The sequence below is a fragment of the Streptomyces sp. NPDC096152 genome (assembly GCF_044763235.1).
In the GTDB taxonomy this organism is placed as follows: Bacteria; Actinomycetota; Actinomycetes; order Streptomycetales; family Streptomycetaceae; genus Streptomyces.
Genome location: NZ_JBIWFW010000003.1, coordinates 153,269 through 265,578 on the forward strand (window position 1 = coordinate 153,269; position 112,310 = coordinate 265,578).

102 protein-coding genes, 1 tRNA gene, 1 pseudogene and 1 riboswitch (1 of these 105 cut by a window edge) are annotated in these 112,310 nt (G+C 72.0%); of the genes and pseudogenes, 50 read left to right on the forward strand and 54 right to left on the reverse strand.

Translation table 11 applies throughout. The features are described 5' to 3' along the window. Window positions 1-85 precede the first annotated feature (85 nt). The 4 genes from ACIQ9G_RS10920 to ACIQ9G_RS10935 all read left to right on the forward strand — a co-directional run bounded on the left by ACIQ9G_RS10920 (window position 86) and on the right by ACIQ9G_RS10935 (window position 5,358). Window positions 86-886 carry a hypothetical protein gene (locus tag ACIQ9G_RS10920; protein WP_403608182.1) on the forward strand — a complete coding sequence of 267 codons (801 nt, stop codon included), beginning with the start codon at window positions 86-88 and terminating at the stop codon, window positions 884-886. After that, on the forward strand, window positions 883-2,292 hold the full coding sequence (locus ACIQ9G_RS10925; protein WP_403608183.1) for an ATP-binding protein: 1,410 nt from the start codon (window positions 883-885) through the stop codon (window positions 2,290-2,292). Before ACIQ9G_RS10920 ends, ACIQ9G_RS10925 begins: the two co-directional genes overlap by 4 nt. A 215-nt stretch (window positions 2,293-2,507) precedes the next feature. Continuing rightward, window positions 2,508-3,869 (forward strand): FtsW/RodA/SpoVE family cell cycle protein, encoded by a 1,362-nt coding sequence (locus ACIQ9G_RS10930; RefSeq protein ID WP_403608184.1) that lies wholly within the window; start codon window positions 2,508-2,510, stop codon window positions 3,867-3,869. A 19-nt stretch (window positions 3,870-3,888) separates the two neighbouring features. Beyond that, the gene (locus tag ACIQ9G_RS10935) at window positions 3,889-5,358 is read left to right on the forward strand and encodes a penicillin-binding transpeptidase domain-containing protein (RefSeq protein ID WP_403608185.1); all 1,470 of its coding nucleotides are present in this window, start codon (window positions 3,889-3,891) and stop codon (window positions 5,356-5,358) included. Window positions 5,359-5,500: 142 nt separating this feature from the next. Here the strand turns inward: ACIQ9G_RS10935 and ACIQ9G_RS10940 are convergent, their stop codons facing one another. Continuing rightward, window positions 5,501-6,613, reverse strand: coding sequence for a ferritin-like domain-containing protein (locus ACIQ9G_RS10940; RefSeq protein ID WP_403608186.1), 1,113 nt, complete (start codon window positions 6,611-6,613; stop codon window positions 5,501-5,503). Window positions 6,614-6,738: 125 nt separating this feature from the next. Here ACIQ9G_RS10940 and ACIQ9G_RS10945 point away from each other — a divergent pair, with 125 nt between their 5' ends. From ACIQ9G_RS10945 to ACIQ9G_RS10960, 4 genes are all read left to right on the forward strand, one after another. Continuing rightward, window positions 6,739-7,677: a diiron oxygenase gene (locus tag ACIQ9G_RS10945; RefSeq protein WP_403608187.1), complete on the forward strand. Its 939-nt coding sequence runs from the start codon at window positions 6,739-6,741 to the stop codon at window positions 7,675-7,677. A gap of 83 nt (window positions 7,678-7,760) precedes the next feature. Then, a complete protein-coding gene (locus tag ACIQ9G_RS10950) occupies window positions 7,761-8,417 on the forward strand; it encodes a helix-turn-helix domain-containing protein (RefSeq protein ID WP_356191917.1) in 657 nt (218 codons plus the stop codon). Continuing rightward, window positions 8,410-8,754: a hypothetical protein gene (locus ACIQ9G_RS10955; RefSeq protein ID WP_403608188.1), complete on the forward strand. Its 345-nt coding sequence runs from the start codon at window positions 8,410-8,412 to the stop codon at window positions 8,752-8,754. The genes ACIQ9G_RS10950 and ACIQ9G_RS10955 overlap by 8 nt, the downstream gene beginning before the upstream one ends. Window positions 8,755-8,855: 101 nt before the next feature. Further along, entirely contained in the window at window positions 8,856-10,004 is a 1,149-nt protein-coding gene (locus ACIQ9G_RS10960; protein ID WP_403608189.1) for a C40 family peptidase, read from the forward strand. On the opposite strand, the gene ACIQ9G_RS10965 is transcribed toward ACIQ9G_RS10960, so the two are convergent. The 5 genes from ACIQ9G_RS10965 to ACIQ9G_RS10985 form a co-directional block, all read right to left on the reverse strand. Continuing rightward, complete coding sequence (locus tag ACIQ9G_RS10965) at window positions 9,968-11,230, reverse strand: styrene monooxygenase/indole monooxygenase family protein (protein WP_403608190.1); 1,263 nt, start codon at window positions 11,228-11,230, stop codon at window positions 9,968-9,970. The genes ACIQ9G_RS10960 and ACIQ9G_RS10965 overlap by 37 nt on opposite strands. Before the next feature lie 80 nt (window positions 11,231-11,310). Beyond that, window positions 11,311-11,961, reverse strand: a complete 651-nt coding sequence (locus ACIQ9G_RS10970; RefSeq protein WP_403608191.1) for a GTP-binding protein — start codon at window positions 11,959-11,961, stop codon at window positions 11,311-11,313. Next, window positions 11,942-12,364 (reverse strand): DUF742 domain-containing protein, encoded by a 423-nt coding sequence (locus ACIQ9G_RS10975; RefSeq protein WP_403608192.1) that lies wholly within the window; start codon window positions 12,362-12,364, stop codon window positions 11,942-11,944. The genes ACIQ9G_RS10970 and ACIQ9G_RS10975 overlap by 20 nt, the downstream gene beginning before the upstream one ends. Then, complete coding sequence (locus tag ACIQ9G_RS10980; protein ID WP_403608193.1) at window positions 12,361-12,864, reverse strand: roadblock/LC7 domain-containing protein; 504 nt, start codon at window positions 12,862-12,864, stop codon at window positions 12,361-12,363. The genes ACIQ9G_RS10975 and ACIQ9G_RS10980 overlap by 4 nt, the downstream gene beginning before the upstream one ends. Beyond that, window positions 12,861-15,761 (reverse strand): nitrate- and nitrite sensing domain-containing protein, encoded by a 2,901-nt coding sequence (locus ACIQ9G_RS10985; protein ID WP_403608194.1) that lies wholly within the window; start codon window positions 15,759-15,761, stop codon window positions 12,861-12,863. The genes ACIQ9G_RS10980 and ACIQ9G_RS10985 overlap by 4 nt, the downstream gene beginning before the upstream one ends. Before the next feature lie 418 nt (window positions 15,762-16,179). Here ACIQ9G_RS10985 and ACIQ9G_RS10990 point away from each other — a divergent pair, with 418 nt between their 5' ends. Further along, window positions 16,180-16,968, forward strand: coding sequence for a hypothetical protein (locus tag ACIQ9G_RS10990; protein WP_403608195.1), 789 nt, complete (start codon window positions 16,180-16,182; stop codon window positions 16,966-16,968). A 7-nt stretch (window positions 16,969-16,975) separates the two neighbouring features. On the opposite strand, the gene ACIQ9G_RS10995 is transcribed toward ACIQ9G_RS10990, so the two are convergent. After that, complete coding sequence (locus tag ACIQ9G_RS10995) at window positions 16,976-17,470, reverse strand: MarR family winged helix-turn-helix transcriptional regulator (RefSeq protein ID WP_403608196.1); 495 nt, start codon at window positions 17,468-17,470, stop codon at window positions 16,976-16,978. 288 nt (window positions 17,471-17,758) lie between these two features. On the opposite strand from ACIQ9G_RS10995, the gene ACIQ9G_RS11000 reads away from it, so the two are divergent. Continuing rightward, window positions 17,759-18,577, forward strand: a complete 819-nt coding sequence (locus tag ACIQ9G_RS11000) for a lysozyme (protein WP_403608197.1) — start codon at window positions 17,759-17,761, stop codon at window positions 18,575-18,577. Between the two features lie 76 nt (window positions 18,578-18,653). Here ACIQ9G_RS11000 and lon read toward each other — a convergent pair whose 3' ends face one another. Continuing rightward, on the reverse strand, window positions 18,654-21,116 hold the full coding sequence (lon, locus tag ACIQ9G_RS11005; RefSeq protein WP_403608198.1) for an endopeptidase La: 2,463 nt from the start codon (window positions 21,114-21,116) through the stop codon (window positions 18,654-18,656). A gap of 236 nt (window positions 21,117-21,352) precedes the next feature. Further along, window positions 21,353-22,351: a rhomboid-like protein gene (locus ACIQ9G_RS11010; protein ID WP_403608199.1), complete on the reverse strand. Its 999-nt coding sequence runs from the start codon at window positions 22,349-22,351 to the stop codon at window positions 21,353-21,355. Between the two features lie 192 nt (window positions 22,352-22,543). On the opposite strand from ACIQ9G_RS11010, the gene ACIQ9G_RS11015 reads away from it, so the two are divergent. The 7 genes from ACIQ9G_RS11015 (at window position 22,544) to ACIQ9G_RS11045 (ending at window position 31,970) form a co-directional block, all read left to right on the forward strand. Then, complete coding sequence (locus ACIQ9G_RS11015; RefSeq protein ID WP_403608200.1) at window positions 22,544-23,221, forward strand: spermidine synthase; 678 nt, start codon at window positions 22,544-22,546, stop codon at window positions 23,219-23,221. Window positions 23,222-23,334: 113 nt separating this feature from the next. Next, window positions 23,335-24,072: a response regulator transcription factor gene (locus ACIQ9G_RS11020; RefSeq protein WP_403608201.1), complete on the forward strand. Its 738-nt coding sequence runs from the start codon at window positions 23,335-23,337 to the stop codon at window positions 24,070-24,072. After that, window positions 24,069-25,178: an ATP-binding protein gene (locus ACIQ9G_RS11025; protein WP_403608202.1), complete on the forward strand. Its 1,110-nt coding sequence runs from the start codon at window positions 24,069-24,071 to the stop codon at window positions 25,176-25,178. The genes ACIQ9G_RS11020 and ACIQ9G_RS11025 overlap by 4 nt, the downstream gene beginning before the upstream one ends. A gap of 292 nt (window positions 25,179-25,470) precedes the next feature. After that, complete coding sequence (locus tag ACIQ9G_RS11030) at window positions 25,471-29,328, forward strand: multifunctional oxoglutarate decarboxylase/oxoglutarate dehydrogenase thiamine pyrophosphate-binding subunit/dihydrolipoyllysine-residue succinyltransferase subunit (RefSeq protein ID WP_403608203.1); 3,858 nt, start codon at window positions 25,471-25,473, stop codon at window positions 29,326-29,328. Between the two features lie 152 nt (window positions 29,329-29,480). Then, on the forward strand, window positions 29,481-29,660 hold the full coding sequence (locus tag ACIQ9G_RS11035; protein ID WP_028420339.1) for a DUF6104 family protein: 180 nt from the start codon (window positions 29,481-29,483) through the stop codon (window positions 29,658-29,660). Between the two features lie 299 nt (window positions 29,661-29,959). Next, the gene (locus ACIQ9G_RS11040) at window positions 29,960-30,859 is read left to right on the forward strand and encodes a DUF4097 family beta strand repeat-containing protein (protein WP_403608204.1); all 900 of its coding nucleotides are present in this window, start codon (window positions 29,960-29,962) and stop codon (window positions 30,857-30,859) included. A 1-nt stretch (window position 30,860) separates the two neighbouring features. Then, a complete protein-coding gene (locus ACIQ9G_RS11045; RefSeq protein WP_403608205.1) occupies window positions 30,861-31,970 on the forward strand; it encodes a helix-turn-helix transcriptional regulator in 1,110 nt (369 codons plus the stop codon). Window positions 31,971-32,029: 59 nt separating this feature from the next. Here the strand turns inward: ACIQ9G_RS11045 and ACIQ9G_RS11050 are convergent, their stop codons facing one another. The 4 genes from ACIQ9G_RS11050 to ACIQ9G_RS11065 form a co-directional block, all read right to left on the reverse strand. Next, window positions 32,030-32,599, reverse strand: a complete 570-nt coding sequence (locus ACIQ9G_RS11050; RefSeq protein WP_403608206.1) for a Clp protease N-terminal domain-containing protein — start codon at window positions 32,597-32,599, stop codon at window positions 32,030-32,032. Further along, entirely contained in the window at window positions 32,599-32,808 is a 210-nt protein-coding gene (locus tag ACIQ9G_RS11055) for a helix-turn-helix domain-containing protein (RefSeq protein ID WP_390708859.1), read from the reverse strand. The genes ACIQ9G_RS11050 and ACIQ9G_RS11055 overlap by 1 nt, the downstream gene beginning before the upstream one ends. A gap of 133 nt (window positions 32,809-32,941) precedes the next feature. Continuing rightward, on the reverse strand, window positions 32,942-33,907 hold the full coding sequence (locus ACIQ9G_RS11060; protein WP_403608207.1) for a zinc-binding dehydrogenase: 966 nt from the start codon (window positions 33,905-33,907) through the stop codon (window positions 32,942-32,944). A 153-nt stretch (window positions 33,908-34,060) separates the two neighbouring features. Then, window positions 34,061-35,284 carry an NADP-dependent malic enzyme gene (locus ACIQ9G_RS11065; RefSeq protein WP_403608208.1) on the reverse strand — a complete coding sequence of 408 codons (1,224 nt, stop codon included), beginning with the start codon at window positions 35,282-35,284 and terminating at the stop codon, window positions 34,061-34,063. 552 nt (window positions 35,285-35,836) lie between these two features. Here ACIQ9G_RS11065 and ACIQ9G_RS11070 point away from each other — a divergent pair. The 4 genes from ACIQ9G_RS11070 to ACIQ9G_RS11085 all read left to right on the forward strand — a co-directional run bounded on the left by ACIQ9G_RS11070 (window position 35,837) and on the right by ACIQ9G_RS11085 (window position 39,375). After that, window positions 35,837-36,796 (forward strand): ABC transporter substrate-binding protein, encoded by a 960-nt coding sequence (locus tag ACIQ9G_RS11070; protein ID WP_403608209.1) that lies wholly within the window; start codon window positions 35,837-35,839, stop codon window positions 36,794-36,796. 32 nt (window positions 36,797-36,828) lie between these two features. Then, window positions 36,829-37,764, forward strand: coding sequence for an amino acid ABC transporter permease (locus ACIQ9G_RS11075; RefSeq protein WP_403608210.1), 936 nt, complete (start codon window positions 36,829-36,831; stop codon window positions 37,762-37,764). Continuing rightward, window positions 37,761-38,564 carry an amino acid ABC transporter ATP-binding protein gene (locus ACIQ9G_RS11080; protein WP_403608211.1) on the forward strand — a complete coding sequence of 268 codons (804 nt, stop codon included), beginning with the start codon at window positions 37,761-37,763 and terminating at the stop codon, window positions 38,562-38,564. The genes ACIQ9G_RS11075 and ACIQ9G_RS11080 overlap by 4 nt, the downstream gene beginning before the upstream one ends. A 160-nt stretch (window positions 38,565-38,724) precedes the next feature. Next, the gene (locus ACIQ9G_RS11085) at window positions 38,725-39,375 is read left to right on the forward strand and encodes a CGNR zinc finger domain-containing protein (protein WP_403608212.1); all 651 of its coding nucleotides are present in this window, start codon (window positions 38,725-38,727) and stop codon (window positions 39,373-39,375) included. Here the strand turns inward: ACIQ9G_RS11085 and sodX are convergent. Beyond that, on the reverse strand, window positions 39,258-39,692 hold the full coding sequence (sodX, locus tag ACIQ9G_RS11090; protein WP_392191130.1) for a nickel-type superoxide dismutase maturation protease: 435 nt from the start codon (window positions 39,690-39,692) through the stop codon (window positions 39,258-39,260). The genes ACIQ9G_RS11085 and sodX overlap by 118 nt on opposite strands. Window positions 39,693-39,837: 145 nt before the next feature. Between sodX and sodN the strand changes: the two genes are divergently transcribed. From sodN to ACIQ9G_RS11110, 4 genes are all read left to right on the forward strand, one after another. After that, window positions 39,838-40,233 (forward strand): superoxide dismutase, Ni, encoded by a 396-nt coding sequence (gene sodN, locus ACIQ9G_RS11095; protein WP_356186063.1) that lies wholly within the window; start codon window positions 39,838-39,840, stop codon window positions 40,231-40,233. A gap of 176 nt (window positions 40,234-40,409) precedes the next feature. Continuing rightward, window positions 40,410-40,820, forward strand: a complete 411-nt coding sequence (locus tag ACIQ9G_RS11100; RefSeq protein ID WP_403608213.1) for a helix-turn-helix transcriptional regulator — start codon at window positions 40,410-40,412, stop codon at window positions 40,818-40,820. 9 nt (window positions 40,821-40,829) lie between these two features. Beyond that, complete coding sequence (locus tag ACIQ9G_RS11105; protein ID WP_403608214.1) at window positions 40,830-41,249, forward strand: VOC family protein; 420 nt, start codon at window positions 40,830-40,832, stop codon at window positions 41,247-41,249. A gap of 87 nt (window positions 41,250-41,336) precedes the next feature. Next, window positions 41,337-42,674 (forward strand): serine hydrolase domain-containing protein, encoded by a 1,338-nt coding sequence (locus ACIQ9G_RS11110; RefSeq protein WP_403608215.1) that lies wholly within the window; start codon window positions 41,337-41,339, stop codon window positions 42,672-42,674. Between the two features lie 373 nt (window positions 42,675-43,047). Here ACIQ9G_RS11110 and ACIQ9G_RS11115 read toward each other — a convergent pair whose 3' ends face one another. The 3 genes from ACIQ9G_RS11115 to ACIQ9G_RS11125 all read right to left on the reverse strand — a co-directional run bounded on the left by ACIQ9G_RS11115 (window position 43,048) and on the right by ACIQ9G_RS11125 (window position 46,639). Beyond that, window positions 43,048-43,662 carry a GNAT family N-acetyltransferase gene (locus ACIQ9G_RS11115; RefSeq protein WP_403608216.1) on the reverse strand — a complete coding sequence of 205 codons (615 nt, stop codon included), beginning with the start codon at window positions 43,660-43,662 and terminating at the stop codon, window positions 43,048-43,050. Window positions 43,663-43,908: 246 nt separating this feature from the next. Further along, window positions 43,909-45,117 (reverse strand): family 2 encapsulin nanocompartment cargo protein polyprenyl transferase, encoded by a 1,209-nt coding sequence (locus tag ACIQ9G_RS11120; RefSeq protein WP_403608217.1) that lies wholly within the window; start codon window positions 45,115-45,117, stop codon window positions 43,909-43,911. A gap of 115 nt (window positions 45,118-45,232) precedes the next feature. Next, the gene (locus ACIQ9G_RS11125) at window positions 45,233-46,639 is read right to left on the reverse strand and encodes a family 2B encapsulin nanocompartment shell protein (protein WP_403608218.1); all 1,407 of its coding nucleotides are present in this window, start codon (window positions 46,637-46,639) and stop codon (window positions 45,233-45,235) included. Window positions 46,640-46,792: 153 nt separating this feature from the next. On the opposite strand from ACIQ9G_RS11125, the gene ACIQ9G_RS11130 reads away from it, so the two are divergent. After that, on the forward strand, window positions 46,793-47,764 hold the full coding sequence (locus ACIQ9G_RS11130) for a 1-aminocyclopropane-1-carboxylate deaminase/D-cysteine desulfhydrase (RefSeq protein WP_403608219.1): 972 nt from the start codon (window positions 46,793-46,795) through the stop codon (window positions 47,762-47,764). A gap of 114 nt (window positions 47,765-47,878) precedes the next feature. Here the strand turns inward: ACIQ9G_RS11130 and ACIQ9G_RS11135 are convergent, their stop codons facing one another. Beyond that, a complete protein-coding gene (locus ACIQ9G_RS11135; RefSeq protein ID WP_403608220.1) occupies window positions 47,879-49,474 on the reverse strand; it encodes a Na+/H+ antiporter in 1,596 nt (531 codons plus the stop codon). A 62-nt stretch (window positions 49,475-49,536) separates the two neighbouring features. On the opposite strand from ACIQ9G_RS11135, the gene ACIQ9G_RS11140 reads away from it, so the two are divergent. The 3 genes from ACIQ9G_RS11140 to ACIQ9G_RS11150 all read left to right on the forward strand — a co-directional run bounded on the left by ACIQ9G_RS11140 (window position 49,537) and on the right by ACIQ9G_RS11150 (window position 51,634). After that, the gene (locus ACIQ9G_RS11140; RefSeq protein WP_403608221.1) at window positions 49,537-49,797 is read left to right on the forward strand and encodes a UBP-type zinc finger domain-containing protein; all 261 of its coding nucleotides are present in this window, start codon (window positions 49,537-49,539) and stop codon (window positions 49,795-49,797) included. A gap of 245 nt (window positions 49,798-50,042) precedes the next feature. Next, window positions 50,043-50,456 (forward strand): anti-sigma regulatory factor, encoded by a 414-nt coding sequence (locus ACIQ9G_RS11145; RefSeq protein WP_356186033.1) that lies wholly within the window; start codon window positions 50,043-50,045, stop codon window positions 50,454-50,456. 17 nt (window positions 50,457-50,473) lie between these two features. Next, window positions 50,474-51,634 (forward strand): RNA polymerase sigma factor SigF, encoded by a 1,161-nt coding sequence (locus ACIQ9G_RS11150; RefSeq protein WP_403608222.1) that lies wholly within the window; start codon window positions 50,474-50,476, stop codon window positions 51,632-51,634. Window positions 51,635-51,753: 119 nt separating this feature from the next. On the opposite strand, the gene ACIQ9G_RS11155 is transcribed toward ACIQ9G_RS11150, so the two are convergent. Continuing rightward, window positions 51,754-52,221 (reverse strand): hypothetical protein, encoded by a 468-nt coding sequence (locus ACIQ9G_RS11155; protein ID WP_403608223.1) that lies wholly within the window; start codon window positions 52,219-52,221, stop codon window positions 51,754-51,756. Window positions 52,222-52,358: 137 nt separating this feature from the next. Between ACIQ9G_RS11155 and ACIQ9G_RS11160 the strand changes: the two genes are divergently transcribed. Then, window positions 52,359-53,327 (forward strand): diacylglycerol/lipid kinase family protein, encoded by a 969-nt coding sequence (locus tag ACIQ9G_RS11160; protein WP_403608224.1) that lies wholly within the window; start codon window positions 52,359-52,361, stop codon window positions 53,325-53,327. Between the two features lie 319 nt (window positions 53,328-53,646). Then, complete coding sequence (locus ACIQ9G_RS11165) at window positions 53,647-53,904, forward strand: WhiB family transcriptional regulator (RefSeq protein WP_003992873.1); 258 nt, start codon at window positions 53,647-53,649, stop codon at window positions 53,902-53,904. A gap of 308 nt (window positions 53,905-54,212) precedes the next feature. On the opposite strand, the gene ACIQ9G_RS11170 is transcribed toward ACIQ9G_RS11165, so the two are convergent. Together ACIQ9G_RS11170 and ACIQ9G_RS11175 are read right to left on the reverse strand one after the other, a co-directional pair. Further along, window positions 54,213-55,676 (reverse strand): sensor histidine kinase, encoded by a 1,464-nt coding sequence (locus ACIQ9G_RS11170; protein WP_403608800.1) that lies wholly within the window; start codon window positions 55,674-55,676, stop codon window positions 54,213-54,215. A gap of 478 nt (window positions 55,677-56,154) precedes the next feature. Further along, complete coding sequence (locus tag ACIQ9G_RS11175) at window positions 56,155-56,790, reverse strand: TetR/AcrR family transcriptional regulator (RefSeq protein WP_403608225.1); 636 nt, start codon at window positions 56,788-56,790, stop codon at window positions 56,155-56,157. A gap of 188 nt (window positions 56,791-56,978) precedes the next feature. Between ACIQ9G_RS11175 and nagB the strand changes: the two genes are divergently transcribed. Further along, on the forward strand, window positions 56,979-57,764 hold the full coding sequence (gene nagB, locus ACIQ9G_RS11180) for a glucosamine-6-phosphate deaminase (protein WP_392191111.1): 786 nt from the start codon (window positions 56,979-56,981) through the stop codon (window positions 57,762-57,764). A 154-nt stretch (window positions 57,765-57,918) separates the two neighbouring features. Here the strand turns inward: nagB and ACIQ9G_RS11185 are convergent, their stop codons facing one another. The 4 genes from ACIQ9G_RS11185 to ACIQ9G_RS11200 form a co-directional block, all read right to left on the reverse strand. Continuing rightward, window positions 57,919-59,406 carry a glycoside hydrolase family 3 protein gene (locus ACIQ9G_RS11185; RefSeq protein WP_403608226.1) on the reverse strand — a complete coding sequence of 496 codons (1,488 nt, stop codon included), beginning with the start codon at window positions 59,404-59,406 and terminating at the stop codon, window positions 57,919-57,921. A 9-nt stretch (window positions 59,407-59,415) separates the two neighbouring features. Continuing rightward, the gene (locus ACIQ9G_RS11190) at window positions 59,416-60,267 is read right to left on the reverse strand and encodes a carbohydrate ABC transporter permease (protein WP_403608227.1); all 852 of its coding nucleotides are present in this window, start codon (window positions 60,265-60,267) and stop codon (window positions 59,416-59,418) included. Then, window positions 60,264-61,250 carry a carbohydrate ABC transporter permease gene (locus tag ACIQ9G_RS11195; RefSeq protein ID WP_403608228.1) on the reverse strand — a complete coding sequence of 329 codons (987 nt, stop codon included), beginning with the start codon at window positions 61,248-61,250 and terminating at the stop codon, window positions 60,264-60,266. The genes ACIQ9G_RS11190 and ACIQ9G_RS11195 overlap by 4 nt, the downstream gene beginning before the upstream one ends. 119 nt (window positions 61,251-61,369) lie before the next feature. Next, a complete protein-coding gene (locus ACIQ9G_RS11200) occupies window positions 61,370-62,653 on the reverse strand; it encodes an extracellular solute-binding protein (RefSeq protein WP_403608229.1) in 1,284 nt (427 codons plus the stop codon). Window positions 62,654-63,105: 452 nt separating this feature from the next. On the opposite strand from ACIQ9G_RS11200, the gene ACIQ9G_RS11205 reads away from it, so the two are divergent. The 5 genes from ACIQ9G_RS11205 (at window position 63,106) to ACIQ9G_RS11225 (ending at window position 69,810) form a co-directional block, all read left to right on the forward strand. Next, complete coding sequence (locus ACIQ9G_RS11205) at window positions 63,106-63,870, forward strand: GntR family transcriptional regulator (protein ID WP_403608230.1); 765 nt, start codon at window positions 63,106-63,108, stop codon at window positions 63,868-63,870. A gap of 236 nt (window positions 63,871-64,106) precedes the next feature. After that, window positions 64,107-64,379: a DUF3311 domain-containing protein gene (locus tag ACIQ9G_RS11210; RefSeq protein ID WP_403608231.1), complete on the forward strand. Its 273-nt coding sequence runs from the start codon at window positions 64,107-64,109 to the stop codon at window positions 64,377-64,379. Beyond that, on the forward strand, window positions 64,376-66,013 hold the full coding sequence (gene mctP / locus ACIQ9G_RS11215; protein WP_403608232.1) for a monocarboxylate uptake permease MctP: 1,638 nt from the start codon (window positions 64,376-64,378) through the stop codon (window positions 66,011-66,013). Before ACIQ9G_RS11210 ends, mctP begins: the two co-directional genes overlap by 4 nt. A 176-nt stretch (window positions 66,014-66,189) precedes the next feature. Further along, a riboswitch (cobalamin riboswitch) is annotated at window positions 66,190-66,282 on the forward strand. 145 nt (window positions 66,283-66,427) lie between these two features. After that, window positions 66,428-68,791 carry a ribonucleoside-diphosphate reductase subunit alpha gene (locus ACIQ9G_RS11220; protein WP_403608233.1) on the forward strand — a complete coding sequence of 788 codons (2,364 nt, stop codon included), beginning with the start codon at window positions 66,428-66,430 and terminating at the stop codon, window positions 68,789-68,791. Continuing rightward, a complete protein-coding gene (locus ACIQ9G_RS11225; protein WP_403608234.1) occupies window positions 68,791-69,810 on the forward strand; it encodes a ribonucleotide-diphosphate reductase subunit beta in 1,020 nt (339 codons plus the stop codon). The genes ACIQ9G_RS11220 and ACIQ9G_RS11225 overlap by 1 nt, the downstream gene beginning before the upstream one ends. An 87-nt stretch (window positions 69,811-69,897) precedes the next feature. Here the strand turns inward: ACIQ9G_RS11225 and ACIQ9G_RS11230 are convergent, their stop codons facing one another. From ACIQ9G_RS11230 to ACIQ9G_RS11275, 10 genes are all read right to left on the reverse strand, one after another. Beyond that, window positions 69,898-71,310 carry a cytochrome P450 gene (locus ACIQ9G_RS11230; RefSeq protein WP_403608235.1) on the reverse strand — a complete coding sequence of 471 codons (1,413 nt, stop codon included), beginning with the start codon at window positions 71,308-71,310 and terminating at the stop codon, window positions 69,898-69,900. Continuing rightward, entirely contained in the window at window positions 71,307-72,398 is a 1,092-nt protein-coding gene (gene cyc1, locus ACIQ9G_RS11235) for an epi-isozizaene synthase (RefSeq protein WP_403608236.1), read from the reverse strand. The genes ACIQ9G_RS11230 and cyc1 overlap by 4 nt, the downstream gene beginning before the upstream one ends. 343 nt (window positions 72,399-72,741) lie before the next feature. Next, on the reverse strand, window positions 72,742-73,392 hold the full coding sequence (gene def / locus ACIQ9G_RS11240; protein ID WP_403608237.1) for a peptide deformylase: 651 nt from the start codon (window positions 73,390-73,392) through the stop codon (window positions 72,742-72,744). Between the two features lie 90 nt (window positions 73,393-73,482). Beyond that, on the reverse strand, window positions 73,483-74,463 hold the full coding sequence (locus ACIQ9G_RS11245) for a tetratricopeptide repeat protein (RefSeq protein WP_392191212.1): 981 nt from the start codon (window positions 74,461-74,463) through the stop codon (window positions 73,483-73,485). 105 nt (window positions 74,464-74,568) lie between these two features. Next, window positions 74,569-75,807, reverse strand: coding sequence for an HD-GYP domain-containing protein (locus ACIQ9G_RS11250; RefSeq protein ID WP_403608238.1), 1,239 nt, complete (start codon window positions 75,805-75,807; stop codon window positions 74,569-74,571). Continuing rightward, window positions 75,804-77,144 carry an HD-GYP domain-containing protein gene (locus ACIQ9G_RS11255; RefSeq protein ID WP_403608801.1) on the reverse strand — a complete coding sequence of 447 codons (1,341 nt, stop codon included), beginning with the start codon at window positions 77,142-77,144 and terminating at the stop codon, window positions 75,804-75,806. The genes ACIQ9G_RS11250 and ACIQ9G_RS11255 overlap by 4 nt, the downstream gene beginning before the upstream one ends. A gap of 128 nt (window positions 77,145-77,272) precedes the next feature. Beyond that, the gene (rsrA, locus tag ACIQ9G_RS11260) at window positions 77,273-77,584 is read right to left on the reverse strand and encodes a mycothiol system anti-sigma-R factor (RefSeq protein ID WP_403608239.1); all 312 of its coding nucleotides are present in this window, start codon (window positions 77,582-77,584) and stop codon (window positions 77,273-77,275) included. Beyond that, complete coding sequence (gene sigR, locus ACIQ9G_RS11265; protein WP_403608240.1) at window positions 77,581-78,264, reverse strand: RNA polymerase sigma factor SigR; 684 nt, start codon at window positions 78,262-78,264, stop codon at window positions 77,581-77,583. Before sigR ends, rsrA begins: the two co-directional genes overlap by 4 nt. 257 nt (window positions 78,265-78,521) lie before the next feature. After that, window positions 78,522-79,196 carry an alpha/beta family hydrolase gene (locus ACIQ9G_RS11270; RefSeq protein WP_403608241.1) on the reverse strand — a complete coding sequence of 225 codons (675 nt, stop codon included), beginning with the start codon at window positions 79,194-79,196 and terminating at the stop codon, window positions 78,522-78,524. A 1-nt stretch (window position 79,197) separates the two neighbouring features. Next, window positions 79,198-80,052 carry an SOS response-associated peptidase gene (locus ACIQ9G_RS11275; RefSeq protein ID WP_403608242.1) on the reverse strand — a complete coding sequence of 285 codons (855 nt, stop codon included), beginning with the start codon at window positions 80,050-80,052 and terminating at the stop codon, window positions 79,198-79,200. Window positions 80,053-80,102: 50 nt separating this feature from the next. Here ACIQ9G_RS11275 and ACIQ9G_RS11280 point away from each other — a divergent pair, with 50 nt between their 5' ends. From ACIQ9G_RS11280 to ACIQ9G_RS11295, 4 genes are all read left to right on the forward strand, one after another. Then, the gene (locus tag ACIQ9G_RS11280; RefSeq protein ID WP_403608243.1) at window positions 80,103-80,825 is read left to right on the forward strand and encodes a M50 family metallopeptidase; all 723 of its coding nucleotides are present in this window, start codon (window positions 80,103-80,105) and stop codon (window positions 80,823-80,825) included. A gap of 220 nt (window positions 80,826-81,045) precedes the next feature. Further along, window positions 81,046-82,374 (forward strand): 3-phosphoshikimate 1-carboxyvinyltransferase, encoded by a 1,329-nt coding sequence (gene aroA, locus ACIQ9G_RS11285; RefSeq protein ID WP_403608244.1) that lies wholly within the window; start codon window positions 81,046-81,048, stop codon window positions 82,372-82,374. Window positions 82,375-82,384: 10 nt separating this feature from the next. Next, complete coding sequence (gene rsgA, locus ACIQ9G_RS11290) at window positions 82,385-83,395, forward strand: ribosome small subunit-dependent GTPase A (RefSeq protein ID WP_403608245.1); 1,011 nt, start codon at window positions 82,385-82,387, stop codon at window positions 83,393-83,395. A 136-nt stretch (window positions 83,396-83,531) separates the two neighbouring features. Beyond that, window positions 83,532-83,855, forward strand: coding sequence for a DMT family transporter (locus ACIQ9G_RS11295; protein ID WP_403608246.1), 324 nt, complete (start codon window positions 83,532-83,534; stop codon window positions 83,853-83,855). A gap of 527 nt (window positions 83,856-84,382) precedes the next feature. On the opposite strand, the pseudogene ACIQ9G_RS11300 reads toward ACIQ9G_RS11295, so the two are convergent. Continuing rightward, a pseudogene (locus ACIQ9G_RS11300) lies at window positions 84,383-84,848 on the reverse strand (TetR/AcrR family transcriptional regulator); the annotation flags it as partial. A 161-nt stretch (window positions 84,849-85,009) separates the two neighbouring features. On the opposite strand from ACIQ9G_RS11300, the gene hisN reads away from it, so the two are divergent. From hisN to ACIQ9G_RS11315, 3 genes are all read left to right on the forward strand, one after another. Next, the gene (gene hisN / locus ACIQ9G_RS11305) at window positions 85,010-85,810 is read left to right on the forward strand and encodes a histidinol-phosphatase (RefSeq protein ID WP_403608247.1); all 801 of its coding nucleotides are present in this window, start codon (window positions 85,010-85,012) and stop codon (window positions 85,808-85,810) included. Window positions 85,811-85,979: 169 nt separating this feature from the next. Then, window positions 85,980-86,393, forward strand: coding sequence for a CBS domain-containing protein (locus tag ACIQ9G_RS11310; protein WP_356185954.1), 414 nt, complete (start codon window positions 85,980-85,982; stop codon window positions 86,391-86,393). Between the two features lie 157 nt (window positions 86,394-86,550). Next, window positions 86,551-86,967, forward strand: coding sequence for a Fur family transcriptional regulator (locus tag ACIQ9G_RS11315; protein ID WP_356185951.1), 417 nt, complete (start codon window positions 86,551-86,553; stop codon window positions 86,965-86,967). 161 nt (window positions 86,968-87,128) lie between these two features. Here the strand turns inward: ACIQ9G_RS11315 and ACIQ9G_RS11320 are convergent. The 3 genes from ACIQ9G_RS11320 to ACIQ9G_RS11330 all read right to left on the reverse strand — a co-directional run bounded on the left by ACIQ9G_RS11320 (window position 87,129) and on the right by ACIQ9G_RS11330 (window position 92,312). After that, window positions 87,129-87,202: transfer RNA gene (locus ACIQ9G_RS11320), tRNA-Met, on the reverse strand. A 146-nt stretch (window positions 87,203-87,348) separates the two neighbouring features. Then, window positions 87,349-89,181, reverse strand: coding sequence for a sel1 repeat family protein (locus ACIQ9G_RS11325; RefSeq protein ID WP_403608248.1), 1,833 nt, complete (start codon window positions 89,179-89,181; stop codon window positions 87,349-87,351). 248 nt (window positions 89,182-89,429) lie between these two features. Then, window positions 89,430-92,312 (reverse strand): UPF0182 family protein, encoded by a 2,883-nt coding sequence (locus tag ACIQ9G_RS11330; RefSeq protein ID WP_403608802.1) that lies wholly within the window; start codon window positions 92,310-92,312, stop codon window positions 89,430-89,432. A gap of 175 nt (window positions 92,313-92,487) precedes the next feature. Between ACIQ9G_RS11330 and ACIQ9G_RS11335 the strand changes: the two genes are divergently transcribed. Then, the gene (locus ACIQ9G_RS11335; protein WP_403608249.1) at window positions 92,488-93,030 is read left to right on the forward strand and encodes a PPA1309 family protein; all 543 of its coding nucleotides are present in this window, start codon (window positions 92,488-92,490) and stop codon (window positions 93,028-93,030) included. A gap of 135 nt (window positions 93,031-93,165) precedes the next feature. Here the strand turns inward: ACIQ9G_RS11335 and ACIQ9G_RS11340 are convergent, their stop codons facing one another. The 4 genes from ACIQ9G_RS11340 to ACIQ9G_RS11355 all read right to left on the reverse strand — a co-directional run bounded on the left by ACIQ9G_RS11340 (window position 93,166) and on the right by ACIQ9G_RS11355 (window position 96,426). Continuing rightward, the gene (locus ACIQ9G_RS11340; protein ID WP_403608250.1) at window positions 93,166-94,263 is read right to left on the reverse strand and encodes a PDZ domain-containing protein; all 1,098 of its coding nucleotides are present in this window, start codon (window positions 94,261-94,263) and stop codon (window positions 93,166-93,168) included. Between the two features lie 53 nt (window positions 94,264-94,316). After that, window positions 94,317-94,481 carry a hypothetical protein gene (locus ACIQ9G_RS11345; RefSeq protein ID WP_403608251.1) on the reverse strand — a complete coding sequence of 55 codons (165 nt, stop codon included), beginning with the start codon at window positions 94,479-94,481 and terminating at the stop codon, window positions 94,317-94,319. A gap of 165 nt (window positions 94,482-94,646) precedes the next feature. Then, window positions 94,647-95,108: a molybdenum cofactor biosynthesis protein MoaE gene (locus ACIQ9G_RS11350; RefSeq protein WP_356185937.1), complete on the reverse strand. Its 462-nt coding sequence runs from the start codon at window positions 95,106-95,108 to the stop codon at window positions 94,647-94,649. A gap of 205 nt (window positions 95,109-95,313) precedes the next feature. After that, complete coding sequence (locus ACIQ9G_RS11355; protein WP_403608803.1) at window positions 95,314-96,426, reverse strand: SDR family oxidoreductase; 1,113 nt, start codon at window positions 96,424-96,426, stop codon at window positions 95,314-95,316. Window positions 96,427-96,618: 192 nt separating this feature from the next. Between ACIQ9G_RS11355 and ACIQ9G_RS11360 the strand changes: the two genes are divergently transcribed. Together ACIQ9G_RS11360 and ACIQ9G_RS11365 are read left to right on the forward strand one after the other, a co-directional pair. Next, window positions 96,619-98,094 (forward strand): zinc-dependent metalloprotease, encoded by a 1,476-nt coding sequence (locus tag ACIQ9G_RS11360; RefSeq protein WP_403608252.1) that lies wholly within the window; start codon window positions 96,619-96,621, stop codon window positions 98,092-98,094. Next, window positions 98,091-98,606 carry an NUDIX hydrolase gene (locus tag ACIQ9G_RS11365; RefSeq protein WP_403608253.1) on the forward strand — a complete coding sequence of 172 codons (516 nt, stop codon included), beginning with the start codon at window positions 98,091-98,093 and terminating at the stop codon, window positions 98,604-98,606. The genes ACIQ9G_RS11360 and ACIQ9G_RS11365 overlap by 4 nt, the downstream gene beginning before the upstream one ends. Before the next feature lie 94 nt (window positions 98,607-98,700). Here the strand turns inward: ACIQ9G_RS11365 and ACIQ9G_RS11370 are convergent, their stop codons facing one another. The 4 genes from ACIQ9G_RS11370 to ACIQ9G_RS11385 form a co-directional block, all read right to left on the reverse strand. Then, complete coding sequence (locus tag ACIQ9G_RS11370) at window positions 98,701-99,456, reverse strand: AIM24 family protein (RefSeq protein ID WP_403608254.1); 756 nt, start codon at window positions 99,454-99,456, stop codon at window positions 98,701-98,703. A gap of 17 nt (window positions 99,457-99,473) precedes the next feature. Beyond that, complete coding sequence (locus tag ACIQ9G_RS11375) at window positions 99,474-100,154, reverse strand: AIM24 family protein (RefSeq protein ID WP_403608255.1); 681 nt, start codon at window positions 100,152-100,154, stop codon at window positions 99,474-99,476. 11 nt (window positions 100,155-100,165) lie between these two features. Next, window positions 100,166-101,821: a TerD family protein gene (locus ACIQ9G_RS11380; RefSeq protein ID WP_403608256.1), complete on the reverse strand. Its 1,656-nt coding sequence runs from the start codon at window positions 101,819-101,821 to the stop codon at window positions 100,166-100,168. A 137-nt stretch (window positions 101,822-101,958) separates the two neighbouring features. Further along, complete coding sequence (locus tag ACIQ9G_RS11385; RefSeq protein ID WP_403608257.1) at window positions 101,959-102,555, reverse strand: M48 family metallopeptidase; 597 nt, start codon at window positions 102,553-102,555, stop codon at window positions 101,959-101,961. 348 nt (window positions 102,556-102,903) lie between these two features. On the opposite strand from ACIQ9G_RS11385, the gene ACIQ9G_RS11390 reads away from it, so the two are divergent. Further along, window positions 102,904-104,118 (forward strand): TOMM precursor leader peptide-binding protein, encoded by a 1,215-nt coding sequence (locus ACIQ9G_RS11390; RefSeq protein ID WP_403608258.1) that lies wholly within the window; start codon window positions 102,904-102,906, stop codon window positions 104,116-104,118. Further along, window positions 104,111-105,475, forward strand: coding sequence for an ABC1 kinase family protein (locus ACIQ9G_RS11395; protein WP_403608259.1), 1,365 nt, complete (start codon window positions 104,111-104,113; stop codon window positions 105,473-105,475). Before ACIQ9G_RS11390 ends, ACIQ9G_RS11395 begins: the two co-directional genes overlap by 8 nt. Before the next feature lie 51 nt (window positions 105,476-105,526). On the opposite strand, the gene ACIQ9G_RS11400 is transcribed toward ACIQ9G_RS11395, so the two are convergent. The 5 genes from ACIQ9G_RS11400 to ACIQ9G_RS11420 form a co-directional block, all read right to left on the reverse strand. Further along, window positions 105,527-105,736 (reverse strand): hypothetical protein, encoded by a 210-nt coding sequence (locus ACIQ9G_RS11400; protein WP_403608260.1) that lies wholly within the window; start codon window positions 105,734-105,736, stop codon window positions 105,527-105,529. A gap of 134 nt (window positions 105,737-105,870) precedes the next feature. After that, window positions 105,871-106,194: a hypothetical protein gene (locus tag ACIQ9G_RS11405; protein WP_403608261.1), complete on the reverse strand. Its 324-nt coding sequence runs from the start codon at window positions 106,192-106,194 to the stop codon at window positions 105,871-105,873. After that, the gene (locus ACIQ9G_RS11410; RefSeq protein ID WP_356185903.1) at window positions 106,191-106,559 is read right to left on the reverse strand and encodes a WhiB family transcriptional regulator; all 369 of its coding nucleotides are present in this window, start codon (window positions 106,557-106,559) and stop codon (window positions 106,191-106,193) included. The genes ACIQ9G_RS11405 and ACIQ9G_RS11410 overlap by 4 nt, the downstream gene beginning before the upstream one ends. A 174-nt stretch (window positions 106,560-106,733) precedes the next feature. Continuing rightward, entirely contained in the window at window positions 106,734-107,054 is a 321-nt protein-coding gene (locus ACIQ9G_RS11415; protein WP_392191074.1) for a hypothetical protein, read from the reverse strand. 163 nt (window positions 107,055-107,217) lie between these two features. Then, window positions 107,218-109,422, reverse strand: coding sequence for an ATP-dependent DNA helicase UvrD2 (locus ACIQ9G_RS11420; RefSeq protein WP_403608262.1), 2,205 nt, complete (start codon window positions 109,420-109,422; stop codon window positions 107,218-107,220). A 182-nt stretch (window positions 109,423-109,604) separates the two neighbouring features. Between ACIQ9G_RS11420 and ACIQ9G_RS11425 the strand changes: the two genes are divergently transcribed. Then, entirely contained in the window at window positions 109,605-109,847 is a 243-nt protein-coding gene (locus tag ACIQ9G_RS11425) for a mycoredoxin (RefSeq protein WP_356185894.1), read from the forward strand. 179 nt (window positions 109,848-110,026) lie between these two features. Here the strand turns inward: ACIQ9G_RS11425 and nudC are convergent, their stop codons facing one another. Further along, window positions 110,027-110,980: an NAD(+) diphosphatase gene (gene nudC / locus ACIQ9G_RS11430; RefSeq protein ID WP_403608263.1), complete on the reverse strand. Its 954-nt coding sequence runs from the start codon at window positions 110,978-110,980 to the stop codon at window positions 110,027-110,029. Window positions 110,981-111,122: 142 nt separating this feature from the next. Then, on the reverse strand, window positions 111,123-112,310 hold the 3' portion of the coding sequence (locus ACIQ9G_RS11435) for a dipeptidase (protein ID WP_403608264.1). Its footprint extends 216 nt past the window's final position; 1,188 of the gene's 1,404 nt are visible here — the last part of the coding sequence; its start codon lies off the right edge, out of view; it ends in the stop codon at window positions 111,123-111,125.

The following is a 112,310-nucleotide window of genomic DNA, read 5'->3' on the forward strand; positions in this document are numbered from 1 at the left end:
ATGTGCCCGGCGCGCAGCACGCACCCGGAGGCCGGCCGCCGACGTCCACCGGGTGAAACCAGAGGAACTTCCCGACCGGAGCGCAGTGTTTTCCAGACGTCCCGCCCTCGTCACCGCCCTCGTCGGCCTGCTGCTGGCCACGGCGGCGGGCTGCGGCGACGCGGGCGGGCTGCGGGGCGCGGGCCCGACGCCCACCGCGGTCAGCCCGGCCCGGCTGTGGCCCTCGCTGACCCCGGCCGCGAGCCCCGCCTGGCCGTACGACGAGCTCCAGATCGAGACGGTGAAGGGCGTCACGGCGCCCGGGGACGACATCCGCGAGGTCGACCCGGTGGCCGTCGTACGTGCCGAGGTCGCCGCGCACCCGGGCGACTACCGCGGCGGCAAGGCGCCCTACCGCGACACGGCCGCCCGGCTGGCGGACTGCGCGGGCGGCCGGGACCGGGCCCGGTGTCCGGTGCTGCGGGCGTACTACCGCGACCTGACCGGCGACGGGCGCGAGGACATGACGCTGGGCTTCCGGCTGTACCCGACCAACCAGACGGCCGTGCGCGTCTACACCTTCGAGGGGCACAGGCTCAAGCAGGTCTTCGCCAACGACGACGCGGTGATAGGCGTGGAGCTGGCCGGCCGGGCGGTGATCATCCGCTCGCCCGCCGGGATCCCGGGGTACGAGTACCGCACGACGTGGTCGTGGGACCCGGAGCAGCGGGCCATGGTGTTCTCGCGCGACGAGTTCCTGCGCACCGGCCGGCCCGCCCGGCACAAGCCCGCGCCCGCGCTCAGCGAGGGGGCCTCGGGCTCCGCCGGGCCGTCCCTGCCGGAGGAGTCCGGCTCGGCGGCTCCCCCGCCCCGTCCGTCGGCCACGCCCTCCGCGAGTCTGCGGTGAGGCTGGTGCTGCCCCGCTGGGCCGGGGCGCTCGCCGTGAAGGCCGCGGCCTTCATCACGGTCATGTCCTGCGGGCTCGCCGCGCTGCTCGGCGTGCTCGTGCACGTCTCGGTGACCGACCAGACCGTCGGCCGGGCGCGGACGCTGGCGCTGTCCCGGCTGCGGGACGCCACCAGCGCCTTCGAGGCCGGGGACACCCTGCCGCCGGGCGCCGGTGTCGATCCCGCGGGCCTGCCCGGGTCGCTGCGGAGGCTCGCCGCGGGCGGTGAACGCGGCACGATGGTCGACCGGCACGACGGGCGGCCGACGATGTGGGCGGCGGGGCCCGCCGACCACGGGCGGGCGCTGGCCGTCGAGGTCGACTACGCGCAGAACGCGCGCACCATCGCGGGCCTGGACCGGGCGATCCTGTGGTCGTCGGGACTGGCGATCGGGGCGACGCTGCTGGTGGGCGCGTTCGCGGTGACCCGGGTGACCCGGCGGCTGCACGCGACGGCCCGGGTCGCCCGGCGGATCAGCGCGGGCGACCTGGACGCGCGGGTGCACGACCCCCGGACGAAGGACCCGACGCGCCCGCAGGACGAGGTGGCCGCGGTCGCCGCCGCGCTGGACTCGATGGCGTCCTCGCTGCAGGGCAAGCTGCTGGCCGAGCAGCGGTTCACCGCTGACGTGGCGCACGAGCTGCGCACCCCGCTGACCGGGCTGCACGCGGCGGCCGAGCTGCTGCCGCCGGGGCGTCCGACGGAGCTGGTGCGCGACCGGGTGGCCGCGCTGCGCACGCTCACCGAGGATCTGCTGGAGATCTCGCGCCTGGACACCGGACGGGAGCGGCTGGACCTGGACACCGAGCGGCTGGGCGCGCTGGCGGAGCGGGTGGTACGTGCCACGGGGGCCGCGGCGGGAGCGGGAGGAGCGGCGGGAGCCGCTGAGGCCGGGGCCCGGACCGGGACGCGCACCGACGCCGGGGCCCGTGCGGGCGCGGACACCGGGTCCGGCGTCACCGTGCGCGTCCTGCGGGACGTGTGCGTGGAGACCGATCGGCGGCGGCTGGAGCGGGTGCTCGGCAATCTGGTGGCCAACGCGCACCGGCACGGACGGCCGCCGGTGGTGCTGACCGTGGACGGGCCGGTCGTGACCGTGCGGGACCACGGGGACGGCTATCCGGCGTACCTCGTGGAGCACGGCCCGCAGCGCTTCCGTACCGAGGGCGGCGCGACGGGGCACGGCCTCGGGCTGACGATCGCGCTGGGCCAGGCGGAGGTGCTGGGCGCCCGCCTGGAGTTCGCCGACGCCCCGGACGGCGGGGCGGTGGCGACCCTGACGCTGCCTCACCGGCCGCCGGGGACCGGGACCTCGGGGACCGGGGACTCGGAGACCGGGGGCGCCGTCCCCGATGGCGCAGTGTGACGGGCGGCCGGACCCCGGCGCTCCTAAGGTGGCGGTGAGCCGGACTCGCCCGTCCCGTGCGGGCCTCGCCACCTCGGGCGGAGGTACCCCATGCCCCTGCGCGGACCGCACCCGGGCACGGGGGCCGGCGCGCCCGAGCCCCACCCCCGGGGGCGCGCCACGCTGGCGCCCACCGCGGTAGCCGGCCGGAAGCGACTTTTGGGTAGGTTCCGGACATGACCAAGGCCGGAACCACCGTGGCCACGGCGGACCCGCCCGCGCCCACCGTCCGCCTCCCCCGGCGCCGCGGCGTCGAACTCTCCCTCATCGTCCTGGCCGTCCTGCTGTCCGTGTACGGCTACTGCGCGGTCGGCCTCGCCCGGTTCGGCACGGTCCCGCCCGGTGCCGCCGGCTACGGCGCCGGGCTCGGCGTGCTGGCGCTGCTCGCGCACGGCGCGGTCCGCCTGCGGGCCCCGTACGCCGACCCGCTCCTGCTGCCCATCGGCGTGCTGCTGAACGGTCTGGGCCTGGTGCTCATCTACCGGCTCGACCTGGAGACACCGGGCGACGAGGCCGCTCCCGTCCAGCTGGTGTGGTCCACGCTGGGCGTGGCGCTGTTCATCCTCGTGGTGCTGATGCTGCGCGACCACCGGTGGCTCCAGCGCTACGCGTACGTCTGCGTGGTCGCCGCGCTCGCGCTGCTCACCCTGCCGATCCTCTTCCCGGCGGTGAACGGCGCCCGCATCTGGATCCGGGTCGGCGGCTTCTCGATCCAGCCGGGCGAGTTCGCGAAGGTGCTGCTGGCGGTGTTCTTCGCCGCGTACCTGGCCGCCAACCGCAGCGCGCTGGCCTTCGCGGGCCGCCGCGTGGGGCCGCTGCAACTGCCCACCGGGCGCGTGCTCGGCCCGGTCCTGGCGATCTGGCTGCTGAGCGTCGTCGTCCTGGTCCTGGAGCGGGACCTCGGCACCTCGCTGCTGTTCTTCGGCCTGTTCGTCGTCCTGCTCTACGTCGCCACCGGCCGCACCGGCTGGATCGCGCTGGGGCTGCTGCTGGCCGTGGCGGGGGCGGTCGCCGTCGGCCGGCTGGAGCCGCATGTGCACAGCCGTGTCCAGGACTGGCTGCACCCCTTCGCCTCCATCGAGGCGGGCGTGGGCCCCAACCAGGTGACCCAGTCGCTGTTCTCCTTCGCGGCGGGCGGGCTGCTCGGCACCGGGCTCGGCCTCGGCCACTCGGTCCTCATCGGCTTCGCGACCAAGTCGGACTTCATCCTGGCCACCGCGGGCGAGGAGCTGGGCCTGGCGGGGCTGTCCGGGCTCTTCCTGCTGTACGGGCTGCTCGTGGAGCGCGGCTTCCGGGCGGGCCTCGCCCTGCGCGATCCCTTCGGCCGGCTGCTCGCGGTCGGGCTCGCCTCGATCGTGGCGCTGCAGGTGTTCGTGATCGCCGGCGGGGTGACGGGGCTGATCCCGCTGACCGGCATGGCGATGCCGTTCCTGGCGCAGGGCGGCTCGTCGGTCGTCACCAACTGGGCGATCGTGGCGCTGCTGATCCGGGTGAGCCATGTGGCGCGCCGCCAGTACGACGGTCGGGTCGCCCCGTGAACCGCGAGGAGGGCGCGCCGTGAGCCGGTACATCCGCCATGCCGCCGCCTTCTGCGTCCTGCTGCTCGTGGCACTGCTGGTGAACACGGCCCGGCTGCAACTGTTCCAGGCGCCGTCGTACGACGACAACCCGTTCAACCGCCGTTCCTCGATCGCCCGTTACGGGCAGCCCCGCGGGCAGATCCTGGTCGGCGGCCGCCCGGTCACCGGCTCCCGGGACACCGGCGAGCAGCTCCGCTACGAACGGACGTACGTGGCAGGGCCGTTGTACGCACCGGTCACCGGGTTCGCCTCGCAGCGGTACGGGACGACCTTTCTGGAGCACGCCGAGGACGAGGTGCTCGCCGGCACCGATCCGATGCTCTCGGCGTTCCCGCTGTGGAACGACTTCACGCGGTCCCTGCCCCCGGGCGGCAACGTGGTCACGACGCTGAACCCGGCCGCCCAGCGGGCCGCGTTCGAGGGGCTGGGGACGCACCCGGGCGCGGTCGCGGCGATCGAGCCGGCCACCGGCCGGATCCTGGCGCTGGCCTCCGCCCCGTCGTACGACCCGGCGGAGCTGTCCGGCAACGGGCCGACGGTGACGCGGGCGTGGGCGCGGTTGAACGCCGACCCGGAGAAGCCGATGCTCAACCGGGCGGTCCGGCAGACGTATCCGCCGGGTTCGACGTTCAAGGTGGTCACCGCCGCGGCGGCGCTGGACGCGGGGGTGGTGACCGACCTCGACGCGCGGACCCGTTCACCCGACCCGTACACCCTGCCCGGCACCAGGACCCGGCTGGCGAACGAGGCGGACGACTGCCGTGACGCCTCGCTGCGCCATGCCTTCGAGTGGTCGTGCAACACGGTGTTCGCGAAGCTGGGGGTGGAGGTGGGCGTCCACGACATGCGGAGGACGGCGCGGGCCTTCGGCTTCAACGACAAGGGGATCAGGATCCCGTTCTCGGTCGCGCCGAGCAGCTTCGACTCCCAGGTGGACCGGGCGCAGCTGGCGCTGTCGTCGATCGGGCAGTACAACACGCGGGCCACGCCGCTGCAGATGGCGATGGTGGCGGCGGCGGTCGCGAACGGCGGGCAGCTGCGGACGCCGTATCTGGTGCAGCGGACGACGCGCAGCGGCGGGGGCACCGTGTCCGCGGCCGGGTCGCGGCCGGCGCGGCAGGTGATGCTGCCGATGACGGCCGTGCGGCTGCAGGAGCTGATGACCGACGTGGTCGCCGAGGGTACCGGCACCAACGCGGCGATCCCGGGTGCCACGGTGGGCGGCAAGACCGGCACCGCCCAGCACGGCCTCGGCAACTCCGGTACGCCGTACGCCTGGTTCGTGGCCTGGGCGCGGGGCGACGAGGACGTGGACGCGCGGGTCGCGGTCGCCGTGGTGGTGGAGGACGCGTCGGCGCGGCGCGGGGACATCAGCGGGGGCGGGACGGCGGCGCCGATCGCGAAGCGGGTGATGCAGGCGGTGCTGCACAGCCGGCCGGAGCGCTGACACCCGCCGTGCCACGTACGCCCGCCACGGCACTTGCGCCCACCGCGGCGCGAGCGCCCGCCGGCAGCGGCTCCCGGCGGGTGTGCGCCGATCGGGTGTGCGTCGGCCGGGCGTGCATGTCGGGCGTGTATCGGCCGGGGACTCAGCCGCCGAGGCGTTGGCCCTGCTCGATGGCGTCCGTCACCTCCGCGACCCGTTCCCGCTCCTCCGCCGCGAAGCGTTCCGCGTCGAGCTGCTCCGCGATCTCCTCGTCCTGGGCCATGAGCAGGTCGAGGTTGGAGTCGCCCATCTCGAAGACGCCCATGTCGACGTAGGCCTGCTGGAGGCGCTTGCCCCACAGGCCGATGTCCTTGACGCAGGGGACGATGCGGCTGAACAGCAGCCGGCGGAAGAGCTGGAGGAACTCGGAGCGCTCGCTCAGCTCCTCCGCCTCCGCCTTCGGGATGCCGAAGTTCTCCAGCACCTCGACGCCGCGCAGCCGGTCGCGCATCAGGTAGCAGCCCTCGATGACGAACTCCTCGCGCTCGCGGAGTTCGGCGTCGGTGAGCTGCTTGTAGTAGTCGCGCAGCGCCATGCGGCCGAAGGCCACGTGCCGGGCCTCGTCCTGCATGACGTAGGCCAGGATCTGCTTGGGCAGGGGCTTGGTGGTGGTGTCCCGGATCATGCCGAAGGCGGCCAGGGCCAGGCCCTCGATGAGGACCTGCATCCCCAGGTACGGCATGTCCCAGCGGCTGTCGCGCAGGGTGTCGCCGAGCAGGGACTGGAGGTCGTCGTTGATCGGGTAGAGCATCCCGACCTTCTCGTGCAGGAAGCGGCCGTAGATCTCGGCGTGCCGGGCCTCGTCCATCGTCTGGGTCGCCGAGTAGAACTTCGCGTCCAGGTCGGGGACGGACTCCACGATGCGGGCGGCGCAGATCATCGCGCCCTGCTCGCCGTGCAGGAACTGGCTGAACTGCCAGGAGGCGTAGTGCCGCCGCAGTTCCCCCTTCTCCCGTTCGGTCATCTTGTCCCAGTACGGCGTGCCGTAGAGGGTCATCGACTCCTCGGGGGTGCCGAGGGCGTCGTAGGGATCGACCTCCAGGTCCCAGTCGATCCGCCTCTGCCCGTCCCACTGCTTGTCCTTGCCCTTCTGGTACAGGGCGAGCAGCCGGTCGCGGCCGTCGTCGTACTCCCAGCTGAAGCGGGCCGCGCCGGTCGCCGGCACCTGCCAGTGGGGGTCGCCCGGGTCCTTCGCGTACAGGTCGTAGGTCGGCATACCTCGCAGGCTCACACGTAGACGCCGAGTCAACAAGTCATGTGCAAGGGATTGACGACCTTGCTGACAAGCAGTCTCATAAGAGCCGGAAAACATGTGACCCCGGGTAACGAGGTGGGACAGCCATGACGACCGTGACGGAAGCCGACGCGCTCGCAGGTCTGCGCGACGCGCTCGGCCTGCTCAAGGACCGGGAGCAGGTGGCCGAGCGGCTGCTCGACTCTTCCGCCAAGCACTCCTTCGACCCGGACGAGGAGCTGGACTGGGACGCGCCCTTCGAGGAGGGCAAGTGGTTCTGGCCGCCGGAGCTGGTGTCCCTGTACGGCACACCGCTGTGGAAGCGGATGGGCGAGGAGCAGCGGATCCTGCTCTCCCAGCACGAGGCGGCCGCGCTGGCCTCGCTCGGCATCTGGTTCGAGCTGATCCTCATGCAGCTCCTGGTCCGGCACATCTACGACAAGGCGGCCACGAGCGCGCACGTGCGGTACGCCCTGACGGAGATCGAGGACGAGTGCCGGCACTCCAAGATGTTCGCCCGGGTGATCACGCGCGGCGGGACGCCCTGGTACCCGGTGAGCCGGGCGCACCAGAACCTGGGGCGCCTGTTCAAGACGATCTCCACGACCCCCGGGTCCTTCACGGCCACGCTGCTCGGCGAGGAGGTCCTGGACTGGATGCAGCGGCTGACCTTCCCGGACGAGCGGGTGCAGCCGCTGATCCGGGGCGTCACGCGGATCCACGTCGTGGAGGAGGCCCGCCATGTGCGGTACGCCCGTGAGGAGCTGCGGCGCCAGATGGTGACGGCGCCGAAGTGGTCCCAGGAGTTCACCCGGGTCACCTCCGGCGAGTTCGCCCGCGTCTTCTCGGTCGCCTTCGTCAACCCCGAGGTCTACACGAACGTGGGCCTGGACAAGCGGGAGGCGATGGCGCAGGTCAAGGCGAGCGGCCACCGCCGCGAGGTGATGCAGACCGGGTCCAAGCGGCTCACGGACTTCCTGGACGACATCGGCGTGCTGCGCGGGGTCGGGCGGCGGCTGTGGAAGTCGTCCGGGCTGCTGGCCTGAAGCGCCGCCCCACGCCCCCGGCGCCGGCCACCGGGGGCGTGCGTGCCGTACGGGGTGCGGGATCAGCGATTACGCTGCGGTTCATGACCCCGCAGGCCCCCACCCCCGCCTACCGCAGACTCAGCGTCGAGGAACGCCGGGCCCAGCTCCTCGACGCCGCGCTGTCCCTGTTCGCGCACCGGGTGCCCGAGGACGTGTCGCTGGACGACGTGGCGGAGGCGGCCGGGGTCTCGCGCCCGCTGGTGTACCGGTACTTCCCCGGTGGCAAGCAGCAGCTGTACGAGGCCGCGCTGCGCTCCGCGGCGGAGGAGCTCCAGCACTGTTTCGACGAGCCCCGCGAGGGCCCGCTCATGCCCCGTCTGGCCCGCGCCCTGGACCGCTACCTGACCTTCGTCGACGAGCACGACGCCGGTTTCAGCGCGCTGCTGCAGGGCGGCAGCGTGGTGGAGACGTCCCGGACGACCGCGATCGTGGACGGCGTGCGGCGGGCCGCGGCCGAGCACATCTTCCGGCACCTCGGCGTCACCGCGCCGGGCCCGCGGCTTCGGATGACCGTGCGGATGTGGATCACGGCCGTGGAGGCCGCCTCGCTGATCTGGCTGGACGAGGGGAAGCAGCCGCCCGTCGGCGAGCTGCGGGACTGGCTGGTGGAGCAGTTCGTGGCCGTGATGACCGTGACCGCGGCCCGGGACGCCCAGACCGCGGCGCTGGTGGCCGCCCTGGCGTCGGCGGATGGCTGACACTGGTGCCGTGAAGAGTCAGGACACGCCCTTCGAGGGCGGGCCCATGGACGGCCGGGTGCTGCCCGTGCTGCTCGGGCCCACCGGCCACCCGCCCAAGACGTACCGCATCCCGGTCCCGGACGCCGCGGGCGGGCCGCCCACCGTGCTCGTCTACCGCCGGGTGCCCCGCGGTCACAGCAGACGGCTGGGGATCACCCAGGGCTGGAAGTACCTGTTCGACCCGGAGGGCGGCCGGGGCGGGCGCCCGCGGTGGCCGTGGTCGAAGCCGCGGCCGTCGGGGGGCAGCCAACCGGACACCACCGTCGGCCGCGGCCCGGGTGACACCCAGGAGTGACCGTGTTGCGCCGTTTCGCGTACATCTGACCTAAATTCATCTCATCCGTCGCATGCTCACGGTGCGGAGCGGAAGGCCCGCTGCGCAGCGGAGGTGATGACGTGTCAGGAAGGGTGCTGCGTCTGGTGTGCACGGCGGCGGTGGCGGCCCAGGCCGCCCTCGTCCCGGTGTCGGCCACGGCCGCGCCGCAGCCGCCGAATACCGGACAGCGTTCCGCGGCTGCTCTGCTGACGGACTTTCAGCGGCTTTACGGGCAGGCCGAGAAGGCCGCCCAGACCTACCGCACCACCGCCGGGCAGCTGGCGAAAGAGCGCGCCAGGGCCGGCCGGCTGGACGCCGCGCTGACCCGCGCCCGGCGCTCCCTGCAGGACAGCCGCGGGGCGGCCGGACGGCTCGCCCGGCAGCAGTACCAGGGCACCACCGGCCTCTCCCCCTACGTACGGCTGCTGCTGGCGCGCGATCCGCAGCACGCGCTGGAGGAGGGGCATGTGATCGGGCAGCTGGCGCGGGAGCGGGCCGGGACGGTGGGCCGGCTGGCCACCGACGAGAAACGCGCGGACGACCTGGCCGCCCGGGCGCGCAGGGCGCTTGCCGCGCGGACCGCCCTCGCGGCGCGGCGGCAGAAGGCCCGCGACGAGGTGCGGGGCCGGCTGCACGACGTCGAGAAGCTGCTGGCCTCGCTCACCGCCGAACAGCTCAAGGCGCTGGCCGAGTTCGAGGCGAACGGGGTCACCGGGGCGCAGCAGAGGCTGCTGGCCTCCGGCGCGCTCGGCGCCGGCACCCCGCCGAGCCAGGAGGGCGAGCAGGCCGTGCGCTACGCGGTGCGCCAGCTCGGCAAGCCGTACCAGTGGGGCGCGGCGGGGCCCTCGGCGTACGACTGCTCGGGGCTGACCTCGCGGGCCTGGGGCGCCGCGGGCACCGCGATCCCGCGCACCAGCCAGGAGCAGTGGGCCCGCCTGAAGCGCATCCCGCTGACGGAGCTGCGGCCCGGCGACCTGGTGATCTACTTCCCCGAGGCCACGCACGTCGCGCTCTACCTCGGCGACGGCATGGTGGTCCAGGCGCCGCGGCCCGGGACCAGGGTGAAGGTGTCGCCCGTCGCGGCCAATCCGGTGCTCGGGGCGGTGCGGCCCGACCCGGACGGGGAGCCCCTGCGGCGGTACGCGCCGCCGGAACTCCCCGCGGATGCCCTGAAGGGGTCGGACCAGGGGTACTACGCGGCGCCGACGCCGGAGACCTCCGCCAGGTAGGCCTGGGTCATGGCCGGGTCGTAGAAGAAGTTCTCGAAGTCGGCCGGGTCGTTGAAGGCGTTGGCGAAGCGGTCGGCGACCGGCTGGAGCTGGCCGGCGGCGCCGATGAGGTTGAGGATGTGCTCGGGCGGCGGGGCGAGCATCGCGTTCGTCCACTTGGTGACGTGCTGGGCGGTGGCCCAGTAGCGGTCGAAGGCGCTCTGCATCCACTCCTCGTCGAAGGGCTTGTCGCCCTGTTCGAGGATGGAGGCGAGGTAGGCGGCCGCGCACTTGGACGCCGAGTTGGAGCCCTGGCCGGTGATCGGGTCGTTGGCGACGACGACGTCCGCGACGCCGAGGACCAGGCCGCCGCCGGGCAGCCGGCCGATCGGCTTGCGCACGGTCGGGGCGTAACGGCCGGCGAGCGTGCCGCCCGCGTCGGTCAGCTCGACCTTGGTGGCCCGCGCGTACTCCCAGGGCAGGAACTTCTCCATGAGCCGCAGGGTCAGGGAGAGATGCTCGGCCGGGTCCTTGACGCCGTTGAAGACGTCGAGCGGGCCGCCGGGGATGCCCTCCCAGAAGAGGATGTCGGCGCGGCCGGAGACGGTGTACGTCGGCATCACGAACAGCTCGCCGACGCCGGGGACCAGGTTGCAGCGGACCGCGTCGAACTCCGGGTGCTCCGGGCGCGGGCCCAGCCCGTGCACGTAGGACACCGCGAGGGCGCGCTGCGGCTCGCTGTACGGGGAGCGGGAGGCGTCGCGCTCGAACATCGACACCAGCTCGCCCTTGCCCGCCGAGACGAGGACGAGGTCGTAGGCGCGGGCGAAGTAGTCGAGGTCGCCGACGGCCGCGCCGTGGATGACGAGCTGGCCGCCGCGCTGCGCGAAGGTCTCCATCCAGCCGGCCATCTTCACCCGCTGGTCGACCGACTGCGCGTACCCGTCGAGCCGGCCCACCCAGTCGATCGCGCGCTGCGAGGGACCGGGGTCGAAGGAGCCGGGGGCGGCGACCGAGACACCGAGCCCCTCGATCTTCGGGGCCTGGGACTCCCAGAAGTTCAGCTGCAGGTCGCGCTCGTGCTGCAGTGCCGTGTGGAACATGCACTGCGTCGACATGACGCGGCCGGCGCGGATCTCGTCCGCGGTCCGATTGGACATCAGGGTGACCTCGTACCCGTGCGACTGGAGGCCGAGGGCGAGCTGGAGGCCGGACTGGCCGGCCCCCACGACGAGTATCTTCCGCATGCGGGGGTGTCTCCTAAAGCTGACTTCTGGACTGCTCGGGGGGTTTCCCCGAGGGGGCTGCTCGGGGTCCTCGAGTCGGACTACTCGGGGGTCTCCTCGAGTGCGTGGGCGACGAGGGCCAGCAGGGTCTCTATGGCCGAGATGCGGCGCCGCGCGTCCATGATCATGACAGGTATGTGTGCGGGAATCGTGAGGGCCTCGCGCACGTCCTCCGCGTCGAACACCTCGGTGCCGTCGAAGTGGTTGACCGCGACGACGTACGGCAGTCCGCAGCTCTCGAAGTAGTCGAGCGCCGGGAAGCAGTCCTTCAGGCGGCGGGTGTCGGCCAGCACGACGGCGCCGATCGCGCCGCGGACCAGGTCGTCCCACATGAACCAGAACCGCTGCTGGCCCGGCGTGCCGAACAGGTAGAGCACCAGGTCGTCGTCGAGCGTGATGCGGCCGAAGTCCATGGCCACGGTGGTGGTCTGCTTGCCCGGCGTGGCGGTGAGGTCGTCGGTCTCCTCGCTCGCCTCGGTCATCATCGCCTCGGTCTGCAGAGGCGTGATCTCCGAGACGGAGGTGACCAGCGTGGTCTTGCCGACGCCGAAGCCGCCGGCCACCACTATCTTCGTGGCGATCGGGGCGCGGGTGCGGTCCGTCTGCCACGGTTGCAGTTGCTCCTGCTCCCCCGGCACGGTGGGGAGCGGGGAGACGCCGACGGAGGCGGAGTCAGAGACGACGGAGTCCACTCAGCACCCTTTCCAGCAGTGCGCGGTCCGGCCGGCCCACGCCGTGCCCGGTACCGGTTCCGTACACACGGATCTTTCCCTGGTCCGCGAGGTCGCTCAGGAGCACGCGGACCACACCGAGCGGCATCTGCAGCAGCGCGGCGATCTCGGCCACCGTCCGCATGCGGCGGCAGAGTTCGACGATGGCCCGCATCTCCGGCATCACCCGGGTGGTGAGGGAACCATTCGTCAGTTCCTTGCGCTCCTCGGCGGCCTCCAGCTCGGCCGTGCTCGTCACGAAGGTCTCGACGAGCAGCACGTGACCGAAGCGGGTACGGCCGCCGGTGAGCGAATAGGGGCGGACGCGGGCGGGTTTGCGGTCCCCGCCGCGGACCGGAAGGTGATGTTTGGACGTACTGCTCATCGGGCGCTCCCCGCCGACTCGGACTCCAGGGATTTCCTCAGCTCGCTGCGGAGTTCGGGGGTCAGGACGTGTCCGGCGCGGCCCACGAAGAGCGCCATGTGGTAGGCCACCACGCTCATGTCGCACTCCGCGGAGCCGTGCACGCCGAGCAGCGAGCCGTCGCTGATCGACATGACGAACAGGCTGCCCTCGTCCATCGCGACCATCGTGTGCTTGACCCGGCCGAACTGCATGAGCTTGGCCGCGCCGACGGTGAGGCTGCCGATGCCGGAGACGATCGTGGCGAGGTCCGCGGCGGAGCCGCGCGGCCCGCCGCGCCGCTCGCCGCGGGCCTGGCGGGCCGCGGCGTTGCGGCCGGGGTCCGACGAGAGCAGCAGCAGACCGTCGGAGGAGACAACCGCGACCGAGAGGATCCCGGGGACCTCCTCGACCAGGTTGCTCAACAGCCAGTGCAGGTTGCGGGCTTCACTGCTCAGTCCGAAGGTACTGGGCGCGGTCAACTGCTTGCCTCCTCGACTGTGCCCCCCGTGGCTTCTTCGACCTGTCCGTGTCCGTCCGGCCGCTGGGTTCCGGCGATCTCCGCCTCGACGTCGCGGTATCCGGCCTGCGCTCCCTGACGGAAGCCGCCGAGGCGGCGGCGGAGGGCCTCGGCGTCCACGGACCCGGTGCGCTGCCGCGGGGCCTGGGTGGGTGCGGTGATCTTCGGGGTGCGCTTGGGCAGGCCCTTGCCGGTGACCCTGTCCTCGGCCTCGTCCTCCGCGCGCTCGTGCACCTCGAAGTCGCCCGCGGCGGCGCGGGTGGGGCCGCCCGGTGCCGCGGGGGAGGTCTCGTGGCCGGGCGCGGCCGGGGTGTGCGGGGCGTTCCCGCCGGCGGCCGCGTGCGGTGCCGGCGCGGCGGCCGTGGTGGGGCGGGCATGGGCCGGACCCGTGCCGGAGCCGGGCCGCACGGGCAGGGGGTCCGGCTCGGAGGCCTGCGCCGGGAGCATCAGCTCCATGGTCGTCTCGGCGGGGGACTCCTCCGGCGCGGTGCCGGGGGCGGGCGCCGCGGGAGCGGCCTCGGGCGCGCCGTGGGGCGCCGCGGCCTCGTCGGCGGTTCCGGCCGTGCCGGCCGCCTCCACCGCCTCCGAGCGCTGCACGGCCTTCTCCGCCAGCGCCACCAGCGGGTCCTCGCCCTGCCCACGGCCGTACAGCACGTTGGAGTTGGCCTCGGCGTTCGCGCCCGGCAGCGAGTAGCTCTGGGCGCCCCCGGCCGCGGGCCGCGCCGACGGGGCCCCGGCGGCGGGCGCGGCCGCCAGCAGGCTCCGCGGTACGACGACGACCGCGGCGACGCCGCCCTGCTTCTGCTCGCGCAGCTGCACCCGCACACCGTGCCGGTGGGCGAGGCGGGCCACCACGTACAGCCCGAGACCGAGACCGTCCTCGGCCTCCTGGTCGTAGGATGCCCCGGGGTCGAACTCGGCGAGACGGGCGTTGACGCGGGCCATCCGCTCGTCGGTCATGCCGATGCCCTCGTCCTGGACGGAGAGCATGATCTCGCCGTTCTCCAGGAGCCAGGCGGAGACCTCGACGGGCTGGTCGGGCGGCGAGAACCCGGTGGCGTTCTCCATCAGCTCGGCCAGCAGGTGGCTGAGGTCGTCGGCGGCGAAGCCGGCGATGTGGGCGTGCGGCGGCAGCGCGGCGATACGGACCCGCTCGTAGCGCTCGATCTCACTGAGCGCTGCGCGGACCACGTCGACGAGCGGGACCGGCCCGGCGCTCTGCTGGAGGTGCTCGGTCCCGGCGAGGACGAGGAGGTTCTCGCTGTGCCGGCGCATGACCGTGGCGAAGTGGTCGAGCTTGAAGAGGGTAGAGAGGCGCTCGGGGTCGTGCTCGCGCTCCTCCAGGCTCTCGATGACGCCGAGCTGCCGCTCGACCAGGCCGAGGGTGCGCAGCGCCAGGCTGACGAAGGTGCTGCCGATGCTGCCGCGCAGCCGCTCCAGCTGGGCGACGGATTCGGCGAGTTCGGCGCGCAGTTCCTCGCGGGCGTCGGCCATCGTCTGGCGCTGGCCGACCAGGTGCCTGCGGTCGGCCTCCAGGTGCTTGCGGTCGGACTCCAGGCCGGCGATGCGCTCGGCGAGGGCCACCGCGTGCGCGTGCAGCGCGTTGACCGAGCGGACGACCTGGGCGAACTCGTCGTTGCGGCCGGTGAACTTGAGGGGTTCCTCCGCCGTCGGGTCCTCCGCGCCGGCCAGGCGGGCGGAGCCAAGGCGCAGCACCGCGAGCGGGCGCGTGAGGGTGCGGGCCAGTGCCGTGGCGATGGCTGTGGCGACCAGCAGCAGGGCCCCGAGGAGGGCGATCCGGATCTCCAGCGCGGTGACGTCGTCGTCGCGGAGCTGGGCCAGGTCCTTGGTGCGGTGGTCGTAGAGCGAGGACTCCGCGCCGCGCATCAGGTCCACCCGGGCGCTGAGCGCCGCGTCGGCCTTCCTGAGGCTGGTGGCGCGGTCGCGGTCGGAGAACGTGGGCTCGTCGGTGAGCTGGGCGAGGTACTTCGCCGCGCTGTTGACCTCGGGGCCGGTGACGGTCGAGTCGTACGACGCCTTGGCCGCCTCGGGGGCGGTGTCGCGGAAGTCGGCGAGGGCTGCGTCGGAGCGCAGCCGGGCCTGCTGGGCGGCGGCGCTGAGGGCGTCGCGCTGCTTGGCGTCGGCCTCCGAGGCGGCCCCCGTGGTGGTGGGCAGGCCGGTGGCCGGGTCGATGACGGCCTGCGTGGAGTGCGGCACGCTGAGCGCGGCGAGCAGCAGGCCGCGCGCGGCGGCGGCCTGCTGGACGGCGGTGTCCAGCTCGGCGAGCGCGTACGCGCCGGAGCCGGCCCGCGACGGCATCCGCTCGGCCAGCTCGCCGGCCAGCCGGTGCAGCTCGGTGATGGCGGCGGAGTAGGCCTGGTGGGTCTGCAGGGCGGTGTTCTGCCCGGTGAGCGCCGCGCGGCGCACGCCCGCGATGCCGTCCAGGTCGGAGCGCAGCCAGGCGGGAGTGTCGGGGTCGGCGCGCAGTTCCTCGACCTGCCGGTCGACGCGGGTGCTGCGCTGCTCGGAGGGCGCCTTGGCCTTGGGACGGCCGGCGGCGACGTAGGAGGTGACCTCGTCGCGTTCGTCGGCCAGCGCGTGGGCGAGGGCGAGGGCGTCCTGGGTCTGTCCGGCGAGCGTCACCAGATTTTGGGAGTCGCTCACCTGTCCGGAGGCGGCCATCACGGACGGGGCGCCCGCCCCGGCGACGGCCGCGGCCACGACGGCGACGGCCGTGATGAGCCGGTTGCGTACGTGGGTGGGGCGGCCCTTGCCGACGGGGGGCGTGGCGGGGGACTGCTGCGGGCCTCCCGCGGAGGTCGTGTGGTTGCCTGTGCGCCGAGGCCGCGTTTTCTGCACCGGTGCTCGCATTCCTGTGCTCGTGTACTCATGGGCCCGGGTGGCGCCCCGTCAATTGGTGCGACGGGTGCGTACACCCTCCCCCGAGCTCCCGACTTCGCGCGAGCAAGGGGGGACCTCCGTCGGTTTCCGACCCTCCCAGTGCCGGTGGGCAGTGGTCCCGCATCGTCCGACCGGCCACCCGAAGGAGTGAACATCGGAGGGGAGTTGGCGGGCAAGTTCCCGAGACGGGCGTGACAGCCCTGCGCGGCGGGCCGGTTGGACGTCCGGGGCAGGCTTTGGCAGTATTCGCCACCACGCCTTCCCGGAGTGATCCATTCCAACCCAAAACAGGCGCGTGACCTGCGGTGGCGCGTAAATTCCGGGGCTGTTGCCAGCCTTTCGCAAACCTTGTGAAGGCCTCGTGCAGACTGGCCGGATGCGTACTGAAGTCGTTTCGGAGCCCGGTCTGCCGGATCGCCTCAACGAGGACTTCGCGAGTGTCGGCCTGCCCGCTTCCGGGCAGGGTGGCTGCCTCGTGGTTCTGGACGGGGTGACCCCGCCCGGAACGGGGACGGGGTGTCTGCATTCGGTCCCCTGGTTCACCGCCCGGCTCGGCGGGATGCTGACCGAACTGACCGTTTCCTGCGGAGATCTGACTCTGCCGGAGATCCTCACGCGGGCCGTCTCGCGGGTCGCCGGGGCCCACGCGGACACCTGTGACCTTTCTCACCCGCGCACTCCGCAGGCGACCGTGGTTCTCGCCCGCTGGTCGCCGGAGGCGGTGGAGTACCTGGTCCTGTCCGACTCGGCGCTGCTGGTGGAAGGGCCCGACGGCACCGTCACCCCCCTCCTGGACGACCGCCTGGCCCGGCTCCCCCGAACCTCGCTGGCCACCGACGCGATCGTCGACGCCACGGTGCGCAACAAGGAGGGCGGCTTCTTCACCGCGGCCGCGGACCCCTCGGTGGCGGCCCGCGCCGTGACGGGCACCCTCCCGCGCTGCGGCATCCGCTCGCTGACGGCGCTGACGGACGGCGCGGCGCGCTGGGTGGAGAAGTTCCACGAGGGCGACTGGACGCAGTGCGTGGCCCTCGTGCGCAAGGAGGGGGCCCACGCGCTCGTGGACCGCGTCCGCTCCCTGGAGAGGGCCGACCGCGAGGAGCGCGCCCGCCTGGGCCGCAGCAAGACGCACGACGACGCGACGGTGGTGTTCGCGGAGCTGTGAGCCGGGGCTACTTCTCCATGACGTCGTTCAGTTCGTGCAGGAGGCGGGCGAGTTCGGAGACCTCGCGGCGGTTCCAGTGGGCGAGCTGGCTGACGTAGCGGGCGCGGCGTGCCTCGCGGACCCGGCCGACGCGGCCGCGGCCCTCGTCGGTGAGGGCGACGAGCCAGGCGCGCCCGTCCGCCGGGTCCGGTTGCCGGGCGACCAGGCCGAGTTCCTCCAGGGCGCGCAACTGGCGGGACATGGTGGCCTTGCCGACGCCGATGTAGGCCGCGAGGTCGGTGGCGCGCTGGCCGCCGCACTCGTCGAGCCGGACGAGCAGGCCGTACGCGGAGGACTCCAGGTCGGGGTGGACCTCGCGGGCCATCTCCCCCTGGTTGGCGCGGGCGCGCCGCAGCAGCACCGTCAGTTCCCGCTCCAGGGAGAGGAACTCGCGCTCCGCACCGCCGGGCGCCGCGTCGGGCGCGCCACCCCGGTCTCCGTCGCCGTTCGCCTCTTCGTGCACGTCAGCCCCGCCTCGTTCTCCCGGTTCCCGGTGTTTTCCCGGGCGTGAAAGTTTCCGCCCGCCGCCGCCGTCGTCGCAGCTCCGCAAGTATTTCGCAGGCGTAGACCAACGGCAGCCCCCGGACCCCCTTCCCACCCCGGGTCTACGTGCGTAGCGTCCTCCGCAGGCAAGGAATGACATGCCCACGCCACCAGCGAATGCCGGGCCCACGGCGGCCCGTTCTCCCCTTCCGGCCGGCATGTCCCGCGTTCTCCCCCACCGCGCACCACCGAGCCTCGGAGGCACGTCATGCCCGTGCACAGATCCGGAACGGCCCGCGTACGGCGGCTGACCGTCGCGGGGACCCTGATCGCCGCTTTCTCCCTGCTGTTCACGCTCCCGGCCTCGGCCGCCGGCCACCCCGCCCGGGGCTCCGCCCACATGGGCATGGGCGTCCTGGCGCACGACGGCCAGGACGGCACCCCCGCACCGACCGCCGTCACCCAGACCGAGGGCGTCGACGTCGCCGGCTACCAGGGCAACGTCGACTGGACGACCCTGTGGAACAGCGGCGTCCGGTGGGCCTACACGAAGGCGAGCGAGGGGACGTACTACACGAACCCCTACTTCACGCAGCAGTACAACGGCTCCTACAACATCGGCATGATCCGCGGCGCCTACCACTTCGCCACCCCCGACACCACCAGCGGCGCCACCCAGGCCGACTACTTCGTCGACCACGGCGGCGGCTGGTCGCGGGACGGCATGACGCTGCCGGGCACCCTCGACATCGAGTGGAACCCGTACGGGGCCGCCTGCTACGGCAAGACGGCGAGCGCGATGGTCGGCTGGATCGCCGACTTCCTGAACAGGTACAAGGCGCGCACCGGCCGGGACGCGGTGATCTACACGGCCACCAGCTGGTGGACCCAGTGCACCGGCAACTACGGCGGATTCGCCGTGAACAACCCCCTGTGGATCGCGCGGTACGCCTCGGATCCGGGGACGCTGCCGGCCGGTTGGGGCTACTACACGATGTGGCAGTACACCTCGTCCGGCCCGACGGTCGGCGACCACGACAAGTTCAACGGCGGGCTGGACCGGGTGCAGGCTCTCGCCAACGGCTGACCCCGCCTCCCGGCGCACGGCGAAGGCCCGGGACTCCCTCACGGGACCCGGGCCTTCCCTCATCCGGCGGCCTCCGTCACGCGGCCACCGGAACCTCCGGCGCCGCCCCGCTCGACGCGGGCGCGAGCGCCAGCTCCAGGACCTGCCGGACGTCGGTCACGGCGTGGACGTCGAGCCGGTCCAGCACCTCGGCCGGGACGTCGTCCAGGTCGGCCTCGTTGCGCTTGGGGATGACGACGGTCCGCACCCCGGCGCGGTGGGCGGCCAGCAGCTTCTGCTTCACTCCGCCGATCGGCAGGACCCGGCCGGTCAGCGAGATCTCGCCGGTCATCGCCACGTCCGTGCGGACCAGGCGCCCGGAGAGCAGCGACGCCAGCGCGGTGGTCATCGTGATGCCCGCGCTCGGGCCGTCCTTGGGGACCGCGCCCGCCGGGAAGTGGATGTGCACGCCCCGGTCCCGCAGGTCGCCCACCGGCAGCTCCAGTTCGGCGCCGTGGCTGCGCAGGAAGCTCAGCGCGATCTGCGCCGACTCCTTCATCACGTCGCCCAGCTGACCGGTCAGCGTCAGGCCCGCCGCGCCGGTCTCCGGGTCGGCCAGGGACGCCTCCACGAACAGGACGTCACCGCCGGCGCCGGTGACCGCGAGGCCGGTCGCCACCCCGGGGACGGCGGTACGGCGCTCGGCCGGGTCCTGGGCGGACTCCGGCACATGGTGCGGCCGGCCGATCAGGGAGCGCAGATCGGCGTCGGTGACGGTGAACGGCAGCTCCCGCTCGCCCAGTTCGTGCCGGGCCGCCACCTTGCGCAGCAGCCGCGCCACCGACCGCTCCAGGGCCCGCACGCCCGCCTCGCGGGTGTACTCGCCGGCCAGCCTGCGCAGCGCGCCCTCCTCGATCGTCACCTCGCCCTCGTGCAGGCCCGCCCGCTCCAGCTGGCGCGGAAGCAGGTGGTCGCGCGCGATGACGACCTTCTCGTCCTCGGTGTAGCCGTCCAGCCGGACGATCTCCATCCGGTCGGCCAGCGCCTCCGGGATGGCCTCCAGGACGTTGGCGGTCGCGAGGAACACGACGTCGGACAGGTCGAGTTCGACCTCCAGGTAGTGGTCCCGGAAGGTGTGGTTCTGCGCGGGGTCCAGGACCTCCAGCAGGGCCGCCGCCGGGTCGCCGCGGAAGTCCGAGCCGACCTTGTCGATCTCGTCGAGCAGCACGACCGGGTTCATCGACCCGGCCTCCTTGATCGCGCGGACGATCCGGCCGGGCAGCGCGCCGACGTACGTACGCCGGTGGCCGCGGATCTCGGCCTCGTCGCGGACGCCGCCGAGGGCGACACGGACGAACCGGCGCCCCATGGCGTGCGCGACCGACTCGCCGAGCGAGGTCTTTCCGACGCCGGGCGGCCCGACGAGCGCGAGCACGGCACCACCGCGCCGCCCGCCGACCACGCCGAGGCCGCGGTCGACGCGGCGCTTGCGTACCGCGAGGTACTCGGTGATCCGCTCCTTGACGTCGTCCAGGCCCGCGTGCTCCGCGTCCAGCACGGCCTTGGCGCCCCGGATGTCGTAGGCGTCCTCGGTCCGCTCGTTCCACGGCAGGTCGAGGATCGTGTCGAGCCAGGTGCGGATCCAGGACCCCTCCGGCGACTGGTCGGACGCCCGCTCCAGCTTGTCGACCTCCTTCAGGGCCGCCTCGCGGACCTTCTCGGGCAGGTCGGCGGCCTCCACCCGGGTGCGGTAGTCGTCGGACTCCTCACCGTCCGTCTCGCCGTTCAGCTCGCGCAGCTCCTTGCGGACGGCCTCCAGCTGACGGCGGAGCAGGAACTCGCGCTGCTGCCTGTCGACGCCCTCCTGGACGTCCTTGGCGATGGTCTCGGCCACGTCCTGCTCGGCGAGGTGGTCCCGCAGCTGCCGCGTGGCGAGTCTCAGCCGGGCCACCGGGTCGGCGGTCTCCAGGAGCTCGAGCTTCTGGTCGGTGGTGAGGAAGGGCGAGTAGCCGGAGTTGTCGGCGAGGGCGGAGACGTCGTCGATGGCCTGGACCCGGTCGACGACCTGCCAGGCGCCGCGCTTCTTCAGCCAGCTCGTGGCGAGCGCCTTGTACTCCTTGACCAGTTCCGCGACCTGGCCGGGGTAGGGGTCTCCCCCGTTCGAACGGAGTTGAGAAGCGGGGGAAAGGTCCGGCGCGGTCTCCTCGACCGCCGTCCCCTCGACCCACAGCGCCGCACCGGGGCCGGTGGTCCCGGCGCCGATCCGCACCCGCCCGCGGCCGCGGACCAGGGCACCCGGGTCGCCGTCGGCCAGCCTGCCGACCTGCTCGACCGTGCCCAGCACGCCGGTCTTCGCGTACGTCCCCTCGATGCGCGGCACCAGCAGGACCCTGGGCTTGCCCGGCTCCGACCGGGCGGCGGCCTGGGCGGCCTCCACCGCGGCCCGCACTTCGGCGTCGCTCAGGTCCAGCGGGACCACCATGCCGGGCAGCACGACCTCGTCGTCGAGCGGCAGCACGGGCAGGGTGAGCGGTGTGAACGCCGTGGACTCAGCAGCCATGATCTCCCCTTCGGCAGTCAAGTTGAGCTATGCCGACTCAATGCTGGGGAGCTCGTCATTGTTCCCCGACGCCTGTTCGCTCTGAGCGATCAAGGCAAAGCCGCGTCGTTCGCGCCTTTCACGGCGCGTGGGAGCGCACGGGAGGGGGACTTGAGGCTACGGGTCGGGGCGCCGGGCTCACGCGCCGGCGCCGACGCGGCACTGATGCCCTCACGCCCTTACGCCCTGACGTCGGCTCAGGCCGTGACGGCGGCCGGGCTCTGGACGCGCGCCCGCGCCCAGCGGCGGACGACCGGCCAGCTCGCCGCGCCGAGACTCACGGAGATCAGATGCCCCGAGCTCGTCATCGGGTCGGTGTACGCCATCAGGTCCGGGACCTGCATCCCGAGGAACCCGAGGAGCAGCGGCCAGCGCAGCCAGGGAGCGAGCAGGCCGGACAGCGCGCCGACACCGGCGGCGACGCCGAAGCTGATGCCGTAGTCCAGGCGGTGCAGCGAACTGTCGGGCAGCAGGCCCCCGAGCACCGCGAGCCCGACGGGGACCTCGGTCGCGAGGGTCGCCAGCACATGTCCGAACAGGAAGACGCCCGCCGTACGCAGGCCCCCCACCCGGCGCTCCAGCGCGGTGAGCACCAGCAGGAAGCACAGCGCGTACGGCGAGGCGATCCCGCCGGCGACCCAGAGCGCGCTGCCCGTCAGCACCAGCAGGGGCGTCCGCACGAGGTGCGCGACATCCGTGCTGGAGCCCTGGTACAGGACGTTCATCAGGGCGGGGTCGACACAGCGGGCGACGAGCGAGGTGACGGCCAGTACGACCGCGTAGCCGAAGGTGAAGGGGGTGCCGGTGGGGTCGGGCAGCAGGCGCCAGGGGCGCAGAGCGCGACGAGCGCCGCCGAACCCGCCGGGCCCGCGTCGCCCGTCGAGGCGCGCCGCCGAGGTGACGGGTGCGGTCCTCCCGGTCGCCTCGGTCTCCGGCAGGGTGGCCGTGACGACGGCCCCGTCCGCCGCGGCGCCCGGCGCCCGGCCCCGCTGCCGCGGCATTCCGTCGAGCAGCTGCGCGACCTCCGCGAACCCCGGGCCCGCGTCGAGGGCCGCGCCCGCGTGCGCACCGGCGCCCGCGGCCCGGCCCGCGCCCTCCCCCGGCGCGTGCGGAGCGGCCCCGCCCTCCTCCGCCGCGGGAGGAACGCCCGAAGACGCCGAAGAGGCCGCACCGTCAGCCGTCGCAGTCCGTTCCACGCCGAGGCGCTCCTTCCGTCACGCCCCACCCTTGGCGCCCCACCGGCCACTGTCTATGACCGACGCCACGCGAACGGCGATTCACAGCAACTTCTGACCTTCCTCCCGCGTCCGCCCCCTCTGCTTCGACACCACCCCCCGGGCACCGGTAATTCAGGTGGCGGAAAAGGTCCGTTGGGGCAGGATGGCCTCATGACCGCCTCGTACGACACGCCCGTGGTGCTGGACCGTCGCGAGGGCCCCCACGGCGAGGTCGTGCTGCGCCGGCACGGCGCGCTGCTGCAGATCATCGTCAACGGCTGCTTCCTGATGGACACCTCCGACGGCCGCTCCGAACGCCTGCTCGTCGACGCCGCGCTCGCCGCCCTGGACGGGCGCCCGGCACCGGACGTACTGATCGGCGGCCTGGGTGTCGGCTTCTCCCTCGCGCACGCGGCCGCCGACACCTGCTGGGGGCGGATCACCGTCGTCGAACGCGAGCGCGCCGTCGTCGACTGGCACCGTGACGGCCCCCTCGCCGCCCTGACCGCCGAGGCCCTCGCCGATCCGCGGACGCAGATCGTCGAAAGTGACCTGGTTCACTACGTCGATGAGACATCCACCACATTCGACGCCCTGTGCCTCGATATCGACAACGGACCCGGCTGGACGGTCACCGAGGGCAACGAGGGGCTCTACACACCCGCCGGACTGGCAAGCTGCGCAAGGGTGTTGAGGCCCGGCGGAGTGCTCGCGGTGTGGTCCGCCCAGCCGTCTCCGGATTTTGAAGGAAGCTTGCGGAATGTCGGATTCCAACAGGTGCGCACCGAAGAGATCCCCGTTGCCCGGGGCGTTCCGGACGTCGTCCACCTCGCCGTCCGACCTGGATAGCAAAGCCGAGGTGACTCCCCGTACGCTGCTTTCCTGACGCCGATCATTCAAGCGTCAATCGCAGTCATGGGATCACCCCACGGATTCCGGAAAGCACACCCCAGGGGCGGGCGATGGAGCAGACACACACCGCGCACAACGGCACGACGGCGACCGCCGGCGCACAGCGCCGGGTTCTGGTCGTCGAGGACGACCCGACCATCGTGGACGCCATCGCCACCCGTCTGCGCGCCGAGGGATTCCTCGTGCAAACCGCGGGCGACGGCCCGTCCGCCGTCGACACCGCCGAGGCCTGGCAGCCCGACCTGCTGATCCTCGACATCATGCTGCCCGGCTTCGACGGGCTGGAGGTCTGCCGCCGGGTGCAGGCCCAGCGCCCGGTGCCGGTGATGATGCTCACCGCGCGGGACGACGAGACCGACATGCTGGTCGGGCTCGGGGTCGGCGCGGACGACTACATGACCAAGCCGTTCTCGATGCGGGAGCTGGCCGCGCGGGTGCACGTGCTGCTGCGCCGGGTGGAGCGGGCGGCGATCGCCGCGACCACCCCGCGCTCGGGCATCCTGCGCCTGGGCGAGCTGGAGATCGACCACGCGCAGCGCCGGGTGCGGGTGCGCAGCGAGGACGTCCACCTCACGCCCACCGAGTTCGACCTGCTCGTGTGCCTGGCGAACACCCCGCGCGCGGTGCTCTCGCGCGAGCAGCTGCTCGCGGAGGTGTGGGACTGGGCGGACGCCTCCGGCACCCGGACCGTCGACAGCCACATCAAGGCGCTGCGCCGGAAGATCGGCGCCGAGCGGATCCGCACGGTGCACGGCGTGGGCTACGCCCTGGAGACGCCGACGCCATGAGCGGGGGGCCGGCGACACGGAGAGGCCCCGGGGAGGAACCCTGGGGCGGCGTACGCCCGTTCTCGATCAAGACCAAGCTCGGCGCGCTGGTCGTCATCGCGGTGCTGATCACCACCGGTCTGTCGATGATCGCGGTGCACACCAAGACCGAGCTGCGCTTCATCATGGTCTTCTCGATGATCGCCACCCTGCTCATCACGCAGTTCGTGGCGCACTCGCTCACCGCGCCGCTGGACGAGATGAACACGGTGGCCCGCTCCATCTCGCACGGCGACTACACCCGCCGGGTGCGCGAGAACCGCCGGGACGAGCTGGGCGACCTCGCCCAGACGATCAACCTCATGGCCGACGAGCTGGCGGCCCAGGACAGCGCCCGCAAGGAACTGGTGGCCAACGTCTCGCACGAGCTGCGCACGCCCATCGCGGGCCTGCGCGCGGTGCTGGAGAACATCGTGGACGGGTTCACCGAGGCCGACCCCGAGACCATGCGCACGGCCCTGAAGCAGACCGAGCGGCTGGGCCGGCTGGTGGAGACGCTGCTGGACCTCTCCCGGCTGGACAACGGGGTCGTACCGCTGAAGAAGCGGCGGTTCGAGGTGTGGCCGTACCTGTCGGGCGTGCTGAAGGAGGCCAACATGGTGGCCTCCGCGCGCGCGGGCATCGCCTCCGGCTCCGGCAGCCACACGCGTACCGACGTCCATCTGCACCTCGACGTCTCCCCGCCGGAGCTGAGCGCGCACGCGGATCCCGAGCGCATCCACCAGGTGGTCGCCAACCTGATCGACAACGCGGTCAAGCACAGCCCGCCGCACGGCCGGGTGACGGTGAGGGCGCGGCGCGGGCCGCAGCCGGAGTCCCTGGAGCTGGAGGTGCTCGACGAGGGGCCCGGCATTCCGCGCTCCGAGTGGCACCGTGTCTTCGAGCGCTTCAACCGGGGCGCGGTGCGGCGTCCGCACGGCCCCGGCAGCGACGGCGGCACCGGCCTGGGGCTGGCGATCGCCCGCTGGGCGGTGGATCTGCACGGCGGCCGGATCGGTGTGGCCGAATCCGAGCGTGGCTGCCGGATCCAGGTCACCCTTCCAGGGCTCCCCACGTCGTCGAGTTGACGTAGGGTTCGAACCGGAACCTCAAGATCCACCAGCGTCGCCGCAGGCGGACACGTGTGATCAGGCAGAGGACCGCCGGGGACCGCGCCCTTCCATGGGCCGGACCCGGGTCGCGCCTTCCCTTTCGTAGCGGAACCACGCTTGTTTCCCGCCATTTCAAGCCCCGAAACACGGCTTTCAATGTGACTTACGCGACGATGAACGGGCCCGACCTGACCTTCACGGTCTTGGGGGCGTAGCCTTTATTTCCGCTGTCCATCACCTTGTGAAGCGGAAGAGGGCGGTTGCCGCCGTGTCGCCACAGTCCCCCAGTAACTCGAGCTCCCCCAGCCTCCGGCCGGGCGGTGCCTCCACGACCGACGACCAAGCCGGGAAGAACCCCGCTGCCGCGTTCGGTCCCAACGAGTGGCTCGTCGACGAGATCTATCAGCAGTACCTCCAGGACCCGAACTCCGTAGACCGCGCCTGGTGGGACTTCTTCGCCGACTACAAGCCCGGGGCCGCTGCCGCCGGCTCCTCGGCCCCGGCCGGTACGGGCACTGCGGCCGCGGGGGCCGCAGAGACCGCCACCCCGGCTCAGGCGGCGCCCACCGCTCCGGCTGCCCCGGCCCAGCCCGCGGCCCCCGCCGCACAGGCCCCGGCCGCTGCCCGGCCCGCCGCCGCGGCTCCGGCCCAGGCTCCGGCTCCGGCGAAGCCCGCCGCGCAGGCCCCGGCGCCCGCGCGGGCCGCCGCGCCCGCCGCCAAGCCGCAGGCCAAGGCCGCGCCCGCCGCCGAGGCGCCCGACGGTCCCGAGTTCGTGACGCTGCGCGGCCCGTCCGCCGCGGTCGCCAAGAACATGAACGCCTCCCTGGAACTGCCCACGGCCACCTCCGTGCGCGCGGTCCCGGTGAAGCTGCTGTTCGACAACCGCATCGTCATCAACAACCACCTCAAGCGGGCCCGCGGCGGGAAGATCTCCTTCACGCACCTCATCGGCTACGCGATGGTCCAGGCCATCAAGGCCATGCCGGCGATGAACTGGTCCTTCGGCGAGAAGGACGGCAAGCCGACCCTCGTCAAGCCGGCCCACGTCAACCTCGGCCTCGCGATCGACCTGGTCAAGCCCAACGGCGACCGCCAGCTCGTCGTCGCGGCGATCAAGAAGGCCGAGACGCTGAACTTCTTCGAGTTCTGGCAGGCCTACGAGGACATCGTCCGCCGCGCCCGCGACGGCAAGCTGACGATGGACGACTTCACCGGCGTCACGGTCTCCCTGACCAACCCCGGCGGCCTCGGCACGGTCCACTCGGTGCCGCGTCTGATGCCCGGCCAGTCGGTGATCATGGGCGTCGGCTCCATGGACTACCCGGCGGAGTTCCAGGGCACCAGCCAGGACACGCTCAACAAGCTCGGCATCTCGAAGGTCATGACGCTCACGTCGACCTACGACCACCGGGTGATCCAGGGCGCCGCCTCCGGCGAGTTCCTCCGCCAGGTCGCGAACCTGCTGCTCGGCGAGAACGACTTCTACGACGGCATCTTCGAGTCGCTGCGCATCCCCTACGAGCCGGTCCGCTGGCTCAAGGACATCGACGCCAGCCACGACGACGACGTCACCAAGGCCGCCCGCGTCTTCGAGCTGATCCACTCCTACCGGGTCCGCGGCCACGTCATGGCCGACACCGACCCGCTGGAGTACCAGCAGCGCAAGCACCCCGACCTGGACATCACCGAGCACGGCCTCACCCTGTGGGACCTGGAGCGCGAGTTCGCCGTCGGCGGCTTCGCCGGCAAGTCGATGATGAAGCTGCGCGACATCCTCGGCGTGCTGCGCGACTCGTACTGCCGCACCACCGGCATCGAGTACATGCACATCCAGGACCCCAAGCAGCGCAAGTGGATCCAGGACCGCGTCGAGCGCCCGCACTCCAAGCCGGAGCGCGAGGAGCAGCTGCGCATCCTGCGCCGGCTGAACGCGGCGGAGGCCTTCGAGACCTTCCTGCAGACCAAGTACGTCGGCCAGAAGCGCTTCTCCCTGGAGGGCGGCGAGTCGGTCATCCCGCTGCTCGACGCGGTGATCGACAGCGCGGCCGAGTCGCGCCTGGACGAGGTCGTCATCGGCATGGCCCACCGCGGCCGCCTGAACGTGCTCGCCAACATCGTCGGCAAGTCGTACGCGCAGATCTTCCGCGAGTTCGAGGGCAACCTCGACCCGAAGTCGATGCACGGCTCCGGCGACGTGAAGTACCACCTGGGCGCCGAGGGCACCTTCACCGGCCTGGACGGCGAGCAGATCAAGGTCTCCCTGGTCGCGAACCCCTCCCACCTGGAGGCGGTGGACCCGGTCCTGGAGGGCGTCTCCCGCGCCAAGCAGGACATCATCAACAAGGGCGGCACGGACTTCACCGTCCTGCCGGTGGCGATCCACGGCGACGCGGCCTTCGCGGGCCAGGGCGTGGTGGCCGAGACCCTGAACATGTCGCAGCTGCGCGGCTACCGCACCGGCGGCACGGTCCACATCGTCATCAACAACCAGGTCGGCTTCACCGCGGCCCCCGAGTCCTCGCGTTCCTCCATGTACGCGACGGACGTGGCCCGCATGATCGAGGCCCCGATCTTCCACGTGAACGGCGACGACCCGGAGGCCGTGGTCCGCGTCGCGCGGCTCGCCTTCGAGTTCCGCCAGGCGTTCAACAAGGACGTGGTGATCGACCTCATCTGCTACCGCCGCCGCGGTCACAACGAGTCGGACAACCCGGCCTTCACCCAGCCGCTGATGTACGACCTGATCGACAAGAAGCGCTCGGTGCGCAAGCTCTACACCGAGTCCCTCATCGGTCGCGGCGACATCACCCTGGAAGAGGCCGAGCAGGCGCTGCAGGACTACCAGGGCCAGCTGGAGAAGGTCTTCACCGAGGTCCGCGAGGCCACCTCGCAGCCGGCCGCCTCCCACGCGCCGGAGCCGCTGGACGGCTTCCCGGTCGCCGTCCCGACCGCCGTCTCCACGGAGGTCGTCAAGCGCATCGCCGAGTCCCAGGTCAACGTCCCCGACCACATCACCGTCCACCCGCGTCTGCTGCCGCAGCTGCAGCGCCGGGCGGCCATGGTCGAGGACGGCACGATCGACTGGGGCATGGGCGAGACCCTGGCCATCGGCTCGCTGCTCCTGGAGGGAGTCCCGGTCCGGCTGTCCGGCCAGGACTCCCGCCGCGGCACCTTCGGCCAGCGCCACGCGGTGATCATCGACCGCAACACCGGCGAGGACTTCACCCCGCTGCTGTACCTGTCCGACGACCAGGCCCGCTACAACGTCTACGACTCGCTGCTCAGCGAGTACGCGGCGATGGGCTTCGAGTACGGCTACTCGCTGGCCCGCCCGGACGCGCTGGTGATGTGGGAGGCGCAGTTCGGCGACTTCGTCAACGGCGCGCAGACGGTCGTGGACGAGTTCATCTCCTCGGCGGAGCAGAAGTGGGGCCAGACCTCCGGCGTCACCCTGCTCCTCCCGCACGGCTACGAGGGCCAGGGCCCGGACCACTCCTCGGCCCGCCCGGAGCGCTTCCTCCAGCTGTGCGCGCAGAACAACATGACGGTCGCGATGCCGACCTCGCCGGCGAACTACTTCCACCTGCTGCGGTGGCAGGTGCACAACCCGCACCACAAGCCGCTGGTCGTCTTCACCCCGAAGTCGATGCTGCGTCTGAAGGCCGCGGCCTCCACGGCGGAGGAGTTCACCACCGGCGAGTTCCGCCCGGTCATCGGCGACGCCACGGCGGACCCGGCCGCGGTCCGCAGGGTCGTCTTCTGCGCCGGCAAGGTCTACTACGACCTGGAGGCCGAGCGGCAGAAGCGCGGCGCGACGGACACCGCGATCATCCGCATCGAGCGCCTGTACCCGCTGCCGGGTGCCGAGCTCCAGGCGGAGATCAAGAAGTACCCGAACGCCGAGAAGTACCTGTGGGTCCAGGAGGAGCCGGCGAACCAGGGCGCGTGGCCGTTCATCGCCCTGAACCTCATCGACCACCTGGACCTGGCCGTCGGCGCGGACATCCCGCCGGGTGAGCGCCTGCGCCGCATCTCGCGCCCGCACGGCTCCTCGCCCGCCGTGGGTTCCGCCAAGCGGCACCAGGCGGAGCAGGAGCAGCTGGTCCGCGAGGTCTTCGAGGCCTGACCACCGGCCCGAGCCTGCGCACCGCCGGCCTGACGGCACAGGGCCCGGCCCCCGAGTTTCCCGCTCGGGGCCGGGCCCTTCGGCGTGTGCGGGGCGCATAACCTGGAGGGGTACGACCCGAGGCCCGCGGGCCCAGCATCAGGAGAGCACCCGTGTACTTCACCGACCGAGGCATCGAGGAACTCGAGAAGCGGCGCGGCGAGGAGGAGATCACCTTCGAGTGGCTCGCCGAACAGCTGCGGACGTTCGTCGACCTGAACCCCGACTTCGAGGTGCCGGTGGAGCGACTGGCGACGTGGCTGGCCCGGCTGGACGACGAGGACGACGAGTAGGGGACCTGGGGCTCCTCTTCGGGGGGTCGGGCGGGGGTTCTGCGTTCCCGCAGGTTCTGCGTGTCCGCGTGTTCCGGGTGTCTGCCGTGTTCCGGGTGTTCTGCCCTGTTCCGCGCGGGGCGCGCGTTTCCTGTGTCCGATTCATGCCGTATGCCGTCACCACATCGGGTGTCTTGACTTTCCCTGGCCGCGATATATCGTGAATACGGAAGACGCGATATGGCGTGTCGTGTCAGTGTCCGGCCCTGTCCCGGCCCGGCGGTTGCGCGCGGTCCGGCCCGTCCCAGGAGGTCAGCACCATGCCCGAGTGGTCCGTCGGCGAGCCCGGCAAGCTCACCTTCGACGAGCCCGTGTCCGAGCTCCACGTCCGCATCGTCAACGGCGCGGTGAACGTCGTGGGCACGGACGAGGGTTCCGCCCGGCTGGAGGTCTCGGAGATCGAGGGCCCGCCCCTGATCGTCACCCAGCAGGGGGGCACCCTCACGGTCGCCTACGAGGACCTGCCGTGGAAGGGCTTCCTCAAGTGGCTCGACCGCAAGGGCTGGCGGCGCAGCGCAGTGGTGTCCCTGGCGGTTCCGGCGCAGGCGCGCGTTGAGCTCGGGGTGGTCGGTGCCGCGGCGACGGTCTCCGGGCTGGACGGACACGCGGAGGTGAAGGGTGTCTCCGGCGACACCACCCTGGTGGGACTCACCGGCCCGGTGCGGGCGGACACCGTGTCGGGCAGCGTGGAGGCGCAGGCCCTCTCGGGCGACCTGCGGTTCAACTCGGTCTCCGGAGACCTGACCGTGGTCGAGGGCGCGGGCTCCTCGGTGAAGGCCGACTCGGTGAGCGGGTCGATGATCGTGGACCTCGACCCGGCGGGCCGCCCCACCGACATCAGCCTGACCAACGTCTCCGGCGAGATCGCCATCCGTCTGCCCCACCCGGCGGACACACGGGTGGAGGCGAACACCGCGAGCGGGACGGTGTCCAACGCCTTCGAGGACCTCCGGGTCAGCGGCCAGTGGGGCGCGAAGCGCATCACCGGCCGCCTCGGCACGGGACACGGCCGGCTGAAGGCGACCACCGTCTCCGGCTCGATCGCGCTGCTGCGGCGCCCGCCGGCGGAGGACGAGCCGTGGGAGTCGGAGGACCTCCGCCCGACCGACGCCCCGAGCGACGGCACGACCGACGGCACGACCCAGAAGAAGGTGCTCTGAGATGCCCCCCGTCTTCGCCCACGGCCGCCTGCGCCTGTACCTGCTCAAGCTGCTCGACGAGGCTCCGCGCCACGGCTACGAGGTGATCCGCCTGCTGGAGGAGCGCTTCCAGGGGCTGTACGCGCCTTCGGCGGGCACCGTGTACCCGCGCCTGGCCAAGCTGGAGGCCGAGGGCCTGGTCACCCACACCACCGAGGGCGGCCGCAAGGTGTACGCGATCACGGACGCGGGCCGCGCCGAACTGGCCGACCGCAGCGGTGAGCTGGCCGACCTGGAGCTGGAGATCCGCGAGTCGGTCGCCGAGCTCGCCGCCGAGATCCGGGCCGATGTGCGCGGCGCGGCGGGCGACCTGCGGCGCGAGATGCGCGCGGCGGCCTCCGAGGCCCGGCAGGGCCCCGGCACCGGCGCGGGCGGCCACGGCGACGTGGGGGACCTGGGTGACAAGGAGGCGTGGCGCGTCGCCAAGGAGGAGATGCGGCGGGTCCGGCACGAGTGGAAGGAACAGGCCCGGCGCGCCAAGGACGAGAGCCGACGCGCCCGGGACGAGGCCCAGCGCGCCCGGCGCCAGGCGAAGGAGGCCCAGGAGCATGCGCGGGCCCAGGCGCAGGAGGAGCTGCAGCGCGTCGCCCGGCGGGTGCAGGAGCAGGTGCAGGACCACTTCGCGCGGGGCGACTGGCCGACGGGCGTGCGCGAGGGCCTGACCGAACTGGCCAAGGAGTTCGGCAAGGACTTCGGCTTCGGCCGCCCGGCGAACGGCACCACGGCGACCGGCACGTCCGCGCCCGGTCCGTCGACGACCGGAGCGCCCCCCGCAGGCCCGTCGACGACCGGCGACTCCGGTACCGGCGCCGCCGCCACGCCCGCGGCCGGCCCCGAGTACACGCGGACCCCGGAGGACTTCCCCGCCGCGTACGAACCGGCCTGGGCGCACGAGGACTTCACGGGTGACCCGGCCCGCGACCTCGACCGGCTCCTCGACCGCTTCCGCGACGACATCCGCGACGCGGCCCGTGACCACGGCGTCACGCCCGACCAGCTGCGCGACGCCCGCCGCCATCTGTCCACGGCGGCGGCCCACATCGGTGCGGCCCTGCGCGGCCCGAAGGCCTGACGGACGCCCGGCTCGACGAGCGTCCCCGTCACGCCGTGGGACGTGTCGGGGGCCGGCCGTCAGCCTGCCTGAGCCTCTCCCCCGGCGTACAGCACACGGGTCAGGGACCCGTGGGTCACGCCGTGATCGGCGAGGACCTCCGACGGGACGCCCGGGCGGGTCGTCAGGGCGATCAGGAGGTGCTCGTCGCCGATGTACCGGTCGCGATGCCCGAGCGCGACCCGCAGCGACTGGGAGAGCAGTTCCCTGGCCCCGCGGCTGAACGGCCGCCGCCCGGCCCTGCGCCCGGGACCGGCTTTCGACCCGGGCGCCAACGCCCCTTCCCCGTGGGTCTCCTCGATCCGGGAGACGACGGCCGACAGGTCGATGCCCAGCCCGGACAGGGCGTCCGCGTCGGCCCGGGAGAGCCCGCCCCTGCGCCGGGCCTCGGCCACCTCCCGCGCCACCGCCTGCCGCCCCGCCGGGGTCAGGCCCAGCGCGGCCAGAGCGAACGACCCGCGACTGCCCTCCCGGTCGAGCAGGGCGAGCAGGACGTGGGACTCCTCGACCCGGCCGGCCCCGGCCCGCTCGGCGTGCAGCACCGCGCCCTCGACCACGGCGCGGGCGTCCTTGCTGAACCGTTCGAACATCACTGCCTCCCGTACTTCTTGTGCACGGCCTGCCTGCTGACGCCCAGCTCGGCGGCGATCTCCTGCCACGACCAGCCCTGATTGCGCGCGCTGCGCACCTGCACCGCTTCCAGCTGCTCCAGCAGCCGGCGCAGCGCGGCGACGGCCCGCAGCCCGACCCTCGGGTCGCGGTCGCCCGCGCGCTCGGCGAGTTCCGTTGCCTCGGTCATGACGTCAACTTACGTTGACAGCGGGTCCTTTGTCAACCATGGTTGACGCGCGGGAGGAGACGGACAGACGAAACGGCGGGCCCGGAGGTCCGGACCCGCCGTCGGCGGCCGAGGAGCGCGCGCGGCGCCCGCGTCAGGAGTTGGTGAGGACGATCTTGCCGAACTGGTCGCCCGATGCCAGCCGCTGGAAGCCCTCGCGGGCGCGGTCGAGCGGGAGCGCCTCGTCGATGACGGGACGTACGCCGGTGGCGGCGCAGAACGAGAGCAGGTCCTCCAGCTCGTCCTTGGTGCCCATCGTCGAGCCGACGACCTTGAGCTCCAGGAAGAAGATGCGGGTCAGCTCGGCCTGGGACGGCCGGTCACCGCTGGTGGCACCGGAGATGACGACGGTCCCGCCGGGCCGCAGCGACTTCACCGAGTGGGACCAGGTGGCCGCGCCCACGGTCTCGATGACGGCGTCCACGCGCTGCGGCAGCCGCGCACCGGGCTCCAGCGCCTCGACGGCGCCGAGCTCCACCGCCCGCTTGCGCTTGGCCTCGTCCCGGCTGGTGGCGAAGACCCGCAGACCGGCCGCCTTGCCGAGCACGATGGCGGCCGTCGCGACACCGCCGCCGGCCCCCTGGACCAGTACCGAGTCGCCCGGCCGCACGCCCGCGTTGGTGAAGAGCATGCGGTACGCCGTGAGCCAGGCCGTGGGCAGGCAGGCGGCCTCCTCGAAGGAGAGCTCCTTGGGCTTGGGCAGGATGTTCCAGGTCGGGACGGCGACCCGCTCCGCGAAGGTGCCCTGGTAGCGCTCGGTGAGGATGGAGCGGGGTTCCTTCGGGCCGACGCCGTGGCCGGTCTGGCCGATCACGGAGTGCAGGACGACCTCGTTGCCGTCCTCGTCGACACCGGCGGCGTCACAGCCGAGGATCATGGGCAGCTTGTCCTCGGACAGCCCCACGCCCCTCAGCGACCAGAGGTCGTGGTGGTTCAGCGAGGCTGCCCTCACGGTGACCGTGCTCCAGCCGGGACGGGCCTCGGGGGCCGGGCGCTCCCCCAATTCCAGACCGCTCAGCGGCTGGTCGCGGTCGATTCGGGCGGCGTAGACAGCGAACATGACCTTGACGATAGGTGCGCGTCCCGACCGACGGAACCACAGACCCCTGTGACACACGTCTTCTTGCCAACGCGGCGACTCGTCCGGGGGACACAGGGGCACCGGAGCACGGAAATGGCCCCGCCCGAGAGGGGCGGGGCCATCCGGCTCACGTCAGCGACGCGCGACGCCCTCCGCGCGGGCGGCCGCGGCCACCGCCGCCGTCACCGCCGGGGCGACCCGCTCGTCGAACGGCGAGGGGATCACGTAGTCCGCGGCGAGGTCGTCCCCGACCACACCGGCCAGCGCCTCGGCCGCCGCGATCTTCATGCCCTCGGTGATCCGGGACGCCCGCACCTGCAGCGCGCCCGCGAAGATCCCGGGGAACGCCAGGACGTTGTTGATCTGGTTCGGGAAGTCCGACCGCCCGGTGGCCACGACGGACGCGTACTTGTGCGCGACGTCGGGGTGCACCTCGGGGTTGGGGTTGGCCATCGCGAACACGAAGGCGCCCTCGGCCATCGACGCCACCGCCGGCTCCGGCACCGTACCGCCGGAGACGCCGATGAAGACGTCGGCGCCGGCCAGCGCGCCCTCCAACGGACCCGACAGACCCGCCTTGTTGGTGAACGACGCCAGCTCCCGCTTGACCGGGGTCAGGTCGTCCCGGTCGGCCGACACCACGCCCTTGCGGTCGGCGACGGCGACGTCGCCGATCCCGGCCTCCACCAGCATCTTGGCGATGGCGACACCCGCCGCCCCCGCGCCTGAGATGACCGCGCGCAGGTCACCGAGGGCCCGGCCGCTCAGCCGCGCCGCGTTCCGCAGTGCAGCCAGCGTCACGACGGCCGTGCCGTGCTGGTCGTCGTGGAAGACCGGGATGTCGAGCCGCTCCTGGAGCTTGCGCTCGACCTCGAAGCACCGCGGCGCCGAGATGTCCTCCAGGTTCACGCCGCCGAAGGAGGGCGCCAGCCGGACCACGGTGTCGACGATCTCGTCGACGTCCGTGCAGGCGAGCGCGATCGGCACCGCGTCGACGCCTCCGAACTGCTTGAAAAGAATCGCCTTCCCCTCCATCACCGGAAGGGAGGCCTCGGGGCCGATGTCCCCGAGTCCGAGCACGGCCGTGCCGTCGGTCACGACGGCGACCACGGACGACTTCCACGTGTAGTCGTGGACCAGTTCCGGCTGCTCGGCGATGGCGGTGCACACCCGCGCGACGCCGGGCGTGTACGCCAGGGACAGGTCGTCCTTGTCACGGACCGGCACGGTGGCCTGCACTGCCATCTTGCCGCCGCGGTGCAGCGCGAAAGCCGGGTCGAAGGAATCGAGGGGCTCGGCCCCGCCGTCCCGCTCCGCACTGCCGTCGCTGCGAGGATTGACGATCTCCGCTGCCACTTGGTTTTACCCCTTAAGTATTCATGGTTTGAGGGTGGCCACTCCTGGTTGAGGGGTGGGCGGGACCGCGTGGGCCCGGTTCGGTGATCGTGTCGGGCGCCTACGCGACGGGCGCGCCGCACACGCGCCCTTGAGCCCCGGATGAGGGGTGTAAAGCACCTTCTTACCGGACGGACGGTGTCGACGACGAGTCCATAACGCGAAGGTCACATGACGGCGACCCGACACTTGGCCCAATATGAGGACAAGCCCTCGTCGATCGCTTGACAAGCGCTCAAGCGCTCTCAAACACCGCCGCCCTGCTGACCGCATCCTGAGATGCACCGAAGATCTTCCGGCCGGAAGGAGACATTCCCGCAGATGATCCGGCCTTGTCGCACCGGCCTTGCGGGGTTCGGGGGTCGCCCGTTATCCGATTTTGACATAGCGGGCCCCCTGAATATCGCCATTCAAATGGCAAGATGCGGTCAATCACACGAGGTCGCGACACCCGAAGGTGTGTGTTCTCGTCGACCCATCGGCAACGCCACCCATCCGCCGGAGGAACCCACCATGACCGCACGCTCCACCCGCCGTCCGACCGCCGCGCACTCCCGGCTAGCTGCGGTCGGTGCGATCGCGGTCGCAGGCGCCCTGATTCTCACCGGTTGCGGTGACCAGACCAAGGACAAGAACAAGGCGTCCGGCAGCTCGTCCGCCGGTTCCGCGCCGCTCGCCGGCAAGCTCCCGGGGTCGATCCGCGACAAGGGCGTCATCCGGGTCGGCTCCGACATCGCCTACGCCCCGGTCGAGTTCAAGGACAACTCCGGCAAGGTCGCCGGCCTCGACCCGGACCTCGCCGCCGCGATGGGCAAGCAGCTCGGGGTGACGTTCGACTTCCAGAACGGCACCTTCGACGCCCTGCTCACCGGCATCCGCTCCAATCGCTACGACATCGCCATGTCGGCGATGACGGACAACAAGAGCCGCCAGGAGGGTGTCGACCCCACCACCGGCAAGAAGGTCGGCGAGGGCGTCGACTTCGTCGACTACCTGACCGCCGGTGTGTCGATCTACGCCCGCAAGGGCGACACCAAGGGCATCACGACCTGGTCCGACCTGTGCGGCAAGAAGATCGCCCTGGAGCGCGGGACCGTCTCGGAGGACCTCGCCAAGGCCGAGGCCAAGAAGTGCCCGGGCGGCAAGAAGCTCACCATCGAGGCCTTCGACGACGACCAGCAGGCCCAGACCCGTCTGCGCTCGGGCGGCGCGGACGCGGCCTCCTCGGACTTCCCGGTCGCCGCCTACGCGGTGAAGACCTCCGGCGGCGGCAAGGACTTCCAGCTCGTCGGCGACCAGGTCGAGGCCGCCCCGTACGGCATCGCGGTCGCCAAGAACAACACGCAGCTGCGTGACGCGCTGAAGGCCGCGATGGACGCGATCATCAAGAACGGCGAGTACGAGAAGATCCTGACGAAGTGGGGCGCCGAGGACGGCGCGGTGAAGAGCTCCGTCGTCAACGGCGGCAAGTGACCGCTCCGAGCGGGCACTGAGAGGCAATACCCGTGACTGACATCGACAAGACGGCGGGGCCGAAGGGCACGCCCCCGGCCGGCGCGGAGGCCATCAAGGCCATCCCTGTCCGGCACTACGGGCGGTACGTCTCCGCCGTCATCGCGATCGCGGTCTTCGCCGCGATCATCTACGCGTTCGGCCAGGGCAAGATCAACTGGCACGCGGTTCCCGACTACTTCTTCGACGACCGGATCCTGACCGGCGTCAGCAAGACCCTCCTGCTGACGGTCCTGTCGATGGTCATCGGCATCGTCGGCGGCATCCTGCTGGCCGTGATGCGCCTGTCGAAGAACCCGGTGACCTCGTCCATCGCCTGGTTCTACATCTGGTTCTTCCGCGGCACCCCGGTCCTGGTCCAGCTGTTCCTCTGGTTCAACCTGGGCCTGGTGTTCGAGTACATCGACCTCGGGCCGATCTACAAGAACTACTGGTCCGACTTCATGACGCCGCTGCTGACGGCGCTGCTCGGCCTCGGCCTCAACGAGGCCGCGTACATGGCGGAGATCTGCCGCGCCGGTCTGCTGGCCGTCGACGAGGGCCAGACCGAGGCCGCCCACGCGCTGGGCATGAGCCACGGCAGGACGCTGCGCCGGATCGTCATCCCGCAGGCCATGCGGGTGATCGTCCCGCCGACCGGCAACGAAGTCATCAACATGCTGAAGACGACCTCGCTCGTGGCGGCCGTCCAGTATCCGGAGCTGTTCCGCTACGCCCAGGACATCGGCCAGGTCTCCGGCGCCCCGGTGGAGATGTACTTCCTCGCCGCCGCCTGGTACCTGATCATGACGTCGATCCTGAGCGTGGGCCAGTACTACATCGAGCGGTACTACGCCCGCGGCTCCAGCCGCAGCCTGCCGGCGACGCCGTTGCAGAAGATCAGGGCCAGCGTGCTCTCCCTCGGCCGGCCGAAGGGAGGCATGGCATGACCGACAGGCTCAGCAAGACCGACACCCCCAAGGACAAGTCGGTGGCGATGGTCAAGGCCGAAGGCGTCCACAAGTCCTTCGGGCAGGTCGAGGTCCTCAAGGGCATCGACCTGGAGGTACGGCCCGGCGAGGTGTTCTGCCTCATCGGTCCCTCCGGCTCCGGCAAGTCGACCTTCCTGCGGTGCATCAACCACCTGGAGAAGATCAACGCGGGCCGTCTGTACGTCGACGGCGAGCTGGTCGGCTACCGGCAGCAGGGCGACAAGCTCTACGAGCTGCGCGACCGCGAGGTCGCCATGAAGCGCCGGGACATCGGCATGGTCTTCCAGCGCTTCAACCTGTTCCCGCACATGACCGCGCTGGAGAACGTCATCGAGGCGCCGGTGCAGGTCAAGGGCGTGGGCAAGGGCGAGGCCAGGGACCGGGCCATGCAGCTGCTGGAGCGGGTCGGTCTCGCCGACCGCGCGGGGCACTACCCCTCGCAGCTCTCCGGCGGCCAGCAGCAGCGCGTGGCGATCGCCCGGGCGCTGGCGATGGACCCGAAGCTGATGCTGTTCGACGAGCCGACCTCGGCCCTAGACCCGGAGCTGGTCGGCGACGTCCTCGACGTCATGCGCGACCTGGCCGAGTCCGGCATGACGATGGTCGTCGTCACGCACGAGATGGGCTTCGCCCGCGAGGTGGGCGACAGCCTGGTCTTCATGGACGAGGGCGTGGTGGTCGAGTCCGGCCACCCGCGTGAGGTGCTGACGAACCCTCAGCACGAGCGCACGCAGTCGTTCCTGTCGAAGGTCCTCTGACGGCAACGGCGCACGAAGGGGCGGTACGGGTCCTCCGTACCGCCCCTTCCGCATGTCGTCGTCGCCCTCCCGCGCGCCCCGCCCCGTAATACCCTGGAACCACGACCGGCTGTTACCCGACCGTACCCATGACCGTCGAGCGCCTCCATAAGGACCACAAGTGGAACTGGCCTATTACTCGGATTACGCCGTACGTCTCGTCAACAGCGAGGAACCGGCCCGGGGCAAGGACTCCCTGACCTCGGTCGAGGCCGTCCGCGACCTGTTCAGCGGCAACGCGTCGGCGGCCCGGCGCGCCACCGACGCCGACGTCACGCGCTTCCGTTCGGTGCGGGGCCGGCTGCGCGCGGTCTTCGAGGCGGCCGACCAGGGCGACGAGACCCTCGCCGTGGACCTGCTCAACTCACTGCTGCTGGAGTTCCCGGTCAGCCCGCAGATCTCCGGGCACGACCACCGCGACGACGACGGCCGCCCCCTGTGGCACATGCACCTGGCCGACCACCCGTCCAACGCGACCGCCGGCTACGCGGCCATCGCGGCCATGGGCCTGGCCTTCCACCTCACCGAGTACGGCGTCGACCGGCTCGGCCTGTGCCAGGCCGCACCCTGCCGCAACGCCTACCTGGACACCTCGACCAACCGGTCGCGGCGCTACTGCTCCGACCGCTGCGCGACCCGCGCCAACGTGGCCGCCTACCGGGCCCGAAAGCGCCTGGAGGCGGACCGGTCGGTGAGCACGGGCCTCGCGGCCGACAGCGCCCAGCGCGCCAGCGCCAGGGGCGAGCGCCGATCCGCCCCGCGCGGCCGGTAGCGGAACCACACCTTGCCGAGGACCAGGTCCTCGGGCACGGTCCCGTAGTCGGTGCTGTCGCCGCCCGCGTACGCGTTGTCCCCGAGCACCCACCAGCCGCCCTCGCGCCGCTCCGCCGCGCGCTTGACGACGAGCAGGTCCTGCTGGAACGGATGACGCAGAACGATCACGTCCCCCGGCCGGACGCGGGCTCCGTACTGCACCACGAGCTGGTCCCCGTGGTGCAGCGTCGGCACCATGGACGGCCCGGTCACCTCGGCCAGCCCGAACGGCAGCGCCGCTCCCCTGCGGCCGGTCTCCTGCGACAGCTCCGGCATCACCCGGCACCTCCCCGGTTCTTCCTCCACCAGTCTCAGTCTGACCCCGGACTTTTGTCCTAAGCCCAAGGGGGCACTCGCGAAAACGAGCCTTGCAGGGAGTAATGTCCCACCTGAGAAGACGATCACGAGGAAGGAACGCTCCATGCTTTCCCGCCTGTTTGCCCCCAAGGTCAAGGTCAGCGCGCACTGCGACCTGCCCTGCGGTGTGTACGACCCGGCCCAGGCCCGCATCGAGGCGGAGTCGGTGAAGGCCATCCAGGAGAAGATGGCCGCCAACGACGACCCGCACTTCCAGGCGCGCGCCACCGTCATCAAGGAGCAGCGTGCCGAGCTCGCGAAGCACCACGTCTCCGTGCTCTGGAGCGACTACTTCAAGGCGCCGCACTTCGAGAAGTACCCGGAGCTGCACCAGTTGGTGAACGACACCCTCAAGGCCCTCTCCGCGGCCAAGGGCTCCACCGACCCGGCCACGGGCCAGAAGGCGCTGGACTACGTCGCCCAGATCGACAAGATCTTCTGGGAGACCAAGAAGGCCTGACCTTCGTCCGTGCCTTCCGACCTGCGACGTCCTGCTCGCAGCGTCTCCCCTCCGCACCCGGTCCCCCGGCCGCCGAGCACGGCGTTCGGTGGGCCGGGTGTGGTCTTGTCGGGCTCGTTCCGCACGGCCATCGGTTACGTGAGCGGCCCGGCCCCTTCCCGTGCCATGCTGGCCGCATGACTCCCGAAGACCTGGTACGGCTGCGTCGGGCCCGTGACCGTATGGACCGGGAGTACGCCGAGCCCCTGGACGTGGCCGCGCTGGCGCGCACCGCGCTGATGTCGCCGGGCCACTTCCAGCGCAGCTTCCGGGAGGCCTACGGGGACACGCCGTACGGCTATCTCATGACTCGGCGCATCGAGCGGGCGAAGGCGCTGCTCAGGCGGGGGGACCTGAGTGTGACGGAGGTGTGCATGGCGGTCGGCTGCACCTCGCTGGGGTCGTTCAGCTCCCGGTTCACGGAGCTGGTCGGCGAGACGCCGAGCGCGTACCGGGCCCGGTCGCACGAGGACGGCGCCGTCATCCCGGCGTGTGTCGCCCGCACGTTCACCCGGCCAAGGCGGGCGGGACCGCCGCTGCGGTCCTAGGTTGGGGGTATGGACCTCAAACTCCGCCAGTGCTTCATCGCCGTCGACGACCACGACAAGGCGCTCATCTTCTACCGGGATGTGCTGGGCCTGGAGGTCCGCAACGACGTCGGGTTCGAGGGGATGCGGTGGGTGACCGTCGGATCGCCGCTGCAACCGGACGTGGAGATCGTCCTGGAGCCGCCCGCCGCGAATCCGGACGCCTCACCCGCCGACAGGGAGGCCATGGCCCGCCTGCTGGCCAAGGGCGTGCTGCGCGGGGTCATCTTCACCACCGCCGACTGCGACGCCCTCTTCGCCCGGGTCCAGGAGTCCGGCGCGGACGTCGTCCAGGAGCCGATGGACCAGCCCTACGGGGTGCGGGACTGCGCATTCCGGGACCCCGCCGGGAACATGCTGCGGTTCATGGAACGGTCCGGCGACCGGTGACACGCGCGGCGACCGGCCCGCCGCCCGGACTCCGGGGCAGGCCCGGCCGCCCGACCGGACCGGCGAGCAAGCGGCGGTGACGACGGCATGAGGAACGCGCGCGCCGACCACGGCACCCCGAACCTCCCGCGCCGGGCGGGAGCCGGGGCCGCGGCGTCGTGCGCGGCCTTCCTCGTCGTGAGCTGCGGCCTGCCCTCGGGTCTCGCCGCCCCGGCCGGCTCGCCCTTTTCACCCGCGGCGACGGCCCGCGCCTCCGACCCCACTCCTTCGGCGCTGAAGCCCATCGACCCGGCCGGATTCCGGTCCGCCGTGGCGAGTGCGGCGAAGAAGCTCATGGTTCCCGGCGCGGTGGTCCTGCTCCGCACCCCGCAGGGGACCTTCCGGGCGACCGTCGGCACGACGGAGAGAGGCACCGCCCGGCCGCCCTCCACGGACGACCACTTCCGGATCGCCTCCAACACCAAGACCCTGACCTCGGCGCTGATCCTTCTGCTCGCCCAGGACGGCAGGCTCCGGCTGAGCGACCCGGTGTCCGCCTACGTCCCCGGGGTGCCGAACGGGGAACACATCACCATCGCCGAGCTGTTGAGGATGCGCAGCGGGCTCTACAACTACACCGACGCGCCCGAACTCGCGGCGAGCCTGGACGCCGACCCGGGCCGGTCCCGGACGCCGCGGGAGATGCTGGCCCTCGCGTTCCGGCACCCGCCGAATTTCGCGCCCGGCACGTCCTACGAGTACAGCAACACCAACTACGCGCTGCTCGGCCTCGTCGCCGAGAAGGCGGGCGGCCACCCGCTGGCCCGGCAGTTCCGGGACCGGCTGCTCGCCCCGCTCGGCCTGGCGGGGACCTCGCTGCCCGCCGCCGAGGACGTCTCCCTCCCCACACCCTCCGCACACGGCTACATGTACGGCGGGACGGCCTACGCGCTGGCCGACCGGCCCTACCCCGCCGGCACGCAGGCCGCGGCCCGGTCCGGACGGCTCCGGCCGAGGGACTACACGCACCAGAACCCCTCCTACGCCACCGCCGCCGGAGGCGCCGTCTCCACCGCGGACGACCTGGCCACCTGGATCCGGGCCCTGGTGAGGGGCAGGGTCCTCGACCCCGCGTTCCAGCGGCAGTGGCTGCGCAGCCCGCAGGCCGAGGACCCGGCCGCGCCCGACGGGCAGAAGTACGGGTACGGCATCGCCCACCAGCGCTTCGGTCCGCACGCCGCGATGTACTACCACGGCGGCGAACTCCCCGGCTTCAACTCTTTCATCGGCCACGACCCGGACCACGACGTCACGCTCGTGATCTGGACGAACCTGACCCTGTCGCCCGACGGCCGGACCACCGCCAACGCCCTGCTGCCCACCGTCCTCAACGAGGTCTACGCCGGGCTTTCCCTGCCCACCTCGCCGGCCGGCGCGGAGTCGTGAGCCCGGTCGGACTCATGAGCCCGGTCGGCCTCGTGAGCCCGGTCGGCCTCGTGAGCCGGGGCGGATTCGTGAGCCGGGGCGGATTCGTGCGGCTCCGCCGAGGCCGCTTCGGGAGCCGCCTCGGGCGCGGCTCCGGCGTGGGATCCGCAGGCCGGGTTCCGGCACGGCCCGGGTCCCCACACCGGCACCCAGGCGCCCAGGGTCTTGTGCCGCCGGATGATTGTCTCCACGGGCTGTCCGCAGTCGGGACAGACGTGACGTTCGCCGCCCATGTCCCCAGGGTAGGACGGTCGGCGCCGGCGCGCGTACGTACGGACGATCACCCTGTTGGCGAAGGTGCGCACCGACTCCAGGATGAAGAGCCAGGACGGGGTCAGCCGCGCGGCTCCCGCCACATCGGCCACATGCTCGGGCCGTCCGGCAGGTCGAGGGTGCGGCCGGTCGGGGCGAACCCGAGGCGCTCGTAGAGCCTGGTGCTGCGGGCGCTGCTGGCCTCCAGGTAGGCGGGCACTCCCTCGCGGTCGCAGCGGTCCAGGACGTGCTGGACGAGCACGGTGCCCAGCCCCTCGCCCTGCCGGGCCGGGGCGACGCCGATCATCCACAGGTATTCGTGAGCGCGGTCCGCGGGGTGCGCCTCGGCCATCAGCCGGGCGATCCACTCCACGCGTTCGTTGGCCGGGTCGACGCTCTCGCGCAGCCGTACGGCGTCGTCCGCCTCGGTGCCGCCGTCCCCGGAGTGGCCGCCGTCGCCTCCGGCGGGCACCGGCAGCCACAGCGCGCAGGCCGTGCCCTCCGCGGTGATGTCGATCCGGCCCTCGGCGAGCACGGTGTCGGTGAAGGCGGCCATCAGCCGGTGATGGGTCGCGCGGCGGTAGTCGTCGCCGGGGAAGACCCAGCCGCTGACCGGGTCGTCCTGGAAGGCCTCGTCCAGCAACCGCACGACCAGCTCGTGGTCGCTCTCCCCCGCCGTCCGGATCGCCACGCCCATCTGTCGCCCCTTCGCCTCAACCAGCTTGCCCCGTACGGGCGTTGAGGGTACTCGGTGCGGGTGGGGGCGTGGTCCGGCGGCCCGGTGGAAAGGGCGGGCCCCGCACACCGTGGGGAAGTGCGGGACCCGCCGGACCGGTGCCCGCGGCGGCCGTACGGGGTCAGGAGCCGTACGGAGCCGATCGCACCGGGGTCTTTCAGCGTCGCGCCGACCGGACGGGCCGGCGCGGCGGTGCCGGACGCGGACTCAGCTGGTGCGCCGCGTCACGAACTCGGCCAGGGCGAGCAGGCCGCCCGCCTGGGCGGGGTCCGGGACGGCCCGGGCCAGTTCGTCCAGGGCCCGGCCCATGAGGTCGGCCGCCTCGGCCTGCGCCCAGTCACGTCCACCGGCCCGCTCGACGGCCTGCGTGACCCGCTCCCTCTCTCCTTCCCGGTAGGGCCGTGCGTACAACTCGGCGAGTTCGGCGGCGGCCGGGGTGCCGGAGGTGAGCGCGGCGACCACCGGCAGGGACTTCTTGCGCGCGGCGAGGTCGGCGCCGGCCGGCTTGCCGGTGCGGTCCGGGTCGCCCCATATGCCGATCACGTCGTCGATGAGCTGGAAGGCGAGCCCGGCCTGGCGGCCGAACGCGTCCAGCGCCTCGACGTCCTCCTCCGCCGCCCCCGCGTACAGCGCACCGACGGCGCACGCGCACCCCAGCAGCGCGCCCGTCTTGGCCTCGGCCATCGCGAGCACCTCGGTGAGCGTCACCTCGCGCGGGTCGCGTCGCTCCAGAGCCGTGTCCGCCTGCTGGCCCGCGCACAGTTCCACGACGCAGGCGGCGAGCCGGGCGGCGGCCGCCGGGGACGCCGGATGCGGGTCCTCGGCGAGCAGCCGCAGGGCCAGTGCCTGCAGGGCGTCCCCGGCGAGGATCGCGTCGTTGTCGCCGAACACCGTCCACGCGGTGGCCCGGTGCCGGCGGGTGGCGTCCCGGTCCATCACGTCGTCGTGCAGCAACGTGAAGTTGTGGACCAGTTCCACGGCCGCGGCGGCCCGCGCCGCCTGCGTCCGCGCCCCGGGGCCGCCGAGCGCGGCGGCCGCGGTGAGGACGAGCGCCGGGCGGATGGCCTTGCCCCCGTGCCCCGCCGCCGGGGTGCCGTCCGCCTGCTCCCAGCCGAAGTGGTAGCGCGCGATCCGGCGCATCGCGCCGGGCAGCGAGGCGACCGCGGACCGCAGTTCGGGATCGACCACCGTCCGGGCACGCTCCAGGATCACCGTGGCGTCCTGTGCGTCGGCGGCGTCCGCCCGGCCTGCCGTCCGGCTGCCGACGGGTCGGTGGGGCAGTGTCGCGGCAGGCCGGTCCCCTCCTCGGCCGGCCTCCTCCGCGGCCTGCCGTGCCGCGCCGGTGGGACGCGGTACCCCGGTGGGGCCTTGCGCCCCGGCGGGGCGCTGTGTCGTCTCCGTCATGAACTCGACCATCCGATCCCCCTCGGAGAATCCGCGGACGGTGGCGCCGGTGCTGCCGGTTCCGGGCACGTACCCCCAGGGTGTACCCGGCCACACGGGCCGGGACACCGAGGGTTGGCGTGAGGTGTCAGCGCCAACGTCCGACCTCGACGTTCTCCAGGACGCCGAGCGCGTCCGGCACCAGGACCGCCGCCGAGAAGTACGCGGTCACGAGGTACTTGATGATCGCCTGCTCGTTGATGCCCATGAACCGCACGGACAGGCTCGGCTCGATCTCGTCCGGGAGGCCGGACGCCCGCAGCCCGATGACGCCCTGCTCCTCCTCGCCGGTGCGCAGGGCGATGATCGAGCTCGTCCGGGCGTCGGTGACCGGGATCTTTCCGCACGGGAAGATCGGCACACCGCGCCAGGTGGGGATGCGGCTGCCGCCCATGTCGATGGTCTCGGGGACCAGTCCCCGCTTGTTGAGCTCGCGGCCGAACGCGGCGATCGCACGCGGGTGGGCGAGGAACAGCTTGGTGCTGCGCCGCCTGCTGAGCAGTTCGTCCATGTCGTCGGGGCCCGGTACGCCGTCGTGGGGCTGGATGCGCTGGTCGTACTCGCAGTTGTGGAGCAGGCCGAACTCGCGGTTGTTGATCAGCTCGTGCTCCTGGCGCTCCTTCAGCGCCTCCACCGTGAGCCGGATCTGCTGCTCGGTCTGGTTCATCGGCTGGTTGTAGAGGTCGGCCACGCGGCTGTGGATGCGCAGCACGGTCTGCGCGATGCTCAGCTCGTACTCACGGGGCCTGCCCTCGTAGTCGACGAAGGTGTGCGGGATGTCCGGCTCACCGCTGTGGCCGGCGGCGAGTTCCACCTCCTTCTCGCCGAACTTGTTGGTGCGCTGCGCGGGGATCGAGCGCTGCCGCTGCAGGTGGGCGCGCAGGGAGTCGGCGTGCTCCAGGACCTGCTCGAAGTCGTGGCGGGGCAGGACGAGGACCGTGCAGGTGGTGTCCGCGCGGGCCGTGTACTCCCAGATGGCGTCCGGATCGAGCAGCGCCTGGTCGCCGAAGTACGCGCCGTCGGCGAGGACGCCGAGCACCTGGTCGTCGCCGTAGGGGCCGGTGCCGACCTTCTCGACCCTGCCGTGCGCCAGCAGGTACACCTCGTCGGCCTGGTTGCCGAAGGAGGTGATGACCTGGCCCGCGCCGATCTCCCGCTGGCGGCAGCGGGAGGCCAGTTCCGAGAGGACCCCCTCGTCCTCGTAACCCCGCAACGCCGGCAGTTCGCCGAGTTCCGCGGGGATGACCTCGACGCGGTCGCCGGTCTTCACGAAGGTGATGCGTCCGTCACCGACGGCGTAGGTCAGCCGCCGGTTCACCCGGTACGTACCGCCCTGGACGTCGACCCACGGCAACATCCGCAGCAGCCAGCGGGAGCTGATCTCCTGCATCTGGGGAACGGACTTGGTGGTGGTGGCCAGGTTCCGCGCGGCCGTGGTGCCGAGGCTCTGCTGCGACCGACCCTGCTCCGTGCGGACCTCTTCGCCTACCGACATAGAGAATTGCCCTCCCTTGCGTGCCCGGCATCGATCAGCACCGGGCATCGATGTGCAGGCACAACCCTTCCATCACGCAGCGTGTTCGTGCCATTACACGAAAGAGCGGGAATGGATCACTGCCGGCGGGGCACGGGCGGTGACAATGGCCTGGTGACCAGCTCCGCCGCCCCCGGCCCCGCCGACTTCGGCCCCACCGGCCCCGGCCCCGTCGCTCCCGCCCCGGCGGCCCTCTCCCCCCGGCTTCCGTCGCCGGTGCAGGAGCTCGCCGACGACCGCTTCGCCCGGCACGGGCTGCGGCTGCTGCTGAAGCGCGACGACCTGATCCACCCGGAGCTGATCGGCAACAAGTGGCGCAAGCTCGCGCCGAACCTCCGGGCCGCGGCCGGCCGGACGATCGTCACCTTCGGCGGGGCGTACTCCAACCACCTGCGCGCGACCGCCGCCGCGGGCCGCCTGCTGGGCCTGCCCACGGTCGGCGTGGTCCGTGGCCAGGAACTGGCCGACCGCCCCCTCAACCCCTCGCTGGCCCGGTGCGCGGCCGACGGGATGCGCCTGCTCTTCGTCGACAGGTCGACCTATCGACGCAAGACCGGGCCGGAGACGCTCGCGGCCCTGCTGCGGACCGCCGCACTCGACGCCGACGAGGTGCACGTGGTCCCCGAAGGGGGCAGCAACGCCCTCGCCGTGCGGGGGTGCCGCGCGCTCGGCGAGGAACTCCGCGACGACCACGCCGACGTGGCCGCCGTCGCCTGCGGGACCGGCGGCACGCTCGCCGGACTGGCCGCCGGACTGGGGCCGGGCCGGCGCGCCCTCGGCATACCGGTCCTCAAGGGGGGCTTCCTGGACGCCGAGACCGCGGGCCTGCAGGAACGTGCCTTCGGCGGCCGCAGGGGCGAGTGGTGGCTGGACGACCGCTTCCACTTCGGCGGCTACGCCCGCACCACACCGGAACTGGACGCCTTCGCCGCGGACTTCACCCGCCGCCACGGCCTCCCGGTCGAGCGTCTCTACGTCGCCAAGCTGCTGTACGCCCTCGTCCGCCTGGCCGACGAGGGCACCTTCCCGCGCGGGACGACAATCGCCGCGGTCGTCACGGGCCGCCCCTTCCCGGACCGGCCCTGACCCACCGCGCCGGTTCCGCGCGGCCCGCGAGCGCGCGCGAGCACCCCCCGAGCACCCCGAGCGAGCGCCCCTACGCGACCGCCCCGCACACGAGCACGCCCCCGCGAGCGCCCTTCACGCCGCCTCCCGATAGGCCGCCGCCTCCTCCAGGTCCAGCCTGCGCAGCAGGGTCCGCAGCATCTCGTCGTCGATGTAGCGGCCGTCCCGCAGCCGCACGAAGACCGACCGCTCGGCGCTGATCATCTCCCGGGACAGCCGGCGGTAGGTGTCGTCGACCGACTCGCCGGTGACGGGGTTGACCTGGCCGAGCCTCTCCCAGACGGCGTTGCGGCGGCGCTCCAGGACGGAGCGGAGCCGGTCGGCGAGCGGCGGGGGCAGGGCGTTGCGCTCGTCGGAGAGGAGTTCCTCCAGGCGCTGCTCGGCGACCCGGGACGCCTGCGCCTGGGCGTTCGCCTCGGCCAGGGTCTGCGCCTGGGCGTCCCGGCGGGGGAACTTCAGCAGCCGGATCAGCGGCGGCAGCGTCAGCCCCTGCACCACCAACGTCCCGATGACCGTCGTGAAGGTGAGGAAGAGGATCAGGTTGCGCTGCGGGAAGGGGGCGCCGTCGTGCACCGTGACCGGGATCGAGAAGGCGATGGCCAGCGAGACCACGCCCCGCATCCCGGCCCAGGCGGTCACCATCGCCCCCTTCCACGTGGGGTTCTCCTCGCGCTCCCGGATCCGCCGGGACAGCAGCCGGGGCAGGAACGCCGCCGGGTACACCCAGACGAACCGGGTCGCGACGACCACCAGGAAGGTGGCGACCGCGTACCAGGCGGCCTCCACACCCTCGTACTCCCCGAGTCCCCTCAGGACGATCTGGAGCTGCAGTCCGATGAGGGCGAAGACGACCGACTCCAGCAGGAAGGCGACCATCTTCCACACCGCGTCCTCCTGGAGCCGGGTGGCGAAGTCGACCTCCCAGGCGCGATGACCGAGGTAGAGGGCGACCGTGACGACCGCGAGGACGCCGGAGGCGTGCAGCTGCTCGGCGACGCCGTAGGCGACGAACGGGATCAGCAGGGAGAGCGTGTTCTGCAGCAGCGCCTCCTTCAGGTGGGTGCGCAGCCAGTGGATCGGCGCCATCAGCACCAGCCCGACGCCGACGCCGCCGACCGCCGCGATCAGGAACTCGCCCACGCCTCCGGCCCAGGTGGCGCCCTCGCCCACCGCGGCGGCGAGGGCCACCTTGTAGGCGGTGATGGCGGTGGCGTCGTTGAGCAGGGACTCGCCCTGCAGGATCGTGGTGATCCGGGAGGGCAGCCCGACCCGGCGCGCGACGGCCGTCGCCGCGACCGCGTCCGGCGGCGCCACCACCGCGCCCAGCACCAGGGCCGCCGTCAGCGGCAGTCCGGGCACGATCAGGTACGCGGCCCAGCCGACCACGAAGGTCGCGAACAGCACGTAACCGACCGAGAGCAGCGCCACGGGCCGCAGTTGCGCGCGCAGATCGAGGTAGGAGCTGTCGATGGCCGACGTGTACAGCAGCGGCGGCAGCAGCAGCGGAAGGACCACCTCGGGGTCGAGGGTGTAGTCCGGCACCCCGGGGACGTACGAGGCCACCAGCCCGGCGGCGACCAGCAGCAGCGGTGCCGGTACCGGTGTGCGGCGGGCGGCACCGGCCACCGCGGCGCTGCCCGCCACCAGCAACAGCAGCGGCAATACGTCCATCGTCCTCGCCCACCCTCGCCTTTGCGCGCGGTCACCCGCGCGCCCGTCGTAATCTGGCAATCATGAAACAGTGCACGCACGCCGGCACGCTGCCGCATCCGGAGCCGGGGGCCCAGAGCGAGACGTGTCCGGAGTGCCTGGCGAACGGCACGCACCCGGTGCAGTTGCGGCTGTGCCTGACCTGTGGCCACGTCGGTTGCTGCGACTCCTCGCCCGGACAGCACGCCACCCGGCACCACGAGGAAACCGGTCACCCCGTGATGCGGACCTTCGAGCCGGGTGAGGACTGGCGCTGGTGCTTCGTGGATCACGTACTGGTGTGACCGGGCCGCGGGACGGTTCGACCGTCTGACGTCTGGGTACGTCAACCCGGCGCGTGCTGTTCCCTTTTGGGCCCGCAGACCTCTAGCCACGGAGCGTATCCGTAGTTTTACTATGAGTGACAGCAACGGTTGGGGTCCCGGGACAGGAATGTCGAGAGCGCGGTAGCGTCACCGCTGAACCACTATCGCGTTGACCGGGGGTCGGCCCCCGGCCCGAGAAAGCTTGTACCACCTTGGAGGTGAGGGTGTCCCAGATCGCAGGCGAGCCCGCGGCCCAGGACTTCGTGGAAGTCCGGCTGCCGGCTGCGGGTGCCTACCTGTCGGTGCTGCGTACGGCCACGGCCGGTCTCGCCGCCCGTTTGGACTTCACCCTCGACGAGATCGAGGACCTCCGCATCGCGGTGGACGAGGCCTGCGCGATCCTGCTCCAGCAGGCCGTGCCCGGCTCGGTGCTCAGCTGTGTCTTCCGGCTCGTCGACGACTCGCTCGAGGTCACGGTGTCGGCCCCGACCACGGACGGTCACGCACCGTCGCGGGACACCTTCGCCTGGACCGTGCTGTCCGCCCTGGCGGGCAAGGTCTCCTCGGCCGTGGACGACGACAAGACCGTTTCGATCAGCCTCTACAAACAGCGCGGCGCGGGACCCGGGCCGGCGTGAGGAACGGGGACGGGCCGGTGCGGGACGAAGAGCGCGGCACGCGCAAGCTGCCGAACGAGGGCGGGATTCCCCCTCGCGCGTGGGAGTCCTCCCGCTCGGGCGCGGGCGCCGAAGGGGGAGGGACCGGAGACTCGGGACAGGGCGAAGCGCCCGGGTCCCGGCGTCCGGCGAGCGGCATCGACGGCATCCCCGAGCAGGCCAGACCGCACCCGGAGGACGACCACCCGGTGCCCGGCCTGCCGGGCGAGGGGCCGCGGGATCAGGACGATGCCGCGCAGGGCGCGCCTCCACCGGTACGGGGCCGGGTCTCCCCGGGCCGATCGGAGGCGCGGGCTCGGGGAAGGGCAACGGGCGGGACGATGAGCGAGCACGAGCGAGACGACGAGCCGGGCGTGCCGAACGCGCACGGCGCGAGGCACGAGCCTCAGGACCGCAGCGGCGCACGCGCGCTGTTCGTCGAGCTGCGCGCGCTGAAGGAGGGCAGCCCCCAGTACGCGGAGCTGCGCAACCGGCTGGTCCGTATGCACCTGCCGCTCGTCGAGCACCTCGCCCGCCGCTTCCGCAACCGCGGGGAGCCGCTGGACGACCTCACCCAGGTCGCCACCATCGGCCTGATCAAGTCCGTCGACCGGTTCGACCCGGACCGCGGCGTCGAGTTCTCGACGTACGCGACCCCGACAGTCGTCGGCGAGATCAAGCGGCACTTCCGGGACAAGGGCTGGGCGGTGCGCGTTCCGCGCCGGCTGCAGGAGCTGCGCCTCGCGCTCACCACGGCGACGGCCGAGCTGTCCCAGCTGCACGGCCGCTCCCCCACGGTGCACGAGCTCGCCGAGAAGCTCGCCATCTCGGAGGAGGAGGTTCTGGAGGGCCTGGAGTCCGCCAACGCGTACTCGACGCTGTCCCTGGACGTCCCCGACACGGACGACGAGTCCCCGGCGGTCGCGGACACCCTCGGTGCGGAGGACGAGGCGCTGGAGGGCGTGGAGTACCGCGAGTCGCTGAAGCCGCTGCTGGAGGACCTGCCGCCGCGTGAGAAGCGCATTCTGCTGCTGCGCTTCTTCGGCAACATGACCCAGTCGCAGATCGCGCAGGAGGTCGGCATCTCGCAGATGCACGTCTCGCGGCTGCTGGCCCGGACACTGGCCCAGCTGCGGGAGAAGCTGCTGGTCGAGGAGTAACCCGCAGGGAGGTCGTCGCGCGCGGGTCGTCGCACGCAGGGCGCCCGCACGCAGGGCGCCCGCACGCAGGTCGTCCGCACATGGGTCCGGGCCGAGGCCCGGACGGACGGGCGGTACGCCTACTGCCGCTCGGTCTCCCGGGCACGGCCCGGACCCTTGATGCCGAGGGCCCGGGTCGTCGCCGGGTGCACCAGCAGCACCAGGGCGGCCACGGCCACGGCGGCCAGCGCGATGCCCGCCGGGACGGCCACGCTGTCGGCCTGGAGCAGTTGGTAGGCGACGGGCAGCGCCAGGATCTGTGTGATGACCGCCGGCCCCCGGCTCCAGCCGCGGCGCAGCAGCAGCCCGCGGGCGGCGAGCAGCGGCAGCAGGGCCAGCACGAGCACCGTGATCCCGCCGGTCACGGCCTGCTGACGGTCGCCGCCGTCGCCCGTGACTCCGAGAACGAGCATCCACACCCCGCCGGCGAGCAGCGCGAATCCCTCCAGCGCGACCAGCGCCGCCGCGTAGGTCAGCCGCCGCGGGCGGGGGCCGGCGGTGTCCGCGGTGCCGAGGACTTCGGGGTCGGGCGTCTGCTCACTGCTCACCCCTGAAGGGTAGCCCTCGGGGTACGGCCCCCGGTGGCCAGGCCGAGGGCCCCATGGCCGGGCTCGCGCACGGGTTCTCTTACCCGATCCCTACCTCGCCCTGGGCCGAGTACCAGGCAGTAGGTACGCTGCACCCCATGCGTGCACTTCTCGTGGCCAATCCGGCGGCAACCACCACAAGCGCACGTACGCGCGATGTCCTGATCCACGCGCTGGCCAGCGAGATGAAGCTGGAGGCGGTCACCACGGAGTACCGCGGCCACGCCCGCGACCTGGGCCGGCAGGCCGCGGACAGCGACGACATCGACCTGGTCGTGGCGCTCGGCGGCGACGGCACCGTCAACGAGGTCGTGAACGGCCTGCTGCACAGGGGCCCCGACCCGGAGCACCTGCCCCGCCTCGCCGTGGTCCCCGGCGGCTCCACCAACGTCTTCGCGCGCGCCCTGGGGCTGCCGAACGACGCCGTGGAGGCGACCGGTGCCCTGCTGGACGCGCTCGGCACCGGCAGCGAGCGCACCATCGGCATGGGCCTCGCCTCGGGGACGCCGGGCACGCCGGACGCGGAGGTCCCGGCGCGCTGGTTCACCTTCAACGCCGGGCTCGGTTTCGACGCGGGCGTCGTCGGGCGGGTGGAGCAGCAGCGGGAGCGCGGCAGGAAGTCGACGCACGCCCTGTACGTGCGGCAGGTGGTCCGCCAGTTCCTCGGTGAGCCGAACCGCCGGCACGGCCGCATCACGCTGGAGCGGCCCGGCCAGGACCCGCTCTCCGATCTGGTGGTCGCCATAGTCTCGAACACGTCGCCCTGGACGTATCTCGGCAATCGCCCCATGTACACGTCGCCTAAGGCCTCGTTCGACACGGGCCTCGACGTACTCGGTCTCAGCCGTCTGTCCACGGCCGCGGTTGCCCGGTATGGGACCCAGTTGCTCACTTCGTCCCCGGAGCGGGGACCGCATGGAAAGCATGCGGTCTCACTGCACGACCTGAGCGGGTTCACCTTGCATTCGAAGGTGCCGCTGCCCCTGCAGATGGACGGTGACCACCTGGGGCTGCGCACGAGCGTGACGTTCACAGGCGTACGCCGTGCACTGCGTGTGATTGTGTGAGCGGAAGAGCCCAAAGTCCTTTCACTCGAACGTTTAGGCCAGGATCCACCCCATGGAAGTACGGCTGTGACCTAGTCGACACCGAGGAATCAAAAAAAACTTTCCGGAAGGGGTTGTATCCGCCGCTGAGGTTTGCGAGTCTCTACGTGGCGATCGGGGGCGGCCCAGTACACAGGGCCCCAGAGATCACCGGAACCCCTCTTCAATCCACAGGACCACGCCAGGGAAGCCTGACGGTCGGCCCTTCACTTGTTGAGGGATTCGTGAAAGCGTTCACATTCACAAGCAACCCGCACGTAATCAAGGAGAGGTAGCAGCCATGGACTGGCGTCACAACGCCGTTTGCCGCGAGGAAGACCCCGAGCTCTTCTTCCCCATCGGCAACACCGGTCCTGCGCTGCTGCAGATCGAGGAAGCCAAGGCCGTCTGCCGTCGCTGCCCGGTTATCGAGCAGTGCCTGCAGTGGGCGCTCGAGTCCGGACAGGACTCCGGCGTCTGGGGTGGTCTCAGCGAGGACGAGCGCCGCGCCATGAAGCGCCGCGCCGCCCGCAACCGGGCCCGTCAGGCCTCCGCCTGACCCACGCCACCCCGCTGACAGCCTGAGCTTGGCGGCGCGTGCAGCACGCACGCATCTCCCGCCCCCGAGCCGCAGCGCGCAGTATCCCCGCGCTTGACACAACAGCGAGCGTTGGCCCCGGACCGCATCGCGGTCCGGGGCTTTCTGCTGTGCGGGGGTCGGCCGCGCGGGCGCCGTGCCGCCGCGTGCGGGAGTCGGCCGCGGCCGGCCCCAACTCCCTTGCGGCGCACCGCCCTGACCCGAGCGCCCTGCTTCCGGGCCACGCCCGCTACTTCCGGGCCACGCCCGCTACTTCCGGGCCACGCCCGCTACTTCTGGGCCACGGGGATGTCGAGGATCACGCGCGTGCCGCGCTCCGGGGCCGGGACCATGTCGAAGGTGCCGCCCAACTCGCCCTCGACCAGGGTGCGGACGATCTGCAGACCGAGGTTGCCGGAGCGGTGCGGGTCGAAGCCCTCCGGCAGTCCGACCCCGTCGTCCTGGACGGTGACGAGCAGCCGGGCCTCGCGCGAGGTGCCGCCACGGACCGCGGAGACCTCCACCGTGCCGGTCTCGCCCTGCCGGAAGCCGTGCTCCAGGGCGTTCTGCAGCACCTCGGTCAGCACCATCGACAGCGGGGTCGCGACCTCGGCGTCCAGGATGCCGAAGCGGCCGCTGCGCCGGCCGGTGACCTTGCCCGGCGAGATCTCGGCGACCATCGACAGCACCCGGTCGGCGATCTCGTCGAACTCCACCCGCTCGTCCAGGTTCTGCGACAGCGTCTCGTGCACGATCGCGATCGACCCGACCCGGCGCACCGCCTCCTCGAGGGCCTCCCGGCCGCGCTCGGACTCGATCCGCCGGGCCTGGAGGCGGAGCAGGGCCGCCACCGTCTGCAGGTTGTTCTTGACCCGGTGGTGGATCTCCCGGATGGTCGCGTCCTTGGTAATCAGCTCCCGCTCGCGGCGGCGCAGCTCGGTGACGTCCCGCAGCAGCACCAGCGAACCGATCCGCGTCCCCTTGGGCTTGAGCGGGATCGCCCGGAACTGGATCACCCCGTCGTGGGCCTCGATCTCGAACTCGCGGGGCGCCCAGCCGCTGGCCAGCTTGACGAGCGCCTCGTCCACCGGGGCCCGGGACGGGGCGAGTTCGGCGGTGGTCCGGCCGAGGTGGTGGCCGACGAGGTCGGCGGCGAGGCCGAGGCGGTGGTAGGCGGACAGCGCGTTCGGCGAGGCGTACTGGACGATGCCGTCCGCGTCGAGCCGGATCAGCCCGTCGCCGACGCGCGGCGAGGCGTCCATGTCGACCTGCTGGTCGGGGAACGGGAAGGAACCCGCGGCGATCATCTGCGCGAGGTCGGAGGCGCTCTGCAGATAGGTCAGCTCCAGCCGGCTCGGGGTCCGCACGGTGAGCAGGTTGGTGTTGCGCGCGATGACGCCCAGGACCCGGCCCTCCCGCCGGACGGGGATCGACTCGACCCGCACGGGGACCTCCTCGCGCCACTCCGGATCGCCCTCGCGCACGATCCGGCCCTCGTCGAGCGCGGCGTCCAGCAGGGGGCGGCGGCCGCGCGGGACGAGGTGGCCCACCATGTCGTCCTGGTACGAGGTCGGGCCGGTGTTGGGCCGCATCTGCGCGACGGAGACGTACCGGGTGCCGTCGCGGGTGGGGACCCACAGGACCAGGTCGGCGAAGGAGAGGTCGGAGAGCAGCTGCCACTCCGAGACCAGCAGATGGAGCCACTCGAGGTCGGAGTCGTCGAGAGCGGTGTGCTGGCGTACGAGTTCGTTCATGGAGGGCACGTCTGCGAGCGTACCTGGGCGTTCGGCCACCGTTCGAAATCGGCCACCCGCGCCGGCGGAGCCGGACGGCCCCGAAGACACCCGCGGGCCGCGGCGCCTGAGAGGGACCCTCAACCCTCCCGGCACCGCAGCCCGGAGCAACATCGGCCGTGGGGTGTGCGGTCCCGGTCGGCCGAAGGATGAGGAGCCGGGGCAGTCAGGGCAGAGAGCACCGGTTCCTCGGTCCGTCTTCCTGTGCGGGGAAGACGGAGGTTCGTGCGTTCACCTGTGGCGCGCGGGCGGTGCCGCGCGCGTGCGCTGTTCACGTCTCTTCCCGCATTCTGGACTAGACCACTTCGGCATGTCCATGAGCAGGAAGACGTTCATCGGTGTTTTTCGCCGGTCCGCCGCTCCCTTGCGAGCCGGGTCGGCCAACCGAGCGGACGCCGTCGGGCGTCCGCGTCCACCCCCGCAGCCTAGCCCGCCCGGCTCATCCACGGGGCCAGATGGCCATGGCAATTTCGGCGAGAGCCTCCAGTTCCTCGCGGCACGCACCGTCGCGCGCCTGCTGGGACATGCCCTGGACGACCGCGCCGACGTACCGGGCCAGCGCGCCGACGTCGGTGCCCGCGGGCAGCTCCCCCGTGGCCACCCCCGCCTCCATACGGCGCTCGAAGGCGGCGATGGACGCGTTGCGCCGCTCGCGCAGGGATTCCGCCACCTCCGGGGTCGCGCAGTTGGTCGCCGCGTGGACGACGAGGCAGCCGCGCGGACGGCCGGGAGCGGTGTACGCGGCGGCGGCCTCCCGCAGGGTCCGCCCGACGGCGGCACGGGCGGTGGGCTCCTCGGCGAGGGCGCGGTCGCCGAACGAGCCGTACCGCTCGGCGTAGGCGCGCACGGCCTCCGCGAAGAGCGCCCGCTTGTCGCCGAAGGCGGCGTACAGGCTCGGGGTGCCGATGCCCATGGCGCGAGTGAGGTCGGAGACGGAGGTGGCCTCGTACCCGTGCTCCCAGAAGGCGAGGACCGCCTTCTGCAGGGCGGCCTCGCGGTCGAAGGAGCGCGGGCGGCCGCGGGGCCTGGAGACGGGTCCGCCCGGCGCCCCGGTGTCGTCGCCACCGCTCACCATGGCGCGCATTTTATAGCGACCGCTAGACAAACGTGAAGGGGTCGGCGTGCCCCGTGATGGGCCGCCCCGGGCGCGGCCCGCTCTGTTAGATTGGTCTAAACCACACGGTCCCTCCTACGGCCCTCCTCAACCGGGTCCGGTCCCTCTCCTGTCCCTCTCCTCAGCCTTCTCAGATCGGCAGGCCCAGCGTGGAAGTTGTCATCGTTCCGGACGCCGAGGCGGGCGGCGAACTCATCGCCGAGGCCATGGCGCAGCTGCTCAGGCGCAGGCCCGACGCCCTGCTCGGCGTGGCCACGGGCTCGACACCGCTGCCCGTCTACGAGGCGCTGGCGGCCAAGGTGCGCGCCGGTGCCGTGGACACCTCCCGGGCACGGATCGCGCAGCTCGACGAGTACGTGGGGCTGCCCGCCGACCACCCGGAGTCCTACCGCTCCGTCCTGCGGCGCGAGGTGCTGGAGCCGCTCGGGATCACGATGGAGGGCTTCCTGGGTCCCGACGGCACCGCCGAGGACGTACCGGCGGCGTGCGCGGCGTACGACCGGGCGCTGGCCGAGGCCGGCGGGGTGGACCTCCAACTGCTCGGCATCGGGACGGACGGGCACATCGGGTTCAACGAGCCGTGCTCCTCGCTCGCCTCCCGGACCCGGATCAAGACCCTGACCGAGCAGACCCGGGCCGACAACGCGCGCTTCTTCGACGGCGATGTCGACCAGGTGCCGCACCACGTGATCACGCAGGGTATCGGGACGATCCTGGAGGCGCGGCACCTGGTGCTGCTCGCCACGGGCGAGGGCAAGGCGGACGCCGTCGCCGCGACCGTCGAGGGCCCGGTCGCCGCCGTCTGCCCGGCATCTGCGCTCCAGCTCCACCCGCACGCCACGGTCGTCGTCGACGAGGCCGCCGCCGCCGAGCTGAAGCTCGCCGACTACTTCCGGCACACCTACGCCGACAAGCCGCGGTGGCAGGGTCTCTGATCCCCGCCGACCGCTCCCCCGTCCGGCCCGCCGTCCCGGACGGCGGCGCAGCGCGACGCGAAGGTGCCGGCCGCCCCGTCGGGGGTGGCCGGCACCTTCGTCCTCCGGGCCGTCCGCGCCCGTGCCCGACGCGGCGAACCCCTGAAGAAGGACCCTAGACCGTCCCCGCGATCACCTCTGCCGCCGCCCGGCCGCAGACGCGGGCCGCGCCGTGGGTGGCGAGGTGGAGGGCGCCCCGGGGGGCCGCCTGGGGGACGCCCATCTCGACGACGATCGTGTCGGGACGGGCCGCGAGCAGGGTGTCGAGGGCGGCGGCCATCCACGGGTGGCGGTGCTCGTCGCGGACGACGGCGACCACCCGGCGGCCTCCGGCCGCGTCCAGGGCCGCGCGTCCGGCGCCCCCGCCCGCGAAGCTGCCCGTCTCCGTCCCGGGCAGGAGCCGGCGGAGTTCCGCGGCCACGCCCCACGGGGTCTCGTCGCCGACGGCGATGTTGGCGACCGGGGTGAGGGCGACGACGTAGGGCGGTTCGGTGAGCGGGGTGAAGTCCGCTCCGCCGGTGACCCGCAGGGCGCGGCGGGCCGCCCGCAGGCCGACCTCGTGCTCGGCCGCGTCCCGCGCCGCGCCGGGCCGGCCCGCCGTCCAGCGGGCCAGGCCGCGCACCCGGTCCGCCGCGTCCGCGAGACGTTCCTCGGGGAGTTCTCCGGCGCGGACCGCCGTGACCAGGGCGTCCCGCAGGCGCCGTACCGTCTCGTCGTCCGCCAGGCCGCCGCCCACGCAGATCGCGTCGGCGCCGGCCGCGACGGCGAGGACGCTGGCCCGCTCGATGCCGTAGGTGCCGGAGACGGCCCGCATCTCCATGCCGTCGGTGACGATCAGGCCGTCGTAGCCCAGCTCGCCGCGCAGCAGTTCGGTCAGGACCGCGCGGGACAGCGTCGCGGGGCGGTCCGGGTCCAGGGCGGAGACCAGGATGTGCGCGCTCATCACGGCCTTGGTGCCCGCGTCGATCGCCGCGCGGAACGGGACCAGTTCGCGGGCCTGGAGCACCGGGTCCCCGACGTCGATGCGGGGCAGCGCGTGGTGGGAGTCGACCGCGGTGTCGCCGTGCCCGGGGAAGTGCTTGGTGCAGGCGGCGACGCCCGCGGACTGCAGTCCGGTGACGTAGGCGGCGGTGTGCCGGGCGACCAGTTCGGGGTCGGCGCCGAAGGAGCGGACGCCGATGACGGGGTTGGCCGGGTCGGAGTTCACGTCGGCGGAGGGCGCCCAGTTGAGGTTGACGCCGCAGGCGGCGAGGCGGTGGCCGAGTTCGAGGGCGACCGAGCGCGTCAGCTCCACGTCGTCCACGGCGCCGAGCGCGTGGTTGCCGGGGAAACTGGAACCCGTGCGCACCTCCAGGCGGGTGACGTCGCCGCCCTCCTCGTCGATGGCGACCAGCACGTCGTCCCGCTCGGCGCGCAGTCGGGCGGTGAGCGCGGCCAGTTGCGCGGGCGAGGCGATGTTGCGGCCGAACAGGCCGACCGACGCGAGGCCCTCCCCCAGCCGCCGCAGCAGCCAGTCGGGGGCGGTGGTCCCGGTGAAGCCGGGCTGGAGGACCGTCAGCGCGTCGCGCGTGAGGGTGTCGGTACCGCGGGCGAATGTCGTCATCGGGTGGCGTTATCCCTTCACGGCGCCCGCGGTCAGGCCCGCGGCCATCTTGCGCTGGACGAGGAGGAACAGGACGACGATCGGTACGGCCATCATCGTGGCTCCGGCCATCATCGGGGCGTATTCGGTGCCGTGCTTGGTGGTGAAGTTGCCGAGCCAGACGGTGGCGGTCTGGTGCTCCTGGCTCATCAGCATCAGGGCGTACAGGTACTCGTTCCAGGCCTGGATGAAACCGTAGACCGAGGTGGCGACCATGCCGGGGGCGAGGAGGGGGAAGACCACCCGGAGGAAGGCGCCGGTGCGGGAGCAGCCGTCGACCATGGCGGCCTCCTCCAGCTCCCGGGGGACGTTGACGATGAAGCCGCGCAGCGTCCACACCGTGAAGGGGAGGACGAAGGTCAGGTACGTGATGATGAGGCCGGTGAGCCTGTCGTACTGCTCCAGGTCGTTGAGCAGCAGGAAGACCGGGATGATCATGGCGACCAGCGGGACCATCTGGACCGCCAGGATGCCCACGATCACGATTCTGCGGCCGCGGAAGGCGAAGCGGGAGATGGCGAGCGCGGCCAGCATCCCGACCACCATGCCGATCACCACGACCGTCAGCGACACGACCAGGCTGCGGCCGACCGGGCCCCAGAAGTCGGCGATGTCCAGCGCCCGGCGGAAGTTGCCGAGGGTGAGGCCGGTGGGCAGCAGGCTCGGCTCGGGGTCGATGGCGTCCTTGGCCGGCTTGAACGCCGTGTCGAGCATCCAGTACAGGGGGAAGCCCGCGGTGACGAAGACGAGCAGGCCGAGCAGGTTCCAGCCGAGCCTCGACCTTGGGCGCCCGGGAGACGTGAGGGTGGTCGTCCCGCTCATTCGACCTCTCCGATCTTCAGCATCTGGCGCATGTAGACGGCGACCACCCCGAGCAGCAGCAGGACGGTGACAAGGGCGATCGCCGAGCCCTGCGCGTAGTCGTTGACCACGAAGGCGCGGTCGTAGGAGTAGGTGTTGAGGACCTGGAACTCCGCCTCAGGATGGCCGCCCCGCATCACGAACACCTGCGGGAAGACGCCCATGTCCCAGATCACCGACAGGGTCGTCAGCATCACGACGATCGGCTTGAGGACGGGCAGGGTGACGTAGCGGAAGACGCCCCAGGAGCTCGCGCCGTCCAGCCGCGCGGCCTCCTCCAGTTCCCTGGGCACCTGCGTGAGACCAGCGCTCAGCGTGATGACGACGAAGGGCACGGCGCCCCAGACCACCAGCAGCATGATCACGGCCAGGCCCTGCGGCCCGCTCGCGAACCAGTTGTGGCCGATCATGTCGACCCCGGGCAGCCTGCTGAGCAGCGCGTTGAGGACGCCGTAGTCCGAGTCGAAGAGCCACTTGAAGACGGTGGTGGCCACGATGACCGGCATGCCCCAACTCGCCACCAGCACGATGTTGATCAGGGTCTTCAGCCAGCCGGACACCCGTTGCAGCAGCAGCGCGATCGCCATGCCGGCGACCATCGTGAAGACCACGCAGCCGACGGCGAAGACGACCGTGCGCAGGACGACCGCCCAGAACTCGCCGTCGCCCAGCACGGCGGCGAAGTTGGCGAGCCCGACCCACTCGGCCGGCTGGAAGCCCCACAGCTGGGGCTGGCCGAACTTCTGCACGGACAGGGTGACCAGCCGCGCCAGCGGATAGGCCATGACCAGGGCCAGGATCAGCAGACAGGGCGCGAGCAGCAGCCAGGGCGTCGCGCCGCCGCCCGGGGTGCGCGGTCTGCGCGGCCGGTCCGGGGCGGCCGGTGGCGGCGCCTGCCGCGGCGGCGGCGCCTTGGCGGGGGTGGTGGTGTCTGCGGCACTCATCGCGCGCTCCTCAGCGGTCCCTCACGGGCGTACGAGACTCGGGCGTACGAGACTCGGGGGTACAAGACTCGGTCGTACGAGAAGCGGGGCCCCGCCCGACGGCAGGGCCCCGCGCCCGGTCACTTGGTGTTGATGACCTTGTCGATCGCGGCGTCCGCCTCCTTGGCGGCGGCCTCGACCGACTTCTTGCCGGTGCCGATGTTCTGCAGCATGGTCTGCAGGACCTGGGCCTTCTCGACCTGGCCCCAGCCCGGGGCCATCGGGACGAACCAGTTGGACTCGGCCGCGGTGGCGGGGACGGCGGTCGCGGGGTCGTTCTTCAGGGTCGCGAGGTCGGTCTTGTTGTTGGGCAGGTTGCCCTTCCCGATCAGGCCCTTCTGGCCCGACGGGCCGGTGAAGGCGTTGATCCACTCGGCGGCGAGGTCCTGTGCCCTGGACTTCACCGGGACGGCAAGGTCGGAGCCGCCCAGGAAGACCGGCATGTTCTTGCCGGACGGGCCGGGCATCACGAAGTTCTCGAGGTTGTCCTTGAGCTTGCCGGTCTTGTCGTTCTTCGGGTCGGCCGCGGTCGCGCCCTCCCAGGCGGCGCCGAAGATCATGCCGGACTTGCCCTGGCCGTAGACGATGTAGCGGTCGGACTCGTCCTTGGTCCTGTCGCCGTGCATGTACCGGTCGACGACGTTCTTGAACTCGGTGAGGCCCTTGAGGGACTCGGGCGAGGAGAGACCGGCCTTCCAGGTGCCGCCCTCCTCCTCGGCTATGGAGCCGCCGGCGTCGTAGACGAAGGACATGGCCGCGTACCAGTCGCGGGTGGGCTGGTACCAGGCGCTGAACTTGCCGCCCTGCTTCTTCTGCACCTTGTCCAGGGCGGCGGTGAGGTCCTGGTAGGTCTTCGGCACGGACTTCACGCCCGCCGCGGCGAACACGTCCTTGCGCCAGTTGGCGACGCGGCCGCCTGCGTAGTAGGGGACGCCGTAGGTCTTGCCGTCGTAGGTCACCGAGGCCTTCAGGCCGTCGAGCCAGGCGGAGGAGCCCGTGAACTTCGCCGGGTCGACGGGGGCGAAGGCGCCCTTGACCATGTAGCCGAGCATCTCGGTGTTGCCCATCTCGACCACGTCGGGGGCCTTGTCGGTGGCGAGGACGGCGTCGAGCTTGGTGTTCTTGTCCGGCCAGCCGTAGTACTCGTGCTTGATCCTCAGGCCGGGGTGCTTCTTCTGCACCGCGGCGTCGGCGGCCTTCACCAGCTCCGGCCAGTTGTTCTGCGCGTCCACGGTGAGCCAGACGGTCAGCTCCTTGGCGTCCGCGCCGCCCTTGCCCGATCCCTTGCCGCCATCGCTCCCGCACGCCGCGATGGAGGCCATCATGCCCGCGATACCGATCGCGGCAACCAGCTTGCGCTTCACGCCACCCTCCTCAGGGATGCCACAAACCCCCCTGCCTCCCCGCGGTTTGAGCGTCAGCGCAACCGCCCTCGGGGCCGGGACCTGGACCAATGGTGTAGACCAGTACGGGGAGCTTGGCCCAGACCAATAGGGCTGTCAAGGGTGTTCCGACGGGCTCCCGCCGTCCGTTACGGGACCGCGATATGCAGGGACCTTTCATTGCTCATCCGGCAGAAACGGACGGCTGGACTCCCCCGGACCAGTGGCGTCCGCGGGGGCGCCCCCGCGCCCCGGTCCGCCTGGACCACTCGTTCCGGTCCCGCTATGGACTAGACCAGCCGGGGTCACGGCGGTATACAGAGGAGATCACGGAGCGTACGGGTGGCCACCCGGCGCGCGAAGCCGTGCCACGATGTGAGCCGCGGCCGATCAGCAGGTCGGCCGCTTCGGCACTGGAGCCGGGAAGGCGGAGCATGAGCACCGACGTCAGCAGTGCGGAGAACGAGGGTGGGACGACCGTCCGTACCGCGCGCGTGCCCAAGTACTACCGCCTGAAGAAGCACCTGCTCGACATGACGGACACGCTCCCGCCCGGCACGCCGGTCCCCCCGGAGCGGACGCTGGCGGCCGAGTTCGACACCTCGCGCACGACCGTGCGCCAGGCCCTGCAGGAACTGGTCGTCGAGGGCCGGCTCGAGCGCATCCAGGGCAAGGGCACCTTCGTCGCCAAGCCGAAGGTCTCCCAGGCGCTGCAACTCACCTCCTACACGGAGGACATGCGCGCCCAGGGCCTGGAACCGACCTCGCAGCTGCTGGACATCGGGTACATCAGCGCCGACGACCGGCTCGCCGAACTGCTCGACATAACGTCCGGGGGGCGTGTGCTGCGCATCGAGCGGCTGCGCATGGCCAACGGCGAGCCGATGGCCATCGAGACCACGCACCTGTCGGCGAAGCGCTTCCCCGCCCTGCGGCGCAGCCTGGTCAAGTACACGTCCCTCTACACGGCCCTCGCCGAGGTCTACGACGTCCACCTCGCCGAGGCCGAGGAGACCATCGAGACCTCGCTGGCCACTCCGCGCGAGGCGGGACTGCTCGGCACCGACGTGGGCCTGCCCATGCTGATGCTCTCCCGGCACTCGCTGGACCGGCAGGGCAAGCCGGTGGAGTGGGTGCGATCGGTCTACCGCGGCGACCGCTACAAGTTCGTCGCGCGGCTCAAGCGGCCGCAGGACTGAACCGCGCGGACATTCGGTCCGTGTACCCCGTCAGGACGGACGTATGCCCGCGACGACGGGCCCACTCGACAATCAGGTGTGTGCGATTGTGCACACGCCCTGACCTGCGACGACCGTTTCCAGGCCACGGTTGCTCACGCTGCCGAACTGTTATGCGGAAAGACCTTTTCGCTTTCCGGACACCGTGGCTAGATTGCACGCGCATAGCCCAGGTGACAGAGAGCGGAGCCGCAAATATGTCCGATTCCCCCGATGTCAGCAGAGCGGTGGTGACACCCGTCCGGGTCGTCATCGCCCTCTGTCTCCTCGCGCCCTTCGTGGCGCTGCTGTGGGTGGGGTCATACGCCAAGACGGACCCGGCCTTCGCCGGCATCCCGTTCTTCTACTGGTACCAGATGCTGTGGGTGATCATCTCCACGGCGCTGACCATGACCGCCTACCAGCTGTGGCAGCGTGACCAGCGTGCCCGCGCCGCCGCCCGCACCCAGGACGGAGGTGCCTCGGAATGAACAACGGAGTCCACGGCGTCGAACTCGGCGTCTTCGTCTTCTTCTTCCTGCTCGTGACGGTCATGGGCTTCGTCGCCGCGCGCTGGCGCAAGGCGGACAACGCCCACAGCCTCGACGAGTGGGGTCTTGGCGGCCGGTCGTTCGGCACCTGGATCACCTGGTTCCTGCTGGGCGGCGACCTGTACACCGCGTACACCTTCGTGGCCGTCCCGGCGGCGATCTACGCGGCGGGCGCGGCAGGCTTCTTCGCCGTGCCGTACACGATCCTCGTCTACCCGCTGATCTTCACCTTCCTGCCGCGTCTGTGGTCGGTGTCCCACAAGCACGGGTACGTCACCACCTCGGACTTCGTCCGCGGCCGCTTCGGCTCCAAGGGCCTGTCGCTGGCCGTGGCGCTCACCGGTCTGCTGGCGACCATGCCGTACATCGCGCTCCAACTGGTCGGCATCCAGGCCGTCCTGGACGTGATGGGTCTCGGCGGGGGCGCGGACTCCAACGTGTTCGTGAAGGACCTGCCGCTGCTGATCGCGTTCGGTGTGCTGGCGGCGTACACCTACTCTTCGGGGCTGCGCGCGCCCGCGCTGATCGCGTTCGTGAAGGACGCGCTGATCTACATCGTCATCGCGGTGGCCATCATCTACATCCCGATCAAGCTGGGCGGGTTCGACCAGATCTTCGCCAAGGCCGGTGACGCCTTCGCGCAGACCAACCCGGCGACCGGCAAGCCGCGGGGCGCGCTGGCTCCCCCGGAGGCGGGCCAGTGGACGTACGCCACACTGGCGCTGGGTTCCGCGCTCGCGCTGTTCATGTACCCGCACTCGATCACCGCGACGCTGTCCTCGCGCAGCCGTGACGTGATCCGGCGCAACACCACGATCCTGCCGCTGTACTCGCTGATGCTGGGCCTGCTGGCCCTGCTCGGCTTCATGGCGATCGCGGCGGGCGTGAAGGTGCAGAACGGCCAGCTGGCCATCCCGGCCCTGTTCGACCAGATGTTCCCCGACTGGTTCGCCGGTGTGGCCTTCGCGGCGATCGGCATCGGCGCGCTGGTGCCGGCGGCCATCATGTCCATCGCGGCCGCGAACCTGTTCACCCGCAACATCTACAAGGACTTCATCAAGCCGGACGCGACGCCCGCGCAGGAGACCAAGGTCTCCAAGCTGGTCTCGCTGCTGGTGAAGGTGGGCGCCCTGGTCTTCGTCCTGACGATGGACAAGACCGTGGCGATCAACTTCCAGCTGCTCGGCGGCATCTGGATCCTGCAGACCTTCCCGGCCCTGGTCGGCGGTCTGTTCACGCGCTGGTTCCACCGCTGGGCGCTGCTCGCGGGCTGGGCGGTCGGCATGGTGTACGGCACACTCGCCGCGTACGGGGTGGCCTCTCCGACGAACCCGGGGCAGAAGCACTTCGGCGGCCCGGCGGCGGCTATCCCCGGCCTCGGCGACATGGGCTATATCGGTCTGACCGCGTTCGTGCTCAACGTGGTGGTCACGGTGGTCCTGACCTTCGTCCTGAAGGCCGTCAAGGCGCCGGAGGGCGTCGACGAGACCAAGCCGGAGGACTACACGGCGGACGCGGGCGACCCGGGCGTCGAGGTGGAGCTGCCGCCGGCCACGGCAGGCGCCTCGCACTGAGCCGCCGCACACCCCACGGGCCGCCGGAGCAATCCGGCGGCCCGTTGCCGTACCCGCGTCGCCGCCCTCACTCTCCTCACCTACGAGTTGACGCTCTGACACGGCGGTGGCACTACATCTGGGGGTGGCGTCGCGGCCCGGCACAAGATGTATGCTCATGCTCGCTGTCGCCGCAGGGGAATCCGGTGCGAATCCGGAACTGTCCCGCAACGGTGTACTTGTGCGTGTCCGTCCACAGACGGCCCCGCGCTCGCGTCAGTCCGAGGACCTGCCGACAGCGCGCCCGGCCGTCCGGTCCGGGTGCCCTGACGTCCGGGCCTCGTGGAATGGGCCGGTGGACGCGACGCCCCGTGCGCTCGTGTGCTGCCCCCTGCCCTCGGCGAGGCCCCCCGTGCGAGCGAGGGAGAGCCCCACGTGACCATCGCGCCGGCCGATCCGGCCTCTGCGACACCGGCCGAGACCGACACCGACGGCCCCGGTGCCGCGCTGCTGCGCACCCTGACCGGGCTGACCGCCGATCTCCCCGACGCCGACCCCGGCCGTGTGGCCGCCGCCGCGCTGCGCGGACGGTCGGCGCGCGCCGACGAGGCCGAACTGCGCGAGCTGGCCACGGAGGCGGCCGCCGGTCTCATCTCCGAGGACCCGGCCTACTCCCGGCTGGCCGCCCGGCTGCTGGCCATCGGCATCCGCGCCGAGGCCGCCGGACAGGGCGTCACCCGCTTCACCGAGTCCATCGCCGTCGGCCACCGGGAGGGCCTGATCGCCGACCGGACCGCCGAGTTCGCAGGGCTGCACGCCGAGCGGCTCGACGCGCTGGCCGACCCGCGGGCCGACGACCGCTTCGGCTACTTCGGCCTGCGCACCCTGCACAGCCGGTATCTGCTCCGGCACCCGATCACCCGCAAGGTGATCGAGACGCCCCAGCACTTCCTGCTGCGGGTCGCCGCCGGTCTGGCGGAGGACGCCACCATCCGGTCCGCCGACGAAGTCGCCGCGCTCTACGGCCTGATGAGCCGCCTCGACTACCTGCCGTCCTCGCCCACCCTGTTCAACTCCGGTACGCGGCACCCCCAGATGTCGTCCTGCTACCTGCTCGACTCCCCCAAGGACGAGCTGGACTCCATCTACGACCGCTACCACCAGGTCGCCCGTCTCTCCAAGCACGCCGGCGGCATCGGCATCGCCTACTCCCGCGTCCGCTCGCGCGGTTCCCTCATCCGCGGCACCAACGGGCACTCCAACGGCATCGTGCCGTTCCTGAAGACCCTGGACGCCTCGGTCGCCGCCGTGAACCAGGGCGGCCGGCGCAAGGGCGCGGCCGCGGTCTACCTGGAGACCTGGCACTCCGACATCGAGGAGTTCCTGGAGCTGCGCGACAACACCGGCGAGGACGCCCGCCGTACGCACAACCTGAACCTCGCGCACTGGATCCCGGACGAGTTCATGCGCCGGGTCGACGCGGACGGGCAGTGGTCGCTGTTCTCCCCGGCCGACGTGCCGGAGCTGGTCGACCTGTGGGGCGAGGAGTTCGACGCGGCCTACCGCAGGGCGGAGGAGGCGGGGCTGGCGCGCAGGACGCTGCCCGCCCGGGACCTGTACGGCCGGATGATGCGCACCCTCGCGCAGACCGGCAACGGCTGGATGACCTTCAAGGACGCCGCCAACCGCACCGCCAACCAGACGGCCGAGCCGGGCCACGTCGTCCACTCCTCCAACCTGTGCACGGAGATCCTGGAGGTCACCGACGACGGGGAGACGGCGGTCTGCAACCTCGGCTCGGTCAACCTGGGCGCCTTCGTCACGGGCGGCGGCATCGACTGGGAGCGGCTGGACGAGACCGTCCGCACCGCCGTCACCTTCCTCGACCGCGTGGTCGACATCAACTTCTACCCGACCGAGCAGGCGGGCCGGTCCAACGCCCGGTGGCGTCCGGTGGGCCTCGGCGCGATGGGGCTTCAGGACGTCTTCTTCAAGCTCCGTCTGCCCTTCGACTCGCCGGAGGCCCGGCGGCTGTCCACCCGTATCGCCGAGCGCGTGATGCTCGCCGCGTACGAGGCCTCCGCCGACCTCGCCGAGCGCGACGGCCCGCTGCCGGCCTGGGACAAGACCCGTACCGCCAAGGGTGTCCTGCACCCCGACCACTTCGGCGTCGAGCTCAACTGGCCGGAGCGCTGGGCGGCCCTGCGCGAGCGGATCGCCGCCGTCGGCATGCGCAACGCGCTGCTGCTGGCCATCGCGCCGACCGCGACCATCGCGTCGATCGCGGGTGTCTACGAGTGCATCGAGCCGCAGGTCTCCAACCTCTTCAAGCGCGAGACGCTGTCCGGCGAGTTCCTCCAGGTCAACTCCTATCTGGTGCGGGACCTCAAGGAGCTCGGGGTGTGGGACGCGCGCACCCGGGAGGCGCTGCGCGACTCCGGCGGCTCGGTGCAGGACTTCGCCTGGATCCCCGAGGACGTGCGGAAGCTGTACCGCACGGCGTGGGAGATCCCGCAGCGCGGCCTGATCGACATGGCCGCCGCCCGGACCCCGTTCCTGGACCAGGCCCAGTCGCTGAACCTGTTCATGGAGACGCCGACCATCGGCAAGCTCTCCTCGATGTACGCCTACGCCTGGAAGCAGGGCCTGAAGACGACGTACTACCTGCGCTCCCGTCCGGCGACGCGGATCGCCCGCGCCGCCCGGGCGCAGACCCCCGTCCCCGTCCAGCAGCCGGCCCCCGCGGACGCCGTGGCCTGCTCCCTGGAGAACCCCGAGTCCTGCGAGGCCTGCCAGTGATGCCCAGCACCGCCCGATCCCAGAACCTGCTCGACCCCGGTTTCGAGCTGACGCTCCGTCCGATGCGCTACCCGGACTTCTACGAGCGCTACCGGGACGCCATCAAGAACACCTGGACCGTGGAGGAGGTCGACCTCCACTCCGACGTCGCCGACCTCGCGCGGCTGACTCCCGGTGAGCAGCACCTGATCGGCCGTCTGGTCGCCTTCTTCGCGACCGGCGACTCGATCGTGGCGAACAACCTGGTGCTGACCCTCTACAAGCACATCAACTCCCCCGAGGCACGGCTCTACCTGAGCCGGCAGCTCTTCGAGGAGGCCGTCCACGTCCAGTTCTATCTGACGCTGCTGGACACCTACCTGCCCGACCCGGACGACCGCTCCGCCGCCTTCGCGGCCGTGGAGAACATCCCGTCCATCCGGGAGAAGGCCGAGTTCTGCTTCAAGTGGATCAACGAGGTCGAGAAGCTGGAGCGCCTGGAGACCGAGGCCGACCGCCGCCGCTTCCTGCTCAACCTGATCTGCTTCGCGGCGTGCATCGAGGGCCTGTTCTTCTACGGCGCCTTCGCCTACGTCTACTGGTTCCGCAGCCGGGGCCTGCTGCACGGCCTGGCGACCGGCACCAACTGGGTGTTCCGCGACGAGACGATGCACATGTCCTTCGCCTTCGACGTCGTCGACACCGTCCGCAAGGAGGAGCCGGAACTGTTCGACGACGCGCTGCGCCGGCAGGTCACCGACATGCTCCGGGAGGCCGTCGAGGCCGAGCTGCAGTTCGCGCGCGACCTGTGCGGTGACGGCCTCCCCGGCATGAACACCGACTCCATGCGGCAGTACCTGGAGTGCGTCGCCGACCAGCGCCTCACCCGCCTCGGCTTCGCTCCGGTGTACGGCTCGGAGAACCCCTTCTCGTTCATGGAGCTGCAGGGCGTTCAGGAGCTGACCAATTTCTTCGAGCGGCGCCCCTCGGCGTACCAGGTGGCGGTGGAGGGCACCGTCGATCTGGACGAGGACTTCTGATCCCCTCGGTGGGTGCCGGCCGAGGGCCCCGCCTCCCTCCTGGTCTCCTGGGTGCCTTCGGGGACTCCTGGTGGCACCGCGGCACGGTCACCGCGGCAGGGCCCTCACCATCAGCCGGTTCGGGCGCAGTGTGATGCCCACCCGGGTCGCGTCGCTCGACCCGGGCACCTGCTCCAGGCGGAATTGGGTCGCCACCACCGCCGTGACAAGACTCAGCAGCGCCATCGAGAAGTGGTCGCTGGGACACTTGCGGTTGCCCACGCTGAACGGGCTCATGGCGTATTTCGGCACGTCCCTGGAGCGTTCCGGAAGCCACCGGTCGGGGTCGAACTCCAGGTTGTCGGCATACGAGCGCGGATCGCGCTGGATGGCGTACGGGCTGTACACGATGTCAGCTCCGGCCGGAATGTGATAGCCACCGAGTTCCGTGTCCGTGACCGCCCGCCGCGTCAAAATCCAGACGGCCGGCCGCAAACGCATCGTCTCGACGATGACATTGTTGGTGTGCGTGAGCCTGCGGACGTCGTCGAATCCGACCGGTCGACCACCGGTCGCGGATTCGACCTCGGCGCGGATCCGGTCCGCGTGTTCCGGGTGTTCCGCGAGCACCTGCAGCAGCCACATGATCGTGGACGCGACGGTTTCACTGCCCGGGGTGAGTATCGCGACGACCTGGTCGTGGATCTCCTGCTCCCCGATGGGCTCACCATTCTCGTCCTTCGCCTCAAGCAATGCCGTCAGCAAATCGTCCGGCTTTTGACCGGATGCACGGCGCTCGGCGACGATCTCGTCGACCAGGAGATGCAGATCGGCCAGTGCGCGGTTGAAATCGCGGTTGGCCGGCAGCGGGAGCCGGTACAACGGCCCGAGCGGGACCACCATCCGCCGGTACATGCCGCGGAAGACGGTCGCGAGCGCCCCGCACAGCCGCTCCGCGCGTTCGTCCATGTACGCGCCGCGCAGCAGGCAGCGGGCCGCGATCCGCACCGCGATGCGGAAGGACTCCGCGGTGCAGTCGATGGTCTCCCCGGCCTTCCAGCGCCGGGCCAGCGCGTGCGCCTCCTCCTCCATGACGGGCCCGTAGGCGGGGATGGCGTCGAGCCGGAAGGCGGGCTGGATGATGCGCCGCTGGCGCCGGTGCAGCGGGCCGTTGGCCGTGGCCACGCCCTCCTTGCCGAGCAGGTCCTCCAGGGACTCCCAGAGCGGGCCGGCGATGATGTAGTCGGGGCTCAGCGCCAGCGCGCCGGTGAGGGCGGGCGCGGTGACGGCGTACACGGTCTTCGGGCCGAGCCGGAGCCTGACGACGTCGCCGTGGTCGCGCAGCTGGGCCATGAAGGCCAGCGGGTCGCGGACGAGGGCGAGACCGTGGCCGAGGGCCGGTACCGCGCCACCGGCGAGGGGCGGCTCCCGCAGCGGGGACGCCGTCGTGGACGGGGCTTCGGGCGCGGGGGGCGCCGCCTCCATCGAAGCCGGGAACTCGGGGGATGACTCGACGGTCATTTCTCACCTGCCGCTTCGTTGTTGACGTACGGGGGCGTGGACCGGTCGTCCCAGCTGTCGACCATGTACCGGCCGGACTCGTGGTGGAACCAGTAGACGGAACTGAACCAGTTCCGCATATTGCCAAGACAGGCCCGCACCGCGGCACCGAGTTCCTTTCCCCGCACCGTGCCGTCCGCGAGGCCGTCGGCGAACCGTAATCCCGCCTCTTCCGCTTCGAGGAATTCCGAGATGCATTGCTCGACGCGGCGCCTGAGATCCGTGACCGCTTCTTCCAGTGTCATTCCCTCGTGCTTGACGAGACTGATTCCGAGATTATGCACCTCGTCGCCCGCGATTTCTTTGGGCAGCGAACACAGGTCGTTGTACCAGGCGGCGAATTCCTGGCTCAGCAGCGCCGGGCGCCGATATGCGGGATTCTTCCTCACGGCGTCCGGGAGTTCGACGCCCACGCCCGGCTCCAGCAGATCGGTCCATATCCAGTGCGCGAAGGTGAGCCGGCGCAGCGCCAGGTACTCCCCGACCGTCGGCACGATTCCCTCGGTGCGGTTGACGAATTCCCGGTCGTAGGCCTCGATCACCGCGTGGAAGTGCCGGCCGAAGCGGGCGTTCCACGTCGGCGGCAGGAACGAGAACAGCCGCAGCACACTGTCCGCGAAGGCCGCGACCAGGGGATCCCGGTGGTGCAGATGGTCTCCGGGTGAGTCCAGAGCCGCGTGCAGCGCGCGCCTGAGCCGCCGCCAGGAGGCCGGCCGGCCGTGCACGATGTCGCGGTCGTGACGGTCGTCCCAGACGAAGAACCACGCGCTGTAGTCCGCTATCGCCTGCAGGACCTCGTCGGGGGCACCGAGGTAGTACCCCGCCATGAGATCGGTGTAGCACAGGCTGTCGGCGTGTTCCGCCACCTTGTCCGCCGGCATGAGCCGCTTTTCGAGCAGCCAACGCCGGGTGTTCTCCTGGAGCTGGGGCCAATACGGGTGCAGTTGCCTGGGAAACGCGGCCTCGATCACCGGGAGAGCGAGCGAAGGTGGGACTGCGACCGTTGCAGAAGTCGATGTCGATGTGGTGCTGTGTGGGAAAGCTGGCACGAACAAACCCCTCTCAGCCGCCGGTGGCGCCCGCCCCTGTCGTCGTGCCCGGCGCGCGCCGTCGCGTATCCCCGCACTCCCATTCAGCACCACAACTGACCGTTCTGGGAACGGATTTGGCCCACTCGCTACCCCGCGGTGCCGAGAATATCCCCTTGTGTGTCTGAATATGAATCGACAGAAGCGCACAAAGGATCGAATGCGCGACGCACTCACGCGCGCACGCACGTACGACGCCCGGCCGACGGTGACCGGCCGGGCGTCACGGGGACAGAGCCCTTTCACCCCAACGGGTGTTTTGTATCTCAGCAGTTGACGGCCACGTCGGCCGTCGACCACCGCGTCAGTCGTTGGCCACCACGGGGTAGCGCGGCTCGTTCTCCGCCATCTGCCGCAGCGCGTCCTTGCGTTCGCGCTTGGAGAGCCGGTCGATGTAGAGGTAGCCGTAGAGGTGGTCGGTCTCGTGCTGCAGGCAGCGCGCGAAGTAGCCGGTGCCGCGCACCCGGATCGGGTTGCCCTTCTCGTCCTGCCCGGTGACCTCGGAGTAGTCCGGGCGGGCCAGCGGCGCGTAGGCGGTCGGCACCGACAGGCAGCCCTCGTTGCTGTCGTCCAGGCGGCGCCGGTCCGCGGGCAGCTCGACGAGCTTCGGGTTGCAGACGACGCCGACGTGCCGCACGCCCTCGTCGTCCGGGCAGTCGTAGACGAAGACCTTCAGGTCCACGCCGACCTGGTTGGCGGCCAGGCCCACGCCCTCGGCGGTGCGCTGGCTGGCGAACATGTCCGCGACCAGCTGCTGGAGCTCCTCGCCGAACTCGGTGACGTCCTTGCACTCCTTGTGCAGCACCGGGTTCCCGACGACCGTGATCGGCCGCGAGGTGCCGCGCTCGCGCCACGCCGTCTCGCGCTCCTCGCAGTCCTCCGTGTCGACGACGAACCCCTCGTCGTCGACGGGGAGCACGCCCGCGTGCTGCTGATCGGTGTCCTGCTGCGCCATGACCGACGTGTGCCTTCCTGCAAGCCTGGGGAATCTCTGCCAGTACAGCCTAAAGGGGTCCGCGGCCGCTCCCTGTCCGGTGGACGTGCGCTAACAGACCTCTTCGAGGTCCCGCCAGTCCCGCGAGTCCGGACTGTCGGCCACCCAGCCGTCCAGCAGCCCCCGCACCAGCGCGGCCGGCGCCGCGATCCCGCACTCGCGCTCCGGCACCCACAGCTGCCCGTCGGTGCGGTGGCCGAGCGGCCCCGGGTGCCCCGGCTCGCTGTGGTCGTGCGGGTCGAGGTGGACCCCGTCGCCCTCGTCGGACGGCATCCGTGACTCCGAGCACATCCGGCACAGCAGCCGCACGGACGACGACCAGTCCTCGGCGGCGAAGCCGGCGTCGGCGGCGAGCTGCTCCAGGGCCTCCCGGTCGGCCTCCGTGGCGGCCTCCAGGAGGACCACCCAGGTCGGCACCGGCGAGGGCGCCCACAACTCGATCTCGTCGAAGACGGGGTAGGTGTGACCGACGGCGGTGGTCCGCTCCCCGTGGGGCACGCCGTCGTGCAGCACGACCTCGCCCCAGCGCCGCCCCGAGGACGGCAGCGGGATGGACAGCACCTCGATCCGGGCCGGATCCAGCCGGCGCCCCCAGACCACCTCGGCCTCGCCCTCGGGCGACAGCCGCACCGCCGCACTGCCCAGCTCCATGCCCGCCGGCTCCTCCGCGGCGGTCGCGCCGCCGGGGACCCGGAGCCCGTACGCCTGCCAGGCGCGCCGGGCCAGCGGCCAGTCCTGCAGGGCGGTGGCGGCGATGCCCACGTTCCACCAGTCGGGCGCCCCGGTCTCCTTCTCGAGCAGCGCCACGGCCCGCAGACCCGCCGCCCTGGCCTGCTCCCAGTCGTGCCGGAACTTGTGCAGCAGGGCCAGGTTGAACCAGGACTCCGACAGCCAGGGCTCCAGATCGGCGGCGCGCGTCAGCAACGCGCCCGCGTCCTCGTACCGACCGTCGCCGATCAGGGTGAAAGCCCGGTCGGTGGCCTGCCGCCAGGAGGCGGAGGGCCGGTGCCGTCCCTTGCCGAAGATCCTCACGATTCCCGCCTGCCAGTTCCGTTCTGTGGGCTGGCTCATGCCCCCGGACACGCTCTCCTTCGCATCCAACCACGTACGGTCGGAAGGTCGCTCATTACCCATGGGTTACCCCGGGACGGGCAAGGTCAGACAGTCCCGGGCCACTACCCGGGCCAGCGCTTCGACCACTTCCGGGGCGTAGTCGCCCGCGGTGCCCAGCCGCAGCTCCTCCAGCGCCGTGAGCGGCCCGCCGGGCCCGGCGTCCCGTGCCTTCTCCTCGTAGGCGTTCACCGCCCGCACGATCCGGGCCGGCAGCGGCTGGTCCCGGCAGGGGTCCGCCTGCCGCTCCACCACGACCGCGACCGCCGCGTCCACCCCTGTCTGCCGGACGACAGCCCCGCCGAGCAGCGCGATGCGCCGCTGCTCCTCGGCGGGCAGCCCGGCGGTGGCCCCCGCGGGCACCGGGTCGACCAGGCTGAGCTGCCCGATGTCGTGCATCAGCGCCGCGTACTCCAGCACGGTCAGCTCGGGCCCGGCCAGCCCGAGGTCCCGCCCGACGGCCCGGCTGAGCGCGGCGACGCGCCGGGCGTGCCCGGCCGGGGTGTATCCGGCGACCTCGGTGGCCCGGGCCAGGGAGGCGATGGTCTGCCGGTAGGTGGTGCGCACGGCGGCGTACCGGCGCAGGGACAGCTGGGTGAGCAGAAGCGGCAGCGAGAAGACCGGCAGCGCCCACAGCCCGGCCACGGCGACAGCCAGGGCCATCACCGCGCCGGTCGCGCAGACGGCCGACCCGATCCCGAGCAGGCCCCGCAGCTCCTCCCGCAGCAGCGGACCGAACGGCCAGCCGGTACGGCCGTGCGCCAGCGCCGCGGCGAGCAGGGCGTCGCACAGCGCGCTGAGCACCAGCAGCGCGAGCAGCACCAGCGCGTACGCCGGGCCGCCCCACGCCCGCAACACTCCCACGCCGTACAGCGGTTGGAAGCAGACCGCCGTGAAGGAGACGGTGAGCGTGCGCCGCGCCAGGTGGTCGAGGGTCGGGCTGTGCCCGCGCGCGATGTGCGGAACGCTGCCGAGCAGCGAGGCGGCGAGCACGACCGCGACCACCTGGAAGGCGCCGTGGTGGGTGGGCCGGCCGGCGTCCTCGCCCAGCAGCGCGTACGACAGCGCCCCGGCGGCCCCGAGCGGCGCGGCCTCCCGGACGCCCTCGCCCGTCCACCGGGTGAGCTCCCCGAGGAGCACCAGCGCCCCGAAGGCGAGGGCGGCCCCGCGCTCGTGGAGGCCGGTGAGGAGGGTGACGGCGAGGGAGACGAGGGCGAGCAGGAAGGCGCAGCCGCGGATGGGGGCGGTCGGGGACGGACGGCTCATCGGCGCGCTTCCTGGCGGCCGGGAGCGGGCGGCGCCGGCGCCCCGGCGGGCGTGTCGTCCCCCGCCGTGACCGCCGGGTGCCAGCCGTGCCTGCCAAGGGCGCGCACCAGCGCCGTGACCATCCGCGGGTCGAACTGGGCCCCGGCGCACCGCTCCAGCTCCTCCAGCGCGGACCCGACCGGCCGGGCCCGGCGGTAGGACCGGGTGGACGTCATCGCGTCGAAGGCGTCCGCGACGGCCACCACCCGGGCGCACTCGGGGATCTGGCCGCCCGTCAGCCCGTAGGGGTAGCCGCTGCCGTCCAGCCGCTCGTGGTGGTGCAGGATCGCCGACCGGGCCTCCCCGAGGAAGGAGATCCCCCGCACCATCTCGTGCCCGTACTCGGGATGCAGTTCGATCACCCGCCGCTCCTCGGGGGTCAGCGGGCCGTCCTTGCGCAGCAGCCGGGTGGGGACGCCCAGCTTGCCCACGTCGTGCAGGATCCCGGCGAAGCGGAGCACCTCGACGCGTTCGTCGTCCATCCCGAGCTCGCGCGCGATCATCATGGAGGCCTGGCCCACCCGTTCGCTGTGCCCGCGCGTGTACCCGTCCTTGATGTCGACGGCCTGCACCAGCGCCCGGATCGTCGCCCGGTGGGCGGCCCGCTCGCGGTGGTACTGCGCGTACACCCACCAGGACACGCACATCGGCAGCAGTACGAGCAGCGCGGCGACCGGCCCGTACGGGCTGCGCCACAGCACGGCCATCATGAGCCCCGCGAGTCCGTGCACCCCGACCGGCGCCAAGGACCGCAGGAACAGCCCGCTCCAGGCCCGCCGGGCCGGTGCGGCCCCGCGCTGCCCGAGCGGGGCGGGCGCCACGCCCACCGCGAGCGCGCGCATGCAGCCGTCCAGCACGGTCAGCACCAGGCAGAACGCCAGCACGGCGGCGCCCGCGGGCAGGAGGACGTAGGGGAAGTCGGAGTGCACGACGGCGTCCCGGCCGCCGAGCCCCCAGTGCACCCGGGCGGCCGCCCAGACCGCGACGGCGAGCTGGGCCGCCCGCCAAGTCCGCCGCAGCCCCTCGGGCCGCCGGCCGGCCGGGACGAGTGCGGCGGCGGGCAGGGGGACGAACGCGGCGGCGGGCGGCGGGAGCAGGAAGGCGGCGGCGAGCAGCACCGGGTAGAAGGTGCCGCCGAACCGCCGCCGGGCGAGTTCCTCGCAGCCCGCGTACACCAGGGCGAGCAGGAGGACCGCCCACCAGGGCGTGCGCAGCAGGGGCAGCGGCAGCAGGCACAGCAGGGCCGCGAGGGCGACGCAGACGACGTACGCACGGGCTCGTGGCGGAACCGCCTCCATGACGCCCTCCCCGGTCATGCGTGTCCACGGTCAGCGAGCCTAGGACGAGCAGGGGGGCGTCCGCGGGCAGATAACCCGCGGATTAGCACGTTCGAGTGATGACGGCAGGAGCGCGGCCGCTCGGAAGGTCAGGACTCCCGGGGAGTGACGGGCGCCGTGGCCACGTCCCGCTCGGGCCCGAACTGGCCGGAGCGGATCAGGTCGAGCCGGCCCATCACCTTGGCGCGCAGGTCGGCGGGCACGTCGTCATGACCGCAGCACCGCTTGACCAGCTTCTTCACGGCCTGCTCCAGGCCGTACTTCTCCAGGCACGGCGAGCACTCCTCGAAGTGCTGCTCGAACTTCGTGCGATCGACGTCCGGCATCTCACTGTCGAGGAACTCATACAGATGATCGAGTACCTCACTGCAGTCCGTCTCGTGCGGCTCTCCGCAGCTCATGAGCCCGAGCCTTTCGCTTCGTCCGACTCTCCGGCACCGGCCGGGACCAGGCCGCGCTCGCGGGCGTAGTCCTCGAGCATGCCGCGCAGTTGCCGGCGGCCCCGGTGCAGCCGGGACATCACCGTACCGATGGGTGTCCCCATGATGTCCGCGATCTCCTTGTACGCAAAGCCCTCCACATCCGCGAGATAGACGGCGATGCGGAATTCCTCGGGGATCGCCTGGAGGGCTTCCTTCACGTCCGAGTCGGGCAGGTGGTCGAGCGCCTGCGACTCGGCGGAGCGCAGGCCGGTCGACATGTGCGACTCGGCGCGGGCGAGCTGCCAGTCCTCGATCTCCTCGGCCGCACTGCGCTGGGGCTCGCGCTGCTTCTTGCGGTAGGAGTTGATGAACGTGTTGGTCAGGATCCGGTACAGCCACGCCTTGAGGTTGGTGCCCTCGCGGAACTGGTGGAAGGACGCGTAGGCCTTGGCGTACGTCTCCTGCACCAGGTCCTCGGCGTCGGCCGGGTTGCGCGTCATGCGCAGCGCGGCCGAATACATCTGGTCGAGGAATTCGAGCGCGTCCCGCTCGAAGCGCGCACTGCGCTCCGCGGTCGACTCCGCGCCCGTGCTCTGGCCCTCGGGCAGCTCCGCCTGGCCGTTGTCGGTCCCTGCGTCGGTACCGGGAACCGGACCCACCTCCTCAAGCGATGTCGCAGGACCACCGAAAGCTGTCCCACTCGTTTCGGAGGATAGACGACGATCCGGTCCGCCCGCCGCTCGAACGGAGCCGGTCCTGGCCGCGTGCAGCACCGTCCACTCCAGGTCAGTGCGGCTGCTGCGGCTCGGGCATACGGTCGAACCCATGCGGCGGACTTCCTCTCCACGACGACGGTGCCGGTCACCAGCACTCACGTCCGCCTCAACAGCGGCCCCCGGCCCGGCATTCCCCGCCGTCATCCGAGTGACGCGCTCCACCGGGCGACGCCCTCGGTGATGATCTCCAGGGCCCGGTCCTGGGTGAGGTCCGCCCGCTTCGGCACGGCGAAGCCGTGATCGGCGTACGGCACCTCGATCAGCTCGTGGTCGCCCTCCGGGAACTCCCCGGGCTTCCCGAACGGGTCGTTGCCCCCTTGGACGACGAGGGTGGGCACCCCGGCGCCGAGCAGTTCCCCGGCCCGGGACTTCTCCGGCCTGCCGGGCGGGTGCAGCGGGAAGCTCAGGGCCAGGACGGCGCGCGCGCCGAGTTCCGTCGCGGTACGGCAGGCCACGCGCGCGCCCGCGCTGCGGCCCCCGGAGACCACCGGCAGGCCGGGCGCGGTCAGCGCGGGCCACAGGCCGCGCCAGCCGGTGTCCAGGGTCCTGGGCGCGGGGGCGAGCTTCTTCCCGGCGACCCGCCAGGGCTGCTCGACCAGCGCCACGGTCACGCCGTGCCGGGGCAGCGTCCGGGCGAGTGCCTGGAGGTCCCGCGCCTCGATGCCGCCGCCGGCGCCGTGGCCGACGGCGAGGACGAGGCGCGCCTTCCCGGCCCGGTGCCAGGTGACGCGGGCGGTCCCGGCGTCGGTCTCGACGGTCTCGACGGTCTCGTCCGTCCCGCTGCTCTCGTGGTTCACGCCGGTCGCATCGCTCACGTCAGAAGAGTGTGCCCTCCTCCGGGGCCGCCAGCTCCTTCAGCACCTCCGGCCCGTTGTTGCGGACGTTGCTGACGGCCGTGCTCACCGGGTACGCGCGCATCAGCCCCTCGGGCGGCGGGGCGAGCAGCGGACGCAGGTCGCCGGGGTCCGTCCGCGCCGGGTCCAGCCAGGCGTCCCAGCGGTCCGGCGTCAGCATCAGCGGCATCCGCGGGTGGATGCCGGCCAGGGTGCGCGGTCCCTCGGCCGGGGCCACCGCCAGCGGCGCCGTCTCCGCCTCCGTGGTGATCACCGAGCAGGTCGCCCACCAGGCCCGCGGATGGTCGTCGGGCAGCGTCCGGTCCCGCCAGAACTCGTAGAGCCCGGCCATGGCGAACACCGAGCCGTCCGCCGGGGTCACGAAGTACGGCTGCTTGCGGGGCCGCTTCCGCCTGCCCTCGACCTCCAGCTCGCGCTCCTGATCGCCGGTGACCCACTCGTAGTAGCCGTCGGCGGGCAGGATGCAGCGCCGGGCGGCGAAGGCGCGGCGGTACGACGGCTTCTCGTGCACGGTCTCCGCGCGCGCGTTGATCATCCGGGCCGCGCCCTCCGGGGTCTTCGCCCAGGACGGCACGAGACCCCACCTCAGCCTGCGCAGCTGCCGAACCGGGCGCCCGTCGCCCGCGTCCTTCAGTGGGCGGTCCAGGACCACGTGGACCTCCTTGGTCGGAGCCACGTTGTAATCGGGCGCGAAGGTCTCCTCCGCCTCCCTCCCCCGGGTTTCCGACTCCGTTCGAACAGGGGGTACCCCCACCTCGGCCCCGAAGACGCCTGCGAGATCCTCGGGTCGGCGACTCGCTGCATACCGTCCGCACATGCGTGCCACACTGCCAGACTCCGTTCCACGACAGGGAGCCACCGGGAAACATGGACAGCACCGCCTCGATAGCGCTGCCCGACCTCTGGGACCGCCTGGTCGGCATCCAGCCCGACCCCGACCTGTGGGTGGTGATCGCCACCGTGGTCGCCGCGCTCGCCATGGTCGTCCCGCACACCCTGTGGCGCGTCTCCCGCAACGCGATCACCATCGCCCACGAGGGCGGCCACGGGCTCGTGGCACTGCTCACCGGCCGCACCCTCACCGGCATACGCCTGCACTCCGACACCAGCGGCCTCACGGTCAGCCGCGGCAAACCGCACGGCATCGGGATGATCCTCACCGCCGCCGCCGGCTACACCGCTCCCCCGCTGCTCGGCCTCGGCGGCGCCGCCCTGCTGTCCGCCGGGCACATCACGCTGCTGCTGTGGCTGGCCACGGCGCTGCTGGTGGCGATGCTGGTGATGATCCGCAACGCCTACGGGGCGCTGACCGTGCTCGTGACCGGCGGCACCTTCGTGCTGGTGTCGTGGCTGGCCGGGCCGCAGGTGCAGGCCGCGTTCGCCTACGCGGTGGTGTGGTTCCTGCTGCTCGGCGGGGTGCGCCCGGCCTTCGAGCTCCAGGCCAAGCGGGCCCGCGGGGGCGCCGGGGACTCGGACGCGGACCAGCTCTCGCGGCTGACGAACGTGCCGGCCGCCCTGTGGCTGTTCCTCTTCCACGCCGTGTCGCTGTGCTCCCTGATCGGCGGCGGCCGCTGGCTGCTGGAGGGATGAGGGAGCACGGAGGGAGGGGGACGGAAGCGCGGGCGGAGGAGCGAGGGCGCGCGGACGGGGCCTCCGGGCCGTAGGTGCCGGTGGTGGTCGTGCGGGCTGAGGGAGCGCGAAGGTGTCCATGGCGCATATGTGCGCGGCATGTTCCACGCCGGTGCTTCGCCGCGGTTTCGGCGCCTTTGCTCAGGATTTGCGGCCGCCGCCAGCCACTAAAGTGGGGACCATGGCCGTTAACCCCGCACACACCGCCCTCTGGCCCGCCCCGCACGCGAGCGGAGCCGTCGACGCGACGGTCCACGTGCCCGGGTCCAAATCGGTCACCAACCGCGCCCTGGTGCTCGCCGCGCTCGCCTCGGAGCCCGGCTGGCTGCGCCGCCCGCTGCGTTCCCGCGACACCCTGCTGATGGCCGGCGCCCTGCGCGCGATGGGCGTCGGCATCGAGGAGACGGTGTCCTCCAGCTCCTCCGGCGGCGGCTCCGGCGAGGCGTGGCGGGTCATCCCCGCGGGCCTGCACGGTCCGGCCACGGTCGACGTCGGCAACGCCGGCACGGTGATGCGCTTCCTGCCCCCGGTCGCCGCCCTGGCCGACGGCCCGATCCGCTTCGACGGCGACCCCCGGTCCTACGAGCGCCCCCTGCACGGCGTCATCGACGCGCTGCGCGTGCTCGGCGCCCGGATCGACGACGACGGCCGCGGCGCCCTGCCGCTGACGGTGCACGGCAGCGGTGCGCTGGACGGCGGCCCGGTGGAGATCGACGCCTCATCCTCGTCCCAGTTCGTCAGCGCCCTGCTGCTGTCGGGCCCGCGCTTCAACCAGGGCGTCGAGGTCCGCCACGTCGGCTCGGCACTGCCGTCGATGCCGCACATCCGGATGACCGTCGACATGCTGCGCGCGGTCGGCGCGCAGGTGGACACCCCGGAGTCGGGCGGCGAGCCGAACGTCTGGCGGGTCACGCCCGGCGCCCTGCTCGGCCGTGACCTGACCGTCGAGCCGGACCTGTCGAACGCGCAGCCGTTCCTGGCGGCGGCCCTGGTGACCGGCGGCAAGGTCGTCATCCCGGACTGGCCGGCCCGGACGACCCAGCCGGGCGACCGGCTGCGGCAGATCTTCACCGAGATGGGCGGTTCCTGCGAACTGACCGAGTACGGCCTGCGGTTCACCGGCTCGGGCGCGATCCACGGCATCGACGTGGACCTGAGCGAGGTCGGCGAGCTGACCCCGGGCATCGCGGCCGTCGCCGCCCTCGCGGACTCGCCCTCGACGCTGCGGGGCGTGGCCCACCTGCGGCTGCACGAGACCGACCGGCTGGCCGCGCTGACCAAGGAGATCAACGAGCTCGGCGGTGACGTGACGGAGACCGCCGACGGACTGCACATCCGCCCGCGCCGCCTGCACGGCGGCATCTTCCACACCTACGAGGACCACCGCATGGCGACGGCCGGCGCGATCATCGGCCTGGCCGTCGAGGGCGTGCAGATCGAGAACGTGGCGACGACGGCGAAGACCCTGCCGGACTTCCCCGAGCTGTGGACCGGGATGCTCGGGGCATAGGGACACCGCCATGCGCCGCTACGGCAAGCACACCGACGAGGACGACATCCGGACCCGCCCGAACCGCAAGGGCAACCGGCCCCGTACCCACATCCGCCCCAAGCACGAGGACGCCGCCGGGGGCATGGTCCTCACCGTCGACCGGGGCCGGCTGACCTGCCTGGTCGAGGGCCGCACGATCGTCGCGATGAAGGCCCGCGAGCTGGGCCGCAAGGCGGCGGTCGTGGGCGACCGGGTCGCCCTCGTCGGCGATCTGTCCGGCACGAAGGACACCCTGGCGCGCATCGTCCGCATCGAGGAGCGGTCCTCCGTCCTGCGCCGCACGGCGGACGACGACGACCCCTACGAGCGCGTGGTCGTCGCCAACGCCGACCAGCTCGCCATCGTCACCGCCCTCGCCGACCCCGAGCCCCGCCCGCGGCTGATCGACCGCTGCCTGGTGGCGGCTTACGACGGCGGCCTGACCCCCCTGCTGGTCATGACCAAGTCGGACCTCGCCCCGCCGGACAAGCTCCTGGAGCTGTACGGGGACCTCGACATCCCGTACGTCGTCACCAGCCGCGAGGAGCTGGAGAACGGCGACGCGGCCGCCCGGGCGCGCGAGCATCTGGACGGCAAGGTCACCGCTTTCGTCGGCCACTCCGGCGTCGGCAAGACGACCCTGGTCAACGCGCTGGTGCCGGAGGACCGGCGGCGTCTGACGGGAGTGGTGAACGCGGTGACGGGCCGGGGCCGGCACACCACCACCTCGGCGCTGGCGCTGCCGCTGTCCGGGGACGGGGGCTGGGTCGTCGACACCCCGGGCGTCCGGTCCTTCGGTCTCGCCCACATCGACCCGTCCCGGGTCATCCACGCCTTCCCCGACCTGGAGCCGGGCACCGAGGGCTGTCCGCGGGCGTGCAGTCACGACGAGCAGGACTGCGCGCTGGACGGATGGGTCGCCGAGGGCCACGCGGACCCCGCCCGCCTGTACTCGCTGCGCCGGCTGCTGGCCACCCGGGAGCGCAAGGAAGGCGACTGACCTCCGGGTGGTTTGTGAGGTCCACGGCTTGGCAAGTGCATAATCGCACGGAGCCCGATCCGGGCCGAACCCCGGCGGAACACGACGAAGCGGTCGACGACGCGGTCACGGAACGCTGACGTACGGGAGGACAGCCATGGCGTGGCTGCTGGTCATCGTGGCCGGGTTGCTGGAGACCGGCTTCGCCGTGTGCCTGAAGCTGTCCCACGGCTTCACCAGACTCTGGCCGACCATCGCCTTCGCCAGTTTCGCCCTGGGCAGCTTCGGTCTGCTCACCCTCTCCCTGAAGAAGCTGGACGTGGGTCCCGCCTACGCGGTGTGGACCGGCATCGGCGCGGCGGGCACCGCGATCTACGGCATGGTCTTCCTCGGTGACCTGGTGTCGACGCTGAAGATCGTCTCGATCAGCCTGGTCATCATCGGCGTGATCGGCCTCCAGCTGTCCGGTTCCGCGCACTGAGCGAGCCCGGAGGGGCTTCCGGGCGGGTGCGGGACAGGTGCGGGGTGGCCCGGAGCGGGTTCACAGCGGGTGCCGGTGCAGGGTGGCGGTCACCAGTTCGGCGATCCCCTCGCCGGGCGGGGCGGCCACACACGACAGCGCGAGCCGCACCACCAACTCGCAGGTACGGCTGAGCTCGACGGTGTCCGCCTGGGACACGGCGGCCGGGGGCGGGGCGCCGGGGCCGTGCTGGACGGTGGGAGCGGGTGGGGTGCCCGGCCCGTGCGGGACCGCGGGGGCGGGCGGGGCGCCTGGGCCGTACTGGACGGTCTGTCGGGGCAGGGTGACCGGTTTGGGCTGGGCGGCGGCGCCGGGGTCGGGCGGGACGGTCCGAGCACTGGCACCAGGGTCGGGCGGGACGGTCTGACCGGGCAGCGCGCCCGGGTCGAGCTGGGCCGTCACGCCGGGCAGGGCGCCGGCGCCGGACGGAGCAGCGGGGCCGCTCCGGGCGGCCGGTCCGGAGGGGGCGGCCTGGCCGGGCACGGCCGACGGCGCCGACAGGACCGCCACCGCCCGGTCGCGGACGATCGCCACGAGGTCGGCGGGTGACGGCAGCGGCCCGTCGGCCCGGCGCTGCGCCGGCACCGCGGAGGACGAGGGCACGGCCGACAGCGTCGGGGACGGCAGCCGCTCGCTCCAGCAGCCGGTGAGCATGGCCCGGACCAGCGCGTTCCCCCGGGCGGCCGACGCGGTCCACTCGGCGACGCCCGTGAGCCGCTCCCGGGGGCCGGCGTGGGCGGCGAGCACGCGCTCGACCCCGGCGAGGAAGCCGTCCGCCTCCCTGCGCACCAGCGCCCGCGCGAGGCCCTCCTTGCTGCCGAACTCGTTGTAGAGCGTCTGCCGGGAGACTCCGGCCGCCGCGGCCACGTCGACCATCCGCACGGCGGCCCACGGACGGCACGCCAGCGCCGTATGGGCGGCGTCCAACAGGGAATCCCGCGCTGCAGGCATCATCGCCTCCCCGGGGCGAGCGACTCTGCGCCCAGATTTGACGCGCTCGACAGCACTGTCAAGAGGGCGCGAGAGCCTCCGGGGGCGCCCGCCGGCCGACGGTGTGCGCGGGCGGCCCCGCCCGGTGTGGCCCGGCCCCGACCCCGGCAGATACGGTTCGTTGCATGCCCGACTACCTCGACGACCTGCGTCTGGCCCACGTCCTCGCGGACACCGCCGACGCCGCGACCATGGCCCGCTTCAAGGCCCTCGACCTCAAGGTGGAGACCAAGCCGGACATGACTCCGGTGAGCGAGGCGGACAAGGCGGCGGAGGAACTCATCCGCGGCCAGCTGCAACGCGCCCGCCCCCGCGACGCGGTCCTCGGCGAGGAGTACGGCATCGAGGGCACCGGCCCGCGCCGCTGGGTCGTCGACCCGATCGACGGCACCAAGAACTACGTCCGCGGTGTGCCGGTCTGGGCCACGCTGATCTCCCTGATGGAGGCCGGGGAGAGCGGCTACCAGCCCGTCGTGGGCGTCGTCTCCGCCCCCGCCCTCGGCCGCCGCTGGTGGGCCGCCAAGGGGCACGGCGCATTCAGTGGCCGAAGTCTGTCGCAGGCGTCCCGTCTGCGGGTGTCCCGCGTCGGGAAGCTGGCCGACGCCTCCTTCGCGTACTCCTCGCTCAGCGGCTGGGAGGAGCAGGGCCGGCTCGACGGCTTCCTGGACCTGACCCGCCAGGTGTGGCGCACGCGCGCGTACGGCGACTTCTGGCCGTACATGATGGTCGCCGAGGGCTCGGTCGACCTCTGCGCCGAACCCGAGCTGTCCCTGTGGGACATGGCCGCGACCGCGGTCGTCGTCACGGAGGCCGGCGGCACCTTCACCGGTCTCGACGGCCGGCCGGGTCCGCACAGCGGCAACGCGGCCGCGTCCAACGGCCTGCTGCACGACGACCTGCTGGCGTATCTCAACCGGCGCCCCTGAGAAGCGCGGGACTGGGCCCCGCGCCCCCAACCGGCCGCGTGCGCCCTCTTGTTGACTCCCGCTTTGCCTGCGACTCTGAGAGTTCCCCCACTTGTGAACTTGTGAATCCGCGAACTAGCGGCGTCCCCGCCGTTCCGTCGCGGGTTCCGGTAGGAGGTGGCTCCAGTCCATGCTCGTCCGTGACGCCATGAGCACGGTGGTCCTCACCGTCGGCCCCGCACACACCCTCCGCCAGGCAGCCGCCCTGATGTCCGCACGCCGTGTGGGCGCGGCCGTGGTGCTCGACCCCGACGCCGGCGGCGTCGGCATCCTCACCGAACGCGACATCCTCAACTCCGTCGGCCGGGGCCAGAACCCGGACACGGAGCGCGCCCATGCCCACACCACCACCGACGTCGTCTTCGCCACCCCGTCCTGGTCCCTGGAGGAGGCGGCCCGCGCCATGGCGCACGGCGGCTTCCGTCATCTCGTCGTCCTCGACGGCGGGGAACCGGCGGGGATCGTCTCGGTCCGCGACATCATCCGCTGCTGGGCACCCGGGCGACAGCCCGCGGCCACGGCGGCCGGGTCACTGACCGGCTGAACCCGCGCGAGCGGGCCGGCGCCCCTCGGAGAGGGGCTCCGGCCCGCCGCCCCGGCGCGCGGACATCACTCCCACAATGGATCGTGTCTAAGTCAAGCCGAGCTCCAAGTTCACACTCGTTCGGAACCTGGCCTTACCGGCTGTTAGGCTGGTTTCCATGAGCGACCTTCTGGAACGGCTGCGCGGACGCGGATGGCGGATGACCGCGCAGCGACGTGTCGTGGCCGAGGTCCTCGACGGCGAACACGTCCATCTGACGGCCGACGAGGTCCATGCGCGTGCCGTCGCCAAGCTGCCCGAGATCTCCCGGGCGACCGTCTACAACACGCTGGGTGAGCTGGTCTCCCTCGGCGAGGTGCTGGAGGTCGCCACGGACCGGCGGGCCAAGCGGTACGACCCCAACGCGCACCGCCCGCACCAGCACCTGGTCTGCGCCGGCTGCGGCGCGATCCGGGACGTCCACCCGGTCGGCAACCCGCTGGCGGACCTCCCCGACTCGGAGCGCTTCGGCTTCACGGTCTCGGACGTCGAGGTCACGTACCGCGGTCTGTGCCCGACCTGTGCGGCGGCCTGACCAGGGATTTCCGCTGATCGCCCCTTCTCGCTGAACCCCGGCGTCCTCTGGATGCCGGGGTTCTCGCTGTGCCCGGGGAAGAGAACACGCTAAGAAGCCGGGCGGACACGAAAACACCGAGGGCCGGAATCCTTGATCGGACTCCGGCCCTCGGCCTTCAGTAGCGGGGACAGGATTTGAACCTGCGACCTCTGGGTTATGAGCCCAGCGAGCTACCGAGCTGCTCCACCCCGCGTCGACAGGTGAAACACTACGTGATCGCCGGGCGCGGAGGCAAATCGCTTCCGCGAGGGGGCGGCGGGGACCGGCCGGGCGGGGTGACTGGGGCCGGGCCGCGCCGGTCGGCGGGGACCGACGGATCCCCGCCGGCCCCGGCAGCGCCTAGGCGGACAGCTCCTCGCGCAGCGCGTCCCGCAGCCGCGCCGCCCGCGCCCCGACCTCCGCCGGCCCGAGCGACACGGCCCGGTCGGCCCACCGCTGCCCCTCGGCCAGCTCTCCCCGGCGCGCGTAGACCAGGGCCAGCCGCAGCGCCGCCCGCCCGTGTCCCGCCTCGGCCGCCCGCGTCCACCACACGGCCGCCTCCGGCTCGCTCCCCTCCCGGGCCAGCAGCAGCCCCAGGTTGAAGGCGCCGTTGCGCGACCCGGCCTCCGCGGCCTCCCGGTACCACCGGGCCGCCTCGACCACGTCCCCCCGGGCCGCGGCCAGCATCCCGACCCGGACCTGGGCCCGGCGGTGCCCCTGGGAGGCCGCCCGCTCGTACCACTCCTCGCACTCGGTCTTCTCGTGCACCGCCGGCTCGCCGAGCTCGTGCGCGGGCGCCGGCGGGCGCCGCGCGTCGAGCAGGGCCGCCAGCCGGTACGCCGCCTCCGCGCTCCCGCCGCCGGCCGCGCACCGCAGATGCCGCTCGGCCTCCGGCTCGTCCCCGTCGCGCAACCGGGCCATCCCCACCTGCAGCGCGGCCTCCGTGTGCCCGGCCGCCGCGGCACGCTCGTACCAGCGCAGCGCCTCGGCGTCGGCGCCCCGCCCGGCGTAGAGGATGCCGAGGTTGAACGCGGCGTCCACGCTGCCCGCCTCCGCGGCCTTGGAGAACCACGGCTCGGCGCCGGCGGTGTCCCCGCCCTGCAGCAGGAGGATCGCCAGCGCGTTCGCCGCCTCCCGGTGCCCGGCGTAGGCCGCCCGCCGGTACCACTGCTCGGCCTGCGCGGTCCGCGTCTGCTCGGCGCAGAGCAGCCCGAGGTTGTAGGCGCCGTTCACGTCGCCCGCGTCCATCGCCGCGCGGTACCAGCGCTCGGCGGTCTGCGTCTCGCCGCGCTCGGCGTGCAGGGCGCCCAGCGCGTTCGCCGCGTTGCCGTCGCCGTCCTGGGCGGCCCTCAGCCACCACACCGCGGCACTCTCGGTGTCGCCGGCGTCCCGCAGCAGGAAGCCGAGCGCGCAGGCGGCCCGTGCCTCCCCGTCCTTGGCGGACGTCAAATACCAGCGTCCGGCCTCCTTGAGGTCGCCCCGCTTCTCCAGGATCGCCCCGAGGTGCAGGGCGGCCCGCCGGTGACCGCGCGCGGCGGCCTGCCGGTACCACTGCTCGGCCTCCTCCGCCGGCCCGACACCGTTGTCACCGTCGGGGTCCTGCGCGGCCTTGCGGTCCACGGCCCGCGCCAGCCGGTACGCCGCCTCCCGGTGCCCCCGCTCGGCGGCGAGCCGCATCCAGCGCTCGGCCGCCGCGTCCCCGCGGTGCTCCAGCAGATCGGCGAGCGCGTACGCGCCCAGCGCGTGCCCCTGCTCGGCGGACTGGCGCAGCCAGTACTCGGCGGCGGGCTCGTTGCCGCGCTCGCGGTGGTGCCGCCCGAGCGCGTGCGCGGCCGCCGCGGACCCGGCGACGGCGGCGATCCGCCACCACCCGGCGGCCTCGTCCGCGTATCCGCGCTGGTGCAGCAGGACTCCCAGGTTGTTGGCGGCGGCGCGGTCGCCCGCGGCGGTGGCGGCACGCAGGTGGGGCTCGGCTCCGTCGAGGTCGCCGCTGCGCAGCAGCATGGCCCCGAGGACACTCATCGCCTCCACGTCGCCGGCCTCGGCGGCGAGCCGACGGCGTACCTCCTCGGCGGCCTCGTCGGCGGCCTGCCCGGTCTCGTCCCGGGTCTCGCCTCCGATCTCATCGGGATCGGAGGCCTGCACAAATCGCCCTGTCTCGAACAGAGTTGCCTTGTCCCCCATAACGTCCATCGTCGCACCACCTGCAACCTGGGTACACCTGGTATACCGCAGCCAGTGAGGTCACTTCAGCGTTTTGTCGACATGCCCACAGAGAGACAAGTCAAACACAGATCGCCCAACTCCCCACGACGGCACGGCCACCCGTCACGTCGGCACATGCGTTCGCACACGTCGAAGGCCCGGATCCCGCGGGGGATCCGGGCCTTCGGGCGTCAACCTCCGTCAGCCGTCTTCATCCGGCCCGAACGGCACGGCCGTTACCCTGTGCCGCCGCTTCGCCGGGCCGGCTGGGACTGCGCCTGCTCGGCCCGCTTCAGGGCGTCCTGGAGGTCCTGCTGCGCCTTGCCGTAGGCCTGCCAGTCACTCTTCTTCAGGGCCTCCTGACCGTCGTCGAAGGCCTTCTGGGCGTCCTTGAGCGCCTGTTGGACGGTCGGGTTGCTCGACACCGGGGGCTTGCCGGTGCCGTTGTCCGGCGGCGGGGTCGTCGAGCCCTTCGCGCCGAACACCGCGTCGAGCGCCTCGTCGAGGGTGTTCTCGAACGCGGTGGTGCCGCCGTAGGTCACCAACACCTTGCGCAGGAGGGGGTACTTCAGTCCACCGCCGCGTACGTAGACCGGCTCCACATAGAGCAGTCCTCCGTCGAGCGGCACGGTCAGCAGGTTGCCGTACTCGATCTCCGAGTCACCGCCTCTGATGAGCCGGACGAACTCGGCGATGTTCTGCTGCGAGTTGGAGTTGAACTGGCTCTGCACCTGCTTGGGACCGTCGACGGTCTTGCTCGTCGGCAGTTTCAGCACTCTGATCTGGCCGTAGTCCTTCGTGCCCGCCTGGGAGTCCACCGCCATGAAGGCGCTGAGGTTGTCCCGGCCGTTCGGCGTGAAGGTCGTCGTCAGCGAGAACGCCTGGGCGGTCTGGTCGGGCATCTTCATGGTCAGGTAGTACGGCGGCACCGCGTTGCCCGACTTGTTCGTCGGGTCGTTGGGCACCTGCCACACCTCGCTGCCGCTGAGGAAGGTCTGCGCGTCCTGCACGTGGTAGCGGGTGAGCAGTTCGCGCTGGACCTTGAACAGGTCCTGCGGGTAACGGAGATGGGCCATCAGCTCCGGGGAGATGTCCGTCTTCGGCTTCACCGTCCCGGGGAAGGCCTTCATCCAGGTCTTCAGCACCGGGTCCTCGTCGTCCCACTGGTACAGCCTGACCTCGCCGCTGTAGGCGTCGACGGTCGCCTTGACCGAGTTGCGGATGTAGTTGACCTGGTTCTGCTGGGCCACCACCGCACGCTGGTTGTTGTTGTAGGTCAGCGAGTCGGCCGTCGTGTCGCCCAGGGTCGTCCGGGAGGCGTACGGGTATCCGTTCGTGGTCGTGTAGGCGTCGACGATCCACTGGATGCGTCCGTCCACCACCGCGGGGTAGGCGTCGCCGTCGATGGTCAGCCAGGGCGCCACCGCCTCGACGCGCTCCTTGGGCGTGCGGTTGTACAGGATCCGCGAGCCGTCGCCGATGGCGCCGGAGTAGAGGATCTGCGGCTCCCCGAACGCCGCCGTGTAGGCGGCGCGGTTGATCGGGCTGGACAGGCTGACCCCGCTCCGGCCCTGGTAGCTGGTGGTCTTCTCGCCGTTGTCGTCGGAGTAGTCGATCTCCTTCTGGGGACCGCCGACGATCGAGTAGGTGGTGGTCTTCTCGCCGTAGTAGACCCGCTGTTCGTACGTCCCCAGCTGGCCGCTGGAGGGCAGGTCGGACTCGGTGAAGACGGGCCGGCCGTTGCTCTCTGCCTCGGTGCCCTTGGCCGCGACGACGCCGTAGCCGTGGGTGTAGCGGAAGTGGTTGTTGATCCAGTTCTTCTTCGGGATGCCCGCGAGGTTCAGCTCGCGCAGGCCGACGACCGTGTCCTGGACCTTGCCGTCGCGCGCGTAGCGGTCCACGTCCAGATTGTTGGGGAACGTGTAGTAGTTCCGCATCTGCTGGAGCTGCTGGAACGTGGGCGAGACGATGTTCGGGTCCAGGATGCGGATGCTCGCCGCCGAGTCGACGTCGCCGCGCAGCTTCGACTTGTCCTTGGCGGTGCTCTCCCCCGCGTACTCGGACACCTGGGTGTCGTCGATGCCGTAGGCCTCGCGCGTCGCCTTGATGTTCTTCGCGACGTACGGCGCTTCCTTGGCCTGCTCGTTGGGCTGGACCTGGAACTTCTGGACGATCGCCGGGTACAGGCCGCCGATGAGGATGGCCGAGAGCACCATCAGGCCGAAGCCGATGAGGGGCAGCTGCCAGGTGCGCCGCCACAGCGTGGCGAAGAACAGCAGCGCGCAGATGACGGCGATGCAGAACAGGATCGTCTTGGCCGGCAGGTAGGCGTGGGCGTCGACGTACCGGAGGCCCGTCCAGTTGCCGGTCGCCTTGAAGTCGCTCGACTTCACGGCGAGTCCGTACCGGTCGAGCCAGTAGGCGACCGCCTTGAGGGCGACGAAGACGCCGAGCAGCACCGACAGATGCCCGGTGGCCGCGGCCGTGGCGCGCGCGCCGGGGCTGGTGACGCGCAGCCCGCCGTACAGGTAGTGGGTGAGCGCGGCGGCGATCACGGACAGGATCGTGGCGGCGAAGCCGAAGCCGAGCAGGAAGCGGTACCACGGCAGGTCGAAGGCGTAGAAGGCCACGTCGAGGTGGAACTGCGGGTCCTGCTGGTGGAAGGGCACGCCGTTGACCCACATCAGCCAGGTCCGCCACTGGCTCGCCGCCGAGGCGCCGGCGATCAGGCCCACCAGGGCGGTGATACCGCACAGCAGCCACTTCTTGTACGGCGCGATCCCCATCCGGTATCGGTCGAGGCTCTGCTGCTCCATCGACATGGCGCTCAGCGGGGGCCGCAGCCGGTGCGCGAGCCAGATGTTGAAGCCGACCGCGGCCGCCATCAGCAGGCCGAAGACGAAGAACAGCCCGATCTTGGTCCACAGCGTGGTGGTGAACACGGACGAGTAGTGCACCGACCGGTACCACAGCCAGTCCGTCCAGAACCCCGCGAACATGGTGAACGCCATGCCGAGCACGGCAAGGACGCCCAGGGTCATCAGCAGGGTCCGGACGCGCCGGGACGGGCGGCCCACTCTGATCCGCGGCCCCGTGGGGCCTCCGCCGCGGTCCGGCATCTGGAAAGCCAAGGTGCGCACCTCGAAGTTCGCTGTTGATTCGCTGTCGTTGCGTCAGTCCCCGTGTCCGTGGACCGTCCGGTGGGCCCCCGTGATCGTGGGCCCACACCTATGCAACTTACTGAGGGTTTACTCGGTTCCCGATTCCGGGCGGGAACGAGGCAGGATTGTGACCATGTCCAACACTCCCATGGCAGCGAGCCCCCTCACCCGGGCCGTACTCGAGATCGACGAGTACGCCTCCGGCCTCGGCTGGGACCAGCCCGCTCGCCTCTTCGCCCTCGTAGACACCGCACGGCTCCGGGTCCAGGAACCCGCCCTCGCGGAGCAGCTCGGCCTGGGGGACGAGCAGGAGGCCTCCGGCCTCACCCCGATCGAGCAGGACGAGATCCCGGCGGACCGGCCGCTCGACGACTTCCTCGGCACGATCGCCTGGCCCGACGCGGTGGCCGGCTGTGCGCTCACCGTGGAGCGCCTGATGCTGCCGCCGACCGCCGAGACGCAGGTCCCGCAGGGGCTCGACGGGGCGAAACTGGCGAAGTGGGTGGCGGACCACCCCGAGCGCCAGGAGGTCCGTATGACGGTCGCGGTCCTGCGGGACGGCGCGCGGGAGTCGGCCCTGCGGCTGCGGGAGAAGGACTCACCGACGGAGGTCCTCACGGGCCCCGACCTGGTGCCGGGGCTGGCGGACGCCCTGCGGGCGACCTTCGAGGACTGAGGGCCCTGGAGGACATGACCGGGGGCGCCCCGACGGTGGGGCGCCCCCGGTCACGTGCGGTGCGCCTCGGCGTCTCGGCCCTTCGGCGACAGGTCGCGGGCTTTCCGTCCTCGGCTGTGAGCGGTGGGCCGGGCCTCAGCCCTTGGCCGTGCACTTCGGCAGGTCGGCGGTCTTCCCGGAGCGGATGTCCGCCAGGGCGCCGAGCGCGTCGCCGATGGTGTTCACCTTGACGAGGGTGAGCCCCGCGGGAGTGTCCTTGGCAGCGGCGGCGCAGTTGTCGGCGGGCGTCAGGAAGTACTGGGCTCCCCTCTCGCGCGCGCCGACGGTCTTCATCTCGACGCCGCCGATCGGTCCCACCTTGCCCCGGTCGTCGATCGTCCCGGTGCCGGCCACGAACTTCCCGCCGGTCAGGCTGCCGGGGGTGAGCTTGTCGTAGATGCCGAGGGCGAACATCAGGCCGGCGCTCGGTCCGCCGACGTCGGCGAGCTTGATGTCGATCGAGAACGGGAACGTGTGGTCCGTTCCGGCGGAGATCCCGACGATGGCGCGCTTGGTGCCGCTGTCGGTCGACTGCGCCGTCCTGATCGTGACGTCCTTGGTGGCGGTCGCGGGCTTGCGCGCCTTCTCGGCGGCGGCCTGCTCCTTGGCGGGCACGATCGTGAAGACGACGTCCTCGCCGGGCTTGTGCCTGGTGACCAGCTTGGCGACGTCGGAGGGCTGCTTCACCGCGGTGCCGTCGACGGCCTTGATCACGTCACCGGCGTGCAGCCTGCCCTGGGCCGGGGTGTTCTTGACCACCGTGGAGACGATCACCCAGGACTGCACCGGAACATCGAGTTCCTTCAGCGCGGCGACCTTGGCGCTCTCCTGGGACTGGCTGAACTCCTCGGCGTTCTCCTGGGTCGACTGCTCCTCCGTCTTTCCGTCGGGGTAGAGCGTGTCGTGCGGAACGATCTTGTAGTCGTGCGCGAGCCAGCCGTAGACGGCCTCGACCAGGTTCATCCGGTAGTCGGCACTGGTGACCCGGACGGTGGTCATGTTGAGGTGACCGTCGGTCGGGTAGGTCTTGTGCCCGGCGATCTGCAGCACCGGCTCGCCGTCGTGCTCACCGAGGGTGTTGACCGTCGGCCCCGGGCTCATCTCCGCGTACGGCACGGGGAGGAACACACCCGCGCACAGAAGCGCGATCAGCATCAGGGTGGAGGCGAGCATCGTCGCGGTGCGGCGTGGCATGACTAGACACTACGGGACGCACCTGTCAGCGCACCGTCAGGGCTGCCAGCCCGTCATGTGCCGGTGTGGGACCTCTCCATGGCCTCGCGGAAACGCGCGTACCCGTCGAGTTCCGGGCCGTCGCTGCGGACCCTGCGGGTCCGGTTCGCCCAACTCCCCCACAGGCCGGCGCCTATCGCGGCCACCAGCGGTATCAGCAACCAGGCGAGCGCAGCCATGCCGACCTCCCAACCCCGACGGACCGACCTCGAGCGACCGACCGCAACTTCGTGATCAGCAGATTAACCATCCGCACTGACAACGCTCATGCCCGGGGTGCGGTTACGCAACCGGTGGTGGGGCGGAGGGGTGCAGCTGGTTTCGGCGGCCCGGGCGGCGCGCCCTCAGCAGGCCCCCACCCACTCCTCGGTGCCGTCGGAGAAGCGCTGGTGCTTCCAGATCGGCACCTCGTGCTTGAGGTCGTCGATCAGCTTCCGGCAGGCCTCGAAGGCCTCTCCCCGGTGCGGGCAGGACACCGCGACGACGACGGCCAGGTCGCCCACCGCGAGCTGCCCCACGCGGTGCACGGCCGCCAGTGCGCGTACCGGGTACTCCGCGACCACCTTCTCGGCGATCCGCCGCATCTCGGCCTCGGCGCTGGGGTGGCAGGAGTAGCCGAGCGCGTCGACGTCGGCACCCCCGTCGTGATTGCGCACGGTGCCCACGAAGAGGGCGACCCCGCCCGCCGCGTCGTCCCCGACGGCCCGGAAGACCTCGTCGACGGAGAGGGGGGTCTCCCGGACGCCGATCAGCTTGACCGGGTCCTCGGCGGCCTGCTCGCCGGGGTGATCGTTGGAGGATGCCATGCCCCCATCGTGCCGCACGCGCGGAAGCAGCGGGAAGAGCGCTTTCGCCCGGCACGCGCGCGTACGGGCTTGGGGGCTCCTACAAGGAGCCTCCTGCGACAGGTCTCTCCGCGGCCCTCCCAGGACGCGGAGCCCTCCGAGGCCCACCGCGGACACGGAGCCCTCCCCCGGGACACGGAGCCCACCATGAAGGCGGGGATCCCGATCAGATCCGGCGCCGCGCCTTCCTGGCCCGCCGCACCACCGCGGCCGCGCCCAGCAGGGCGACCGTCGCACCCGCGGCTCCCGCTGCCGTCGCGTCCTTGCGCCCCAGCCGGCGTCCGGCGACCGTGTGCCGTCCGGACACCTCCTCCAGGAGCTCCTCGAGGACCTCCTCGTTGGTCCACTGCGGCCGCCACCCGGCGTCGTGCAGCCGGCTCCCGCTGACCACCCAGGGGTACATCGTGTACGCGAGGTCCCCGGCCGGGGACGGGGTGAGCCCGATCCGGTGCAGCCGGGCCGCCGCGCCCAGCGCGACCGCCGAGGGAAGCTCCATGCGCCGGATCCCGCTGAGCTCCTCGACCTCCTCCTGCTCCAGCCACCCGTCGCACCCGACGGCGAGTTCCCCGTCGACCTTCTCCAGCACGGCGTACTCGAGCGCGCCGCACAGGTCCTCCACGTGACAGAACTGCCACGCGGGGCGCGACCCGGCCACGACGAGCAGCCGCGGCGACTCGAAGTACCTGGTCAACGCCGTGTCGGTGCCGCCGACCAGGACGGCCGGGCGGACCACGGTGACGTTGAGCCCGGGATGCGCGCGGGGGGCGCGCCGCGCCAGCCGCTCGATCTCCAGCAGGTCGCCGACGCCGGTCGCCTCGGCGGTCGCGCGCAGTTCCGCGTCCTCGGACAGCGGCAGCTCGTTGTCCGGCAGCGCGCCGTAGACCATCGCCGAGGTGCACAGCACCACCCGGTGCACGCCCGCCGCGGCCGCGGCGGTCAGCACCGTCTGGGTCCCCCGGACGTTGTAGGCCGTCCGGGCGGCGGGGTCGGTCTCCAGGTCCAGGTCGAGGGCGAGATGCACCACTACATCCGCCCCGCGCAGTTTGTCGGCGATGGCCGGATCCCGGACGTCGAGGATGTGCCACTGGGCGGCCGCGCACTCCCCGCGCCGCTCGTCGATGGCGATGACCTGCTTGATCTCCTCGGAGGCGGCCAGCCGCTCGGTGAGCAACGCGCCGACCCCGCTCGCGGCGCCGGTGACCGCGACGACGGGCCCGCGCACGGCGGGTGTACTTTCGTGGTTTCGCGCTGCGCGAACCTGTGGATCTGGGGAACTCACCGGGCGTCTCCAGCGGTTGTCTTCCATACGGGCGCGAATGACGCGTACGTACCAGGTGGCATCCATCCTGCCGCAGGCGTTGCGTGGGCGGAGCACCGAGGCCCGAACCGCTCGGGGTGTCTACGCTGGGTGGTGTTGTCGGGCAGCCGCGCCGCCGGAGAGAACCGGTGGCCTTACCAGCCGAGGAACCCCGTGAGTGACACCCCATTCGGATTCGGCCTTCCGCCGGAGGAGCCGGAGAACGGCGACGAGGGCAAGAAGAAGGACCAGGAGAGCGGTGGTGGGCAGGGACCGGCCAACCCGTTCGGCTTCGGGCTGCCCGGAGCCGGAGGCCTTGGCGGGCCCGGCGCCGACAATCCGCTCGCAGCCATGTTCGGTTCGCTGAACCCCACCGACCTGGGCGCCGCGTTCCAGCAGCTCGGCCAGATGCTCTCCTACGAGGGCGGCCCGGTGAACTGGGACATGGCCAAGCAGATCGCCCGCCAGACGGTGTCCCAGGGCACCGCGGACGGCACCAAGGACGCGAGCGTCGGCCCCGCCGAGCGCACCGCAGTCCAGGAGGCCGTCCGCCTGGCCGACCTGTGGCTGGACGACGCGACGTCGCTGCCGTCCGGCGCCGGCTCCGCGGTGGCCTGGAGCCGCGCGGAGTGGGTCGAGGCGACCCTGCCCGCGTGGCAGGAGCTCGTCGACCCGGTCGCCGAGCGCGTCGGCACCGCCATGGGCGACGTGCTGCCGGAGGAGATGCAGGCCATGGCCGGCCCGCTGATCGGCATGATGCGCTCCATGGGCGGCGCCATGTTCGGCACGCAGATCGGGCAGGCCGTCGGCGTGCTCGCCGGTGAGGTCGTCGGCTCGACCGACATCGGCCTGCCGCTCGGCCCGGCCGGCAAGGCCGCGCTGCTGCCGGCGAACATCGAGGCGTTCGGCAAGGACCTGGGCGTGCCGCAGGAGGAGGTACGGCTGTATCTCGCCCTGCGGGAGGCCGCCCACCAGCGCCTGTTCACGCACGTTCCGTGGCTGCGCTCGCACCTGTTCGGCGCGGTCGACGGGTACGCGCGCGGGATCAAGGTCGACACCGCCAAGCTGGAGGACGTGGTCGGCCAGTTCGACCCGCAGAATCCCGAGCAGCTCCAGGACGCCCTCCAGCAGGGCATGTTCCAGCCGGAGGACACCCCGGAGCAGAAGGCCGCCCTGGCCCGTCTGGAGACCGCTCTGGCGCTCGTCGAGGGCTGGGTGGACGCGGTGGTGCACGCGGCCGCGAAGCCCCGGCTGTCGTCCGCGGACGCCCTGCGCGAGACGCTGCGCCGCCGCCGCGCCTCGGGCGGTCCGGCCGAGCAGACGTTCGCCACGCTGATCGGTCTGGAGCTGCGCCCGCGTCGTCTGCGCGACGCCTCCCGCCTGTGGGCCTCGCTCACGGACGCGCGCGGGGTCGAGGGCCGCGACGCCCTGTGGTCCCACCCGGACATGCTGCCGACTGCGACCGACCTGGACGACCCGGACGGCTTCGTGCACCACGAGCACCCGGACTTCTCCGAGCTGGACAAGATGCTCGGCGAGGCGGCGGGCGGCTCGGCCGGGAAGCCCGACCTGGAGAAGGGCCCGGAGAAGCCGGAGAAGGGCCGGGAGAAGGGCGACGGCGGCGAGGCCGAGGGCGACGACGCCGAGTGAGCCTGTACGACAACGCGGTCCTCGTGCTCAAGGAGTACGGGGACCAGGAAGAGCTGCGCCAGGTCTATCTGGAGCACCTGGAGACGCACCCGGACGGCCTGTGGAAGGCGTGCGCGGACGGGCACATCACGGCCAGCGCGCTGGTCCTCGACCCGGAGCGCGGCCGTGTCCTGCTCACCCTGCACCGGAAGCTGCGGATGTGGCTCCAGATGGGCGGGCACTGCGAGCCGGGCGACGCCACTCTGGCCGCGGCCGCCCTGCGCGAGGGGACCGAGGAGTCGGGCATCCCGGGGCTGACCCTGCTGCCCGGCGGACCGGTGCGCCTGGACCGCCATCACACGCCGTGCGCCTGGCACCTCGACGTGCCGTACGCGGCTCTGGCTCCCGCCGGTGCCGTCGAGGCCATCAGCGACGAGTCGCTCGACCTGCGCTGGTTCGCGTACGACGAGGTGGCGGACGTGGCGGACGAGTCCGTCGTGCGGCTGGTCGAGGCGACACGGGCCCGCGTCTGACCCGACCGCACACGTGCCGGACTCGTACGTGCCGGACTCATACGTAAGGGGCGGCCGCTCGGCGGTCAGCCCCTTACGTATGAGTCGCGGACCGTCAGCCCCAGACGTTCCCCTGGTTCTGGCCCCGCGCTCCCTGCTGGCCCATGCCGAACTGGGCGGCGAGGCCCTGCCCGATCTGGGCGTTCTGCGGCGGCAGCAGCTCGCTGGGCTGGACCAGCGCGTAGCCGCTGCCCATGAAGCTGAGCTCCCAGCCCTCACCGGTGTTGCCGCGGCGCCGCCACACCCCGGAGGAGTGCGTCTGGGCCTGCATCTGCACCCGCAGGCCGGTGGACCAGGCGACGATCGCGTCGGCGTCGCAGTTGACGTACTTGTCGGGCGTCACCTGCATCATCAGCGGCGCGCCGGAGGTCATCAGCGCGACCTTGCCGCGGCCGGTGATGTTGAGCTGGTACTTCCCGGAGCCGGAGATGCCGTACAGGCTGTCGACGGCGATGACCTCGTGGTGCAGCGAGGAGTCCATCGCGAGCACGTAGCTGCTGTCGACCGTCAGGCCGTCCTGCTCGACGTCCATGACGTGGACGTACTGGCCGAGGTTGGCGAGGTAGACCGTGCCCTGCCCGTGGCAGCGCATGAGGTCCAGGCCCTCGCCGGTGTGCGCACGCGCGCGTGCCTGGCTGTTGCTCCGGTACTCGGCGTCGAACTCGACGAGCCCCTGGTAGGCGACCATGGTGCCCTTGCGGGCGAGGATGTCGTCGTGGCCCTCCAGGGCGACGCGCAGCATCTGCTTGTTCTGCAGGCTCCAGCGGTCCTGGCTCTGGACGTCGCTGAAGGCGAAAAGCGGGCTCTGCATGGTGTGTTGGCTCCCCCTCAGCCCCGGAACCGGAGGCGGTCGGTGCTGTCCTCGCTGGGCTGGACGACGACGATGCCCTGGCCGGAGAAGGCCATCTGGTAGGCCTCACCACTGCCCCGGCCGATCAGGGACTGTGCCTTGAAGCTGCGCTTGCCCTTCACCTTCAGGTTCGGGGACCAGGCGACGAGCGCGTCCGGGTCGACGTAGGTCTCGTCCTCGCCGCCGCCGCAGTCGACGACGATCGGCTTGCCCCGGGAGGTCAGCGCGACCCAGCCCTGTCCGGAGATCTTGGTGTTCCACAGGCCCTGCCCGGCGAACTTCGCCAGCCCCTTGACCCGCTCGACGCCCCACTGGAGGGAGGCGTCGAAGGCGAGCAGATTGGTGGCGTTGACGGAGATCGCGTCGCCGTTGAGGTTGATGACGACGACATCGGCGCCGTAGTCGGCGAGGTAGAGCAGGCCGTCGCCGGAGCACTTCATGAGGGGCGCGCCCTCACCGGTGATCCAGTCGCGGGCGATCTGACGGACGGCCGGCGGGTTGGGTTCGTACTGGATGAACCCTTCGTAGGCCACCATCGATCCCACGCGCGCGAGGAGGTCGTTGCCGGTCTGCATGGCGACCTTCAGCATGTGGCCGCCGTGGTTCTCCATGCGGGCGGTGACGGGTGCGGGGGCGTAGCCCGCGAGCGGCTGGTTCATGACGGGCTCCCTCAGACCTCGTAGGGCTGGACGACGACGAAGTTGCCGGGCGCGGCCCGGAACTGGAGGTTGACGCCCTCGCCGGTGTGGCCCGGGTAGGCGTTGCGGCGCATGCGCACCTGGCTGGAGACGATCACCTGGGCGGCGGCGGACCAGGCCACGACGGCGTTGGAGTCGACGAAGGTGGTCGGTGTCACGGGCAGCACCACGGGCGTGCCGTGCGTCTTGACGACGATCGTGCCGGTCCCCTGGAACTGCATCGTGAACAGGGCGCCGCCGGGGATGCCGTGTCCCTCGACGCGGCGGACCTCGTACTGCAGGCTCTCGTCGAAGGCGAGGACGTTCTCCGCGGAGACACAGATCGCGTCGCCCTGGAGCTCGACGGGGTGCAGGTGGGTGGAGCTCTCGGCGAAGAACACCTGGCCCTGGCCGGTGCAGCGCATCAGCTGCATCTCCTGGCCGGTGGCGTTGCCCACGACGCGCCCCGCGAAGCCGGCGCCCTTGTAGCTGAAGTCGACCTTGCCCTGGTAGAGCACCATGCTGCCCTGCCGGGCCAGCACGGGCTGCCCGCCCATGCCGAGGTCGGCGCGGACGAGCTTGCTGTTCTGCAGCGTCCAGCGCTGGCCGGTGGGCGTCTCCTTGAACTGCTGCAGCGCGGCGGTCACCCCGGCGCCCTGCGGAGCGCCCTGTGGGGCCGCTCCGTACGGAGCGGTCTGGCCCGGCACCTGGCCGTAGGGCTGCTGGCCGTAGCCGGGCGGAGGCGTGGGCTGGCCGTAGCCGGGCGGCGGGACCGGAGCGTGCGGGGGCTGACCGTAGCCGGGGGGCGGGGGCGCCGTCTGCCCGGGGTGCCCGCCGTACGGGGGCTGCTGGCCGTAGGGCGCGGGGGCGGGGGACGGGGGCGGGACGGTGCCGCCCGGCGGGGTCATGGGCGCGACGATGGTCGGCGCGGCGTGCACCGACGGGGAGGGCGCCGGGGGCGGCGGGGTCGCACCCGCCGGCGGGCCGAAGCCCTGGGCGGGCTGCGGCGCGGGGGCCGGAGCGGGCGCGACCGGACCGGAGGGCGCGCCGAACGCGGGCGGCGCGAAGCCCGGGGCGCCACCGGCCTGTGACGGCTCCTGCTGCGGGGCGGGGCTCTCCTCCTCCGCGACCTCGCCGCCGAAGTTCTTCAGCAGCGCCTCCAGGCCGCCGTCGAAGCCCTGGCCCACGGCGGCGAACCGCCACACGTCCTTGAGGTAGAAGTCGCCCAGCATCACGGCCCGCTCGGTGGTGAACTCCGAGCCGCTGAACGCGTACCGGGCCACCTCCTCGCCGCCCGCCACGATGCGCAGATAGCCGGGGCCGATCTGCGACATCTGCCCGGCGCCGTCGAGCGTGGCCGTGAACGACAGCTTCTTGATCTGCGGCGGGATCCGGTCGAGCGTGACCCGGAAGGACTCCGTGTCGCCCGCCTGGGCGCCCAGGAGCTGGATGGACTCCTCGGGGGACTTCGGCTGGTTGAAGAAGACGAAGTACCGGTCGTCCGAGAGACGTTCGTCGGCGTCCAGACCGAAGCAGCTGATGTCGAAGGTCAGCCCGGGGCCGGAGATCTGCACGCCTACGTACAGATCCGTGCCCGCGGTGAGGTCACTGATCCTGGCCTTGTGGCCGCGTTGGAATTCCCTGGGCATGCGTAACGACCGTCCCCCATCCCGAAGCGAGTGCGTCGCGCCAGGTTAATGGCAAAATCCGACACCGGACGAAGTCGGTACAGACCCGGTACAGAATCCCTGCCGGGCGACGGCGGGCGTCCGCCACCGTGAAGGGGTCACTCCCCGCGCGCGTCCGGCGGATGCGGCAGCCGGTTCGCGGCGACGACGCCTTCGAGATAGCCCCGGGCCCGCTCGGTGCGCGGATACGCCTCCAGGAGCCGCCAGAAGTCCGGTCCGTGCCCGGGCACGAGCAGGTGCGCCAGCTCGTGCAGGAGCACGTAGTCCACGACGTACTCCGGCATGCCCTGCAGGCGGTGCGAGAGGCGGATGCTGCCTTCCGCAGGCGTACAGGAGCCCCATCGCGTGTTCTGGTTGGTGACCCAGCGGACCGTGCGGGGCCGGGCGCGGCCGTCGAAGTACTGGGCCGACAGCCGCCCGGCACGCGCGGCCAGCTCGGCGTCGCCCAGCGCCCGTCTGCTCTCCTGCGCGGCCAGCTTGTCGAGCATGACGCTCACCCAGCGCTGCTCCTCCGCCTCGGACATCCGGGCGGGGATGAGCACGACGGTGCGATCGCCCTCGCGGTACGCGGAGACCGTCCTGCGGCGACGGGCGCTCCTGCGGACCTCGATCGCGCTCGCCCCGGAGCCGCTCGGTGGCGGGCTCGTCTTGCCGCGCTGTGGCGTTCCGGCGCGGTGCAGTGGGTCGGCGGACACGCCCCGACGTTACCCGCTGCAGTCGGGGAAGTCCCGGGTCCGGGACGGTTCCGTGCCGATCCCCCACCCAGCGTTTGATTCGTACGACGAATATCCCCTGGCTGTGGACAACTTTCGGCGCGGGCGGACGGGACCGGGCATGCTGGCACTCGTCGGGAGGCGAGGGCCGGCTCCCCGGCACTTGGGGACGTTCTGTGACGTCTGTCCTTTCTCCGGCCTTCGGCAACTCTTTCAACAACTCCTTCGGCAACTCCTTCAGCACCTTCTCGACCACCTGCTCCGGCTCCGGCGCTTCGCCGGCGCCTTCCCGCGCCTCTTCGGCACTTCTTCGGCTCTACGGGGGTCCGCATGCATCCGATGGTGAAACCCGCGCTCAGGCGCGGCTGGCGCGATCTGAACACCGTGCAGTTCGGGATGACTCCGGCGCACGCGATGACACTGGGTCCGATGGACACCGCGACGGGCAGTTTCCTCGACCTGGTCAACGGCACGCGCGGGCTGCCCCTGCTCCGGCAGGAGGGCCACCGCATGGACCTGCCCGAGGGCCATGTCGACGGGCTAGTGGAGCGGCTGGCCGGCGCCGGACTCCTCGACGACACGCGGGGAGGCGGTGCGGCTGCCGACGCCCTGCGCGGGAAGAAAAAGGTGATGGACCGGTTGCGCCCCGACCTGGCCTCGCTCTCCCTGGTGGCCCGCGCGCCGGGCGACGCGATGAGGCGCCTGGCCGCCCGGCGCGACCTGCGGGTGCTGGTCCGGGGCGCGGGCCGGGTGGGCGCCCTGCTGGCGGCCGTGCTGTCCGGCGCGGGGGTCGGAGAGGTCGACGTGCGCGACGGCGGCTGCGTCGAGCCGTGGGACGTCGCACCGGGCGGACTGCCCGCGGAGGCCGTCGGTGAGCGCAGGGACGCGGCGGCACGGCGGGCCGTGCGCCGGGCCGCCCCGGACCGCCCGGCGCGGCGCGACCCGCACACCACGGCCGAGGAGAGTGATTCGGGTCACTCACTGGTGATCCTCGCCCCACGGGACGATGTGGCGGTGCACACACCCGACCCGTCCGCGGCCACGGACCTCCTCGCGACCGGAACACCACATCTGTACGCCGGGGTCGTGGAGGGTACGGGGATCGTGGGGCCCCTCGTCCTGCCGGGCGAGACCGGCTGCGCCGGCTGTCTGCACCGGGACCGCGCGGACCGGGACGGGGCCTGGCCACGCCTGGTCGCGCAGTGGCGCTCGGGCGGAGCACGCCCGGTGCGGCCCTGCGATCTGGCCCTCGCGACCACCGTCGCCGGCCTGGCGGCCGCGCACGCGCTCACCTTCCTCGACGGCGGACGCCCCTCCAGCGGGGGCGCCCGCTGGGAGGTGTCCGTGCCCGATCTGGACTGGCGCGTCCGCCCGGTGTGGCCGCATCGTGACTGCCCGTGCGGAGCCACGGAAAAGCCCAGTACGGAACACCCCTCAAAGAACGGGGAGCGACGCGAGACAATGGCGGAGCAACGGCCGTCGTCGAGGATCCGCCGTCAGGCGGGTGCGGCACGGCCTGCTGGGACTTGGAGGGCGCATGTCTGATCTTCCCCGGAAGGCGGTCACCCGGACCGCCAAGCTCGCCGCGCTTCCGCTCGGCTTCGCCGGGCGGGCGACCTGGGGACTCGGCAAACGGATCGTGGGCGAATCCGCGGAGATCGTCGGCCGGGAACTGCAACAGCGCACAGCGGAGCAGCTGTTCAAGGTGCTCGGCGAGCTCAAGGGCGGCGCGATGAAGTTCGGGCAGGCCCTGTCCGTCTTCGAGTCGGCCCTGCCCGAGGAGGTCGCCGGCCCCTACCGGGCGGCACTGACCAAGCTCCAGGAGGCGGCGCCTCCCATGCCGACCCGCACTGTGCACTCGGTGCTGGAGCAGCGGCTGGGCGCGGACTGGCGGGAGCTGTTCGAGGAGTTCGAGGACAAGCCGTCCGCCGCGGCCTCGATCGGCCAGGTGCACCGGGCGGTGTGGCACGACGGCCGCGAGGTGGCGGTCAAGGTGCAGTACCCCGGCGCCGGTGAGGCCCTCCTGTCCGACCTGAGCCAGCTGAGCCGCTTCGCCCGCCTGCTGGGCCCGCTGATCCCCGGCATGGACATCAAGCCCCTGATCGCCGAGCTCCGGGACCGGGTCTCCGAGGAGCTGGACTACGCCCTGGAGGCCCAGGCCCAGCAGATCCACGCGGAGGAGTTCGTCGACGATCCGGACATCGTCGTCCCGGCGGTGGTCCACCAGCGCGACGAGGTCCTGATCACCGAGTGGATCGAGGGCGTCCCCCTGTCGGAGGTGATCGCGGACGGCACCCCGGAGCAGCGCGACCGCGCCGGTCAGCTCCTGGCCCACTTCCTGTTCTCGGGCCCGGCCCGCACCGGCCTTCTGCACGCCGACCCGCACCCGGGCAACTTCCGCCTGCTGCCGGGCGGCCCCGGCGGCGCGGACGAGTGGCGCCTCGGTGTGCTGGACTTCGGCACGGTGGACCGCCTTCCCGGCGGCCTGCCGACGCCGATCGGCGAATCCCTCCGCATGACCCTGGACGGTGAGGCGGAGGCGGTCTACGAGCTGCTCTGCGCGGAGGGTTTCGTCCGGGAGTCGATCGAGCTGAACCCCGACGCCGTGCTCGACTACCTCCTGCCGATCATCGAGCCGGCCCGGGCGGACGAGTTCACCTTCACCCGGGGCTGGATGCGCAGCCAGGCGGCCCGCATCGCCGACCCCCGCTCCCCCGCCTACCAGCTGGGCAAGCAGCTGAACCTGCCCCCGGCGTACCTGCTGATACACCGGGTGACCCTCAGCACCATCGGTGTGCTGTGTCAGCTGGGGTCGACGGTGCGGCTGAGGGACGAGCTGGAGGAGTGGCTGCCGGGTTTCTCGCCCGACGCGGAGGACGAGGAGGCTGCCGCTGAGGCGTGAGCCGTTCCCGGGAGATGACCCTCCAGGACGGCGAGTCCGGGAGGGGACCGCTCACCACCAGGGGGAGTCGAGCCGCCCCTCGATCGCTCTGAGGTTCTTCCGGGAGCAGGCGTCGCAGAAGTAGCGGCGGACGCCGCCCTCGACGGAACAGGTCCAGGTGGGTCGCGGGCCGTCGGGCAGGGCGCCGCAGCGCGCGCACACGACGCTCGGGCGCTCCGCCGAGGAGCCGCCGTGGTCACTGCCTCCGGGAAGACACGTCACCCCGCGACGATACCTCCGGCCCGTCGCTCGGTGGCCGCAACGCACCGCGGGGGCCGCTCCGTTCGCACGGACCGGCCCCCGCGGGGAGAGCTTCGCCTCCTGTCGAGGAGGCCACCGCTCGTGGGTGTGACGGGTTACTGCATGACCGCGATGGCGAGCGCGCGCCGGGCGCGCCGCGAGGCGCGCTCGGCACGGCGCTGCATCCGGCGGGCGGCGGCCAGGCGCACGGCCCGGCGGTCCCGCTCCGCCTCACGCAGTCGCTCGTGCATATGCGCACGGGCCAGTGCTTCGTGGATGAGTTGCATCTCTCGGGTCCTGTTCTGACGCGACGCGTTCGCGCCGGTGGTGGTGACGTCTTCGGTCGCGGAACCTGCGGGCTCGCTGGTGGACGGCTTCATCGGGGCCTGCTTCTGGGGGTCGTGCGTGAGGGGGCGGTCGATCGTTCCGGTGGTGTTCATGCCGTGACCGGGTTCTTGCGCGGACGGCCACGCGGCCGCTTCCGGGCGACGACGACACCCTGGACGAACAGCTCGCCACCCCAGACACCCCAGGGCTCACGCCGCTCCTTGGCGCCGGCGAGGCAGGCCGCCATCAGCGGGCAGGTGCGGCAGAGGGACTTGGCGTACTCGACGTCCGCCGGCGACTCGGCGAAGAAGACCTCCGGGTCGTAGGAACGGCAGGGGACGGGTACGCCGAGGTTCTCGATGGCGTCGTCGAGCGCGGTGAGCGCCGTGAGCGGGGTCAAGGTGGAGTCCTCCGTGAGGCCGGGCGGGGGGATCGTTTCGGAAGGCGGTACGGACGGGGCGTGCGCTTCGAGTTGCACGGGGTCGTCTTCCTCGTCTGGTCGGTCCGGCCGGTGGGCCGGGGGTCGGCTGGGTACCGGGTTCTCTTGCTGCCCGAGGCCCCTTCGCTCCGCCGTCCCCGTTCGGGGAAAACAGAAGGGCCGCGGATCCCGGGTGGGGTTCCGCGGCCCTGAAGGCGCCGGCCTGATCGGCGATCAGGCTGGATCACTCCAGGGTTCTGGCCCACGGAAGGCCCACATCAGGTGGTGCTGCGTCGTCTGCTTCCGGGCTCCGGCACCGGCCGCCGTAAAGGCATAGGCCTGCGCCTGTGCCGCTACTGCTTCCAGTGCCTTGGTCGGTCGCTCATTGCGCTCACGGACGGGAAGACCCGCGAGAGCAAGGGAGGACGCCGGACGCACGGCACGGATGCCGGACAGACCGGTGCCCCGGTGGGAGACGCCGGGCATGCACAGGGAGACGACCGAGCGATCGGTCATTTTGGCGGAGCTGACGAAGCGGCTCTCGATGCTGATCACTGGACTCGCCTCCTCTCGGCGTCTCAAGGGCTGGGACGAACCAGCCCGTTGGATATGCAAGTACAACACGGAATCAGGGCCTCAGGAAGGCCGCTGTTCCCGTGACCAAGAACCTATGGGGATTGCCGGGGCATGCGCAAACTATTTTTTCGACGAGTTGGCATCAGTCCCCCTCTTCTGCTCCGGCAGGGTCCTGGCCTGCGCAGAGGGCGAGAACATCGGCCCCGTAACGGTGGAGCTTGCGCATGCCGACCCCGGGGATGCGCGCCAGCTCCCGCTCGTCGTCGGGCACGGCCTCGGCGATCGCCATCAGGGTCTTGTCGGTGAAGACGCAGAAGGCCGGCTGTCCACTGGCCTGCGCCTGGTCCGCCCGCCACTCGCGCAGCCGCTCGTAGAGTCCCTCGTCCATGTCGGAGGGACAGTCCTCGCAGCGCATCAGCTTCATCTCACCGGCGTCGGTGAGCGTGCGGCCGCAGACCCGGCAGCGGGCCGGGGTGCGCCGGGCGCGCCGCGGGACGGCCTCGGCGGCGCCCCTGGGCACGGTGAAGCCGCGCTCCACACCCCCGGCGGCCCCCGCCGGGGCGCGCCCGGCGGCCGACGCGGAGCCGGGACGCAGTCCGTCGAGGAAGCGGCTGGGGCGGCGGCTCGCCCGGCCGCCCGGCGAGCGGGACAGCGCCCAGGACACGTGCAGCCGCTCGCGGGCGCGGGTGACGCCGACGTAGAGCAGCCGGCGCTCCTCCTCGATCTGCTCGTCGGTTCTGGCGTAGGTGATCGGGACCATGCCCTCGGCGACGCCGACCAGGAAGACGACGTCCCACTCCAGGCCCTTGGCGGAGTGCAGGGAGGCGAGGGTGACGCCCTGCACGGTGGGGGCGTGCTGGGCACTCGCCCGCTCGTCGAGCTCGGCCACCAGGTCGCCGAGGGTGGCGCCGGGCTTGGCGGCGGCGAAGTCCCGGGCCAGGTTCACCAGGGCGGCCAGCGACTCCCAGCGCTCCCTGACGGCGCCGGAGCCGGCCGGGGGCTGCGGGGTCCAGCCCTCGCCGGACAGGACGGCGCGCACCTGCGAGGGCAGGTCGACGGCGTCGTCGAGGAGGGAGTCGTTGCCCCCGAAGCGGGCGGCGCCGCGCAGGGCGACGCCCGCCTTGCGCACCTCAGGCCGGTCGAAGAAGCGCTCCGCACCGCGCAGCTGGTAGGGCACGCCGAGGTCGGCCAGGGCCTGCTCGTAGGTCTCGGACTGGGCGTTGGTGCGGAACAGGATCGCGATCTCGCTCGCCGGGACGCCGGAGGCGATGAGGTCGCGGATGCGGCGGGCGGCGCCCTCGGCCTCGGCGGGCTCGTCGACGTACTCGGTGTAGTCGGGTTCCGGGCCGGCGGGGCGCTGGGAGACCAGTTCCAGACGGTGGTCGGCGGCCCGGCCGCGGGCCTGGGCGAGCAGCCCGTTGGCGAGGTGGACGACCTGGGGCGTGGAGCGGTAGTCGCGGACCAGCTTGACGACGGTCGCATGGGGGTGGCGGGTGCGGAAGTCGAGAAGGTGGTCGGGGGTCGCGCCCGTGAAGGAGTAGATGGTCTGACTGGCGTCGCCGACGACGCACAGGTCGTCCCGGTCGCCGAGCCACAGCTCCAGCAGGCGCTGCTGCAGCGGGCTGACGTCCTGGTACTCGTCGACCACGAAGTGCTGGTACTGGGCGCGGACCTGTTCGGCGATGTCGCGCCGGTCCTGGAGGACGGCGACGGTGAGCAGCAGGACGTCCTCGAAGTCGATGACCGAGCGGCTCCGCTTCAGGTCCTCGTAGACGGAGTAGAGCTGGGCGATCTCGGCGGGGTCGCGGGGCACCTCACGGCCGGCCTTCGCGGCCGCGGGCGCGTAGTCGGACGGGACGGTCTGGGTGACCTTGGACCACTCGATCTCGGCGGTGACGTCCCGCAGCTCGCCGCGGTCCAGGCGGATGCGGCAGGCGGCGGCCGCGTCCGCGACGAGCTGGATCTTGCGGTCGACGAGCCGGGGCAGGCTGCCACCGATCGCTTTCGGCCAGAAGTACTGCAGCTGACGCAGGGCGGCCGAGTGGAAGGTGCGGGCCTGGACGCCGTGCGCGCCGAGCTGGCGCAGCCGGCCGCGCATCTCGCCGGCGGCGCGGTTGGTGAAGGTGACGGCGAGCACGCTGGAGGGCTGGAGGATCCCGGCGCGCACCCCGTAGGCGATCCGGTGGGTGATCGCCCGGGTCTTGCCGGTGCCGGCGCCCGCCAGTACGCACACCGGACCGCGCAGGGCGGTGGCCACCTCGCGCTGCTCGGGGTCGAGCCCTTCGAGCACCGCGTCGGCCGTGTCCGGTACCCGCGGGAAAAGGGGGGAGTGCGTTGCTGCTGTCACACGGCCATGCTGCCAGGTCGCCGGAGACGGGTGCGCCGGTTGTCCACAGGGAGGCACCCGCGGTCGTACTTATGCGTCGGGCGTCACGTCCGGCCGATACCCCCCGTGGGAATGTCCCGCCCCGTCGCGTACGTTCCCTCTCCGGACGACCTTCCCCGAGCTGCCTGAGGAGCGCGAGCGAGATGCAGGGTTCCGTGACGATGTACAGCACCACGTGGTGCGGCTACTGCCGCCGGCTGAAGAGCCAGATGGACCGCGAGGGCATCGCGTACACCGAGATCAACATCGAGCTGGACCCTGAGTCCGCGGCGTTCGTCGAGAAGGCCAATGGCGGAAACCAGACGGTCCCGACCGTGCTGTTCGCCGACGGCTCGACGCTGACGAACCCGTCGCTCGCCCAGGTGAAGCAGAAGATCAGCGCGTAGGCGGAACGCCGACTCGGGCGCGTACGAAAGCGGTCCCTGACCTGTGTCAGGGACCGCTTTCTCATGCTGTGCGCGGTGCGACGGACCTCGCCGGCTCGCGCGAGACCGCAGCCCACACGAGACCACCGCCGGCTCGCGCGAGGCCGCCGCCGGTTGCGTCGGGCCGCCGTGGTGCCGGGTCAGACGCTCCGCGTCGGCAAGGGCTTGCCGTACCAGAGTTCGATCAGGCGGGCCGCGATGGAGATGCCGTACGGGGGCAGCACCTCGCCGGAGTCGAAGGCGGCGCCCAGGTCGTCGCGGGAGAACCAGCGGGCCTCGTGGATCTCGTCACCGTCGACCTCGATGTCGGTCGAGGTGGCGCGGGCCAGGAAGCCCAGCATGAGGCTGGAGGGGAACGGCCAGGGCTGGCTGGCGACGTACTCGACCTGGCCGACGGCGATGCCCACCTCCTCGTGCACCTCGCGGCGCACCGCCTGTTCGATGGACTCGCCGGGCTCCACGAACCCGGCGAGCGTGGAGAAGCGTCCCTCGGGCCAGTGCACCTGGCGGCCGAGCAGGATGCGGTCCTCGTCGTCGGTGACCGCCATGATCACGGCCGGGTCGGTGCGCGGGTAGTGCTCGGCGCCGCAGGCGGGGCAGCGGCGGATGTGGCCTGCCGCCGCAATCACGGTGCGCTCGCCGCAGCGGGAGCAGAAGCGGTGCAGTCGCTGCCAGTTCTCCAGCGCCACGGCGTGCACCATCAGCCCCGCGTCCCGGGGCGACAGCAGCAGGCCGGCCTCGCGCAGCCCCGCCGGGCGGGCCGACTGGTCGATGCGGCCGGGCAGGGCGTCCTTCTGCAGCGCGAAATAGCTGACGCCGTCCGCGTCCGTGCCGAGGAAGTAGCGGTGCGCCTCGGTGAGCGGGGCCTCGAAGGAGGGGGTGGTGACGAGTTCGGTGCGTCCGTCGGGTGTCTCGTCGATGAGCGCCTGACCGCCGGAGACCACGAAGCAGCGCGTCGAGGGGTGGCTCCACGCCGCGGCCAGCCAGGCCTCGTCGAGCCGGTGGTGGGCGGCCCGGTCGATGCCGCTGGGCGCGGTGAGCGAGATGGGTCGATCGGCGTTGTGGTCGGTCCAGGTGGTCACGGGTGCTTCCAACTCCCCCGGTGCAACGGTTGTTTCGGCGGCGGTTCAGCGGGACGTGCGGCGGCGGGCGACAGGGTCCGGTGGGACCTGGAGGTGCGGGGCGGCCCTTCCAGTGTGCCCCGCGCGGGGCGTCCGCCCGGAAGGCGGACGCCGGTCAGGGGGCATCGCGCCAGTGCTCCGCGAGGTCGCCCCAGAGGTATGCGCTGGTCTCGACTCCCTTGAGCAGCAGGGCGAGTTCGACCTTCTCGTTGGGGGCGTGCCAGCCGTCGGACGGGACGGAGATGCCCAGGAACAGCACCGGGGCACCGAGGACCTCCTGGAGGTCGGCGGCCGGGCCCGAGCCGCCCTCGCGGGTGTAGCGGACCGGCTGCTCGAAGGCGCGGCCCATGGCACGGACCAGCGACTGCAGGGCCGGGTGGTCCAGGGGCGTCAGGCACGGGCGCGTGGCCGAGCTGAAGGTGATCTCGAGCCGGATCCCCGCGGGCGCCTGCTCGGCGGCCCAGGCGCGCACCGCCTTCTCGACGTGCGCGGGGTCCTGGCCGGCGACCAGGCGGAAGGACAGCTTGACCATGGCCGAGGACGGGATGATCGTCTTGCTGCCGGGGCCCTGGTAGCCACCTCCGATGCCGTTCACCTCGGCGGTGGGGCGGGCCCAGATGCGCTCCAGGGTGGTGTGTCCGGCCTCGCCGTGGGTGGCGTACGACTTGGCGGTGCGAAGCCATCGTGGCTCGTCGAAGGGCAGCTCGGCGAAGAGCTCCCGCTCGCGGTCGGTGAGCTCCACGACGCCGTCGTAGAAGCCGGGGACCGCCACGCGCGCGTGCTCGTCGTGCAGGGCGGCGACCATGCGGGCGGCGGCGGTGGCCGGGTTGGGCACGGCGCCGCCGAAGGAACCGGAGTGGATGTCCTGGTCGGGGCCGTATAGCCGGATCTCGCACTCGGCGAGGCCGCGCATGCCGGTGCAGACGGTGGGGGTGTCCTCTGCCCACATGCCGGTGTCGGAGACGATGACCGCGTCGGCGGCGAGCCGGTCCGCATGCTGCTCGACCAGCGCCCGGAAGTGCGGGGAGCCGGACTCCTCCTCGCCCTCGACCAGCAGCTTCAGGTGCACGGCCGGGACGGTGCGGCCGGTGGCGGCGAGGTGGGCGCGGACGCCGAGGGTGTGGAAGAACACCTGGCCCTTGTCGTCGGCCGCCCCGCGCGCGTGGAGACGGCCGTCCCGGACGACGGGCTCGAAGGGCTCGCTGTCCCAGCCGTCCTCGCGGGCGGCGGGCTGCACGTCGTGGTGCCCGTAGACGAGGACCGTGGGCGCCGTGGGGTCGTCGGAGGGCCACTCGGCGAAGAC

Coding starts and splice junctions, on each gene's coding strand:
- ACIQ9G_RS10930 (WP_403608184.1), top strand. CDS start 2,508: ATGACCAAGGCCGGAACCACCGTGGCCACGGCGGACCCGCCCGCGCCC.
- ACIQ9G_RS10940 (WP_403608186.1), bottom strand. CDS start 6,613: ATGCCGACCTACGACCTGTACGCGAAGGACCCGGGCGACCCCCACTGG.
- ACIQ9G_RS10945 (WP_403608187.1), top strand. CDS start 6,739: ATGACGACCGTGACGGAAGCCGACGCGCTCGCAGGTCTGCGCGACGCG.
- ACIQ9G_RS10950 (WP_356191917.1), top strand. CDS start 7,761: ATGACCCCGCAGGCCCCCACCCCCGCCTACCGCAGACTCAGCGTCGAG.
- ACIQ9G_RS10955 (WP_403608188.1), top strand. CDS start 8,410: ATGGCTGACACTGGTGCCGTGAAGAGTCAGGACACGCCCTTCGAGGGC.
- ACIQ9G_RS10965 (WP_403608190.1), bottom strand. CDS start 11,230: ATGCGGAAGATACTCGTCGTGGGGGCCGGCCAGTCCGGCCTCCAGCTC.
- ACIQ9G_RS10975 (WP_403608192.1), bottom strand. CDS start 12,364: ATGAGCAGTACGTCCAAACATCACCTTCCGGTCCGCGGCGGGGACCGC.
- ACIQ9G_RS10990 (WP_403608195.1), top strand. CDS start 16,180: ATGCGTACTGAAGTCGTTTCGGAGCCCGGTCTGCCGGATCGCCTCAAC.
- ACIQ9G_RS11000 (WP_403608197.1), top strand. CDS start 17,759: ATGCCCGTGCACAGATCCGGAACGGCCCGCGTACGGCGGCTGACCGTC.
- lon (WP_403608198.1), bottom strand. CDS start 21,116: ATGGCTGCTGAGTCCACGGCGTTCACACCGCTCACCCTGCCCGTGCTG.
- ACIQ9G_RS11015 (WP_403608200.1), top strand. CDS start 22,544: ATGACCGCCTCGTACGACACGCCCGTGGTGCTGGACCGTCGCGAGGGC.
- ACIQ9G_RS11020 (WP_403608201.1), top strand. CDS start 23,335: ATGGAGCAGACACACACCGCGCACAACGGCACGACGGCGACCGCCGGC.
- ACIQ9G_RS11025 (WP_403608202.1), top strand. CDS start 24,069: ATGAGCGGGGGGCCGGCGACACGGAGAGGCCCCGGGGAGGAACCCTGG.
- ACIQ9G_RS11040 (WP_403608204.1), top strand. CDS start 29,960: ATGCCCGAGTGGTCCGTCGGCGAGCCCGGCAAGCTCACCTTCGACGAG.
- ACIQ9G_RS11045 (WP_403608205.1), top strand. CDS start 30,861: ATGCCCCCCGTCTTCGCCCACGGCCGCCTGCGCCTGTACCTGCTCAAG.
- ACIQ9G_RS11050 (WP_403608206.1), bottom strand. CDS start 32,599: ATGTTCGAACGGTTCAGCAAGGACGCCCGCGCCGTGGTCGAGGGCGCG.
- ACIQ9G_RS11055 (WP_390708859.1), bottom strand. CDS start 32,808: ATGACCGAGGCAACGGAACTCGCCGAGCGCGCGGGCGACCGCGACCCG.
- ACIQ9G_RS11060 (WP_403608207.1), bottom strand. CDS start 33,907: ATGTTCGCTGTCTACGCCGCCCGAATCGACCGCGACCAGCCGCTGAGC.
- ACIQ9G_RS11070 (WP_403608209.1), top strand. CDS start 35,837: ATGACCGCACGCTCCACCCGCCGTCCGACCGCCGCGCACTCCCGGCTA.
- ACIQ9G_RS11080 (WP_403608211.1), top strand. CDS start 37,761: ATGACCGACAGGCTCAGCAAGACCGACACCCCCAAGGACAAGTCGGTG.
- sodX (WP_392191130.1), bottom strand. CDS start 39,692: ATGCCGGAGCTGTCGCAGGAGACCGGCCGCAGGGGAGCGGCGCTGCCG.
- sodN (WP_356186063.1), top strand. CDS start 39,838: ATGCTTTCCCGCCTGTTTGCCCCCAAGGTCAAGGTCAGCGCGCACTGC.
- ACIQ9G_RS11100 (WP_403608213.1), top strand. CDS start 40,410: ATGACTCCCGAAGACCTGGTACGGCTGCGTCGGGCCCGTGACCGTATG.
- ACIQ9G_RS11105 (WP_403608214.1), top strand. CDS start 40,830: ATGGACCTCAAACTCCGCCAGTGCTTCATCGCCGTCGACGACCACGAC.
- ACIQ9G_RS11110 (WP_403608215.1), top strand. CDS start 41,337: ATGAGGAACGCGCGCGCCGACCACGGCACCCCGAACCTCCCGCGCCGG.
- ACIQ9G_RS11115 (WP_403608216.1), bottom strand. CDS start 43,662: ATGGGCGTGGCGATCCGGACGGCGGGGGAGAGCGACCACGAGCTGGTC.
- ACIQ9G_RS11120 (WP_403608217.1), bottom strand. CDS start 45,117: ATGGTCGAGTTCATGACGGAGACGACACAGCGCCCCGCCGGGGCGCAA.
- ACIQ9G_RS11125 (WP_403608218.1), bottom strand. CDS start 46,639: ATGTCGGTAGGCGAAGAGGTCCGCACGGAGCAGGGTCGGTCGCAGCAG.
- ACIQ9G_RS11135 (WP_403608220.1), bottom strand. CDS start 49,474: ATGGACGTATTGCCGCTGCTGTTGCTGGTGGCGGGCAGCGCCGCGGTG.
- ACIQ9G_RS11140 (WP_403608221.1), top strand. CDS start 49,537: ATGAAACAGTGCACGCACGCCGGCACGCTGCCGCATCCGGAGCCGGGG.
- ACIQ9G_RS11160 (WP_403608224.1), top strand. CDS start 52,359: ATGCGTGCACTTCTCGTGGCCAATCCGGCGGCAACCACCACAAGCGCA.
- ACIQ9G_RS11165 (WP_003992873.1), top strand. CDS start 53,647: ATGGACTGGCGTCACAACGCCGTTTGCCGCGAGGAAGACCCCGAGCTC.
- ACIQ9G_RS11170 (WP_403608800.1), bottom strand. CDS start 55,676: ATGAACGAACTCGTACGCCAGCACACCGCTCTCGACGACTCCGACCTC.
- ACIQ9G_RS11175 (WP_403608225.1), bottom strand. CDS start 56,790: ATGGTGAGCGGTGGCGACGACACCGGGGCGCCGGGCGGACCCGTCTCC.
- ACIQ9G_RS11185 (WP_403608226.1), bottom strand. CDS start 59,406: ATGACGACATTCGCCCGCGGTACCGACACCCTCACGCGCGACGCGCTG.
- ACIQ9G_RS11190 (WP_403608227.1), bottom strand. CDS start 60,267: ATGAGCGGGACGACCACCCTCACGTCTCCCGGGCGCCCAAGGTCGAGG.
- ACIQ9G_RS11195 (WP_403608228.1), bottom strand. CDS start 61,250: ATGAGTGCCGCAGACACCACCACCCCCGCCAAGGCGCCGCCGCCGCGG.
- ACIQ9G_RS11205 (WP_403608230.1), top strand. CDS start 63,106: ATGAGCACCGACGTCAGCAGTGCGGAGAACGAGGGTGGGACGACCGTC.
- ACIQ9G_RS11210 (WP_403608231.1), top strand. CDS start 64,107: ATGTCCGATTCCCCCGATGTCAGCAGAGCGGTGGTGACACCCGTCCGG.
- mctP (WP_403608232.1), top strand. CDS start 64,376: ATGAACAACGGAGTCCACGGCGTCGAACTCGGCGTCTTCGTCTTCTTC.
- ACIQ9G_RS11225 (WP_403608234.1), top strand. CDS start 68,791: ATGCCCAGCACCGCCCGATCCCAGAACCTGCTCGACCCCGGTTTCGAG.
- ACIQ9G_RS11230 (WP_403608235.1), bottom strand. CDS start 71,310: ATGACCGTCGAGTCATCCCCCGAGTTCCCGGCTTCGATGGAGGCGGCG.
- def (WP_403608237.1), bottom strand. CDS start 73,392: ATGGCGCAGCAGGACACCGATCAGCAGCACGCGGGCGTGCTCCCCGTC.
- ACIQ9G_RS11250 (WP_403608238.1), bottom strand. CDS start 75,807: ATGAGCCGTCCGTCCCCGACCGCCCCCATCCGCGGCTGCGCCTTCCTG.
- ACIQ9G_RS11255 (WP_403608801.1), bottom strand. CDS start 77,144: ATGGAGGCGGTTCCGCCACGAGCCCGTGCGTACGTCGTCTGCGTCGCC.
- rsrA (WP_403608239.1), bottom strand. CDS start 77,584: ATGAGCTGCGGAGAGCCGCACGAGACGGACTGCAGTGAGGTACTCGAT.
- ACIQ9G_RS11275 (WP_403608242.1), bottom strand. CDS start 80,052: ATGTGCGGACGGTATGCAGCGAGTCGCCGACCCGAGGATCTCGCAGGC.
- ACIQ9G_RS11280 (WP_403608243.1), top strand. CDS start 80,103: ATGGACAGCACCGCCTCGATAGCGCTGCCCGACCTCTGGGACCGCCTG.
- aroA (WP_403608244.1), top strand. CDS start 81,046: ATGGCCGTTAACCCCGCACACACCGCCCTCTGGCCCGCCCCGCACGCG.
- rsgA (WP_403608245.1), top strand. CDS start 82,385: ATGCGCCGCTACGGCAAGCACACCGACGAGGACGACATCCGGACCCGC.
- ACIQ9G_RS11295 (WP_403608246.1), top strand. CDS start 83,532: ATGGCGTGGCTGCTGGTCATCGTGGCCGGGTTGCTGGAGACCGGCTTC.
- hisN (WP_403608247.1), top strand. CDS start 85,010: ATGCCCGACTACCTCGACGACCTGCGTCTGGCCCACGTCCTCGCGGAC.
- ACIQ9G_RS11310 (WP_356185954.1), top strand. CDS start 85,980: ATGCTCGTCCGTGACGCCATGAGCACGGTGGTCCTCACCGTCGGCCCC.
- ACIQ9G_RS11315 (WP_356185951.1), top strand. CDS start 86,551: ATGAGCGACCTTCTGGAACGGCTGCGCGGACGCGGATGGCGGATGACC.
- ACIQ9G_RS11325 (WP_403608248.1), bottom strand. CDS start 89,181: ATGGACGTTATGGGGGACAAGGCAACTCTGTTCGAGACAGGGCGATTT.
- ACIQ9G_RS11330 (WP_403608802.1), bottom strand. CDS start 92,312: ATGCCGGACCGCGGCGGAGGCCCCACGGGGCCGCGGATCAGAGTGGGC.
- ACIQ9G_RS11335 (WP_403608249.1), top strand. CDS start 92,488: ATGTCCAACACTCCCATGGCAGCGAGCCCCCTCACCCGGGCCGTACTC.
- ACIQ9G_RS11340 (WP_403608250.1), bottom strand. CDS start 94,263: ATGCCACGCCGCACCGCGACGATGCTCGCCTCCACCCTGATGCTGATC.
- ACIQ9G_RS11345 (WP_403608251.1), bottom strand. CDS start 94,481: ATGGCTGCGCTCGCCTGGTTGCTGATACCGCTGGTGGCCGCGATAGGC.
- ACIQ9G_RS11350 (WP_356185937.1), bottom strand. CDS start 95,108: ATGGCATCCTCCAACGATCACCCCGGCGAGCAGGCCGCCGAGGACCCG.
- ACIQ9G_RS11370 (WP_403608254.1), bottom strand. CDS start 99,456: ATGCAGAGCCCGCTTTTCGCCTTCAGCGACGTCCAGAGCCAGGACCGC.
- ACIQ9G_RS11375 (WP_403608255.1), bottom strand. CDS start 100,154: ATGAACCAGCCGCTCGCGGGCTACGCCCCCGCACCCGTCACCGCCCGC.
- ACIQ9G_RS11380 (WP_403608256.1), bottom strand. CDS start 101,821: ATGCCCAGGGAATTCCAACGCGGCCACAAGGCCAGGATCAGTGACCTC.
- ACIQ9G_RS11390 (WP_403608258.1), top strand. CDS start 102,904: ATGCATCCGATGGTGAAACCCGCGCTCAGGCGCGGCTGGCGCGATCTG.
- ACIQ9G_RS11395 (WP_403608259.1), top strand. CDS start 104,111: ATGTCTGATCTTCCCCGGAAGGCGGTCACCCGGACCGCCAAGCTCGCC.
- ACIQ9G_RS11405 (WP_403608261.1), bottom strand. CDS start 106,194: ATGAACACCACCGGAACGATCGACCGCCCCCTCACGCACGACCCCCAG.
- ACIQ9G_RS11425 (WP_356185894.1), top strand. CDS start 109,605: ATGCAGGGTTCCGTGACGATGTACAGCACCACGTGGTGCGGCTACTGC.